This is a genomic window from Streptomyces sp. CB09001 (assembly GCF_003369795.1).
In the GTDB taxonomy this organism is placed as follows: domain Bacteria; phylum Actinomycetota; class Actinomycetes; order Streptomycetales; family Streptomycetaceae; genus Streptomyces.
On record NZ_CP026730.1, the window covers coordinates 6,736,637 to 6,851,979 of the forward strand.

A 115,343-nucleotide genomic window follows, 5' to 3' on the forward strand; every position below is an offset into this window, starting at 1 on the left:
CTTCGACCTCGAGCTCGTTGGTGAAGTGGATGGGTGAGCGGCTGGGGGTCATGGCCGCCGGCCAATTTACTGCTTCAAACATGGAACTCTCCATTTGTCGGACCGTTGCCCAGTCGTCGCTTATCTGCCACGCGACGGAAGGCGGATGATGCTTCATGCGCGGCTGAGGGCTACCGACTTCCTGACGGCGTCGAGGCCGGCGGCATGGTCAACAACGGGCTCGTATCCGAGTTCGGTTACGGCCTTGTCCGTGCGAAGGGTGCATTGCTGCCCGAGAAACCATCGAACGGGGACGGGGACCGCGACAGCGGCGGTCTCGGCGGCCATGTCGGGGATCGGAGCGTCTACGCCGTAGATCTCGAACTGGGCCTCCAGGAACTCGCGGAGGATGACGCGGTGCCGGTCGGTGATGAAGTAGGCCTGCCCCGGCCGACCACGCTGCCATCCGAGCACGAGTCCCTCGACGGCGTTCTCGACGAACGTGACATCGGTTGTGTGCCGGCCTCCGCCGATCCAGGCGAACTGCCCCGCCTTCACAGCTTCGGCCAGGCCCTCGACGAGGAAACTGTCGGGACCCCAGACGAACCGCGGGCGAATCGATACCGTGGCGAAGCCCGGGGCATTGGCGTCGAGCACGATCTTCTCGGCCGCAGCCTTCGCGGCACTGTAAGCGGCTTCCGAGTCGGGGCGCAGCGGTGCGGTCTCATCGACGTCCACGAGCGGCGCACCGGCGAGAAGCGCCGCTTCGCTCCCGCAGTAGACGAAGCGTGGGACCCGCGCGTAGCGAGCAGCGTCGACCGCTGCCTGGGTGCCACGCACCGTCACCAGCTCCTGCCGCTCACGATCAGCGGAGACATCCGTCTCGGCGGCGAGGTGGAACACCACATCACTGGCCGCCAAATGGTCCCGCCAAGTCAGCGGGTCGGTCAGCTCGCCCCGCATGGGCTCCGCGCCCAGCGCCGAGATCTTCGCAGCCGATGCCTCACTTCGGACGAGGACACCCACCGTGTGACCTGCGCCGAGGAGCCGACGCACCAGCACCTGGCCGATGAACCCAGAACCGCCAGTGACGAACACTTGTGCCATGAACTTCTCCTTCGTTCCGCGTGAGCCCGCTCGTCAACCCTGAGTGAGAAGGTCTCGCTGGTTGCAGCAATCAGGCGTCCGGAGGGCTTCCCTCAACTACAGTCATGTTGCGAAGGTCTGCGATAGAATTCTTGGATGGCTTCTCTGCGGGCCAGGGAGTGCCTCGTCGCAGTCGCGGACTCCGGATCGATCACGCAGGCCGCGGTGCTGCCGCATTCATCGCAACCCGCTGTCTCTCATCAGCTTGCTTCGTTGGAACGCGTCGGGGTGGAAGACGACACCGTGGAGCCTGCCGCCGCGGGCGACCACGGTCATCGCGATCGCGTCGGCAACCAGGCTGGTGCGCATGTGGTCGGAGATCGACCAGCCCACGACCTTCCTCGATCAAATGTCGATCACCGTGGCGATGTCGATCCACGTCGAGCCGACGGCTGGTACGTGATGTCGCCGCACCATCTGGTGTTCAGCGTGTCCGCGGTGAACTCGCGCATCACCAGGTCCGGCACGGGCGGCGTCGCGTGGTCCGGGATCGTCGTCCGCTTCGTCTACCGCTTGCGGTTGAACCTCCGTCCCCTCGCACGCAGCTCGGCATGGCCACGCGGAGCGCCGTAGGCGCCATGGTGTCCGGATCACCCTCAGGGGAGGTCCGATGCGGGTCGCTGCGCATCGTCGGAATCGACCTGCCCCAGCGCCTCGTCCTTGCGCGCAGGGGGCGCGGCTTGTGCCTTCACGGCGGACAACGGCCTCGCCGTATGGCTCGACCAGTCCTTCGCCCGGGCGATGCGGTCTGCCCGGTGAGCGCGGTCCGTGCGGGTCTTCCGCGTGCAGTCCGGTCCTTCTCACCGCGGTGGACCAGGTGCGGGGCTGCGCCGTCACGGACCGGCAGAGGTGCAAGCGGCGTCTCGCCTTGCCGTCAATTTGCGACCTGCTGACCAGTAGCTATCGAGATCTGGAACAGGTCATATCCAATTTTCGAATGAGGAATCCCTGTCTCATCAGGAATCCCGAGGGTGGCGCTCAGGGTTCTGGTCGCCATGACACACCTGCGCACCACATCCGAGGCGACCCACGATGCGCCCACCCGCACCCGCAGGAAACCGGTGGGGCTGTACGCACTCGCCCTGGCCAGCTTCGCACTCGGCCTGGCCGAGTTCGTGGTCGCCGGCCTGCTGCCCGACGTCGCCGACGATCTTTCGGTCAGCGACGGCAGCGCGGGCACGTTGGTGACGACGTACGCGGTGGGCATCATCGTGGGCGCCCTCGCCCTGACCACAGCCCTCAGCCGCATCCCGCCGAAATCAGCCCTCACCCGGCTCGGGGTCGTATTCATCATCGGCAACCTCCTGTGCGCGCTGGGACCGAACTTCGGGACCGTCATGGCGGGCCGGATCATCGCGGGAACGACCAACGGGGCGTTCCTGGGCATGGGCATCGTCGTGGCCGTCCAACTCGTCGACGCACGGCACCGGGGACGGGCTATCGCAACCATGCTGGGCGGTCTGACGTCGGCGAACGTGTTCGGCGTGCCGCTCGGCACCGTGTTGGGCCAGCAGTTCGGATGGCGCGTCGTGTTCGGCGTCATCGCGGCCATGGCGGTCGTCGCGACCCTGGCCATCCTCGCGGTCGTCCCCCACGTGGCGTCCGCGCCCACGAGTTCGCTCGTCGACCTGCGGCATCTCCTCAACCGGCAGGCGCTCCTGGCGATGGGCACGGCGATGTTCGGGTTCGGCGGCATGTTCGGCGCCTTCACCTACATCGCACTGACGCTGACGAAGGTTTCGGGCTATCCCACCAGCGCCGTTCCCTGGCTGCTCGTGCTCTTCGGTATCGGCCTCATGGTCGGCAACACGCTGGGCGGCAGACTGGTCGACCGTGCCCTGGATGCCACCCTGGCCGTGTCGCTCCTGGGCCTGCTGGCCGTGCAGATCGTCCTCGCACTGCTCGCCGGCCACCCTGTCGTAGTGGCGATCTCACTGGGGCTCATGGGCATGTTCGGCTTCGCCGCCGCACCCGGCTACCAGCACAAGGTGATGCGAGCGGCGGGCGCCGCCGGAGCGATCGCGTCCGGAGCCCCTATCGCCGCGGTGAACCTCGGCAACGCCCTCGGCTCGTGGATCGGCGGACTCATGATCTCGGCCGAGCTCGGCTACACCTCCCCCATCTGGATGGGTGCGGCTGCCACCGCGGCAGCCCTCGTCCTCTTCACGGTTGCCGTCGGCTCAGCGCGTAAGGCGGCGCTGTGACCGGGGTTCGTGGACGGCCGGGAGACAGACTCCCAAGCTGTTCCACCCCTGCGTGGTCGAGGACACGGCCAGTCCAGCCGCGCAGGGCGGGGACCGCTGGACATACCTGACGTACGCGCCGCTGACGCCGCGCCCCGACGACGTCGTGGCCGGCGCCATCACGGACCAGTACCTGGTGGGACACATGGTGCCGATATTCTGCGATCGTCGCACGCCGACTCCAGGGGCCCTGATGCAAGCGCGGCGGAGTGACCGGACCCGGCCTCTTCGCGGACGATTTTGAGAAAATTGTCCAATGCGTGGGGAATCGGTCCGGAGGCCCAGGCGACAGCCAGTTCCGTCGAAATTATTTCCTGCTTCAGTGAGACCCTAGCGATGTACTTCGAGCTAACCGACGTTCCGGATGTGGGCGCCAGTGAAACGCCCATCCCGCAAGCCACGTAGCCCAGTTGAGCTTGAATGGAAGTTGCCTCAATGACCGTGTGCGGCGTAATCCCCGCGGTAGCCAAAGCGGAGAGGGTCTGGTCATAGTAGTACGGTGAAATATGTCGTGCCGTCAAAACGAAAGGCTCGAACGCGAGATCAGTGATCTCTATGGGGCCGGCTCCGGCAAGCCGATGGCCGGCCGGCACGACAGCTTCGAATCGACCTGTCCTCACGGGTAGGACTGCGAGGCCGTCGACCGGGTCTCCTTCGCGCACGAAGCCGACGTCCACTGTGCCGGCCAGGAGAGAGTCGAGGCTTTCCTGTGTTCCGGCCTCTCGAAGGTCAACAATCATGTTGGGGTTCTCCAGGCGGAACCTGGGGATGACCATGGGAAGCATTTCCGCGAACGCGTATGGCACACCCGCGACCCGCAGGCAGCCGATCTCACCGACGGCGGCCTGGTTCACCGCACGCCGCGCCCTGCTGACCTGGTCGCAGATCTGGCGCGCCTCCAGGAGGAATACCTCTCCCTCTCGCGTGAGCGTCGTGCGCCGCCCGGTTCGGTCGAAGAGCTTGACCCCGAGGTCCTTCTCAAGCGCCTGGATCTGCACGCTGAGAGGCGGCTGAGCTATATGCAGCCGTGCCGCCGCCCGGCCGAAGTTCAACTCCTCCGCCACGGCGATGAAGTACCTGACGTGCCGCAACTCCATGCTCACTGTTCCCGGTCCCTTCGTTCCCTCCGCCACCCCGGAGGGTGCTGCCCGGATACGAGAGCCACGTCGCCATGGAGCCGGAGCATGCATCCGCGACATGGCCGCCCTAACGGGCACGCCTTACGGTACGCCTTGTCCGCACCCCCGGAGGTATTCATGATTTGGTGGTCTGCGATAAGGTTTTCGAATGGCTTCTCTTCGGGCGTTGGTCTTCACCGGCCTTGCTCCCCGATGCCTCGGCAAACTCGTCACTCTGGTCGCGCCGCGTTTCAGCTGCGGCACGTCGCCCTGCCTGAATCGTCCACGTGTGCCTGGCGGTTCGTTTCGTTCCGCAGTGTGGCCGCTGTGATTGAGGCCGGTGGGTCGCGTGCTGTACCGGTGGCGTCGGCTTCCCCCGTGCCGGAAGTGGTGCGGGCTCTCTTTCGGGGTCTGCGGGCGCCGGCGTGCCGGTCAGGACGCGGTACGTGCCGCAACGACCTGCCGGGCACCGCATCGAAAAGGTCATCTCCGGTGCTATCCGCGACACCCCGCGCGTGCCATCCCGCTCCCGGGCATCACCAACAGCACAGCCGTTCCACGAATTGGACCGCACCCCGCCCTTCACCACGGCGGCATAGAACGATTCGGCGAAGCTATACGGTCACGTACTGACAAGCGTGCGCTCGTCGGACCTCCACCGCAGTGGCCCCTGCGCCCGAATTGATTTTATTCGGCTCAGGGAACAGGCTGAAGGGTATGAACGCCGCTGGCGACGTCTCTCCGGACGAGGCCGGTCAGTCCGCCGGGCCCCTGGGAGCGGGACTGATCGTGATGGACGCCGAGGGCCGCGTCACCGCGTGGAGTCCGGCTGCGGCACGGCTGCTCGGCTACAAGGCCGCGGACGCCGTCGGCCGCCGTGTGGACGACCTGCTGGCCGCGGAGCCGCCACGGCCGTCCGGCCAGGAGGAGTGGCACGGCGAACTGTCCGTCCGACACCGCGACGGCCGCCGCCTGAAACTCTCCCTGTCGGCGCACCGGCTGGCGGAGGGCGGCATCGCCGAGCCGGTGTGGCTGCTGATCGCGGCAACACAGCCTGCCGTCCCCCCGTACCTCGGGGCGCAGGCACTTACGGACTGGGTGCTGACCAGTTTCCCGGTCGCGCTGTCGATCCACGACACCGGCATGCGCTGTGTGCGGCAGAACGCCACGATGCGGCGCCTTACCGGAGCTCGTGAGGACCCCGGACAGGGCCTGGCCGCGGTGTTGAGCGGCCCCGATGCCGCCCAGTGGGAGTTGCGGATGCGCCGGGTACTGGAGACGGGCCTGGCCGAGGACGGCTTCCTGGTCCGGGGACGCACCCGGGCGGCTCCCGACCATGATCGCGTGTTCACCGTCTCCGCGTCGCCGCTCCGTGACCGGGAAAGCCGGGTAATCGGCCTGTGTGCCACCGCGCTGGAGATCACCCAGGAGCATCACGGCCGGGAACGGCAGGCTCTGCTGTACGAAGCCAGCACGCGTATCGGCAGCACCTTGGACGTGATGCGCACCGGGCAGGAACTGGTCGAGATGGCCGTTCCCCGGCTCGCCGACTTCGCCAGCGTCGACCTGTTGGAAGCCCTGCTGAGCGGTGAGGAGCCGGCCCCGGGCCCGGTCACCGGTGCCGTACTGCGCCGGGTGGCGCAGCAGTCCATTCTGGACGGCGCGCCGGAGAGCGTGGCCAGGGTGGGCGATGTCGACCTCTACACGGAGGACTCACCACACGCCCGCTGCCTCGCCACCGGCCGGTCCGAGCTGCTCCGGGTGATGGATCCAGCCGCCATATCGTGGGCGCCGGGGGATCCTGTGCGTCGTGCCAAGACCCGCGAGTACGGGTTCCACTCCTGGATGATCGTGCCGGTGACCGCCCGGGGCACGGCGTTGGGGGTGGCGGAATTCCTCCGGTCCGGGCGTCTTGAGCCGTTCGAGTCCGAGGATCTGGCATTGGCCGAGGAACTGGTCGCGCGGGCGGCCGTCTCTCTGGACAACGCCCGGCGCTTCAGCCGCGAGCGCACGGCGGCGCTGGCGCTGCAGCGCAGTCTGCTGCCGCGGCGACTGCCGGAGCAGTCCGCGGTCGAGGCCGCCTTCCGATACCTTCCTGCCGGGCCCCGGCCGGGGGTGGGGGGCGACTGGTTCGATGTGATCCCCTTGTCCGGCGGGCGGGTGGCGCTCGTGGTCGGCGACGTGGTCGGCCACGGCATTCAAGCCTCCGCGACCATGGGCAGGCTGCGTACCGCCGTACGGACCCTCGCCGACGTCGACCTGGCCCCGGACGAGCTGCTCACCCATCTGGACGACCTCGTCCTCCGGCTGAGCGCAGGCTCCGAGGTGGACACCGACACCACCGAATCCGGAGGCCTCGGTGCCACCTGCCTGTACGCGGTCTACGACCCGTTGTCGGGCCGTTGCAGTATCGCCCGCGCCGGACACCCGGCGCCCGCCGTGGTTCACCTGGACGGCAGTGTGACCTTCCTGGACCTGCCTGCCGGCCCCCCACTCGGCCTGGGCGGGCTTCCTTTTGAAGCGGTTGAGACGGTACTGCCCGAGGGGAGCCTGATCGCCCTCTACACCAACGGCCTGGTCGAATCCCGGCAGCGCGACATGGACACGGGGCTCGAGTCGTTGCGGCGGGCCCTCACCGCCCCGGCCGGCTCGCTGGACACCCTGTGCGGCCAGATCGTAGGGACCCTGCTTCCGGAACGCCCCGCTGATGATGTGGCCCTCCTGCTGGCCCGGGTCCGGCGCTTCGACTCCGGTCAGGTCGCCTCCTGGGACGTGACCGCCGATCCCGAGGCAGTGGCCGGGGTCCGTGCGGACGTCCTGCGCCAGCTGTCGGCGTGGGGCCTGGAGGAGGTTGCCTTCGTCACCGAGCTGGTGGTCAGCGAGCTGGTCACCAACGCCATCCGGTACGGCGGCGCCCCCATCCGGCTGCGGCTGATCCGCGACCGTACGCTGATCTGCGAGGTCGCCGACACCAGCAGCACTGCACCCCACATGCGCCGGGCCCGCGTGTACGACGAGGGAGGCCGGGGCCTGCTGCTCGTTGCGCAGCTCACCGAGCGCTGGGGTACGCGCTATACCACCACCGGCAAGATCATCTGGTGTGAGCAAGCGTACGCAGCGGATTCCCACACCGAGCCTCGGCCCAGGTCCGACTGAGCGGGGGTCGACGCTGCACGGACGGCCACTCGGCACACGGAGCGCCCCACACGTGACATCGTGCGCGCCATCGCCGGCTGGTACAACCCGTCGGGCAACGGTTCGACCCCGCGGTGACCGGGACCGCCCGGCGTCATCGCGCCGGTCCTCTGCCGGTTCCCGCCGTGCTGGTGGAGCCGGGTCCGCAGAGTGCCGGTCGTACCGCCGGCCCGGCGTCCCTGGTCCGACTCGGAACCCGACCCGCGCTCCCGGCGGGGCCGGTGGTATCCGCTGTCCGCGATCCTGCTTGGACGGGCCCGTGCAAGCGCCGCCGTGACCCACGCACAGGTGGAGGCCGGCGCGCGAAGACCAACCATGGTCCCGGCCAGTTGTCTCATGCCTGATCGTTACCGAACCAGGGCCTCCCACCTGCTACTTCGGGACGGAAGGCACCCGGTGCCGGACATCATCGCGGATGCTTTCGCCATCGGCCGCAGCAGTTTCCGACGTTCGCAGGAAACCGAAGATCATTCCACCAGATCGCCCCCGCGCCCATACCGCTGAGCAGCCAGAAAGCGCGCGGGACGAGATCAAGTTCGATGACCTGTAATACCTCAGAAGTATCGACGGGGGTATGCAGAAGTATTGGACAGCTTGTTCGCGGCTTCGTACGTTTTGCGCCACACCACGTGCTGACTCCAGAGAAGGGAACCTCGCGGACAGCTCAGCATACAAAGCCGAGAATGATCTGAAGGCGCCGATGACAGCCGCCAGAGAGCCGGATCCCCGGAGGTCGGCGATCGAGGGCGTGATTACGTGACATCGAGGAGATCTTAGAATGCAACCGGAGCCGTACGCGCTTGGGCGAGGAATACCGACAGCGACAAACGTCGACCATATCGGGTGGACGGTGCCAGATCTTGACGAGGCAGTCGCCTTCTGCGTCGACGTTCTCGGGGGAGAGGAGATCTTCCGAGCCGGTCCTTTCGCCGACCCCGTGGGCGACTGGATGACGACGCAGTTCGACGTTCACCCACGGGCCTCAACGACGGTCGCCATGGTGCGTCTTGGGCCCACGCAAGTAGTGGAACTCCTCGCATGGGAATCCCCGGACGGACCGGGCGAGTGGCCCCGCACCAGCGACGCGGGCGCTACGCATCTTGCGATTCATGTCGGGGATGTCGAGGCAGCGATGGCCTATCTCAAGGCCCACGGATGCGTCGCATGCGGCGAGCCAGTGCTCTTGGCCGATGTTCCGCAGGCAGGCATCACGATCTTGTACGTCCGAACGCCGATCGGGCTCTACCTGGAACTGGTTTCGCACCCGGGCGGCGTACTGCCGTACGAGGAATCGACCAGTGCACGCCTTCTGCCCAGGGCAGTCGAATGGCGCAACGGATGACCTCCTACCGGGCCTGCACGCGCCGCCGGCCTGCGGCCGAAAGGCCGGGGAGCCGCCCCGGCGGATGGACGGCTCCCCCAAACAGGCCCGACAGGAATGTCTGGGTGCGCTGACGCGACCGGTGCCAACGCCGGGCTCACGAACTGAACGCCAGAAAGGACGAGTGCAGTGTCGCATTCAGTAGGAGAAATCCCGCTCAGCGCGGACGTGGTGGTCGTTGGGAGTGGAGCCGGCGGGGCAGCCGTGGCCGGCGAACTCGCACGCAAGGGCTGCCAGGTTGTCGTCATCGAGGCCGGTACGGCCGGGACAGGCGAGCACGGCCGCAATCTGGACAGCACCCCAGGCGGTACCCGAGGCTTCGCCGACTTCCTTGAAGGTGCCCTGGCACCTCTCAACCGGGCTGCGGCCACGCCGCCGAGGCTGCCCGGCCTGGTCGGGATTCACGGCGTCGGCGGAATGCTGGTGGGATGGACGCACAACTCGCCCAATCCCGATTGGTGGGAGCTGCCGGGCTGGATTGAGCACGACTGTTGGGGCCGGCTCGTCGCCCGCGCATCCGACCTGTTGCACGTGGGCGTCGCAATCAGCACTGAAGACGGGCGGTACAAGGACTTCGAGGAAATCGTCGCCCGCCGCGTCGGCGCGTTGCCCGACGGGCGAGAGGTACAGCCGATGCCGATCGCGGCCGAACCGCTGGACAGCGGCGGGTGGAGATTCAGCGCAGCGGATGACCTGCTCCGAGGCGCGCACGAAAACATCCGCCTCATTACCGATCACGTGGTCCGCACCGTGGTACATCGGCGAGGAGCCGCGACGGGAGTACTGGCCCACCCGGTCGGGGGCGGCGATCCCCTTCTCATCAACGCCGACGCCGTCGTCATCGCCGCGGGCACAGTGGGCAGCGCGCAGTTGATCGCCGCTTCCGGTCTGGAGGCCGGCCCGGCGCTCGGCGCGTACCTGACGGAACACACCATTGTCGCTTCGCGTGTACTCCTCAAGGCGAACCTGCGGCGAAACGAGGAGTCGGATCGGTTCCCGCCCTCCGTGTGGATCCCTCCGTCGCGCGCACACGAGTGGTCCACCACGATCAACGCCACTCAGTGGAACTTCAACCCCGCGATCCCAGCCGACGCGCCGTTCGACAATACGATCGACCTTCTCTCCTTCTGCCCCGTAGAACCGCAAGAGTCCAATCGACTTCAGTTCGATGCAGAGCGTGAAGACGGCTTCGGCCTTCCAGTCGCAACGGGCGCGGTCGAGTTGAGCAACAGCGATTTCGACGTGGCAGGCGATGCCCTGCGGGAGCTCTTCCTACTGTCGAGCGACCTCGGTGACCTCGTCACAGGATGGGGTATGCGAGTGCCTGCACGCGGAGGCTCGATGCACCTCATGGGGTCATGCCGAATGGGCGCAGTTGAATCCGAGAGCTCGGTCGTCTCACCGGAGGGCCGCCTTTGGGCCTACGAGAACTGCTACGTCGCGGGTAATGCCGTACTCGGCGAGAGAAACGCCTCCAATCCGACCCTGACCACCATCGCCTTCGCGCTCCATGTTGCCGATGCGATCTCCAGCCCTTCCACTTCGACTCTGGTAGCCGACTGCAAGGAGTCCTCATGATCATCGGCATCCATCACGCAGCCATCTCCACCCCCGATCTCGAGCGACTCAAGTCCTTCTATTGTGACCTGTTCGGGCTCGAGGAAGTGATGCGGTACGGCTGGCAGCAGGGCGACGACCTGTGCGACAGCATTGTCGGGCTCAGCGGATCCGAGGCGACCTTCGTCTATCTCCGTGGCGGCAATGCACACATCGAGCTGTTCCAGTACACCCACCCCGCCCCCAAGCCGCGAGATCCGGAGTGGCGAGTCTCTGATCATGGATTCACCCACATCTGCTTCGAAGTCACCGATATACACGCGGAATTCGAGCGCCTCGCCGGTGCGGGTATGCGGTTCCAGAACGATGGGCCAATAGACGCACTCGGCATGCTTCATGTCGCGTACGGCTTCGACCCCGACGGCAACATCGTCGAACTCATTGAGTTTCCCGACCGCGAGAAGGGAAGCGAGTCGGCATCACTGACCGGCGCGCCACTGCTGACCGAAAAAAGATCGCTGTCATGAGAGGAAGATCCGGCAAGAGCCAGACACGCTCCTATGAAATGTGGGCGACCGGATGACTGAGCAGCTGGTAGCAAGAAACATATCCATGTTCTTCGCCGGACAGCGTGCGCTGGACAAGGTTGATCTGGCACTGCACCGTGGCGAGGTACAGGCCCTGCTGGGGGCGAATGGATCTGGCAAATCGACCCTGATCAAGGTCCTCGCCGGATATCATACTCCGGAACACGGCGCTGAGGTGACAATTGGCGGCCGAGTGCTGGCTTTCGGCTCGGCCCGTGCATCTCATCTGGCTGGACTGCGATTCATCCACCAGGACCTGGGGCTTGTCGACTCGCTTGATGTCGCGGAAAACCTCAGGCTGGGAGGCAATTACGGGCAGACATGGTGGCTCTCCGCTCGTACACAGCGGTCGCAGGCCGGCGACATGATGCAGAAATACGGGCTTGACATTGATCCGGCGATGCCGGTCGGTGCGCTCAGCGCGGCACAGAAGTCGATGGTCGCGATCATCCGCGCTGTCGAGGACGGACTCGCAAGCGAGGGCGTGCTCGTACTGGACGAGCCAACAGCATCATTGCCGCAAGAAGAGGTGCATCAACTGATGGACCTGCTTGCCGCATTGAAGGCCCAGGGGGTGACGATCCTGTACGTCACTCATCGCCTGCCCGAAGTCTTCGCCATAGCCGATCGGGTAACAGTGCTTCGCGACGGTCGCCGCATGGCCACCAAGACCATCGGGGAAGTTGCCGCAGATGACCTGATCGAGCTGATCCTCGGAAAGAGAATCGAAAAGCGGCAGGAGTCGGCCAGACTGGATCGCAGGGCTCCTGTACTGACGGCTGACCGTGTGTGCGGGGAAAATGTCACTGACTTCAGCTTCAAGGCGCACGCAGGAGAAATCCTCGGCATCACGGGACTCATCGGCTCCGGATATGAGTCAATATTGGGCCTGGTGTACGGATCTCTGATGCGCACCTCGGGCGAAGTGCAGGTTTCAGAGAAACGAATCACCGGCGGGTCACCGCGAACGGCAATCAGGCTTGGTGTGAGCTATGCACCTGCTGACCGTCGGAAACTGGGGTCCTTCGTCACCTGGAACGTCGGTGAAAACCTCACGATTCCGCTACTGAAATGTGCACGCGTTACTCGCCGACTTTCGCAACGAGCGGAAGAGGCCGAAGCGAAAGACTGGATCGGTCGCCTCGATATCCGACCGGGTCGCGCGCAGGCAACGTTTTCTGATCTCAGCGGTGGCAATCAACAGAAGGTCGTCATTGCCCGAATGCTCCGCTGCTCGCCTACCGCACTCCTCCTCGACGAGCCCACCACAGGAGTCGACGCCGGCGCAAAGTCAGCGATCTACTCGGAACTGCGTGACGCAGCATCGAACGGCGCAACAGTAGTCGTCGCCTCATCGGATACCGAAGAGTTGGCAGAGCTGTGTGATCGCGTCATCGTCGTAGCCGACGGACGACCGATCCGGGAGTTGGTCGGAAAGCAATCCCCGGCCGACATCGCTCGCGCCAGCCTGAATGACGAGAAATCCGCCGGCACCAGCCCGCGTGTAGGAGCAACTGAAGCTATAGAAGCGGAGTATTTCGGATGGAAAAGCGAAGAAGCGTGATCGTCGCGGCGTCGATCGCAGCGCTGCTTACGGTAGCAGCGTGTGGCGGCTCCGGCTCGAACGGCGGTGGATCCGCATCGGATGCCGGTGCAACGGGCTCGTCATCTGGCGTCGGTGGTGAATCAAGCGTGGTGAAGGCCGACATCGCGAAGCTCGCAGAGTACGAGAATCCGAAGCCAACAGTAACTGTGCCGGCACTCAGCAAAAGGCCGCCGACAGGTAAGAAAGTCGACATAATCAACTGTTCGGTTCCAGTCTGCGCGCTTTACACGCAGGCCGCCGAGAAGGCGGCTGCAGCGCTGGGCTGGAAGACAAAGATCGTGTCCACGCAATTCACACCGGAATCGTACACGGCGACCTGGAATTCCGTTGTTCAGGACAAGCCGGACGTCGTCTTTGCCGCCGCGATCCTTCCCTCCTCGATGGTGCAGTCCCAGGTCAATGCGCTGCACGCTGCCGGGACGATCATCCTGCCCTACGCGGGCGACGCCCCAGCTGGTCCCGGAACGCCTTACCTCTTCAGTAAGGCGAACACGCCCGAGCAGAAGCAGCAAGGCGTCGTGCAAGGTCTCATCGCTGTTGCCGACGCGAAGGGCGGCCCGAATGTGTTGTTCCTCGCGGTGCCGGACACGCCGTCCACGGCGCCGACCGGCGAGGCACTGAAGTCAACGGTTGAGGAAGCCGGCGGGAAGTACAGCGAACTCGACCTGAACACCGCAGATATCGGAACCAAAGCTCCCGGCCAGGTCGTGAGTTACCTTCGATCGCACCCGAAGGTCAAGTATGTGTGCCTTCCGTGGGATGACTGGATCTCGGGCCTCCCGCAAGCGCTCAAGAGTGCTGGACTCGGTTCTGTCAAGGTGATCGGAACGGCGGCGAACGCAACGTCGCAGAAGGCTGTCAAAGACGGTCTGATTTTTCGCAGCGTGGTTCACCCGACGGCACAGAATGCTTGGTGGATGATGGACGCCGCGGCACGCCAAATGGTTGGTGACCCGATCCGCGACCCAAATCCGCCCGGGCCGGTCGCGGTTGTGCAGCCGAGCAATGTGAGTGCCCTCGGGGACGCGAGTTCATGGCCCCACATCGACTCGGTCTTCCGAACGGCGTGGGGTGTCTCGTGATGGCTGAGAAATCACCGCCGGACGGGACGACGCAGATGGTCGACCGGGGGGTTGTGGACGCAGTACCCGCACAGACGGCTCGGCACGGTGCGCATGCGCGTACTGCCATGAGGCCGTCCTCGCTGGTGGCGAACCTCGGACAGCTCCGTTTGGGAAGGTTCGGCGGCCTGGGCCTGATCGTCGCGTTGGTCGTGATATTCGGGTTTTGGATTCCGGATACCTTCCTGACGGCGGCAACGGCGCAGGCGGTCACGCGCAACCAGGCCATCACCATCATCCTGTCGCTGAGTCTCATGGCCTCGCTCTCCGCCGGCGTTTTCGACCTGTCCGTAGGGCAGAATGTCGGCCTGGGAGCGGTCGTGTGTATCAGCCTGGTGTCCAAATATCACTGGGACACGGTTCCCGCGTGTTTGGCAACTGTGCTGGTGTGTGCGGCTGTCGGCGGGATCAACGCACTGCTGATCGTCGTCGTCGGAATCGACAGTTTCATCGCGACACTGGGCGTTGGCTCCGTGTTGCTTGCCGCGGCCGAGTACCTCAGCAAGAGCCAGTACGTCGGCCCGGCACCGACGGACTTCCAGAAGATGGCCGGGTGGCAGCCATTCGGAGTTCCGGTCCTGATCATCTACGCGCTGGTGCTGGCGCTGGCTGCTTGGTACGTCCTCGAACACACTCCGGTGGGCCGACGACTTTATGCGACCGGCGCGAACCCGGACGCCGCGCGGCTGGCCGGAATCGCGACGAAGAAGTACGTGGCCTGCGCGCTGATCCTCACGGGCATTGGATGCGGCGTCGCCGCGATCCTGCTGAGCGCGGCGGTCGGGAGCATCTCGTCGTCGGTGGGCAGCAGTTACCTGCTGCCTCCCTTCGCCGGCTGCTTCCTGGCCACCACCCAGATCAAGCCGGGACGATACAACGTGGGCGGACTGCTCGTCTCGTTGTTCCTGCTCGGTATCGGGGTCGAGGGCCTGTCGCTGGTCAAGGGCGATGTGTGGATCCCGGACCTGTTCAACGGTGTCGCTCTGGTCCTCGCGGTCGGCCTGACGGTGGTACTTCATCGTCGTGCGGCGAGCCGGTCCAAGCGGCGGGCGATCTCGACGGAGACCAGCCGCGAGGACCGCACAAAGCTGGCATGAGGGCACCAGTTGCCGGCGCGTCCGGTGTGCCGGCCGTGACGCGCCGCTCTCCCAGACTCGCTTCGAGGTCGCCCTCCGGTTCCGGCTGGGCGACCTTGGACGGCAGCCGGACCAGGGCCAGGCAGGCGGCGGTGACGCACAGGACTTCGATGCCTGGGTGCCCCCGGGACGGCTGCCCGGCCGTCACCGGCCTGACTCGCCGCGGTGAGCGTGTGCGGAACCGGACGACCCCGGCTCTCTTCCTCGCCCTGACCGACGACAAGGGGCACCTGACCTTGACCCGCCGGCCGTGCCGGGACGCTCCAAGGAGATCACCACCGCCCGCCGGCACAAGCTCACCGCACAGTCCGGCATGGGCGATTGCGTGACTCGTCGAGATTCGGCGTGCCGACGATGCTCCAACCCGAGTTCCACGACGATCCCCGGCTATCGCCGATAGCCCCTGAGTATCGGTGCCTTCATGGAGAAGTATTGGACAGCTTGGGTGCACGACGCGACAAGATGTCTCTGCCGGCGGGTGCGCCGAACATACGCGGAGCAACACCAGAAACGAATGGAGTCGGTCGCAGTGCTCGTGGCGCAGACATCGGCAGGTGTAGCACGCATCATCGGAACTCGGTACGAGGTCCTCGACGTCGGAGGCTTGAACTTGTCCGGCCTCCTCAAGTCCGGCGAGATCGGCCGGCTCGAGCAAGCGAGAGTCACCGCCACCCTGGGGGGCGACGAGGTGACCGTACAAACTCCGATCGACGGGCCCGGGAATATGATTATCGTCGGGCTGAACTACAAGGACCACGCCGCGGAAATCGGCACGGAAATCGCGCAGGTTCCGAGGGTGCATCTGGTGGCGCCCTCGGCGGTGAGCGGGCCCACCGATGACATTCCGCTTCCGAGGATCGCAGGGTCCGCGGTGGACTACGAGGGAGAAATGGCGGTGGTCATCGGAGCGCCTGCGTCCGACGTCTCGGTAGATGAGGCTTGGTCGCACGTGGCAGGCATCACCGCTGCCAACGACGTCACCGCCAGGGACGTCCAGAACGGAAGCAATGCCCTGGTGTCCGGTCCGAACGTCGGACTGGCGAAGGCGTTCGACGGATTCAAACCGCTCGGTCCGGCGCTCCTCACGACGGCGGGCGTGCGTGACGGCCAGGCGCTGCGCCTGCGCACACTGGTGGACGGCGAGGTACGTCAGGATTCCAGCACCGCCGAGATGCACTTCTCGGTCGCGGAGCTCATTTCGTACATCAGCCAGTACATGACGTTGCACCGTGGCGACGTGATCCTGACCGGTACCCCGGGTGGAGTAGGGGTGTCGAGTGGCCGGTTCCTGCGGGCCGGTCAAGTCGTCGAGGTCGAACTCGAAGGCGTAGGCGTGTTGCGCAATCGCGTCGCGTCACAGCTTCAACGGTGAAGACATCCCGGTCCCGGCACGATGCCGGGACCTACTCTCCAACAGAGATGCTGCGCCGATAACCCCGTCGCCTGGCAACGCGCGCGGCGGTCACCTCGATCCAGTAGCACTTCTTCGAACACTACACACGACAAGGACGACACAGGCAATGAGCTACCGCACCGTAATTGAAAACGTCTACAACCGCCTTGCCGAGGGCGACTTCAAGCCGATTTTCGATATCCTCTCCACCGACGCGCTGTGGATTGAGGCCGAGAACATTCCCTATTCTCCGGGAAGTCCGCTGGTAGGCCACGAAGCAGTGCAGGCGACCGTCTTCGATGAACTTGGAAAGGACTTCGCGGACTTCCACATCAACGTCAGTCGCATCGTTGCAGGAGGAACGACCGTTCTGGTCGAGGGGCGCTACGTCGGCACGACAAAGGCCGGGAAGGACATCGACGCGATCTTCGCGCACGTGTGGGACTTCGACGGAGACATGATCGTGCGGTTCCAGCAGTACAGCGACACGTGGCAGTGGCGTCGTGTCCTCGGCGTGGACGCCTGACAGCCGGCTCTACGCGCGCCGAGCAAAGGCTGGGCAAGCCGTCCTCGCATGCAGCCACAGCGTCGAGAGGGAGCAACGATCGTGGATTTGAAACTGGCAGGCAAGAGGGCCCTGGTGACCGGCGGGAGCCGAGGGCTGGGGTTTGCCATCGCAAGGGAGCTCGGCGCCGAGGGAGCGCGTGTCGCGCTTCTGGCACGGGACGCCGCCGCTGTTGAGGCTGCCGCCTCCCGGCTTCGCACTCTGGGCCACGACGCCATCGGCGTGGCGGCCGACACCGGTCGGGACGAGGAAGTCGAGTCCGCGGTGGCGGAGGCTACACAGCGGTTCGGCGGCATCGACATTTTGGTCAACGGCGCGGCCAAGGCGGCCGGCGGACCTCCGACGGGGCTGATGGACCTCGACGACGATGACCTGCGCTCCGAGATGGAGATCAAGGTTCTGGGCTACCTGCGCTGCGTGCGAGCCGTCGCACCGCAAATGATCGAGCGCGGCTGGGGCCGAGTCATCAACATCAGCGGGCTCGCGGTACGCCGCACGGGTTCTGTCTTCGGCTCCGTGCGCAATGCTTCTGTCGCCGCGGTGACGAAGAACCTGGCCGACGAACTCGGCCCCAAGGGGGTCAACGTGACGGTCGTCCACCCCTGGATCACCGAAACCGAAGGGGTCCGGGACCTGATCCGGGCAGGGGCGGCCGCGCGAAGGGTTACCGAATCCGAGTTCGCGGCCACGCTTGCGGCCGATGTCAGCATCGGCCGCCTGGTGCAACCCTCGGAGATCGCGCACGTGGTGACCTTCTTGGCCTCGCCGCTGAGTGTGGCGATCAACGGCGACGCGGTCGCTGCCGGAGGTGGCCTCGTCGGACCGATCTTCTACTGATGCAGAGGGCTGGAGAATTCGGAGAGTCGGAAGTGAGGCGGGCGAGTGCCGAGTGAACGGGACACGCCGGCCAGGAGGGCAGCCCGGGCGATGTCCCGGTCGGCGACGGCCTGGCTGGCAGACCTCGACGACGAACAGCGCGAACTGGCGTGGTGGGGGCCGCCAGGAGGGGAGCACGAAGCCGAACGCAGACGCTGGTACTACGCACCGACAGACCACGGAGGTCTTTCGCTCAACGGCCAATTCGCCCGGCAGCAGCGCCGCGCGATGGAACTCGTCTCCGCCGGATTGTCCCCCGAGGGTTACGCCCTCGTCTCGACGATCATGGGCACCGAAAACGTCCTGGACCAGGTCGAGGGCTTCTCGTCCGAATTCGACACCCGCCGGGGGCGTGACCCGTCCCGATACTACCTTCGCATCTTCGGAGACCCGGAAGGCGGGGCCCCTTGGGGCTGGAGGTTCGGCGGTCACCACGTCTCGCTGAACTTTCTCATCGTTGACGGGGAAGTACGGTCCTCGACGCCACGCTTCTTCGGCCTGGACCCCGCGGTCACGCCGTTGCCGGGTGGAGCGACGCTCGATCCCCTCAAGGGGTTCCAGTCGACGGGTCGGGAACTCGTGAACTCGCTGTTCCCTGATGCCCGAGCCGCGGCGATCCTGCTCGACCGTGCTCCGGCCGACATCGTCATGGGAAACCGGTCCTCCTTTCAGGACGGCGCAACCATGATGAAACTGCCCGACATCTTTCGTCGGCGGCCCGGAGACGAAGCGCTGATGGAACGGATGCGCACCGGCGGGGACGCACGCGATGCAGGGACCGGATACGAGCGTCGGGACTACGAGCGGCTCTCGGTGACATCTACACCGAAAGGCATCTCCGGGGCGGACCTCGACAGCCACCAGCAGGAATGCCTTGACCGCCTGGTACGGACGTACCACGACGGTCTGCCGGCCGGCCTCGCCCCGAGCTGGGACGTGAAGAGACTGCACTTCGCGTGGGCCGGGCCGACCGATATCGGCGCTCCGAACTACTACAGGGTCCAGGGCGACGGCATCCTCATCGAATGGGACAACACTTCCCGGAACGCCAACCACGCTCATGGGGTCGTGCGACACCTGTCGAACGACTTCGGTGGCGACACCCTGCGGCAGCAGTGACGGCCTCGGCCCGCATCGTGCAAGCCGGCCCGGAATTACCACTAACAGGAGGAAATACGATCATGAGTGAAACGACAGGGCAGCTCTTTGATTGGGTCGATGTGCGTGCGATGCCGGAGTCTGTTGCGGACGACGTCATTTCGCGTTTCCGTGCACTCGACGATCTCTCGGCCACAGTGGCAGATGCGCTTGACGCCCTCGGCATCCACGGGTGCGTGGGTTCTTCGACCTTGTTCCCGACCCTGCCTGACGAGCGCATAGTCGGGCGAGCCATCACTCTGCGAAACTCTCCCAGCAGGATGGACACCTATCGAGCCGTCACCGACGGCAGCTGGCTGATGGCCGAGATTCATGCCGTCGAGATAGCGGAACCCGGGGACGTGGTCGTCGTTTCTGGCCTCCCCGAGGTGTCGAACATGGGAGGCATCGTCGCCGCACTTGCCCGGCGGGGCGAAATCGCCGGCGCGGTCGTCGACGGTGCGGTCCGGGACGTGGCGCAGTCGCGTCGACGTGGGTTCCCCATCTGGACCCGGGACGTCACCCCGCGGACCGGGAAGTGGCGTGGGTCGTCGGTCGAGATCAACGGCACGATCTCCGTTGCGGGCGTGACCGTCGCGTCAGGTGATCTGGTTATTGCCGACGAGACGGGTGTGTGTTTCGTCCCGCACGCCCTGATCGACGACGTGCTCGCACGGTGCGAGGCGATCGACAAGAAGGAAGCCGTGATGTTTTCAGCCATCGCCGACGGTCTCCCCACGGCTGACGTCATTCGGCAACTCTACGGCCTGGACTGAATCCCTCGGGGGGCAGCGTCCGGCTTCGAGGCCGCGCTGCCCGGGCAGGAGTCGCGCGGTCTCCCGCACCGCGCGAACCTCCTTGTCATTCCGAACAAGGATCTTCGGTAAGGAGCATCGATGATAGTGCCTTTCAGCTTGTCCGACTTCATCGGCCGCGCCGCTCAGGTCTACGGCGATCGAGTGGGGGTGGTGGACGAGCCCGATCAGCCCGCGGCCTCACTCGGTGAGCTGACCTATACCCAGATGCATACGCTTGCGGCTCGGCAGGCTGCCCAGCTCGACCGGCTCGGTATCGGCTTCGGTGAACGAGTCGCGATCGTGTCGCACAACTCCGCACGCCTGCTGACGTCATTCTTCGGGGTCGCCGGCCATGGACGGGTGTTGGTGCCAGTGAACTTCCGGCTGCGCCCTGACGAGATCAGCCACATCGTCGCTCACTCGGGCGCCCGGATGCTGTTGATCGACCCCGAGCTGGACGAGGCGCTGGCCGGGGTCACCGCGGAACATCGGTTCGTCCTCGGTGACGACCAGCACCTCTACGCTCCGGCGGGGGCCGAGCCGAAGCCGTGGGCACCTGACGAGAACGCAACCGCCTGCATCAACTACACATCCGGCACGACGGCACGACCCAAGGGCGTCCAGCTGACCCATCGCAACATCTGGACCAACGCGATGACGTTCGGACTTCACGCGGGTGTCAGCGACCGCGATGTCTACCTGCACACCCTGCCCATGTTCCACGTCAACGGCTGGGGAATGCCCTTCACCACAGCGGGACTCGGCGTCACCCAGATTATGCTGCGCAAGGTCGACGGAGCGGAGATCCTCCGGCGCGTCGACAAGCACGGCGTCACGTTCATGTGTGCAGCGCCCGCGGTGGTGGCCTCGATACTCGATGCCGCGGCGACCTGGGACGGCGAGGTCCCGGGCCGCGACCGGGTGCGGATCATCGTGGCCGGGGCCCCACCGCCCACCCGGACCGTGGCCAGGGTGGAGGAGGAGCTCGGCTGGGAGTTCATCCAGCTCTACGGGCTGACCGAGACGTCGCCGTTGCTCACCATCAACCGCACCCGCGCCGAATGGGACGGGTTGTCGGCGGACGACCGGGCGCGCAAACTGGTCCGCGCCGGTGCTCCGGCGCTCGGCGTCTCCTTGTCCACGGCGCCCGACGGCGAGGTGCTCGCCCGCTCCAACACAGTGCTCGCGGGCTACTGGCAGCAGCCGGAGGCGTCAGCCCAGGTACTGGTCGACGGCTGGTTTCGCACCGGTGACGGTGGGGTCGTTGGCGAAGACGGGTACCTGACGATCACCGACCGAAGGAAAGATGTCATCATCACCGGCGGTGAGAACGTCTCGTCGATCGAGGTCGAGGATGTGATCTTCTCGCACCCCGCGGTCTCCGAGGTCGCGGTAATCGGGGTGCCCGACGAGAAATGGGGCGAGACGATCAAGGCGCTCGTCGTGCTCGCGCCGGGGAAGGAGGTCACCGAGGCGGAGCTGATCGCCTGGTCCAAGGAGAGGGCGGCCGGCTTCAAAGCTCCTACTTCGGTCGAGTTCCGCGACGAACTCGCTCGCACGGCAACGGGGAAGCTCCAGAAGTTCAGGCTGCGTGCCCCCTACTGGGAGGGCCGCGAGCGCCAGGTCAACTAGTGCGCTGAGCCAGAAATGGCGAGGCTGAGTCTATTTCAGGTTTCAGTGGTCGGCGGGTTGATTTGGGTGGGGTGGTCGGCGAGGGAGTTGACGACCTCTTCGTACGGGACGGGTGCCATGGGGGAGCCCCCTCGTGTGGTGTGAAGCGGGCGGCTCGGGGGCCGATGTGTGTGAACGCCGCCCACCTGCTGGGGTGCTCGGGGCTGTCGTTTCTCGGCCTGATCACGGCCTCCGTGACGGCGGCCGCGAAGGCCCGTGGGCGGAACCGTCCGCCGCGCGTCTGCGTTCCGAAGACGTGGCCGGCAGGGCCTGCTGGGACCGGCCGTCGACGAGGAGTACGGCGGTGGTGGCAGCGACGACTTCCGCCACAGCGCCGTCCTCATCGGGGAGTTCGCCCGCGCCGGCGCCTCCGGACTGGCCCCGAGCCTGCACAACGACATCGTCGGCCCCTACCTCACCCGGCTCGCCACCGAGGAACAGAAGCGGCGCCGGCTGCCCGGCTTCATCTCCGACGGCATCCTCGCCGACCTCGTCGTGATGGTCGCCCGCAGCACGCCCGAGGGCGGCAGCGCCGGGCAGAGCCTGCTCGTCGTCGAACGTGGCGCGGACGGCTTCGAACGAGGCCGCAACCTCGCCAAGATAGCCAGAAGGCCCAGGACACCGCCGAACTGTTCTTCAACGACGTACGCGTCCCCGAGGAGAACCTGCTCGGCGAGGAGAACCGCGCCGGCGTTCATCAGGGCGAGGTCGCCGGCGCCGGTCGTGAGCGTCAGCCAGTTCGGCCCCGCTCGGGCTCCGTGCCCCTGTGGCGCCACGAGGACGACCTGGGCACCTTCGTGGCGACCCCCGAGCACCGGCGGATCGTGCGTGCCTACCGTCACCGGGGCACCCTGCGCTCCGCGACCTGGCATGCGGACCGCTTCGACCCGGAAGCCGCGCAGCGGGCCGCGCGGTTCCTGATCGCGCGACGGGGTACCTCCGCCCCCCGTCGCCCGTCACCGACAGTGACCGTTTCTGATCGAGTCCGACCGGTCCTCGGCCATGCCGGAACGGTTGCGTATCCGGCTTATCGGTCTGTCGTACGAGGCCTCATACCAGAGCGGGACGTTGTCCGAGGGACTTTGGCAACTGCCCACCGCACATGAGGGGCAGCCGACTACTGTCAGTGTCCGTCGGGCGACGTAGGGCCGACGGACCAGTACACGGACCAGTACGAGGACACCGATGTCTCACCTCCGCGCCCCGGCCGCGCGAGCAGACCGCCGCGAGGGCGGGCGGCACGGCCGGCCGGCCCCACGTACCACCGCCGCGCTGCCCGAGACCCACATACGGCCCCAACTCCTGAGGCTCGCCGTCCTGCCACCGGTCGCGGTCGCCCTCAGCGCCTGCGCGGTCGTCCTGTTCACCGTCCGGTCCACCGGCACCCGGCCCGGCCCGGTGCTGTGGGGCGTACTCGCGGGTGCGGTCTCGGTGACCGTCGCGGCCGTCGTCATCGCGGCCGTCGCCGCCGACCGTGCCGCGAGGTCCGTGCACGACCGGGTGGGAGCGCTGCGCCGCAGCACCGCGCGCCAGGAGGGCGACCTGCGCGCCGTCGTGGAGGCGTTGCGCCGGGGCGAGTCGCCGACCCCGCGCACACCCCGCGGCGGACCGCCGGACGACGCGGACGAGTTCGAACTGCTCGCCGCCGACCTCTCCCGCGCCCACGACGGCGCCGTCACCGCGGTGGTCCGCGCCGCCCAGCTCTCCAGCCAGGCGGGCAGCGAACAGAAGCTGGAGGTCTTCGTCAACCTCGCGCGCCGCCTGCAGTCCCTGGTGCACCGGGAGATCTCCATCCTGGACGAGCTGGAGAACGAGATCGAGGACCCCGACCTGCTCAAGGGCCTCTTCCACGTCGACCACCTGGCCACCCGCATCCGGCGCCACGCCGAGAACCTCGCCGTGCTCGGCGGTGCCGTCTCCCGCCGTCAGTGGAGCAACCCGGTCGACATGACCGAGGTGCTGCGCTCGGCCATCGCCGAGGTCGAGCAGTACTCCCGGGTCCGGCTGGTCCCACCGATCAACGGCACCCTGCGCGGCCACGCGGTCGCCGACGTCATCCATCTGCTGGCCGAACTCGTCGAGAACGCCACCCTGTTCTCCGCCCCGCAGACCCAGGTGCTGATGCGCGCCAACCTCGTCACCTCGGGCCTCGCCGTCGAGGTCGAGGACCGCGGACTGGGCATGCCGGTCGGCGAGCAGGACCGGATGAACGCCCTGCTCGCCGACCCCGACCAGGTCAACGTGGCCCGCCTGCTCGCGGACGGGCGCATCGGACTGTTCGTCGTCTCCCAGCTCGCCAAGCGGCACGGGATCACCGTGCGGCTGCAGACCAACATCTACGGCGGTGTCCAGGCCGTCCTGGTCGTGCCGCAGGCCCTGCTCGGTCCGGAGCCGGACGCGCTCCCCAGGGGTGCCGCCCACCCGGCCCAGGTCACCGGTGCCCGACCGGTGACCGTGGTGCCGCCCCGGCAGCAGCCGCGGGCCGTGTCGCCCGCGCTGCCGCAGGTTCGGGACGTGTCCGCCACCGCGCACGTACCGTCCCCGGACGTACCGGCCTATGACGCCCCGGCCTTCGACGCCCCGGCCTTCGACGCCCCGGCCTTCGACACGCCGGCCTTCGACACACCCGCTCCGGCCGCACCGTCGCCGGTCGTCCCGGCTCCCGCCCCGCCCCCGCCCGCTCCCGTTACCGCTTCCGAGGCGCCCGGCCCGGTCGAGGCCCGCAGGGCCGACGGCGAACCCGTGCCGCTGCCCGTGCGCGGCACGCACCGGAACCGGCCCACCCCGGCCGCCGCCGTGCCCGGTGTGCGGCCCGAGGACCGGGGCGTCCTCGCCGAACACGCGGCCACCCCGCCCGTCCCGCGGCACAGCGTGGTGCGCGGCACCATGGGGAAACCCCAACTGCCGCGCCGCCGTGCCCAGGAGCACATCGCGCCCCAGTTGCGCGGTGGCCCCGCACCCCGCCAGGAAACCGAGCAGTACACGGGGCACGACCCGGGCCTGATGGCCGCCTTCCAGCGCGGCGTCGGCCTCGCCGAGGCCCAGCAGCACAGCGAATCCGCGCCCCTGACACCGGCCCACGGCGATACGGGTGCGACACCCGAATGACCCTCCGCACGACCCCCCCCACCCGGACGACCACCCCCATGACCACCCTCACCCCCACGACCAGCGCTCCCGCAGACCTTCGTACCCCAAGGAGTCGATCCACCATGGCGAGCGATGCGCCGACCGGCCAAGTGTCCGACCTCGACTGGCTGATGAGCGGCCTCGTCCAGCGTGTGCCGCACACCAGCAGCGCGGTGCTCCTGTCCGCCGACGGACTGGTGAAGTCCGTCCACGGACTCGACGCCGACAGCGCCGACCACATGGCGGCCCTGGCCTCCGGCCTGTACTCCCTCGGCCGCAGCGCCGGTGTCCGCTTCGGCGACGGCGGGGACGTGCGGCAGGTCGTCGTCGAACTCGACTCGACCCTGCTCTTCGTCACCACCGCGGGCTCCGGCACCTGCCTCGCCGTGCTGGCCGGCCGCGAAGCCGACGCGGCGGTCCTCGGCTACGAGATGGCGATGCTCGTCAAGAGCGTCCGCCCCTACCTGGCCACCGCGCCCCGGCAGCACGCCGTCGAACCCCCGGCGATGAGGCCTTGACGGTGGCCGCGGTTGGCGACGGGCCCTGGCTCGACGACGCCGCCGGACGGCTGGTGCGCCCCTTCACCGTCAGCAACGGCCGTACCCGGCCCACCGTCGCGCTCGACCTGATGTCCCAGGTCATGGCCACCGGGGCGACCCCCCTCGGCTACCTCGGACCCGAGCACACCCAGGCACTCGACCTGTGCCGGGGGCCCCTCCCGGTCGCCGAACTCGCCGCCCACCTGCGGCTTCCGGTGGCGGTCACCAAGGTGCTGCTCTCGGACCTCGTCGACTGCGGCGCGCTGACCACCAAACCCCCCGCCGCGTTCCACCACCACCCCACGGACCGGGCCCTTCTGGAGGCAGTGCTCGATGGACTACGACGACAGCTCTGACTACGCGCACGGCGAAGGCGCCGACCCGTTCCCCACCGCCCTGAAGATCCTCGTGGCGGGCGGATTCGGCGTCGGCAAGACGACCTTCGTCGGCGCGGTCAGCGAGATCGCGCCGCTGAGCACGGAGGAACTGCTCACCACGGTCAGCGCCGCGACCGACAACCTCGACGGAATCGAGAACAAACTCGAAACGACCGTGGCCATGGACTTCGGCCGCCTCACCCTCGACCCGGAACACGTCCTGTACCTGTTCGGGACACCCGGCCAGGAACGCTTCTGGTTCATGTGGGACGAGCTGTGCGAGGGCGCGCTCGGGGCGGTGATCATCGCCGACACCCGCCGCCTGGAGGAGTCCTTCGCCGCTGTCGACTTCTTCGAGGAACGGGGACTGGGCTTCGTCGTCGCGATCAACCAGTTCGACGGCGGTTACCGCTACGACCCCGAGGAGGTGCGCGCGGCCATGGACCTGCACCCCGAGATCCCGATCGTGCGCTGCGACGCCCGGATCTCCAGCTCCGGCGTACAGACGCTGCTCACCCTCGTACGCCACCTCATCGACCACACCCCGGCCCCGGCATCGGGCTTCGGCGCCGGAGTCCGCCCATGAGCTACGACCCACCGCGCCCGGCCGGACGTCTGCTGCTCACCCCCGAGGACCGGGAGGCCCCCACCCGGGTACGGCGGCTGCGCCGGCTCGGCCTGGCGGAACGCGCCGACCCGGCCCTCGACGCCTTCGCCGCCCGCCTCGCCGGCCTCGCCGAGGCGCCGTACGCGATGGTCAACTTCCTGGTCGAGGGCGGGCAGTTCTTCGCCGGACTGCGGGTGCCGGAGGTCCCGCCGGTGACGCGGGGCGACGGGACCAGCCCCGAGTTCGGCCGGGTCCAGCCCCGCGACCACGGCTTCTGCCCCCACGTGGTGGTCCGCCGCAAGGCGCTGGTCCTGGAGGACGTGCGCGACTACCCGCGCTTCGCGGGCAACCCCGTCGTCGACGCGTTCGGCATCCGCTCCTACCTGGGCGCCCCGCTCATCGACAGCACCGGGACGGTGCTGGGCACCGTGTCCGCCGCCGACGTACAGCCCCGGACCTGGGGGACCGCGGGCCTGGCCACGATCAAGTCGACGGCGGCCGACCTCGTACGGCGCATCGAGCGCAGCGCGGAGGACGGGCTCCCGCTGTGAGCGGCGGCGCTCCCTCGCCGGGCGTACGCGGACCCTCGCCGGGCGCGTGAAGGAAAGCTGCGGCCGGGCTTAAGAAAGGCTCGATGGACGGGGGCGGTCCCGTACGGCAGATTGCTGTGCGATTCCCCTCCCCTTCCCGGACGCGGGCCGCCTCGGCATGCCCACCGCCGGGACCTCACCCCCGTCAGGAGCCGTAGCGTTGAAGGCGCTGGTCAAGGAGAAGGCGGAGCCCGGCCTGTGGCTCGCGGACATCCCGGAGCCCACCATCGGGTCCGGTGACGTACTCATCAAGGTGCTGCGCACCGGCATCTGCGGCACCGACCTGCACATCCGGGCCTGGGACGGCTGGGCGCAGCAGGCCATCCGCACCCCGCTCGTCGTCGGTCACGAGTTCGTCGGCGAGGTCGTCGAGACCGGGCGCGACGTCACCGACATCAAGGCCGGCGACCGCGTCAGCGGCGAGGGCCACCTGGTCTGCGGCAAGTGCCGCAACTGCCTGGCCGGCCGGCGCCACCTGTGCCGCGCCACCGTCGGCCTCGGCGTCGGCCGGGACGGGGCGTTCGCCGAGTACGTGGCCCTGCCCGCGTCCAACGTCTGGGTGCACCGGGTCCCCGTCGACCTCGACGTGGCCGCGATCTTCGACCCGTTCGGCAACGCCGTGCACACCGCGCTGTCCTTCCCGCTGGTCGGCGAGGACGTCCTCATCACCGGCGCCGGACCGATCGGGCTGATGGCCGCCGCCGTGGCCCGGCATGCCGGTGCCCGCAACGTCGTCATCACGGACGTGAGCGAGGAGCGGCTGGAACTGGCCCGCAAGGTCGGCGTCAGCCTCGCCCTGAACGTCTCGGACGCCACCATCGCCGACGGACAGCGCGCGCTGGGCCTGCGCGAGGGCTTCGACATCGGGCTGGAGATGTCCGGCCGCCCCGAGGCCATGCGCGACATGATCGCCAACATGACGCACGGCGGCCGGATCGCCATGCTCGGCCTGCCCGCCGAGGAGTTCCCGGTCGACTGGGCCCGCGTCGTCACCTCCATGATCACCGTCAAGGGCATCTACGGCCGCGAGATGTTCGAGACCTGGTACGCCATGTCCGTGCTGCTCGAAGGCGGCCTCGACCTCGCCCCGGTGATCACCGGCCGGTACTCCCACCGCGACTTCGAGGCCGCGTTCGCCGACGCCGCGAGCGGCCGCGGCGGCAAGGTCATCCTCGACTGGACCGCGTAAGCCAACCCCGCAACTCCCGTATCTCCAGGAGCTTCTGAGATGTTCGACTCCGTGCGCGACGACCTGCGCGCCACCCTCGACGAGATCCGCGCCGCCGGCCTGCACAAGCCCGAGCGCGTCATCGGCACCCCGCAGTCCGCGACCGTCAACGTCACCGCGGGCGGCCGCCCCGGCGAGGTCCTCAACTTCTGCGCCAACAACTACCTCGGCCTCGCCGACCACCCCGAGGTCGTCGCCGCCGCCCACGAGGCGCTGGACCGCTGGGGCTACGGCATGGCGTCCGTGCGCTTCATCTGCGGCACCCAGGAGGTGCACAAGGAACTGGAGGCCCGGCTCTCCGCGTTCCTCGGCCAGGAGGACACGATCCTCTACTCCTCCTGCTTCGACGCCAACGGCGGCGTCTTCGAAACCCTCCTCGGCCCCGAGGACGCGGTGATCTCCGACGCCCTCAACCACGCCTCGATCATCGACGGCATCCGGCTGTCCAAGGCCAGGCGGCTGCGCTACGCCAACCGCGACATGGCCGACCTGGAGGCACAGCTCAAGGCCGCGGGCGAGGCCCGCCGCAAGCTCATCGTCACCGACGGCGTCTTCTCCATGGACGGCTACGTCGCCCCGCTCGACGAGATCTGCGACCTCGCCGACCGCTACGACGCCATGGTCATGGTCGACGACTCGCACGCCGTCGGCTTCGTCGGCCCCGGCGGCCGCGGCACCCCCGAACTGCACGGCGTCATGGACCGCGTCGACATCATCACGGGCACCCTCGGCAAGGCACTGGGCGGCGCCTCCGGCGGCTACGTCGCCGCCCGCGCCGAGATCGTCGCCCTGCTGCGCCAGCGCTCGCGTCCCTACCTCTTCTCCAACACCCTCGCCCCGGTGATCGCCGCCGCCTCCCTCAAGGTGCTCGACCTGCTGGAGTCCGCCGACGACCTGCGCGTACGGCTCGCCGAGAACACCGCCCTGTTCCGCCGCAGGATGACCGAGGAGGGCTTCGGCATCCTCCCCGGCGACCACCCCATCGCGCCCGTCATGATCGGCGACGCGACGCAGGCGGGCCGCATGGCGGAGCTGCTCCTGGAGCGCGGCGTGTACGTGATCGGCTTCTCCTACCCGGTCGTCCCGCAGGACAAGGCCCGCATCCGCGTCCAGCTGTCCGCCGCCCACTCCACGGACGACGTGCACCGCGCGGTGGACGCCTTCGTCGCGGCCCGGGCGCAGCTCGACGCCTGAACCCCCGGTGACCTGAGAGAATCGATCCCATGATCGAGGCGCGGCGGCTGCACATCCTGCGAGCGGTGGCGGACCACCGCACCGTGACAGCGGCGGCCGCCGCGCTGTACCTCACCCCGTCGGCGGTCTCCCAGCAGCTCGCCGCGCTGGAGCAGGAGACCGGGCACCGCCTGGTCGAGCGCGGCGCCAAGGGCGTACGGCTCACCCCGGCCGGAGAGATCCTGCTCAGCCACACCAACGCCGTCCTCGCCCAGCTGGAGCGGGCGGAGGCCGAGCTGGCCGCCTACGGCTCGGGCGAGGCCGGCACGGTCACGGTCGCCTCCTTCGCGACCGGCATCGCCCTCGTCGTCGCGCCCGCCCTGGCGCGCCTCGCCGCCTCGGCGCCCGGCATCCGCATCCGCGTCCAGGACGCCGAGGGCGACGCCAGCCTGCCGATGGTCCTCGACCGGCAGGTCGACGTCGCGGTCGCCGTCGAGTACCGCGGGGCGCCGCCCGCCGACGACCCGCGCCTGACCCACGTCTTCCTGTACGCCGAGCCCTTCGACGCGGTCGTGCCGGTCGCCCACCGCCTCGCCGGTGCCGACGAGGTGCCGCTCGCGGAGCTGGCCAAGGACACCTGGATCGGCCCCTACCCGGGCAACCCGTGCCACGACGTGGTCGTGCTGGCCTGCGAGAGCGCCGGGTTCCAGCCCCGCCTCGAACACTCCTCGGACGACTTCCGCGCCGTGGTGTCCCTCGCCGCGGCCGACGCCGGGGTGGCGCTCGTCCCGCGCTCGGCGCTGCTCGGCACCGACCTGACCGGGGTGGTCGTCCGCCCGGTCGACGGGGTGGCGCCCACCCGCCGCGTCTTCGCGGCCGTACGGCGGGGAGCGGAGGAACACCCGCTGATCCGCCCGGTCCTCGACGCACTCGGCGACGCGGCCCGGGCGTGAGCCTTCCGTAACACGGGCGTCTCACGAACGGGATAGCGTCCCGGATATGAGACATGACGACGTCGTCGCGGATCCGGTGGACGCCCGGCTCGCCGCCCGGCTGGCCGAACTGCGGGCCGAACGCGGCTGGTCGCTGGGGGAGCTGGCGGAGCGCAGCGGGGTGAGCCGGTCCACGCTGTCCCGGGCCGAGCGGGCCGAGACCAGCCCCACCGCCGCCGTACTGAACCGCCTGTGCGCGGTCTACGGACGGACCATGTCCCGGCTGCTCAGCGAGGTCGAGGCGGAACCCGCGCTGCTGGTGCGGGCCGCCGAGCAACCCGTGTGGGAGGACCGCGCCGCCGGGTTCGTGCGCCGCTCGGTGTCACCGCCGCACGCGGGACTGCGCGGCGAACTCGTCGACGGACGGCTCGCGGCGGGCGCCGACATCGCCTACGACCGGCCGCCGGTGCCCGGCCTGGAGCAGCACGTCTGGCTCCTGGAGGGGGCCCTGAAGGTCACGGCGCAGGACGTGGAGCACCACCTCGCCGCCGGTGACTGCCTGCGGATGCGCGTGTGGGGGCCGACGCGGTTCCGGTGCCCCGGACCCGAGCGTGCCCGCTACGCGCTGGCGGTGGTGCTGCCGTGAACGTGGAGCCTGTCGACGAGCACGAGGTGACGGCGCTGCTGGACGGCTTGGCCGCACTGCTCACCGACACCGTCGCGGGCGGCGCCTCCGTCGGCTTCCTCGCCCCGCTCGGTCACGCGGAGGCCGCGGACTGGTGGCGGAGGCGGGCCGCCGCGGTCGCCGACGGTCGGCTCGCCGTCTGGGTGGCACGGGACGGGCACCGGGTGACCGGGACCGTGAGCCTCGCCCTGCCGGACAAGCCCAACAGCCGCCACCGCGCGGAGCTGGTCAAGCTCATGGTGTCCCGCGCGGTCCGTGGCCGGGGACTGGGCCGCCGACTGCTGGCCACCGCCGAGGAGGCGGCCGCGGCGGCCGGAATCACCCTCCTCCACCTGGACACCGAGACCGGCAGCCCGGCCGAGCACCTGTACCGGACCGCCGGGTGGACCCGGGCCGGCGCGATCCCCGACTACGCGGCGGACCCGCACGGGGAACTGCGGCCGACGACGCTCTACTTCAAGCAGGTCGGCGTGCGGCTGGGCGCACCCGCCGGCACCGGGTGATTGTCAGTGGCGGCGGATACCGTGCCTGTCATGCCGGACGCAGAAGACGTACGCCGTATCGCCCTGTCCCTGCCGGACACGACGGAGAAGACCGCCTGGAGCATGCCCACCTTCCGGGTCGCGGGCAAGATGTTCGCGACGCTGCCCGAGGACGAGACCTCCCTCGCGGTGCGCTGCCCGAAGGAGGAGCGCGACGAACTGGTGCTGGCCGAGCCGGAGAAGTTCTGGATCGCCGGACACGAGGCCCAGTTCGCGTGGGTGCGGGCCCGGCTCGCCGCCCTGGAGGGCGAGGACGAGCTGCGCGACATCCTCGCCGACTCCTGGCGCCAGGCGGCCCCGACACGGCTGCTGGAGGCCCACCCCCGGCTGGGGCTGCCCGCCGGGAGCTGAAAACCCCTCGGGCGTTGTCAGTGCCCCGTGGCATGATCCGGAGACGTGCGTGACAGCCGGGACCGGAGGGGGGTCCCGGCTGTCGGACGTACGGTGCCACGGGAGGGCAGGGCGGGCGCTGGGGGAGCGCAAGGGGAGGGGAGAGCACGGCATGGCCGGTACGTCATCGCGGCCGACGGCGGGGCGAGCCGTCTGGTCGCGGGACTTCGCGCTGTTCTTCGCCGCCCGGGCCGTGGCCCGCCTCGGCGACACCATGCTGCCCGTCGCGCTCGCCGCCGGACTGCTCCAGCATGGATACGGAGCGGGCGCGGTGGGCCTCGCCATGGCCGCGACGGCCGCCGCCTTCGCCGGTCTCGTCGTCTTCGGCGGAGTCCTCGCCGACCGCTTCAGCACCCGCAAGCTGATGATCGGCGCCGACCTGGTGCGGCTCGGCACCCAGGCCCTGGCCGCCGCGCTCTTCTTCTCCGGGCACGTGGTGCTCTGGCAGATCTGCGCCATCGGCTTCGCCAACGGCGTCGCGGGCGCCGTCTTCCAGCCCGGCGTCGCCAGCACCGTGCCCCGGCTCGCCTCCGACGTCCAGGGGGCCAACGGCGCGATACGCGTCGCCGAGTCCGCCGCCCAGCTCGCCGGCCCCGCGGTGGCCGGTCTCCTGGTCGGCTTCGCCTCACCCGGCGGGGTCTTCGCCGCCCACGCCACCACGTACGCGATCAGCGCGCTGTGCCTGCTGCTGCTCCGGCTGCCCCCGCTCGCGCCGGGGAGCCGAGCGGTGTCCGGCCGCGGCAGCAAGGCCTTCCGCGCCGACCTGGTCCAGGGGTGGCGGGAATTCCGGTCGCGCCGGTGGCTGTGGAGCGTCATAGCCGTCTGGTGCGTCTACATGATCGCCGTCTGGGGCCCGACCGTGCCGCTGGTCGCCACCGAGGTGGTGCAGGAGCACGGACCGCGCGCCTACGGGCTGGTCAACTCCGCCCTGGGCGCGGGGACCGTCGTGGGCGGCCTCCTCGCCCTGCGGCTGCGGCCCGTGCGCATGCTCCGGGCCGGCGCGATCGCCCTCGTCGGCTTCGCCGCCTTCCCCGCGGGCGTCGGCGCGGGGCTCGGCGTCCCCGCCATGGCGGCCGGCGCCGCCGTCGCCGGGGCCGGCGTGTCCTTCTGGGGCGTCATGTGGGCGACCAGCGTGCAGACTCAGGTCCCGCCCGACGTCCTCAACCGCATCCACGCCTACGACGTGGCGGGCTCCCTCGCGATGATGCCGGTCGGCCAGGCACTCGCGGGTCCGGCCGCCGCCGCGCTCGGCGCCGACCACGTACTGCTCGTCGCGGGTGCGACCAGCTTCGCCGTGTGCGCCGCCCTGCTCCTGATACCGGCGGTGCGCGGACTGGTGCGGGTGGACGCGGCCGCGGCGGGACCGGGCGGGACCGCGGCCGGGGCGGCCGAGCCCTCCCGCACACAGAAGTGCTGACGCCACCGGACCGCGCCCAGGAAAAGCGGTGCGCGACCACCAGTCCGAGTGCGGTATGGTTTTCCTGCACGTTCGGCCGGGGGAAACCCCAGGTCAGGCGGGCAGCGGGACGTGGCGCAGCTTGGTAGCGCACTTGACTGGGGGTCAAGGGGTCGCAGGTTCAAATCCTGTCGTCCCGACTGGAGACAGTCGTTGATCGAGGGGCGGTTTCGGAGAGATCCGAAACCGCCCCTCGATTGTTCTCCCTGCGGCGTGCCTGGGCGCGCGGGTGAGATGCCCGATATATCACTGTCGGGTGTCCGCGCTCATCCTCTGCCACTTCGCGCTCGCGCCGTTCGCCGCGCCGCTGGTGCGACGGTGGGGAACCCGCGCCTTCCTCCTGCTGGCCCTGCCGCCCGCCGCGGCGACCGCCTGGGCCGCCACCCGGTGGAGCACGACGGCCGCGGGCGGCGCGGACACCGCCGTATGGCGCTGGCTGCCCACCTACCAGGTGGACTGGGCGCTGAGACTGGACGCCCTCGCCGAACTCATGGTGCTGCTCGCCGCGGGCGTGGGCACCCTCGTCCTGGTCTACTGCGCCTCCTACTTCGACGACCGCTCGCGGCAGCTCGGCAGGTTCGCCGGAAACCTCCTCGCCTTCGCCGGGGCCATGCTCGGCCTGGTGCTCGCCGACGACCTCGTCCTGCTCTACATCTTCTGGGAACTGACGACCGTCTTCTCCTACCTGCTGATCGGCCAGACCAGCGACCACAAGCGGAACCGGCGCAGCGCCCTGCAGGCCCTCACGGTCACCGCGCTCGGCGGACTGACCATGCTCGTCGGCTTCCTGCTCCTGGGGCACGAGGCGGGCACCTACCGCATCTCGGCGATCCTGGCCGACCCGCCGTCCCCGTCGGCCGCGCTGTCCACGGCGATCGTGCTGATCCTCGTCGGCGCCCTGTCCAAGTCCGCGATCTGGCCGTTCAGTCTCTGGCTGCCCAACGCCATGGCCGCCCCCACGCCCGTCAGCGCCTACCTGCACGCCGCCGCGATGGTCAAGGCCGGCGTCTACCTCGTCGCCCGGCTCGCCCCGGCCTTCGCCGAGGTCACGCCCTGGCGCCCGCTCCTGCTCGTCCTCGGCTCGGTGACGATGCTGCTCGGCGGCTGGCGGGCGCTCCGGCTGCACGACCTGAAACTCGTCCTCGCCTACGGCACCGTCAGCCAGCTCGGCTTCCTCACCGTCCTCACCGGCGCGGGCCGTCACGACACCGGCCTCGCCGCCACCGCCATGATCCTCGGGCACGCCCTGTTCAAGGCGCCGCTCTTCCTGGTCACCGGCATCGTCGACCACGCCACCGGCACCCGCGACCTGCGCAGGCTCTCCGGACTCGGCCGCCGGCTGCCCGCCGTGTGCGCCGTCGCCGTGCTCGCCGGAGCGTCCATGGCCGCGGTGCCGCCCCTGCTCGGCTTCAGTGCCAAGGAGGCAGCCTTCCTGGCACTCCTGGACGGGAGCACCGGCGACCGCTGGGCGCTCGCCGCGGCCGTCGTCGGTTCCGCCCTGACCACCGCCTACACGCTGCGCTACCTGTGGGGCGCCTTCGCCCGCAAGCCCGGCCTCCCCGACACCGCCGCGCACCCCGTCCCGGCGGCCTTCCTCGCGCCGCCCGCCGTGCTCGCCCTCGCCTGCCTCGTCCTCGGCCCCGGAGTGTCCTGGCTCCAGGAACTGCTGGGCACCTACGCCGGGCAGTTCCCCGCGCCCGCCCACCCGTACCACCTGGCGCTGTGGCACGGAGCGGGCCTCGCCCTCGGCCTGTCCGGCGCGTCCTGGGCCGGAGGCGTCCTGCTGTTCCTCGCCGCGAGCCCCGTCGCGCGCGTCGGTCAGCGGCTCGCCTGGCGCTCCGCGGACCTCGTCTTCGGGCGGATGCTGCTCGCCCTGGAGCGCACCGCCCTGCAGTGCACCGGCTTCGTGCAGCGCGGCTCGCTGTCGGTGTACCTCGTCACGACCATGAGCGTCGTCCTCGCCGGACAGATCGCCGTGCTCGCCGCGGACGAACCCTGGACCGACGTGCCCGCCCCGCGCCTGTGGGACCACCCCGCCCAGGCCGCCGTCGCCCTGCTGACCTGCGCCGCGGCCCTGCTGTGCCTGGGTGTGCGGCGCCGGATGAAGGCCGTCGTGTTCGCCGGCCTCACCGGTTACGGCACCGCGCTGCTCTTCGTCGCTCAGGGCGCGCCCGACCTCGCCCTCACCCAGTTCTGCGTGGAGACCGTCTCGATGATCGTCTTCGTGCTGGTGCTGCGCCGGATGCCGGTGCGTTTCGAGGAGAACTTCAGCCGGTGGCGGCGCCTGCTGCGGATGCCCGTGGCCCTCGCGGGCGGCGCCGCGGTCGCCGTCGTCGTCTGGATCATGGCGGGGCACCGCCGCGCCGCCAGCGCGGGAGCGGCGATGGTCGAGGAGACCGCGCACCACGGGCTCAAGGACGTCGTCGCGACGATCCTCGTCGACCTGCGGGCCTGGGACACCATGGGGGAGTCCGCGGTGCTGGCCGCCGCCGCGATCGGCGTCACCAGCCTCATCTACCTGCACCGCCGCGCCGACGGCGCCGAACAGCCCGTACTGCCGCTGCCCGGGGACCATCCGCACGCCGGACTGCGCACCGCCTGGCGGGCGAGCCGGTACGAATCGGCGGGACTGCCCAGCGGCGACGAGGGCGCACCCGAGCGGACCTGGCTCGCCGCCAGCGCCACCCTCGCCCCAGAGCGCCGCTCCCTCGTCCTGGAGGTGGTCGCCCGCCTCATCTTCCACCCCGTCCTCGTCCTCTCCGTCTACCTGCTGCTGTGCGCGGAGAACCTGCCGGGCGGCGGCTTCGTCGCCGGCCTGACCGCGGGCGTCGCCTTCATCGCCCGCTACCTCGCCGGCGGCCGTCACGAACTCGCCGACGCCGTGCCCTTCAAACCGGGCGTGTTCACCGGCCTCGGCCTGTTCCTGTCCACCGGGGTCGCGCTCGGCGGCCTCGGCGAGGGCACCGTGCTGCACGGCTGGACCTGGCACGGCCACCTGCCCGTGTGGGGGGACGCCCACCTGTCCACCGCCGTCCTCTTCGACTGCGGGGTCTACCTGCTCGTGCTCGGCGTCGTCCTGGACATCGTGCGGGCCCTCGGCGCCCGGATCGACCGCCAGATCGAGCGGGCCGCGCCGCGCCCGGAGGCGGGCCGCGCATGACCGTGAGCCTGTCCCTGCTGGTGGCCGCCGCCGTCCTCAACGCCGTCGGCGCCACCCTGCTGCTGACCCGGTCCCTGACCCGGATCCTGCTCGGCGCCGTCGTCCTCGGCAACGGCGTCAACCTGCTGGTCCTGGCCGCCACCGGCAGCGCGGGCGAGGCGCCCCTGCTCTACCCGCACATCATCCGCAACCGCGTCACCGACCCGCTGCCCCAGGCCATCGCCCTGACCGCCATCGTCATCACCCTCGCCACCACCGCCTTCCTGCTCGCCATGGCCTACCGCAGCCACCAGGTCACCGGCTCCGACGAGATCAGCGACGACACCGAGGACCGGCTGGTCGCCCTGCGCGCCGAGTTCCTCGACCGGCGCGGCGAACTCCGCGACCGCTACCGCGAGGCCCGCGCCGAGGACGGCGGCGCCGACGCCGAGCAGCGCGCCCGCTACCGCGCCGCCCGCCGACGGCTGCGCCGGCGGGTCCGGGAGGAACGCGCCTACCAGGCCCGTGCCAACGACGTCTCCGGGAATCTCTGGAACGACATCCTCGGCGCCGACCCCGAGGACTACCGGGAAGGCCGGGAGCTGGGCTCCACCGACGCGGCCGGCCGCCCCGGACCGGCCCCGGCCCGCGTCGCCGGGCCCTCCAACGACCCCGAGGAGACCGGCCGCGAACCCGACTCGCTCCCCGGCGAGGACTCCTGCCACGCGCCGCCCGACCAGCCCGACGACCCCGAGGGCGCCGGCACGGAAGGAACCAGTTGAATCCTCTCCCAACTGGCGCAGGGAGATTCCTGGCTCACGCTGCCTGCCGGGTCAGCGACCAGGCAGGTCTTCCACGATCAGCACCAGCCGGGTTGAAACCAGCCCGGTTCGGAACCACGAACTTGGAGGTGCATGTGCTGTCTTGGTTCTCGATCAGCACGGTGTACGCGCTTGGTTCTCGCGACGCACGGCTCGCAGCTTGCCCGGTCCCGGGGCCGGAGATCCGCCCTGCGGGCAGAACGCCGATTCCGCCCGGGACCGAAGGCCGGGGCTTCCTGGGAAGTTTCCGGTGAACGCGCTCGTCCCGCTCCCCGTCCTGCTGCCCCTGTGCGTCACGGGCCTGAAGCTGGCCATCGGGCCCCGGCTGCACCGGTTCCAGCGCTTCATCAGCATCGCCGTGCTCGGCGCGGTCCTGGTGCTCTCCGTGGTGCTCATGGTCGCCGCCGACCGCCACGGCCCGCTCACGGTGCACCTCGGCGACTTCGCACCGCCGGTCGGCATCACCCTCGTCGCCGACCGGCTGGCGGGCCTGATGCTCACCGTCTCCAGCGCCGTCACCCTGCTCGTCCTCGTCTACTCGCTGGGCCAGGGCATGGCCGACCGCGACGACCAGGCGCCGGTAGGTGTCTTCCACCCCGCCTACCTCATCCTGGTGGCGGGCGTCTCCTGCACCTTCCTCGCCGGAGACCTCGTCAACCTCTACGTCGGCTTCGAGATCATGCTCGTCGCCAGCTTCGTCCTGCTCACCATCGGCGGCACCGCGACCCGCATCCGGGCCGGTTCGACGTACGTGATCATCTCGCTGTTCTCCTCCGTGCTCTTCCTGGTCGCCATCGCCATGGCCTACGCGGTCGCCGGCACCGTGAACCTCGCCCAACTCGCCCAGCGGCTCCAGGAGGTGCCGCTCGGTGTGCGCACCCTGCTGGAGGCGATGCTGCTGACGGTCTTCGCCATCAAGGCGGCGGTGTTCCCGCTCGCGGCCTGGCTGCCCGACTCCTACCCCACCGCCCCCGCACCCGTCACCGCGGTCTTCGCCGGTCTGCTGACCAAGGTCGGCGTGTACTCGATGCTGCGCACCCAGACCCTGCTCTTCCCCGGCCACCGCCTGGGCGACCTGCTGATGCTCGCCGCGCTCGCCTCCATGGTCGTCGGCATCCTCGGCGCCGTCGCCCAGACCGACCTGAAGCGGGTGCTGTCCTTCACGCTCATCAGCCACATCGGCTACATGGTCTTCGGCATCGCGCTCGCGGGCGGGGGCGGGATCAGCGGCGCGATCGTGTACGTGGCCCACCACATCACCGTGCAGACCACCCTGTTCCTCGTCGCCGGACTCATCGAGCGGCGCGACGGCACCACGGAACTCACCCGCCTCGGCGGCCTCGCGAAGACGGCGCCGCTGCTCGCCGTGCTGTTCTTCGTGCCCGCCATGAACCTCGCGGGCATTCCGCCGCTGTCCGGGTTCATCGGCAAGCTCGGCCTGATGCGCGCGGGCGTCGCCGACGGCGGCGGCTGGGCCTGGGCACTCGTCGCCGGGTCCGCCGCCACCAGCCTGCTCACCCTCTATGTCATGGCGAAGGTCTGGAACCTCGCGTTCTGGCGCGACGCGCCACCCGGGGCCGAGGAGGAGGGCGTCGTGCTGGAGTCGGCCGACGACACGGCCGACGACACGGGCGACGACGAGGAGGACAGGCCGACCGGGTCCGGGAGCGGGCTGCCGGTGCCCGCGGGTGCCGTGGTCGCCGCGGGCTTCCTCGGACAGTCCATCACCACCACCAAACGGCTGCCCTGGCCGATGCCGGTGGCCACCGGCGCCGCCGTGCTGCTCGGCCTGTCGTACACCGTGTTCGGCGGCCCCCTGACCACCTTCACCCAGGCCGCCGCCACCGAACTCCTCGCCCGTACCCCCTATGTCGAGGCGGTGCTCGGCCGGTGAGCAACCTCTTCCGCGACCGTTCCCCCTACAGCTGGTCCTTCCGCGTGGGCCGCGGGCGACGCGTGCTCGACCTGCCGCTCGTCGGCTGGCTCACCGTCATCTGGATCCTGCTGTGGGGCACCCCGTCCTGGGCCAACCTCGTCAACGGCGTCCTCGTCGCGGTCTGCCTGTGCCTGGCCTTCCCGCTGCCCGCCGTGGACATCGGCCTCAGGCTGCGCCCCCTGGGCGTCCTGCGCCTGGCGGCCTACCTGCTGTTCGACATGTTCTCCTCCAGCGTCGAGGTCACCCGGCAGATCTTCGCCAAGGGTCCCTACCACGCCGCGGTCGTGGCCGTCCCGCTGCGGGTGCGCAGCGACCTCATGCTCACGGCCACCGCCGTCGCCGTCTCCAACGTCCCCGGCGGCTCCGTCATCGAGGTGCGCCGGTCGACGGCCACCCTGTTCCTGCACGTCCTCGACGCGGGCAACCCCGGCGAGATCGAGGGCGCCCAGCGGCAGGTGTGGCGCATGGAGGAACTCGTCGCCCGCGCCTTCGGCACCGCCGAGGACATCGCGGACGCCGCCCGTCCCGTACCGGAAGGAGAGCCCCCGTCGTGACCACCCTGCACGCCGTCGAAGACGCCATGCTCGTCGCCGCGCTCGCGATGATCCTCGTCGCCGGCGTACTGCTGCTGTACCGGATCTGGTACGGCCCCTCGATGCTGGACCGCGCCGTGGCCCTGGACGTGGCCGCGGCGCTCATCATCGCCGGCATCGGCGTCAAGGCCGCCCACGACCGCGACTCCTTCTACTTCCCCGTGATGCTGGTGCTCGCCTTCCTCGGATTCACCGGCTCGGTGGGCATCGCCCGCTTCATCGCCGTACGCGACCGGCCCGCGGTGCGCCCGGACGGCCGGCAGGACCACCGGTGAACGCCTGGGCCGAGGCCGCCGACCTGGCCGGGACCGTCCTGCTGCTCCTCGGCTGCCTGCAGTGCCTCCTGGGTGTGATCGGGATGGTCCGCTTCCCCGACGTGCTCTCCCGCAGTCACGCCGCCACCAAACCGCAGACCCTCGGGATGCTCCTCGTCCTCACCGGGGTGGCGCTGAGGCTGCGCCACGGCACCGACGTGGGCACCCTCGCGCTCATCGCCTTCTTCCAGTTCCTCACCAGCCCCGTCGCCTCCCACCTGGTGGCCCGCTCCGCCTACCGCACCGGGCAGACGGGGTCCCGGGGCCTGCTCCGGGACGACCTGGACCCGCAGCTGAGCGACGGGGACCCGCGCGAGGAGTAGCCCCGGGGAGCGGTCAGTCCACGCAGCCCACGTGCGCCAGCGCCTGCTTCAGCAGCACCCCGTGCCCGCCCGGCATCTCGCTCCGCACCGCCTCCGACAGGGCCTCGCGCGGATCGAACCAGACCAGGTCCAGCGCGTCCTGGCGCGGCCGGCAGTCACCGGTCACCGGCACGACGTAGGCGAGCGAGACCGCGTGCTGCCGGGGGTCGTGGTACGGCGTGACACCGTGCGTCGGGAAGTACTCGGCCACCGTGAACGGCTGGAGCGAGGACGGTACCCGGGGCAGCGCCACCGGGCCGAGGTCCTTCTCCAGATGACGCAGCAGGGCGTCCCGGACCCGCTCGTGGTGCAGCACCCGCCCGGAGACCAGCGTCCGGCTGACCGTCCCGTCGGGCCCGATGCGCAGGAGCAGGCCGACGCTGGTCACTTCGCCGCTGTCGTCCACCCGCACGGGCACGGCCTCGACGTACAGGATCGGCATGCGGGCGCGCGCCATTTCGAGTTCGTCGCTCGTCAGCCAGCCCGGCGTGGTTTCGGTCATGTCAGACATCGCTTGATCATACTTTCAGCCGTTGGTGCTTCCCGGGCGGCGCTCCGGGACTGTGACCCGTCCCACGCCGCTCAGCCGTCGTCCGCCGGACCCCCGGGCAGCCGGTAGACCCGCCGGGCATTGTCCCGTCCCGCCCAGCGGGCCAGGCGCAACGCGTCCGGGAGGGACAACTCGTCGGCGTCCAGCCGCTCCTGCAGCAGACCGGCCAGTCCCTGCCGGAAGGCCAGCGCCCCGAGGTGGTGGAACTCGGCCAGTCCATAGGCGTCGGAGCTGTGGAGCAGCTTGCGGAACGGGGTGATCTCCAGTGCCTCCGCGAGGACCGCGCCCGCCCGCGCGGGGCCGACGTGGTGCAGGGTGAGCCCCACGTCCAGGTACACCCGCTCGAAGACCGCGGAGAGATAGGCCGCCTGGCGCTGGTAGGGCCAGCAGTGCAGCAGCAGGACCGGGATGGTGCCGGCGGTCAGGTGCAGCCAGTCGGTCAGCAGGGCGGGGTCCACCCGGTGCAGGCGGATGTCGCTGTCGCCGAACCCGGTGTGCAGTTGCAGCGGCCGGCCGAGGTCCACGGCGGTCCACAGCAGGTGCCGCACGAGCACCGGGTCGTCGAGCCGGCCGCCGCCGCGCGCGAGCCAGCGCCGGGCGGCCTCGGTGACCTCGCCGGGCGAGGGGCGGGCCGGGTCCAGGTCGAACCCGGTGCGGTAGGCCGCCACCGACTTGACCGCCACCACGCCCGGCCGCCGGACCGCCTCCCACGCGGCCGAGCGGAACGCGCGCGCGTACCCGTCCGGTTCGACACCGCCCGCCGCCACGGCCTCCGCGACGCCCTCCAGCCGGACCACTTCGTACGCCCTCGCGTCCGCCGCCTCGGCCAGCCCGGCCGGACTCGTCACCGGGTGCGGGGCGTACCCCGTGTCCACACAGAACGCGCCGGTGCGCGCGGCCCGCAGGAAACGCCGGTTGACCTCGGCGGCGCCCAGTTCCGACCGCCGGGCCAGGTACGCGTCGGCGGGTGAGTGGCGCGGCAGACCGAGCACGGGCGCGCAGTGGCGGCGCACGGCGAGGCCGACCGGGCTGTCGAAGGGGGAGACGCCGGGCCACGCCTCGCCCTCCGTGAGCAGGGACTCGAAACCCGCGCGGTCCAGGTCGTCCGTGACGGCGCCGTGGCAGTGGTGGTCCACCAGCTCCAGCGCGGCCAGCCGCTCGTGCACGGGTCCGGCGGCCATCTCAGTACTTCCAGCGGTAGGCCGCCGCCACACCGTCGTCGTCCAGCCCCTCGACCGACCGGGCCTCGCCCAGCCGTACGGCGATCACCGCGTCGGCCAGCACCGGACCCAGCGCCTCGCGCAGTACGCCGTCGGTACGGAAGGCGGCCACCGACTCCGTGAGCGTGACCGGCAGCCGCCGCACGCCCCGGGCAGCGGCCTCGGCGGCTTCGAGCCGGGCCGGGTCGCCGGTGATCTCCTCGGGCAGCGGGGCGGACGCGGTGAGCCCGTCCAGTCCGGCGGCGATCACCGAGGCGAGGGCGAGGTAGGGGTTGGCGGCGAGGTCGACCGGCTTCACCTCCAGGTTGGCCGCGCGGTGGCGGATCCCGGCGGTGCCGGTGACGATCCGCAGCGCGGCCTCGCGGGTCTCCCGGCCCCAGGCGGTGAACACCCCGGCCCACTGCGAGGGCCGCAGCCGCAGTCGGCTGGCCGGGCTCGGCGCGGTCAGCGCCGTGAGCGCCGGGAGGTGGTCGAGCACCCCGGCCACGAAGGACTCCGCCTCGGCGGTCATGCCGTACCGGCCGGTCCCGCCCGCGTGCAGGTTCCTCCCGTCGCGCCAGGCGGAGAGGTGGAGGTGCCCGCCGTTGCCGACGCCCTGTCCGAGGACCGCCGGGGCGAAGGAGACCCGCAGCCCGTGCCGCCGGGACACCGCACGGATCGTCTGCCGCACCAGCACGCTGTGGTCGGCCGCCGCCACCGGGTCGAGCGCACCCACCGAGACCTCGAACTGCCCCGCCGCGTACTCGGGATGGAACTGCTCCACGTCCACGCCCTGCGCCGCCAGCGCCGCCAGCAGGTCGGCGGCGCAGTCGCTCAGCTCGACCTGCCGGGCCGCGCCGTACGCCGGTCCGGACACCGCCGGGACGAACGCGCCGCCGTCCGTGTCGTCCCGGCCCACGACCCACTCGATCTCGACCGCGGCCCTGAACGTGATGCCGTGCCGCTCGGCGGAGCCGGCCGTGGTGCGGCGCAGGACGGTGCGCCCGCACGCCGGATGCGGGTCGCCCTCCTGCGTGATGCGGTCCACCGGCGCCCATGCCCAGCCGGGCTGCGCCGCGAGCACGGTCAGCCGGTCGAGGTCGGGATAGAGGCGCAGGTCGCCGTCGGGGGAGCCGAGGACGTCCGTGCCGACGATCGAGTCGTCGGCCAGGAAGGTGTCGAACACCGGCGACATGCCCACGCCCCAGGCAGCGGCCGTGGCGAGCCTGGCGGTGGGCACGGTCTTCACCCGCGCGATCCCGGCGGTGTCGACGTACGCCAGCACCACGCCGTGCACGCCCCGTCCGGTCAGCTCCCCGCTCAGTGCGGTGGCCCGCTCGACCTCGCCGGGGCGCCCGCCGGGCACGGGGTCGCTCTCGCTCACGTGTCGGCTCCTTCGCGCGTGCGCCGTCCGTCGCGCACCATTGTGCCGTCCGGTGATCACCCTGTCCGGGTTTCGCCGGATGTGCGCTCGACGCGGCGAAGGCCGGCCGGGATCAGTCCATGGGGGTCGGCTGTGGGGAGGGGGTCCCGCCGTCCAGGACGGTCCGCAGACGCTCGGTGCCCTGCCGCACCGCCTGTTCGACCGAGTCGGTCTGCCCGCCCTCCAGGCCGCCGCCCATGACGGTGACGGCGGAGGTGTCGACGCGCACCGTGGCGATGTCCAGGGTGAGCGTGACGGGGCCGCCGTCGGCGTCCCCCCGGACGCTCACCCGCAGCCCGGTACGGGCGTCGCCCACGTCGGGCACCGACGTCTCGGTCACCTGGACCGTGCGCTTGGCGCCCCCGGAGCCGGTGGCGGTGAACTCGTCACAGGTGTCCGGCAGGGTCCCCAGCCACTTCATCCGGGCGTCCAGACCCGCGCGGTCGTACCCGGCGACCTGCTCCAGCAGGCGGGAGTCGCCCTGCTCGAAGCCGGTGAGCGCCGACGGTCCCGACGGGTCGCCCAGCAGGCCGTCGTCGTAGAGGGCGTCCAACAGCGCCTGGCAGTCCGTCGCGTTGGACTTCGCGGTGAGGAAGTCGGCCACGTCGACCTGGCCGACGAGCAGCCGGTCGCGCCACTTGTCCGCGTCCTGGACCTGGTTCCAGTCGCCCTCCAGGTCGGCCTCGGTGAGCAGGGCGGCCTTGGCACCGGCCTCGGTGAGGGCGGCGGGGGAGGCACTGGGGGAGCCGGTGGGGGTCCGCTTCGCGGCGTCGGGCGGGGCGACCCCGGCCTGTTCGGCGGCGGTGTCCGAGGCGCTCTGCGACCCGCCGTCGTCCGAGCAGGCCGCGGTGGTCAGCAGCGCGCCCGCCGCCAGGGCGGAGGCCAGGAGACGGACGGGGTGGGACGGACGACGGCTCATCGCGGGATGCCTCCTGGGACGGGAAACGGTGTCCTCAGCGCATCACCGGGGCCGGGGGCGCACCAGTGCACGGGCCTGTTCGGGTGACCGGTGCCGCCGGGCGGCGGGAGCGGGCCGGACCGCCGGGCCCGGCGCCCTCAGCCGACGCGGTCGAGGGTGTCCTCGGCCACCTCCTTGTCCACCGCCGCGCGCACCAGGGCGGCGGCGAGGACGGCCGGTTCCGTCTTCCCCGCCAGGGCGAGGAGGCGGTCCTGGTCTCCGGGCAGACCGAGTCGCTCCGCGCCCCGGAGGGCCTTGCGGTCCAGACGGGGACCCGCCTCCGGCCAGACCAGCTGGGCCTCCCGCAGGAAGATGTCCGCACCGGTCGGCCCCACCCCGGGGAACTCCTGGAGCAGCCGCCGCACCTCGAAGACGTCGCCGCCCGCCTCGTCGCGGAGCCGGCGCAGGTCGCCGCCCCACCGCTCGGTCAGCAGTTCGGCGGCCTCGCCGAGCTGCGTGGCGGTGCGCTCGTCGTAGCGCCGGTAGCCGCCCCGCCCGAGCGCGTCCACCCGCTCCTGCCAGGTCGCCTCGGCCATGCGGCGCGGGTCGCGCAGTCCCGCCCCGCTCAGGGCACGGGCGGTGGCGACCGCGATGGAAGCGCTGATCCGGGCGCTGAGCAGGTGCGCGAGGACCAGCAGCCGGTACAGCGGCTGCGGGGTGTCCTTCAGCCGGATGCCCGCCTCTTCGGCGTACGTCTGTCCGTGCGCGTCGACGAGTTCGCGCACGGTCCGCCGTTGGTCGCGGCCCACGGCTACGGCTTCAGCGGGTCGTGACCGACCGTCATGAGCCGGTGCCGCAGGCGGGTGTCCTCGGCGGTGGGCTCGTTCTCCAGGTCGGTCTGCGAGGTCACGGTGTCCACGACCTCGCGCATGGCGCCCAGGTCGTCCTCGGTCAGGTCGGTGCGCCGCTTCTGCAGGATCGCGAGGACGTGCCGTCCCAGCGGCGGCCCGGCGTCGTCCGGCAGCGGCTCGGTCAGCTCGCCGGAGTCGCGCACCCGGAGCCAGTCCGCGAGTTCCGCGGAGGTCATGTTCACCACGCGGTGGAAGTCCTCCCACAGCGCGTCGAGTTCGACGGCGTCGGCCATGAGGTGTCCCTCATTTCGTCGTGCGTACGTGCGTGTTGCGTGCTCAGCCGGAGCAGTGCGTCGCGCTCCGCCTCGTCGGTGCCGCCCCACACACCCGACGTCTGCCCCGACTCCAGCGCGAACGTCAGGCACTCGGGGGTCACCGGGCATCTGGCGCAGACGCGCTTGGCGGCCGCCGTGTCCCGCAGGGCGGGTCCGGCGGTGCCCACCGGGAAGAACAGATCGGGGTCCTCATCCACGCAGGCGGCGCGGCGCAACCACTCCATGCGGGCGCGGGTGCCCAGGGGGAGCGGGGGACAAACGCCCCGTGCACCCCCGGGACCGGACGCCGGACGCCCCGGCGCCCCGCCGCCTCAGCGGGCGAGAACACCGTCCAGGAAGCGCGTGACGTCCGCGAAGACCTCCGCCCGGTTCGTCTCGTTGAAGACCTCGTGCCGGGCGCCCGGGTAGATCCGCTCGGTCAGGTCGCCGCCGCTCAGCGCTTCCACGCCGACGCGACTGCCGGGCAGCGGCACCAGCCGGTCGTCGTCCCCGTGCACCCACAGCAGCGGCAGCCGGCCCACGTCGCCGCCCTTGGCCACGGTCTCCAGCGTCCGCACGAACGCCTGAAGCGTCGGCCGCTTCATCGGCCCGTGCCAGACCAGCGGGTCGGTCGCGTACGCCGCTCCCACCGCCGGGTCCCGGGAGAGCGAGGCCGGGCTGATCGGGGTGTCGGGGATCTCCTCCAGGGCGAGCAGCCGGCGCGGCAGCTCCCAGTCGCCGATGACGGGTCCCGACAGCACCAGCGCCGTCAGCTCGCCCTGGTGGCGCTGGGCGTAGCGGGCGGCGATCAGGCCGCCCATGGAGTGGCCGACCATGACGAGGGGCAGGCCGGGGTGGGCGGCGCGGGCGAGGTCCGCCACGGCGCGCACGTCGGTGACCACGTCCTCGAAGTCCTCGACGACCACCCGCTCGCCGTCCGAGCGCCCGTGCCCGGTGTGGTCCGGCGCGTAGACCGCAGCGCCGTGGCCGGTCAGGACGCCGGCCACCTCCTCGTAGCGCCCGGCGTGCTCGCCGTATCCGTGGACCAGCAGCGCAACGTAGCGGGGACGCCCGGCGGGCCACTCGCGGACGGCGATCCGCCCCCGCGTTCCGGTCAGCGTGTGCTCGCGGGCCTCGGCCATGGCTCCTCCGGCTGCGTCGGTGACGGTCCTCCGGAGGATCTTCCCAGGACGCCGTCCGGCGGTCTATAGTCCAAAACTAGCAGTGCTAATTAAGAGTAGTGATCATCAAGGTTCGTGGTGGTCGACGCGGCGGCGGTGCGCCGTCCGGTGACCGCGCGACGACGGTCAGGAGTCCCTCGTGCGTCCCGTCCACTTCGCGGCCGCCCGCCGCACCCCGATCGGCAAGCTGCGCGGTGCGCTGTCCACCGTACGGCCCGACGACCTCGCCGCCGCCGTGATCCGCGGCCTGGTCGCCGACGTGCCCGCGCTGGACCCGGCCCGGATCGACGACGTGTACTGGGGCGCCGCCAACCAGGCGGGCGAGGACAACCGCAACGTCGCCCGGATGGCCGCCCTGCTCGCGGGCCTGCCCGAGACCGTGCCCGGCGCCACCGTCAACCGGCTGTGCGCCTCCGGCCTCGAAGCCGTCACCACCGCCGCCCGCACCATCGCCGCGGGCGAGGCCGACATCGTCCTCGCGGGCGGCTCCGAGTCCATGAGCCGCGCCCCCTTCGTGCTGCCCCGCCCCGACGAGGCGCTGCCGCACCGCATCGAGACCGCAGACACCAGGCTCGGCTGGCGCCTGGTCAACCCGGCGATGAAGGACCTGCACGGCCTGCTCGCCATGGGGGAGACCGCCGAGGAGGTCGCGGAGCGGTACGGCGTCCCGCGCGAACGCCAGGACGCGTTCGCCCTGCGCAGCCACCGCCTGGCCGCCGAGGCCCGGAAGAACGGCCGCTTCGACGACGAGATCCTCCCCGTCGAGCGCCCCGACGGCGTGGTCGTCGACACCGACGAGTGCGTCCGCGAGGACACCTCCCTGGAGAAGCTGGGCCGCCTCAAGCCCGTCTTCCGCCCCGGCGGCACGGTCACCGCGGGCAACGCCTCCCCGATGAACGACGGCGCCGCGGGCCTCCTGCTGGTCAGCGAGGAGGCCCTGAACGACCTCGGCCTGGAGTCGCTGGGCCGCTATGTCGCGGGCGCCTCCGCCGGTGTCCACCCCGACGTCATGGGCATCGGCCCGGTCCCCGCCACCCGCAAGGTCCTCGCCCGGGCCGGCTGGGGCGTCGACGACCTCGCGGAGGCCGAGTTCAACGAGGCGTTCGCCGCCCAGGCCCTGGCCTGCGTCGACCGGCTCGGCATCGACCCCGACCTGGTCAACCCCACCGGCGGGGCCATCGCGCTGGGCCACCCGCTCGGCTGCTCCGGCGCCCGCATCCTCACCACCCTGCTCCACCGCATGCGCCGCACGGGGGCCGGGCGCGGACTGGCCACGATGTGCGTGGGCGTGGGGCAGGGCAGCGCGGTCCTCGTCGAACGTCACTAGGCCCCATTCGGCCGTAGAGCCCCCAGCCGCACAGCCACCCCTCTGCAGAGCCGCAGCAAGGAAACGGAGCAACACCCCATGGCAACCCTCTCCGTCGCCGCAATCCTCGCCGAGAACGCCCGGCGCCGTCCCGACAAGGAGGCGCTGGTCGAGGGCGACCTGCGGCTGACCTTCGCCGAGGTGTGGCGCCGGGCCCGCGCCCAGGCCGGTGCCCTCGTCGGCCTGGACGTCCGGCCCGGGGACCGGGTGGCGCTGATGGCGCCGAACACCGCCGACTTCCCGGTCGCGTACTACGCCGTCGCCGCGGCCGGGGCCGTCGTGGTGCCGGTGCACCTGCTGCTGTCGCCCGCCGAGGTCGAGCACGTCCTGCGCGACAGCGGTGCCACCCTGCTCCTGTGCCATCCGGCGCAGGCGGAGACCGGCGCCGCCGCCGCACGGGAGACCGGCGTACGGATGATCACGCTCGGCGAGGAGCTCGACCGGCTCGCCGCTGACGCCGAGCCCCTGCCCTCGTACGTCACCCGCGACGCCGACGACCCGGCCGTCGTCTTCTACACCAGCGGCACGACCGGCGTCCCCAAGGGCGCCGTGCTCAGCCACTTCAACCTGGTGATGAACGCGACGGTCAACGCCTTCGACGCCAACGACATCCGGCCCGACGACGTGGCGCTCGGCGCGCTGCCCCTCTTCCACGCCTTCGGCCAGACCGTCTCCCTCAACTCCACCTGGAGGGCGGGCGCGACCCTCGTCCTGCTGCCCCGCTTCGACGCGGCGCGCGCGATCGAGCTGATGGTGAAGGAGGGCGTCAACACCTTCCACGGGGTGCCGACCATGTTCGTCGCCCTCGCCGCCGCGGCGCCCGGGGCCGAGGCACTGCCGGAGCTGCGGGTGTGCATCTCCGGCGGCGCCTCGCTGCCGGTGGCCGTCCTCGAACGGTTCGAGGAGGCCTTCGGGGCGAAGATCTACGAGGGCTACGGGCTGTCGGAGACCTCTCCGGCGGCCGCCGTGAACCAACCGGTGTTCGGCGCCAGGCCCGGCACCATCGGTCACCCGCTGTGGGGCGTCGACGTGGAGATCGCCCGCGCCGAGACCGAGGAGGTGGTGGAACTGCTGCCGGCCGGCGAGCTGGGCGAGGTCGTCGTCCGCGGCCACAACGTCTTCTCCGGCTACCTGGGCCGCCCCGAGGCCACCGCTCAGGCGCTCGTCGACGGCTGGTTCCGCACCGGCGATCTGGGCACCAAGGACGAGGAAGGGTTCCTGACGATCGTCGACCGGAAGAAGGACGTCATCATCCGCGGCGGCTACAACGTCTATCCGCGGGAGGTCGAGGAGGTGCTGATGCGCCACCCCGGCATCGCCCAGGTCGCCGTCATCGGACTCCCGGACGAACTCCACGGCGAGGAGGTCTGCGCCGTGGTCGTGCGCGCCCCCGGCACGACGCCCGACGCCACGCCGGACGCCGCCGAGGTCACCGAGTGGTCCAAGCGGCACCTCGGGCGGCACAAGTACCCGCGCCGGGTGGAGTTCGCGGACGAGCTGCCGCTCGGGCCGAGCATGAAGGTGCTGAAGCGCGAGCTGAGGGCGACGTACACCGACCACCAGGGATCACGCTAAGGATCAATGGGCGAGACGGTGCTTACGGCACCCGTGGGGTGCGCATAGCATCGGTCCCCGCAATGGACACCATGACGCTCTGGCACCTCACCGGCTGGGAATTCGCCGCCCTCGCCTTCGCGGCCCTGCTCGTCGGCTTCTCCAAGACCGCGGTGAGCGGGGCCAACACGGTCAGCCTCGCGATCTTCGCGGCCGTCCTGCCCGCCCGCGCCTCCACCGGCATCCTGCTGCCGGTGCTGATCGCCGGGGACGTCCTGGCCGTCCTCACCTACCGGCGCCACGCGCACTGGCCCACCCTGTGGCGGCTGTTCCCGGCGGTCGGCGTGGGCGTGGTCGTCGGCACCCTGTTCCTGGTGTGGGCCGACGATGCGGTCGTGCGCACGTCGATCGGCGTGATCCTGCTCTTCATGGCCGGAGTGACGGTGTGGCGACGGCGCCGGGCCGACGCCGCCGAGCGGCCGGACGAGGTCACCTCGCGCACCGGACGCGTGAAGGCCCGTTCGTACGGCGTCCTGGGCGGGTTCACCACGATGGTCGCCAACGCGGGCGGCCCGGTGATGTCGATGTACCTGCTCTCCGCGGGCTTCCGCAAACTCGGCTTCCTGGGCACGTCGGCGTTCTTCTTCCTGATCGTCAACGTCTCCAAGCTGCCCTTCAGCGCGGGCCTCGGCCTGATCGACGGGCACTCGCTGCTGCTCGACGCCGCGCTGGTGGTGTTCGTGGTGCCCGGCGCGTTCCTCGGCAAGTGGGCCGTGAACCGGATCAACCAGCGCCTGTTCGAGCGTCTGGTGATCGCGGCGACGATCGTGGGCGGTCTTCAGCTCCTGCTCGCCTGACGCGCTGCGGGAGACCGCTGCCGAGGTCCTCCACCAGCAGGCGCTTGGCGATGGCGTCGACGGCGGCGCGCAGCTCCGTGTCCGTGGGGCGGCCGATGTCCTGCTCCACCCGGTCCTCCAGCCAGGTCGCCCACGCCCGGCCGATCACCAGCGCCTCGCGGGCGCCCGCCTCGGTGTGGGAGAGCAGGGAGCCGTGCCGGGTGAGGAAACCCTCCTCCACCATCCGGTCGAAGACCGGCAGCAGCACCTCGGGCGGCAGCCGTCGGCGGGCGGCGATCAGGCCGAGGCTGGCGTGCCCGACCAGTCGCGTGAACAGGTCGACCTGCATCACCGCCCAGGCACCGGCGACATCCAGCCGGGTGTCGCTGTCCGCGACGATCCGGCGCGCGGTGTCCAGTTCCGTACCGCCGATGATCTTCCCGACGGAGGCCTCCAGCGTCCGCCTGCTGCTGGCGTCGTGCGGTGAGGCGAAGCCCTCGCCCATGTCCGTGGAGCCCGCGCGGGCGCTGTCGCGCAGCTGGACCTGTTTGAGGAAGAGCGCGACCAGGAAGCCCAGGGCCGCGACCGGCACGGTCCACAGGAACACGGTCTGGATGGTGTCCGCGTACGCGCCGACGATCGGTGCCGACGCCGGGGGCGGCAGCCGGTGCACGCCCTCCGGACTGGTCGACGCCCGGGCGATCACCGACGGGTCGGCGGCCCCGGTGCGGGCCGCCGCCGCGACTCCGTCGCGCAGGTTGGGGCCGAGGGCGTTGGCGTAGATCGTGCCGAACACCGCGGTGCCGAAGGAACTGCCCAGCGTGCGGAAGAAGGTGACGCCGGAGGTCGCGGTGCCGAGGTCGGAGTACTCGACCGTGTTCTGCACGGCGATGGTCAGCACCTGCATGGCAAGCCCGATGCCGGTGCCCAGCACGAACATGTACAGCGACTCGAGGCCCGCGCCCGTGTCCGGACCCATCAGCGACATCAGGTACAGGCCGACGCCCATCACCAGCGTGCCCGCGATGGGGAACAGCCGGTACCGCCCCGTCTTGCTGACCACGTTGCCGCTGAACACCGAGGCGATCAGCAGCCCCGCCACCATCGGCAGCGTCCGCACCCCGGAGACGGTGGCCGAATCCCCGTCCACGTACTGCAGGTACGTGGGCAGATACGTCAGCGCCCCCAGCATCGCGAAGCCCACGATGAAGCTGAGGATCGAGCAGACCGTGAACACCGGGTTGGAGAACAGCCGCATCGGCAGCATCGGTTCGGCCGCCCGGGTCTCCACCCAGCAGAACAGACCGAGCGCGATCAGCCCGCCCGCGAACAGGCCGATGATCACCGCCGAGCCCCACCCGTACTCGTTGCCGCCCCAACTCGTCGCCAGGATCAGCGCGCTCGCGCCGACCGCGACCAGCGCGATGCCCAGGTAGTCGATGACGGGACGGGCGGCCGACTTCACCACCGGGATGGTGCGGGCGGCGGCGATCACGACGACGACCGCGATGGGCACGTTGACGTAGAAGGCCCAGCGCCAGGAAAGGTGGTCGGTGAACAGGCCGCCCAGCAGCGGCCCGATGACCGTCGCGACGCCGAACACCGCGCCGATCGCGCCCTGGTACTTGCCCCGCTCCCGCAGCGGGATGACGTCCGCGATCAGCGCCATCGCCGTCACCATCAGGCCGCCCGCGCCGATGCCCTGCACCGCCCGCCAGAGGATCAGCAGCGGCATGTTCGTCGCCAGCCCGCACAGGAACGAGCCGGTGATGAACACGACCGCGGACACCTGGAAGACCACCTTGCGGCCGAACAGGTCGCCGAACTTGCCGACCAGCACCGTCGCCACGGTCTCCGCGAGCAGGTACGAGGTCACCACCCACGACATGTGTTCGGCGCCGCCCAGGTCCGACACGATCGTGGGCAGCGCGGTGCCCACGATCGTCTGGTCCAGGGCCGCGAGCAGCATGCCGAGCATGATCGTCACGAAGACGACGTTGCGGCGCCGCCGGTCCAGCACGGGCGGCTGGGCGGCTGCGGTCCGCGGCGACTCCTCGGCGACTGTCACACGGTCACGATCACACCGGTGCACGGGCCACGCATGCGGGGACGGGCCGCCCGGGTGCGCCCGAGCGCCCCGTCAGAGCCGGTCGGAGCCCGGTCCGGTCAGCGCTCGCCGGGATTGCGCCGCAGCAGGTAGGTGTCCATGATCCAGCCCTTGCGCTCCCGCGCCTCGGCGCGCAGCCGCTCGATGCGGGGCGCGGCCTCGGCGATCGGGCCCGAGTCGAGTATCTCGTCCGGGGTGCCCAGATAGGCGCCCCAGTAGATGTCGATGTCCTGGTCCGCATACTGCCGGAAGGCCTGGTGGGCGTCCAGCATCACGACGACGTCGTCCGCGTCCTCGGGGAAGCCCTCGGCGAGCCGGCGCCCCGTGGTGATCTGAACCGGGCGGGCCACCCGGTTCAGCCCGGTCCGGTGCCGGGCGACCAGCGAGGAGACGCTGCTGATGCCGGGCACCACGTCGTACTCGAACACCACCGGGCCGCGCTCCAGGATCTCCTCCAGGATGCCCAGCGTGCTGTCGTAGAGCGCGGGGTCGCCCCAGACCAGGAAGGCGCCGGTCTCGTCCTCGCCCAGCTCCTCGGCGATCAGCCGCTCGTAGATGCCGGCCCGGGCACTGCGCCAGTCCCCGACGGCGGGGGAGTACGCCGCGCCGCCCGCGCTCCGGTCCCGCTCGGGGTCGCGCGCCTCGACGACCCGGTACGTCCCCTCCGGTACGTGCGTCTCCAGCATGTCCCGGCGCAGCCGCACCAGGTCGGCCTTCGCCTCGCCCTTGTCCAGGACGAAGAACACGTCCGTGGCGCGCAGCGCCCCGACCGCCTGGAGCGTCAGCTGCTCGGGGTCGCCCGCACCGATACCGATCACATGAATTGTCCGCACGCCACGAGTCTGCCGTACGCCACCGACACCACCCCGGCCGGGCCGCTCCCGGCGGGATTCAGCTCCGCAGCCGGGGCGCCCGCGCCGCCGCGTCCACGCTCGCGCCGCCTTCCACGTCGCCCGCCAGCTGCCGGGCCCACCCGGCGACCGCGCCGAGATCCATCCCGTACGGCCGCTCCCGCCCGTCCCCCGACGCCGCCCACTCGGTGACGGCGCCCGCCCCGCGCCGCAGCAGCCTGGCCCCGCCGGTGACGTTCCCGCGCGCCGCGTGCGTGAGCCCGACGGCCAGCTGGGCCATCCCCCGCCACAGGCCCCGCTCCTCCTCGGGCCCCGACTTCCAGGCGTCCTCGAACACCTCGTGCGCGTGGAACGGCTTCCCTTCGTCCAGCAGCCGCTGCGCCTCGGCGACCGTCGCGTCCGGAGCCCGTACGACGCCCTCGGGCTGCCGGGGCACGCCGTCCGCGCCGTACGGCAGCGGGCGTCCGAGCCCGTCCCGCGGCCGGGCGTTGCGCGCCCGGCCCTCGTCGTCGCGGTCCCGTTCGTCCGCCGGACGGTCGGAGGCGGTGCTGTCCACGGTGCTGTCGGCAGGGCTGTCCATGGCACCGATTGTCCCTCGCCCGTGCCCGCTTAGGCGCGGCCCGGTCCGTGGGGTAAAGTGCTGTTCGCGTGATCGCGCGGTACACCGCGTGTGACGGCACCGGGACGTGGCGCAGCTTGGTAGCGCACTTGACTGGGGGTCAAGGGGTCGCAGGTTCAAATCCTGTCGTCCCGACCGGAGACGGTCGCAGCCGAGGGCTGATTTCGGAGATGTCCGGAATCAGCCCTTCGTCGTTCCCGGCCGCCGGTGGGGGTGTGGCGCCCCCGGTCAGTTCCTGACCAGGAGCTGGAAGTCGAACGCGTACCGGGACGCGCGGTAGACGTGCGTTCCGTACTCGACCGGCCGTCCTGTGTCGTCGTACGCCGTGCGCTGCATGGTGAGCAGCGCGGCGCCCTCCTGCTCGCCGAGGAGTTCGGCCTCCTCGCGCGAGGCGATGCGGGCGCCGACGGTCTGGCGGGCGCTGTGCAGGGTGATGCCGCGGGCGCGCATCATCCGGTACAGGCCGGTCGACTCCAGCCGGGCGTCGTCGAGTTCCAGCAGGCCCGCCGGAAGGTGGTTGCACAGCATCGCCACCGGCTGGCCGTGGGTGAGGCGCAGCCGTTCCAGGACGGTCACCTCGGTGCCCTCCGCGACGCCGAGGGCCGCCGCGACCTCGGCGGTGGCCGGAACGTCCTCGTTGCGCATCACCCGGGTCCCGGGGCCCTGTCCGGCCGCCTCCAGGTCGTCGTAGAGACTGCTCAGTTCCAGCGGGCGTTTGACCTGGCTGTGCACCACCTGGGTGCCGACCCCGCGCCGCCGGACCAGCAGTCCCTTGTCGACCAGCGACTGGATGGCCTGCCGGACGGTCGGCCGGGACAGGCCGAGGCGGACGGAGAGGTCGACCTCGTTGCCCAGCAGGTTCCCCGGAGCGAGGACGCCGTGCTCGATCGCCGCCTCCAACTGCCGGGCCAGCTGGTAGTAGAGCGGCACCGGACTGCTCCGGTCCAGGGCGAAGTCCAGGGTTCCGGTCGCGGGGGCGGTCACGGCACGTGCGGGGTCGCCGGTCTTCGCCATGGACGTACCTCCCTTGCGTAGGGGGACGGGCTGTCGGGGGAGCCGGGCAGGCCGGGGGCGTCAGAGGTGGCGGCGGCGGTCGGCTACGGCGCGCTCGTAGGCCGCACGCGCTCCGGTGGCCGCCTCGCGGGCCGACACCTCGGCCACCGGCACGTCCCACCAGGCCTCCGCGGGCGGGGCGGCCGACGGGGGCGCCGTCTCGACGTACACGCAGGTCGGGCGGGTCGCCGCACGGGCCGTCGCCAGTGCCTCGCGCAGCTCCCGCACCGTCTTGGCGCGCAGGACGTCCATGCCGAGGCTGGCCGCGTTGGCGGCGAGGTCGACGGGGAGCGGGGCGCCGGTGAAGGAGCCGTCGGCGACACGGTGGCGGTAGTCGGTGCCGAAGCGCTCGGCGCCGACCGACTCGGACAGGCCGCCGATGGACGCGTAGCCGTGGTTCTGGACCAGGACCAGCTTCACCGGCAAATCCTCCTGCACCGCGGTGACGATCTCCGTCGGGTTCATCAGATACGTGCCGTCGCCGACCAGGGCCCACACGGGGGTGTCGGGCGCGGCCTGCTGGACGCCGAGGGCGGCCGGGATCTCGTAGCCCATGCAGGAGTAGCCGTACTCCAGGTGGTACTGGCGCGGGGAGCGGGCCCGCCAGAGCTTGTGCAGGTCGCCGGGGAGCGAGCCGGCCGCGTTGATCACCACGTCCTCGTCGCCGACGACGCCGTCCAGTGCGCCCAGCACCTGGGTCTGGGTCGGCACCGCGCCGTCGTCGTCGGCGCGGAACGCCGCCTCGACCGCCTCGTCCCAACGGCCCTTCCCGGCGCGGTACTCCGTCTCGTACGCCGCGTCCACCCGGTGCCCGGACAGCGCCTCCGTCAGGGCCGCGAGCCCCGACCGCGCGTCGCACACCAGGGTGTCGGCGGCGAGCTTGTGGGCGTCGAAGGCGGTGATGTTGAGGTTCAGGAAGCGGACGTCGGGGTGCTGGAAGAGGGTGCCGGAGGCGGTGGTGAAGTCCGTGTAGCGGGTGCCGACGCCGATCACCAGGTCCGCGGTGCGGGCGAGCGCGTCACTCACCGCGGTCCCGGTGTGGCCGATGCCGCCGAGGTCCGCCGGGTGGTCGTGGCGCAGCGCGCCCTTGCCGGCCTGGGTGGAGGCGACCGGGATGCCGGTGGCGTCCACGAGCGCCTTGAGGGCCTGTTCCGCCTCGCTGTGGTGCACACCGCCGCCCGCGACGACCAGCGGGCGGTCGGCGGCCCGGATCGCCCGGACGGCCTCGGCCAGCTCCGCCGGGTCGGGAGCCGGACGGCGCACCCGCCACACGCGGTCGGCGAAGAACTCCTCGGGCCAGTCGTACGCCTCCGCCTGCACGTCCTGGGGCAGTGCGAGGGTGACCGCACCGGTCTCCGCCGGGTCGCTGAGCACCCGCATCGCCTGGAGCGCGGAGGCGACCAGGGCCTCGGGGCGGGTGATCCGGTCGAAGTACCGGGACACGGGCCGGAGGGCGTCGTTGACGGACACGTCGGCCTCGACCGGGTGCTCCAGCTGCTGGAGGAGCGGGTCGGCGGCGTGCGAGGCGAAGTAGTCGCCGGGGAGGAGCAGGACCGGCAGGCGGTTGACGGTGGCGAGGGCGGCCCCGGTGACCAGGTTGGTGGCGCCGGGGCCGATGGAGGTCGTCACCGCCTGTGCGGACAGGCGGTTGAGCTGCCGGGCGTGGCCCACGGCCGCGTGCACCATGGCCTGTTCGCTGCGGCCCTGGTGGAAGGGCATGACGTCGGCGTACTCGACCAGCGCCTGGCCGAGACCGGCCACGTTGCCGTGGCCGAAGATCCCCCAGGTGCCGGCGATCAGGCGGTGCCGCACGCCGTCGCGTTCGGTGTACTGCGCGGCCAGGAAACGCACCAGGGCCTGGGCGGTGGTCAGTCGGCGGGTGGCGGCGGCGCTCATGCGGACCTCTCCGGTGCGGTGTAGAGGGGGAGTCGGGGGTCGACCGGCTGGTCGGGCCAGGTGTCCCGGATCCAGGCGTGGTCGGGGTGGTCGCAGATCAGCCAGGCGCGTTCGGCCTCCGGCCCCGCCATGACGTTGAGGTAGTACATGTGGTGGCCGGGGACCGCCATCGACGGCCCGTGCCAGCCGTCGGGGATCAGCACGACGTCCCCGTCGCGCACTTCGGCGAGGACGTCGGTCCCCTGCCCCTGCCCGGACGGTGAGACGCGCTGGTAGCCGAGGCCCGGGGTGCCGTCGTGGGCCGCGAACTCGAAGTAGTAGACCTCCTCCAGCACCGACTCCTCGCCGGGGCGGTGCTCGTCGTGCTTGTGGGGCGGGAAGGAGGACCAGTTGCCGCCCGGGGTGAGCACCTCGACCGCGATCAGCCTGTCGCACTCGAACACCCCGGCCGCCCCGAAGTTGTTGACCTGCCGCGAACAGTTCCCGGTGCCGCGCAGCTCCACCGGCACCGAGGACGCCGGGCCGTAGCGGGCGGGCAGGCGGCGGGTGCAGCGGGCGCCGGCCAGCGCGAACCGGCCGCCGCCGGTGGAGGTCAGGGTCGTGCGGGCGTCGCGCGGGACGTACGCGAAGTCGGTGACGCCGGTGAACACGCCGTCCCGGCCGGCCAGTTCGAAGGTGTCCTGGCCGAAGTCGTCGGCGGCCGCGACCGTGCAGCCGCCGCTCAGCGGCAGGACGATCCACTCGCTGTCACCGCTGTCGAAGGTGTGGCCGCCGCCGGGCGGCAGGTTCACCACGCGCAGGCTGGAGTAGCCCCAGCCCGCGCTCTCGGGCGTCACGTCCACGGCGTACCGGCCGTCCGCCGCCGCCTTGCCCGCGGGAAGGTGATACGTCATCGTCCGCTCCTCCGCCTCTCCTCGCTCACCCAAGTCCGGTCACGGCGACCCCGCTGGAGCAGCCGCCTGTTCACAGCAGTCCGACGGCCGTGTCCACCGCCTCCTCCACGCTGCCCCCGGCCGGGTAGAGCAGCGAGCGGCCGACCACCATGCCCTGCACGGTGGGCAGCCGCAGGGCCTTGCGCCAGCGTTCGTAGGCCGCGCTCTGGTCCGCCGGGGAGCCGCCTATGTCGCCGCCGAGCAGGACCGCGGGCAGCGTGGAGGTCTCCAGGACCTCGGCCATGTCGTCCGGGTTCCGGGTGACGGGCAGTTTCAGCCAGGTGTAGGCCGAGGTGCCGCCGAGACCCGACGCGATGGCGATGGAGCGGGTCACAGCCTCGGCCGACAGGTCGTTGCGGACCCGCCCGTCGATCCGGCGGGACATGAACGGCTCCACGAACAACGGCAGTCGGCGCTCCGCCATGGCGTCGACCGCCCGGGCGCTCGCCTCCATCGTGGCCAGCGAACCGGGGTCGTCGTAGTCGATGCGCAGCAGCAGCTTGCCCGCGTCGAAGCGCAGTCGGGCGATGTCCTCGGCGCGGTGGCCGGTGAAGCGGTCGTCCATCTCGAAGGCGGCGCCCGCGAGTCCGCCGCGGTTCATCGAGCCCATGACGACCTTGTTCTCCAGCACACCGAGCAGCAGCAGGTCCTCCAGCACGTCCGCGGTGGCGAGCACCCCGTCCACACCGGGCCGGGACAGCGCGGTGCACAGGCGTTCCAGCAGGTCGGCCCGGTTGGCCATGGCGAGCCCGCGGTCGCCGACGCCGAGCGCGCCGCGCGCCGGGTGGTCGGCGGCCACGATCATCAGGCGGCCGGAGTCGCCGATCAGCGGACGGCGTACCCGGCGGGCCGCGGCCTCGGCGATCGCCTCCGGGTGCCGGGCGCGGACCGCGGTGAGGTCCGGGATGCTGGAGATGCTGAGGGACAAGGCGTTGCTCCGTTCAGGGAGTGGCTCGCGCGAGGAGGTCGTCGACCTCCGCCTCGGTGGGCATCGCGGAGGAACAGGCGAGGCGGGAGGCGACGAGGGCGCCGGCCGCGTTGGCGTATCGCATGATCCGCTCCAGCTCCCAGCCGGAGAGCAGACCGTGGCACAGGGAGCCGCCGAACGCGTCGCCCGCGCCCAGTCCGTTGACCACCTCGACCGGGACCGGCGGCACCTCGGCCGACCGGCCGTCGCGGTGCACGGCGAGTACGCCCTTGGGGCCCTGCTTGACGACGGCCAGTTCCACGCCGGCCGCCAGCAGCGCCTCCGCGCAGGCGCGGGGTTCGCGCACGCCCGTGGCGATCTCGCACTCGTCCAGGTTGCCGACCGCGACGGTCGCGTGCCCGAGCGCCTCGGCGTAGTACGGGCGGGCCTGGCCGGGGTCGGCCCAGAACATGGGGCGCCAGTCCAGGTCGAAGACCGTGGTGCCGGACTTCGCGCGGTGGGCGAGGGCGGCCAGCGTCGCCGTGCGGCTCGGTTCCTCGCTCAGTCCGGTGCCGGTCATCCAGAAGATCGAGGCCGCGCGGATCGCGTCGAGGTCCAGCTCCTCCGGGTGGATCTCCAGGTCCGGTGCCTTGGGGCGGCGGTAGAAGTAGAGCGGGAAGTCGTCCGGCGGGAAGATCTCGCAGAACGTCACCGGCGTCGGGTACGCCGCGACCGGGGTGACCCAGCGGTCGTCGACGCCGAACTCCTTCAGCGCGCCGTGCAGATAGCCGCCGAAGGGGTCGTCGCCCGTGCGGGTGATCACGGCCGTGGCGCGGCCGAGCCGGGCGGCCGCGACCGCGACGTTGGAGGCCGAACCGCCGAGAAACTTGCCGAAGGTCTCAACCTCCGCCAGGGGTACGCCCGTCTGCAGAGGATAGAGATCGACACCGATGCGGCCCATCGTGATCAGATCGAAACGCGGGACTGACTCGGCCATGTGCGACGCTCCTTTGGCTGGGCGGGGGCCTGCCGCCTCTCAGGTGTATGACTCCTGGACGACGCTGTCAATACTTTGTACTTACATTCGGACCTGTGAGTGAAATGATGTCTTGACAAAGTATTGACAGTGGGCGTCCCAAGGACTTGTATCCGGTCCCAGCGCAGCAACAGCCATTCTTCTCGGGTCTGGCACTCGGGTCAGGCACACGGCTCTCCCGTCGCACAGTCGCACAGTGAGGTGCAGGAAAAGATGGACCGCTCTTCGCACGCCCGCTCCCGCAGATTCGCCCCTGCCGTGGCCCTCGCCGCCGCCGCGGCCCTGACCCTCGCCGGCTGCTCCAGCGGCTCGGGCGGGAAGAAGGCCGACGAGGAGGGCGACTCGGGCGCCTCCGCGGGCAAGGCGAACACCCCCCGCATGACGGTCGCCCTGGTCACCCACCAGGCCCCCGGCGACACCTTCTGGGACATCGTCCGCAAGGGCGCCCAGGCCGCCGCCGACAAGGACAACGTCAAGCTCGTCTACTCCGCCGACCCGAACGCGGGCAACCAGGCCAACCTGGTGCAGAACGCGATCGACCAGAAGGTCGACGGCATCGCCGTCACCCTCGCCAAGCCGGACGCCCTGCGGAGCGTCCTCGACAAGGCGGAGCAGGCCGGCATACCCGTGGTCGGGCTCAACTCCGGTCTGGCGGACTGGAAGAAGCTCGGCCTGATGGAGTTCTTCGGCCAGGACGAGAGCGTGGCCGGCGAGGCGCTCGGCAAGCGGCTCAACGAGGACGGGGCGAAGAACGCCGTCTGCGTCATCCACGAGCAGGGCAACGTCGGCCTGACCCAGCGCTGCGAGGGCGTGAAGAAGACCTTCGAGGGGTCCATCGAAACCCTCTACGTCAACGGCACCGACATGCCCTCGGTGAAGTCGACCATCACCGCCAAGCTCAAGCAGGACGGCGACATCGACCACCTCGTCACGCTCGGCGCACCCTTCGCCATGACGGCCGTGCAGTCGGTGGACGAGTCCGGCAGCAAGGCCAAGGTCGCCACCTTCGACCTCAACAAGGAACTGACCGGCGCCATCGAGAAGGGCGACATCGAGTTCGCCGTCGACCAGCAGCCCTACCTCCAGGGCTACCTCGCGGTCGACGGACTGTGGCTCTACAAGAACAACGGCAACTACAGCGGCGGCGGTGAGCAGCCGGTGCTGACCGGCCCGGCCTTCGTCGACAAGACCAACGTCAAGGCCGTCGCCGAGTTCGCCTCGAAGGGCACCCGGTGATGAGCATGGCCCAACAGGCTGAGCCGGCGGTGAGCACACCGCCGGCCCCCGGCCCCAAGGAGACCGACGGACGGACCCGTGAGCGCCCCGTGGCGCTGCGGCTGCTCGCCCGGCCGGAGGTCGGGGTCTTCCTCGGCGCCGTCGCCGTGTTCGTCTTCTTCCTGATCGCCGCGCCCACCCTCCGCGACGGCGGCTCCATGGCGACGGTGCTGTACCAGTCGTCCACCATCGGCATCATGGCGCTGCCCGTCGCCCTGCTGATGATCGGCGGCGAGTTCGACCTGTCCGCCGGTGTCGCCGTGGTCACCTCGGCGCTCACCGCGGGCATGCTCAGCTACCAGCTGACCGTGAACGTCTGGATGGGCGTCGTCGTCGCCCTCGTCGCCTCGCTCGCCGTCGGCGCCTTCAACGGCTGGGTGCTGGTGAAGACCGGCCTGCCGAGCTTCCTGGTGACCCTCGCCACCTTCCTGGTCCTCCAGGGCGTCAACCTCGCCGTCACCAAGCTCGTCACCGGGAACGTCGCCACCGACGACATCAGCGACATGGACGGCTTCGACCAGGCCAAGTCCCTGTTCGCCTCGTCCTTCGACGTCGGCGGCGTCGAGGTGAAGATCACGGTGGTGTGGTGGCTGGTCTTCGCCGCCCTGGCCACCTGGGTACTGCTGCGCACCAAGTACGGCAACTGGATCTTCGCCGTCGGCGGCAGCCAGGAGTCCGCCCGCGCGGTCGGCGTGCCGGTCACCTTCACCAAGATCACGCTGTTCATGCTGGTCGGCTTCGGCGCCTGGTTCGTCGGCATGCACCAGCTGTTCTCCTTCAACACCGTGCAGTCCGGAGAGGGCGTCGGCCAGGAGCTGATCTACATCGCCGCGGCGGTCATCGGCGGCTGTCTGCTCACCGGCGGCTACGGCTCCGCGATCGGCCCCGTCTTCGGCGCCTTCATGTTCGGCATGGTGAACCAGGGCATCGTCTTCGCGGGCTGGAACCCCGACTGGTTCAAGGCCTTCCTCGGCGTGATGCTCCTCGGCGCCGTCCTCATCAACCTGTACGTCCGCCGCGCCGCGACCCGGAGGTGATCGGAAATGACCAGCAAGACCCCCGCAGCCCCCGGCACCCACGGCGCCGTCCTCGCCGACCCCGCACCCGAGCAGGACCGCCCGCTCGTCGAACTGCGCCGCGCCGGCAAGTCCTACGGCAACATCCGCGCCCTGCACGGCGTCGACCTCGTCGTGCACCCCGGCAAGGTGACCTGCGTGCTCGGTGACAACGGTGCCGGCAAGTCCACCCTCATCAAGATCATCTCCGGGCTGCACCAGCACACCGAGGGCGAGTTCCTCGTCGACGGCGACGCGGTGCGCTTCGGCACCCCGCGCGACGCGCTCGCCCGCGGCATCGCCACGGTCTACCAGGACCTCGCCACGATCCCGCTGATGCCCGTGTGGCGGAACTTCTTCCTCGGTTCCGAGATGACCAAGGGTCCGTGGCCCGTGCGCCGCCTCGACATCGCCCGCATGAAGCGGACCGCCGACGAGGAACTGCGCAACATGGGCATCGTCCTGGACGACCTCGAACAGCCCATCGGCACCCTCTCCGGCGGCCAGCGCCAGTGCGTCGCCATCGCCCGCGCCGTCTACTTCGGCGCCCGCGTCCTCATCCTCGACGAGCCCACCGCCGCGCTCGGCGTCAAGCAGTCCGGCGTGGTCCTCAAGTACATCGCCGCCGCCCGCGAACGCGGACTCGGCGTCATCTTCATCACCCACAACCCCCACCACGCCTACATGGTCGGCGACCACTTCAGCGTGCTGCGCCTGGGCACCCTCGAACTGAGCGCGGCCCGCGCCGACATCACCCTCGAAGCACTCACCAACCACATGGCGGGCGGCGCCGAACTGGCCGCCCTCAAGCACGAGCTGGCGCAGGTCGGCGGCGTCGACGTGGAGTCGCTCCCCGACGACGCGGGCGCCGCGGCGAAGGCCGCCGCACCCGGTACTGCGGCGAAGGACTCCGCACCCGATACTGCCGACAGGACCGACTCCGACGCATCCGACGCGGCGGAGTCCGACGCCGCCGCCTCCGACAGCACCGCATCCGGCACCGCCGAAGGGAAGGCCTGAGCATGCCCTCTGCCCTCGACCGCATCCGCGTCGGCTCGGCCCCCGACTCCTGGGGTGTCTGGTTCCCCGACGACCCCCGGCAGGTGCCGTGGGAACGGTTCCTGGACGAGGTCACCGAGGCCGGCTACGACTGGATCGAGCTGGGCCCCTACGGTTACCTCCCCACCGACCCGGCCAGGCTCACCGACGAGGTGACCCGGCGCGGGCTCAAGGTCTCCGCGGGCACCATCTTCTGCGGACTGCACCGCGGCCCCTCCGAGTGGGACGCCACCTGGGAACAGGTCGGCCGCGTCGCCGCCCTCACCAAGGCGATGGACGCGAAACACCTCGTCGTCATCCCGTCCTTCTGGCGCGACGACAAGACCGCCGAGATCCTGGAGCCGCCGGAGCTGACCGGTGAGCAGTGGGGCCACCTCACCCGGGGCATGGAACGCCTGGGCCGCGAGGTGCGGGAGACCTACGGCCTGGACATCGTCGTCCACCCGCACGCCGACACCCACATCGACACCGAGGAGCACGTCGAGCGCTTCCTCGACGCCACCGACTCCGACCTGGTGAACCTCTGCCTGGACACCGGTCACTACGCCTACTGCGGCGGCGACAGCGTCAAGCTGATCGAGACCTACGGCGAGCGCATCGGCTACCTGCACCTCAAGCAGGTCGACCCGGACATCCTCGCCGGGGTGCGCGAGGGCGGCGTGCCCTTCGGCCCGGCCGTGCAGCGCGGGGTGATGTGCGAGCCGCCGGGCGGCGTGCCGGAGCTGGGCCCGGTGCTCACGGCGGCCCAGGAACTCGGCGTCGACCTGTTCGCCATCGTCGAGCAGGACATGTACCCCTGCGAGCCGGACAAGCCGCTGCCCATCGCGGTGCGCACCCGGAAGTTCCTGCGTTCCTGCGGCGCCTGAGACGGGCCGCGCCGGCGGGGGAGCGTCCCGCCGGTGCGCCGCTCGGCGGGCCGTTGTCAGTGGCGCGCGCTAGCGTGCGAGCACTGACACCTCGTCCCGTTCCGGGAGGCACCCATGTCCTCGCGTCTCAACCCGTACCTCAGCTTCGACGGCGACGCCCGACAGGCGATGGAGTTCTACGAGCAGGTGTTCGGCGGCGCCCTGGCGCTGAACACCTTCGGCGAGTCCGGCATGCCGGACCCCGCGTACGCCGACAAGGTCATGCACGCCATGCTGGAAACCCCGGGCGGCTTCACCCTGATGGCCGCCGACACCCCGCCCGGCATGGAATACAGGCCGGGCACCAACTTCGCGGTGAGTCTCAGCGGCGACGACGCGAGCGAGCTGCGCGGCTACTGGGAGAAGCTGTCCGCCGGCGGTTCCGTCTCGGTGCCCCTGGAGAAGCAGATGTGGGGCGACGTCTTCGGCATGTGCACGGACCGGTTCGGCGTCCCCTGGATGGTGAACATCAGCGAGCCGGCGGGCTGACCGGGCAGCCCGCCGGACCGTGCACCCGCCACACCCCGCTCAGCCGCGCCGCACCTCGGCGATCGTCACCGGCCGGTGCTCGTGCAGCGACAGGGTGCACGCCTCGGCGATCCAGCCGGCCTCCAGTGCGTCCTCGACCGTGCAGGGCGAGGTGCGGGCACCGGCGACGACCTCGGTGAACGCGGTCAGCTCGGCACGGTAGGCGGCCGCGAAGCGGTCCATGAAGAAATCGTGGGGAGTACCTGCCGGGAAGGTCACGCCCGGCTCGACCGAACGCAGCGGCAGCTTGTCCTCCAGGCCGACGGCGATCGAGTCGTCGAACCCGTGGATCTCCATGCGGACGTCGTGACCGCGGCCGTTGTGCCGGCTGTTGGAGACCACCGCGACGGTGCCGTCGTCCAGGGTGAGGACCGCGCCGGTGGTGTCCGCGTCGCCCGCCTCCCTGATGTAGTCGGCACCGCGGTTGCCGCCGACCGCGTACACCTCGCTCACCTCCCGCCCGGTCACCCAGCGGATGATGTCGAAGTCGTGCACCGAGCAGTCCCGGAAGATGCCCCCGGAGGCGGGGACGTACGAGGCGGGCGGCGGCGCCGGGTCCAGCGTGGTCGACCGTACGGTGTGCAGCGTGCCCAGCTCACCGCTGAGCACGGCGGCCCGTGCGGCGGCGAACCCGGCGTCGAAGCGGCGGTTGTAGCCGATCTGGACCGGCACGTCCCGGCCCGCGATCGCCTTGAGCACCTCGACGCCCTCGGTCATGGTGCGGGCGACCGGCTTCTCGCAGAAGACGGGCACACCGGCCTCGACGGCGGCCAGGATCAGACCCGGGTGGGCGTCGGTCGCCGCCGCGACCACCACACCGTCCACACCGGCGGCCAGCACCGCCTCGGCCGAGTCCGCCGGCTCGGCACCGAACCGCTCGGCGGCGGCCTGCGCGGCGTCCGCGAACGGGTCGGCGACGACGAGCGAGTCGACCGCGTCGAGTCCGGCGAGGGTCTCGGCGTGGAAGGCGCCGATGCGGCCGAGGCCGAGGATTCCGATACGCATGTGCTGTGCTGCTCCTTGCTCGGGGCGGTGCGGGGTGTCCGTGCCGGGGCTCGCGCCCCGGACGCCCCCGGTCACCGGCTCTCTCGTCGTGTCCGGCCCGCCCGCAGGCGCGCGCGCAGGGCCTCCCGCGTCCACCGCTCGCGCAGCGCCCGCCGTACGACGTCCGCCTGGGAGGGCGGGGCCAGGCCGTCGGCCGGCGGGTCGCGGTCCAGGTTGGTCGGGAAGGGGTACCCCTCCGCGCTCGCGGCGACCACGTGCTCCAGCCACCGCTCGCCCGCGCCCTCGGCCCGGCGCTTCAGCAGCACCGGGTAGACGGCGTCCACCACCGCCTCCCGGTCCACGGTCTCCATGGCCCGGCCGAACGCGGAGGAGATCTGCAGCAGGTTGGCCATGCGGCGGATGTCCGCGGAACGGTTGGCGCCCGCCGCGTGGAACAGCGCGGGGTTGAAGAACACCGCGTCGCCCTTGGCGAGCGGCAACTGCACGTGGTGCGCCTCGAAGTAGGCCCGGAACTCCGGCAGCCGCCAGGCCAGATAGCCGGGCTCGTACTTCTGGGAGTGCGGCAGGTACATCGTGGGCCCCGACTCCACGGGCATGTCGCAGTGCGCGACCGCACCCTGGAGGGTGAGCACCGGGGACAGGCGGTGCACGTGCGCCGGGTACGCGGCGGCGGCCTCGCCCGACAGGAAGCCCAGGTGGTAGTCGCGGTGCACGGTCTGGGCGGCGCCGCCCGGGTTGACCACGTTGATCTGGGAGGTGACCTGGTAGCCGGGGCCGAGCCAGGCGCGGGCGACCAGGGCCAGGGCATCGTTGGCGTAGTAGTCGGCGAACGCCCCGGGATCGCGCAGGGCCGCCTTCTCCAGTGCGTTCCACACCCGGTCGTTGGCCCCCGGCGCGGCGAAGTGATCACCGGCGGCGGCCCCCGAGGCGTGCTGCTCGGCGATCAGCGCGTCGAACACCGCGGTGGTTCGGTCGACCACCGCCGGGTCCGGGAAGGCGCCCTCGAGGACGACGATGCCGGGACCGTCGGCAAGGGCGTGGACGAGCTCGGCGGCCGTCTCCGCGTCGTCGCGCAGCCGCCCGGCCTCGTACACGGGGACGTTGTGCTGCACGGCGGCGGCCCGCGGGTACGCGGCCGGGTCTGTCGGCTGCTCGACGAGCGCGCGGAAGGCGCCGAGATCGCAGTCGCCTGCGGACAGCCGGGAGCGGTGGGCGGGGACGGGCGCTGCGGGCATCGTCGTCCTTTCGCTGACAGGGGCGACGCGGTGCTGTCATTCTTGTCCTGACAAACGCGTCGAACAACCAGCAGGCGGCCATCAAAAACCCCTCAGAGCCCGCCGCACGGACGAAGCCGAGGAGCCGGTCATGGGGCACCCCTTCCCGATCCGGGAGATCGCACGGCAGGCCGGCCTGAGCGAGGCCACCGTCGACCGGGTGCTCAACGGCCGCGGCGGCGTGCGCGAGAGCACCGCGTACGAGGTTCAACGGGCCATCGCCGACCTGGACCGCCAGCGCACCCAGGTCCGGCTGGTCGGACGCACGTTCATGTGCGACATCGTGATGCAGGCGCCGGAACGCTTCTCCACCGCCGTCCGCGCGGCGCTGGAGGCCGAACTGCCCGCGCTGCACCCGGCCGTGGTGCGCTGCCGGTTCCACTTCCGCGAGACCGGCCCGGCCGGGGAGCTGACCGCGGCCTTGGACCGGATCGCGCGGCGCGGCTCCCAGGGGGTGATCCTCAAGGCCCCGGACGTCCCCGAGGTGACCGCCGCCGTCGGCCGGCTGACCGCCGCGGGCATCCCCGTCGTCACCCTGGCCACGGACCTGCCGGCCGGCCCCCGGGTGGCCTACGTCGGCATCGACGACCGGGCCGCGGGCGCGACCGCCGCCTACCTCATGGGCGAGTGGCTCGGCGACCGCCCCGGCAACATCCTTACCAGCCTCAGCAGCGGCTTCTTCCGCAACGAGGAGGAACGCGAGATGGGCTTCCGCGGCGTCATGCGGGCCCGGCACCCAGGGCGGGCCCTCGTCGAGATCGCCGAGGGGCAGGGCCTGGACGCCACCCAGTACGATTTGGTGCGGGCCGCGCTCGAACGCGATCCGCGGATCCGCGCGGTCTACTCGATGGGCGGTGGCAACATCGCGACCCTGCGCGCCTTCGAGGACCTGGGCCGCCCCTGCGAGGTGTTCGTCGCCCACGACCTGGACCAGGACAACACCCGGCTGCTGCGCGAGCGGCGCCTGTCCGTCGTGCTCCATCACGACCTGCGCCAGGACCTGCGCGAGGCCTGCCGCCACGTGATGCGGGCCCACGGGGCCCTGCCTCCGGCCGGTCCGGCGCGGCCGTCGGCGATCCAGGTCGTCACGCCGTACAACATGCCGTCCGACACGCCCTTCGACACCGCGACCGCGTGACGTGCCGCGCCGTCACCCGGACGTCTCCGGGCTGACCCAGGTGCCGCGCTCCGCGGACCGGGCCATCGCGTCCAGTACGGCCGCGCTGTACACGGCGTCCGCCAGGGTGGCACCGTACGGGATGCCGTCCGCGATCGAGCGCAGGAAGCGGTGGGCCTCCACCACCTTCAGGTCGTCGTAGCCCATGGCGTTCGCGGCGCCCGGCTGGAAAGCGGCGAACTCGCCGTGCCCGGGACCGACGTACACGGTGCTCACGGGCTGGTCCTGGTACTCCGTGCCGCGGCTGACGCGCAGTTCGTTCATGCGGCGGAAGTCCCAGAACACCGCGCCCGTGGTGCCGTGCACCTCGAAGCCGTAGTTGTTCTGCTCGCCGACCGAGACCCGGCAGGCCTCCAGGACTCCGCGGGCGCCGGAGGCGAAGCGCAACAGGCAGTTGACGTAGTCCTCGTTCTCGACCGGGCCCAACTCGCCGCCCGCGGCCCGCGCATGACCGGCGGTGGCGGCGGCCGGCCGGGCCCGCTGCGGCAGGAAGACCGCCGTGTCGGCGGTCAGCGACGCGATGTCGCCGAGCAGGAACCGGGCCAGGTCCGCGCCGTGCGAGGCCAGGTCGCCGAGTACCCCGCTGCCGCCGCGCTCCCTCTCGTAGCGCCAGGTCAGCGCGCCCTCCGGATGGGCCGCGTAATCACTGAAGAGCCGGATGCGGGCATGGGTGACGGTGCCGATCTCCCCGGCGGCGATCAGGTCACGGGCGGCCTCCACGGCCGGTGCGTTGCGGTAGTTGAAGCCGACCGCGCCCTGCACACCTGCCTCGGCCACCGCGTCGGCCACCGCCCGCGCGTCGTCGGCGGACAGGCCGACCGGCTTCTCCACCCAGATGTGCTTCCCCGCCCCGGCCATCGCGACGGCGATCTCGCGATGCAGGAAGTTGGGTGCCGTGATGCTCACCGCCCGCACGCGCGGGTCCGCGGCCACCTCGCGCCAGTCCCGGGTCGTCGAGGCGAACCCGAACTGTGCGGCGGCCTCCTCGGCCCGTCCCGGTACCTCCTCGGCGACCGCCACCAGTTCGGGGCGCAGCGCGAGGTGCGGATAGTGGTGGCGGACCCGGGCGTACGCCTGGGTGTGCACCCGGCCCATCCAGCCGAAACCGACGACGGCGACACCGAGTGCCTGGACCATGAGAGCCCCTTTTCGGACCTGTCCGTGATCTGTCCAGGCCACCCTGGGCGGGCTTCGGCATCATGTCAACGTTTTGACAGGACAAACCTGGCCTCGCCGGAGCGAATATCGCGAACAAAATTGCTGACAGTGTCATTTGGTCAGATCTACGTTCGACGGGCACTGGCCCAGGGAGGGCAACCATGCCGAACCAAGCCCGTCCGGGCACCGGGGAGCAGGCCAGACAGCTTGCGCTCGGGCAGCTGCGGCAGGCGATCCTGCACGGCGACATGGCGCCCGCACAGCGGCTGGTGGAGAACGAACTCGCCGAGCGGTTCGGCGTGACCCGGGCCAGTGTCCGGGCCGCGCTGATCGACCTGGAGTCCCAGGGGCTCGTCGAGCGCATCCGCAACCGCGGCTCGCGGGTGCGGGTGGTGACCGCGGAGGAGGCCGTCGCCATCACCGAGTGCCGCCTGGTCCTGGAAGGGCTCTGCGCGGCCAAGGCAGCCGCCGCCGTCGACGACGGACAGGTCGCCCAGCTGACGGAACTGGGCTCGGCGATGCGCAAGGCCGTGGCAGGAGGCGAACCGCTGACCTACTCGGACCTCAACCACGAACTCCACGCCCGGATCCGGGAGTTCTCCGGCCAGCTGACCGCCGTCGACCTGCTGGAGCGGCTCAACGCCCAACTGGTCCGGCACCGCTTCCACCTGGCGTTGCGCCCGGGGCGTCCGCAGCAGTCCCTGAACGAGCACCTGGCCATGATCGAGGCGATCGAGGCCAGGGACCCCCAGGCCGCCGAGGCGGCCGTCCGGGCCCACCTCACCAGTGTGATCGAGGCGCTGCGCGACTGACACTCGCACCCGGGGCAGGCAGCCGAGCCACGCCACCTGGGGCAGGCAGCCGAGCCACGCACCTGAGACAGGCGCCGAGGCGGGCGCCCCCCGTCCACCGAGGAGAAGCCGCCCATGACGTACGGCAACGCGCCCGCCGCCATCGCACCGGCCGCCTCGCGCGGGGAGAAGGTCACCATCGCGTGCCTGCCCTACGGCGAGCGCGGCGAGTCCGCCAGGCCTGGGGGCTGGAGACCATCGCGTCCTTCCACACCCACGGCACTCCGTCGGTCGCCTGACAGCGTCCCGGCTCCGGCACCGCGATCTTCCTCAGCAGCACCCGCGCCATGATCTACACGACTTCTCCTCCATGGTCTTCCTCGGCAGCATCGCGGCGCTGCGTACGGTTACCGCCGCCCGGCCGGCCGCAGGTCACCGCCCCCGGCGCGACAGCCATGCGGCCACCACCGCACCGGAGACGTTGTGCCACACGGAGAAGACCGCTGCGGGAAGCGCCGCCAGGGGGCTGAAGTGGGCGGTGGCCAGCGACGCGGCGAGGCCGGAGTTCTGCATGCCGACCTCGAAGGCCATGGCACGGCTGCCGGGCTCGCCCAGCCGGCCGAGGCGCCCCGCCCCGTAACCCAGGGCCAGACCGAGCCCGTTGTGCAGGACGACGGCGACGAACACCAGCCCCGCGGCCGACTTGATGGCGTCCGCGCTGCCCGCCACGACGACCGCCACGATCACGGCGATCGTCAGCGCGGACAGCCAGGGCAGCGCCGGAAGCGCCCGCCGCACGTACCGTCCCGCGAGCAGCCGTACGACGACGCCCGCGAGGACCGGCAGCAGCACCGTCTTGAGGATGTCGGTGACCATGGACCCGGCTTCCACCGGGAGGTACTCGCCGGCCAGCAGCAGCGTCAGCGGCGGGGTGACCAGTGGGGCGACCAGTGTGGAGACGGTCGCGACGGAGACCGACAGGGCGACGTCGCCGCGGGCCAGATAGGTCACCACGTTGGAGGCCGTACCGCTGGGCGCACAACCCACCAGGATGACGCCGGCGGCGAGCTGCGGCGGCAGGTCCAGCAGGTGGGCGATCGCCCAGCCGAGCCCCGGCATGATGACGTAGTGCGCGACCAGCCCGAGCGCCACCGCCCAGGGACGTTTCACGACTCCGCGGAAGTCCTCCGGGGTCATGGTGATGCCCATGCAGAACATCACGACACCCAGCAGATACGGCACCGCCTCGCTCCACCCGGTGAAACTCCCGGGGAGCAGCAGGCCGAGGGCGCCGGCCAGCAGGACGAGGACCGGGAAGACGGTCACGGCACGGCGCGCGGAGCGGTCGCCGGTGACGTCGTCGCCGGGGTGCTCGCGGTGTTCGGTTCTTTCGGTTCTTTCGGTTCGCACCGTGCGAATCAACGCCCGGAGGATGGCGTGACGCAAAGCCGTCTCGCGATGTGATCACCCCATCAGGTCCTCGGAGCGGGTGGTATCGACGGTCACGTGCTCGTCGCGGTTGTGCGAGTGCAACGGCGCCTCGACCTCACCGAGCGGCGGCGGTGCCCGGTGGCTCCACCCCGCCGCGCGCATGGGGTAGGCTTGACCGGCGCGATCATGGTGAACCCGGATCGCGCACCGGGACGTGGCGCAGCTTGGTAGCGCACTTGACTGGGGGTCAAGGGGTCGCAGGTTCAAATCCTGTCGTCCCGACTTTGCGAAGTCGCAGGTCAAGGGCCGTTTCAGAGAGATCTGAAACGGCCCTTTGATCATTTCTGAGGACTGTCCAGGACTGTCCGGGGTGTCCGGGACTGTCTGCGGATCGGCGCGCTCGACCGGGCTCCGGCGCACCGGCCGTGGGGCCCAGTACACCATCCGGCTCTTCGCCTCCGGTGCTCAGAGGGATGATCCGGTGCCCGAAACGCTGCCCGAAGAGCCCTTCCCGGAACGGCGTCGAACCAGGTACGTCAATAGGACGGCTGTGATTTTCCGGAAGGGCTCTTCTCCATGCGTACGCGACGTCCCGGCATGACATCCGAAGAGGATCGGGTCTCGGCACGCCCTGGCGTGCCCCTCCCCACCCAGGACGCGGGCCTGATGAGGGAGACCCCCGTGGCGTCGCTCTCGCCTGCCGCGCTCCACAACCTGCAGCGCGGCGCGGGTAATCGCGCCGTGGCGCGGATGGTGGGCGACGAGCGGCACCGGCAAGCTGCCGGCTCCGGCCACCGGACCGCTCCGTCCGCCGTGCAGCGCTCCGCCGCGCGTGATGCCGCGATGCCGGTGCAGCGGATGGCGGGGGGCCACACGGTCCAGCGCTGGCGCAATGGGCAAGTCGAGGACGTGAGTGCGAACGAGAGTGCCAAATACGGACGAGGCGCATGGACTCAGGTCGACAAGCAGACAAAACACAAGGTCAAGCACTACCTCATCGCCTGGAAGGACGATGCCACAGCGGTCGTCGGCGTAAAGGCGCAACTCAGCCCGTACAACGGGAAGCCGGCATACGGCGGAGGATTCCCGGCGCCCGCCGGCGGGACGAGCGAGATGTCCGAGCGCGACATGGACGGTGCGTGGCAGCGAAACGGAGATAGCACCCCTCCCGGCAACCTGATGAGGGACCACACCCTGCACCACGAGGTCGACCAGGAACTACTGCGTTCCTACCAGCTGACAGGCATCGGCCAGGAGCTGGCGACCGGGTCGGACGGGCGGAACGACTACAAGGTCTGGCACGGCACCGTCGCCCCCGTCGAGAACCCCGCGGGCATACCGCCGGGCGACCCCTCTTACCAGGAGAACGAACGCACAGTGGAGATCCGCGTCGACGATCTGCGGCGCCTGCGGATCACCGGCCGGTCGTCCACGCAGGAGGTGCTTCGCGCGGTCGCGGAACTCGCCGGCACTCCGCTGCCGGCCGAGGTGACGCGGGGCAGCCAGGCGGAGGTCTACCTCGCCCTGGACAACTTCCCGGTCCAGGAGTTGGCCAAGCAGCTGAGGGCCAGGATCGCTTGGATCGAGGAACAGGTCGAAGACGCCACGTCCCGGTCACGGGCCCTGGCCGGCGGCGGCCGATAGGGCACCCACGGGACCCCAGCCCGTCAACAACGGTGCTGGACGGCGGCTGCGGGGCGACGACGGTGACGAGGTGGACGCCGGGGAGGCCGGGGCGCCTTGACCGCCGGTGCCACGTTCCACCCGCGGTGTTGCGTCCGGTGGACCGGCGTGGCCCTCTTCTCCCGGCATCCCGGCATCCCGGCATCCCGGCATCCCGGCATCCCGGCATCCCGGCATCCCGGCATTCCGGCTTCTTCTTGGTGGGCGGACACCCTCTTGACGCCTCTTCGGTGCCGGTCGAGACTTCCCCAGTAATCCTAGTGATTAGGTAGGGAAACAACCGGGGAGAGCCATGACCGTCACACCGATCGTCCCTGCCCCCGCCTTCCGCGGCCGGATCGGCCGCGACCCGAGCAGCGGCCACTACGCCGTGCCGCGCCGCTACCGCCTCCACCTCTCACCCGGCCACGACGACTGTCTGGGCATCGCCGTCGTGCACCGCCTCCTCGGTCTGGACGAGATCTGTCCGGTGACCCTTCTGGCACCGCGCCCCGACTGTCCCGACGGCGGGTACTCCGACCTGCGCCCGCTGTACGAGGCGAGCGCGCACCACTACCGGGGGCCGGCCGTGGCACCGGTGCTCAGCGACGGCTGGTCCGGCCGCATCGTGAGCACACACGCGCGCGACATCATGCGCGACCTCGCCCGGTCCTTCACCCCGGCCGCCGGCCCGGCGCTGTATCCGCGCGGCGCGGAGGCGGCCGTCGCAGCCGTCGAGGAACTGTGCACCCGGGCCGCCGACCCCGCGGCGCTGCCCGGCGTGCTGGACGTCCTCGAGCGCCGCCTGTCCGAGCACTCCCACGTCGTCGGCGACCTGCTGACCGCCGCCGACGTCGAGGTGTGGGCGGCCCTCGTCCGGCTCGACACCCCGCTGCCCGCGGACGATCACCCCGCCCTGTGGACCCACGTCCGGCGTCTGACCGCCCACCCGGCCTTCGGCCGCCACCTCGTGGGCCGTCCCGCCTGAGCGGACAGGACACCCGGAAGTCGCCGTGTCCGCCGCCCCCCAGCGGCGGACACGGCGTGTGCCGCGGCGCGTCGCCCTCCCCCGAAGGCGGCGCGCCGCGGCCGGCCCCCGGCGCCGGTCTGTGGCCACGGCGCGCGGGTGCTTGTGAGCCGCGCGGTCACCAGTACATGACCGCCGTCTCGCCCGCACCCCACGAGGAGTACAGGCGCACCCGGACGACATAGCGGCGGCCCTTGACGAAACGGGCCCTGATCGTGGCGTTGCGGGAGGTTCCCCCGTCGTCCTGTCCGGCGAAGTAGCGGGGCACACCGTCCCGCTCCTCGAAGACGACGACGACGGCGTCACTGTCACCGAAGGTGCCCACGGTGTACTCGCGGGTCTCCGGCGGATCCACGCGGAAGTCGGCCTGCTCGCCGGGCCCGAGACCCAGCGGCACCGAGCGGAACGGCACCAGCGGACCGGGCCGGCCGGTGGGCGGGTACCAGCGCAGGGTGAACTCCTTGTCGGCGGCGGAGAGCGTACCGGGCGGGTGCAGGCCGGAGCGGTAGTGCTCGGGTTCCAGTATCAGTCCCGAGGAGAACGGGTACTCCATGATCGACTGCGGGTCCCAGACCGGGGCGTTGGCCTCGTCGCCGTCGAGCTTGCGCAGGATGTTGTGGAAGGTCCGCTCCCGGCTCCAGTGGTTGGGCGGGCCCGCCAGCTCGGCGTAGACCGCCTCGTCGTCCCACAGGATGCCCGCGAACGGGCTCTGGTGCTCGTGCAGCATGCCGAGCGCGTGCCCGATCTGGTGCAGGGCCGTCGCGCGCTCGCCCGGAGCGGTCAGGTCCCAGCCGAAGTTCATCGTACGGTCGTTCAGACCGACCCGGAGCGCGTCCTTGCCCACCGCCGACCAGGATCCGTCGCCGGGCTGGAAGCCGATGCGCAGCTCCGCCTCCGACCGGTCGCGGACCTCCACCAGATCGAGCCCGATGCCGAGGTCCCGCCACTCCCGGAAGCAGTCGCGCACCACGTCCCGCTGCTCCTCGGTCCCCGCCCACGAACCCCGGCGCGGCCGCCCGCTCCCCGGCATCGGGACCACCGAGGCGTCGGTGTCGCCGCCGAGGAAGCAGTAGTGCAGCACGGTTGCGTTGACCCACATCCGCTGCCCGCCGACGAGCGCGGCGACGCGCTCCACGGCCAGCCCCGGCGGAAGCACCGGGTCAGGCTGCTGCGCGAGCGAGCAGTAGCGTGCGGTCATGGCCCTCAGGGTGCCGTCCGGTCCGGCCCCGGCGCCTGAGTCGGGGGGTACTCAAGTCACCCTGTATCAGGGATGAGTATGCCGACTCATGTTGCCGTGACGACTTCTCTGCGGGACGCGAAGAGGCTGGAGACCCCCTGGCCGTTCACCGGGCGGGCGGACGAACTGGAGCTGGTGCGCAGGTCCGTGGCGGCCGGACGGGGCGGCCTCGTGGTGACCGGCCCGGCGGGAGCGGGCAAGACCAGGCTCGTGACGGAGGCCGTGCGCGGCACGGACCGCGCCCGCGCCGCCGGGACGCCCGAGACCCGGGACATCCCCTTCGCCGCCTTCGCCCACCTGCTGCCCGAGTCAGTCACCCTGCACCGCGCGGTACAACTCCTGTCCGACGTACGGCTGCTGCTGGTCGACGACGCGCACCTGCTCGACGCCGCCTCCGCCGCCCTCGTGCACCAGCTCGCCGTACACGGCCGCACCCGCCTCCTGGTCGTCGCCACCGACGGCGCCCCCGTGCCGGACGCCGTGTCCCGGCTCTGGTCCGGGGAGCTGCTGCCGCGCCTCGCCCTGCGACCGCTGCCCCGCGAGGAGACCGCCGACCTCCTCACGGCCGGCGCGGACACCGTCCTGGAGCCGCTCACCGTCGACCGCCTGCACCGCCTGTGCCGAGGGGACCTGCGGCTGCTGCGCGAACTGCTGACCGCCGTCCGCGAGAGCGGCCGGCTCGTGCCGGTGCCGGACACGGACCAGTGGGCGTGGCGCGGACCGGTGCCGGTCACCCCGGCGGTCCGCGAGCGCACCGCCCAGGTACTCGACCGCCCCCGCACCGAGGAGCGGGAGACGCTCGAACGCCTCGCCTTCGCCGAGCCGTTGTCCCTGGACCTGGACCGGGACCTGGACCGGGACGCGCTCGACGTACGGATCCTGGAGCACCTGGAAACCGAGGGACTGGTCACCGTCGACGACCACGGTGCCGGCCGTCTCGCGCACCCCCTGCACGGTCCGGTGCTGCGCGCCGCCGCGGGCCGGCTGCGGGCCCGCCGCCTGGCCCGCACTCCGGACCGGACCGGCCCCGCCCTGGAGGCGGAGCGGGCCGCCCTCGCCCTGCGCATCGAGCAGGCCGACGTACGGCCGACCGAGGCCCCCGTGGGGGAGTGGCTGGCTGCCGAGGGAGTACCGCTGCCGACCCGGTACGCGGCGCTGCGGGCCCGGTACGCCCGGTTGGGCGGGCGGCTGCGCGAGGCCGCCGCGTGGGCCCGCGAGGGCCTGCGGACCGACCGCGGCGATCCCGCCTGCCTCGGCGAACTCGCCCTCGCCCTCGCACAGTCGGGCGACGGACGACTCGACGTCGACGGGGCGGGCGTCGCCGCCGCCTGGGCCGCCGCCGCGCGCGGCGACCTCGACGAGGCGGTCCGGACGGTCGACCGGGGCGAGCCGTACGACGCGGTCAGGCTCGGCGCACCCGAGCGGGCGCCCGCCGCGCTGACCGGTGTCTTCGCCGTGCACGCCGACGCCCTCGCGCGCGAGGACGGGCCGACGCTGGACCGGGTCGCCGATGAGCTGGAGCGGTGTGGATTCCTGCTGTTCGCGGCCGAGGCGAGCGCCCAGGCGGTGGGCGCCCACCGCGACCCCCGGTCCGCCCGCACCGCCCGGACCCGGGCCGCCGCCCTCGCCCGGCGCTGCCAGGGCGCCCGCACCCCCGCACTGTCCGGCCTGGTGCTGGGCGAACTCACCGCCCGACAGCGGCAGATCGTCACCCTCGCCGCCGAGGGCCTGAGCAACCGGCAGATCGCGGAGCGGCTGACCCTCTCCGTCCGCACCGTCGGCAACCACCTCTACGGCGCCTACACCCGCCTCGGGGCGCGCGACCGCGGCGCCCTGCCGTGGCTCATGGAACTGCCCGAGTCCCAACCCGCCTGACCCGGCGGCCGGGTACCGGGTGGCGGGGTGGCGGGGTGGCGGGTCAGGCCGCCCCGAACGCCGAGAAGGCCCACCCCGTCGCCTGGTGCACCGCGTCGCCCGGCAGCGCGGCCCGCGCGTCGCGCAGCGCCTCCGCCAGGGACAGGCCGGCCTCCAGCCCCTTGTGCAGCGCGAGCATCAGCGGCACCACCGCGGCGTCGTTGACGGGCGCGGTGCACGCCACCACCCCGGCCGTGCCCAGCGGCAGCAGCGCGGTGACCAGGCCGAGCAGCTCGTCGGCGCCGACCGACGCGAAACGCGCCGTGTCGCAGCAGGGCAGGATGATCCGGTACGGGCTGCGGTCGAGCCGCTCGAAATCGTGCACGATGAGCGGCCCGTCGGCCATCCGCAGCGACGAGAACAACGGACTGTCCGCGCGGAAGGTCCCGTGCGCCGCGATGTGCGCCAACGCGGCGCCGTCCAGCTCCCGCAACACGCTGGGCACCCGTGCGTCGTCGCCCTCCAGCACGACGGTCCCGCCCCGTGCGGCGGCGGGGGCACCGGGACGCGCCCGCCGGCCGGCGTCGCCCTCCCGGCCGACGAGCTCCCCGCCCTCGCTGTCGACGAGCAGCGAAGCTCGCCTCCCGCCGCCGTCCGGCGCAGCCGTCTCCCGCCGCCCCCCAGGCTCCCACCCACCCCGCGGCGGCACCGCGAGCGCCCCGGCGGGCCGTCCGTGCTCGCCGAGGTACGCCCCGTCCTGGGACGGCACCGGGCGCGCTCCGGCCGGCTGCGCGTGTTCGCTGCGGTCCGGTCCGGCCTGTGGTGGTATCCGATGTGGTCCGGCGGGTTCACCGTGTTCCCGGTGGTGCGGCGGAGCCTGGGGCGGTGCCGGGGGCGTGTCGGTCGACTGTGCGTGGTTCCTGCGGTCCGGTCCGGGCTGTGGTGGTACTTGGTGTGGTCCGGCGGGATCCCCGCGGTCACCCGGCCGCCGCTCGCCCTGCGACGGAGCCTCGAGCGTGTCGGCAGCCGCCGTGCGTCCATCGCGCTCCCGTCCGCCGCCCGGTGGCGGCCGGCGTGCCCCCGCGTACCGCTCGGACAGCTCCGGCACCTCGGCGCCGCCGCTCGCCAGGCCGGGGCCGCGGACCAGGACCTGCCGGCCGCCGGGCGGCGGAGCGGTGTCCCTCGCCCGCAGCCAGCTGCTCGCCGACGGCGACACGCTGAGGACGCGTTCCCGCAGGACGGGCAGCAGCGCCCACGGCACCCGGTGCAGCCGGCCCGGCGGGACCACGACGACCGGACCGGAGCCGAGGTGGGCCGCGGCCGGTCCCAGCAGCAGGTGCTGCAGGCGGGCCCCGGCCGCCTCCACCAGGGGCAGCCGTGCCTCGGCACCGGGATGGGCCAGCCGTCGCAGACCGGCCTGAACGTGCTCGGCCTCCCGTTCCGCCTCGGCCAGCGGCCCGGCCTCGAAGCGCCGTACCCGGCCCTGCCCGCACAGCAGCACGTGCACCCGCCCGTCGAGCACCGCCAGCTCCACCAGCCGCACCTCGTCGCCCAGCCGCCGCAGCAGCCGCCCCACGTCGAACCGGTCGCCGTCGCCGGGCGCCGCACCCCGCATGTGCAGGGTGCGGGAGCGGATCTCCCGCTCCAGGCGCCGCTGTTCCCGCTCCAGCGCGGGAGCGGGCCGGCCGCCGTCCGTGCGGGCCTCCTCCGCGCGGGCGGCGAGTTCCCGGAACGCCGTCATGGCGGTCAGCAGCACCGGATCGGCCGGCGGCCGGGTCGGCGGCGCCGACAGCACCGTGGCCCGCCAGCGCTCGCTCCAGCCGAGCAGCCGCCGCGGCCCGCCCGAGACCAGCGAGGCCCGCTGCGCCAGCGCCGCCAGCTCCGCACCCTGTGCGGTGGCCCGGGCCCGCAGCTCCGAGGCGCCCAGCGTCATCCGGTGGTCGTCGAGGACGTCCAGACCGCGCCGGCAGGCCTCCAGCACGCCCCGCGCCGAGCCCGCCGCCCGGGCCCGCAGCGCCTGCGCCGCCCAGCCCGTCATCCGCGCCAGCGGCGGCCCGCTGTGCCGGCTGCGCGCGGCCACCGCCAGATGCCGTTCCGCGTCCGCGGTCCAGCCGAGGTCCAGCGCGATCCGGCCCGCCAGGAGGGACGCCTCCGGCGCGGCCGGCGCACCGAAGGCCGCCAGCCGCTCCGCCACCGCCGCAGCGTCCGCGACCAGCCGGCCCGAGCCGCGCCCCGTGGCGACCCGCGCCTCGATCAGCACCAGCCGGGCGTGCGTCTCGTACCAGGTGCGCCGCTGCCCGGCGAACAGCCGCACCGCGAGGGCCGCGCGCGCCAGCGCGGTCTGCGGCTCGTCCGCCAGCCGGGCCGCCCGCGCCGCCACCAGCAGCAACTCCGCCTTGCGGGTGGACTGCCCGCCGATCCCGTCCAGCGCCGCTACGGCTCCGTCCGCCTCCGCCAGCGCCTCGGTGGCGAGCCCCGCCGCCATCAGCACCTCGCAGCGCCGGATGGTGAGCATGAACGTCGGTGTGCCCAGCTTCGCGTACCGCTCCTCCGCCTCGTCGAGGAGCCGCAGTGCCGCGGGGACGTCACCCGACCGGAAGGCCGCCAGACCCCGGCTCTCCACCGCGTCGGCCTTGTCGTGCTCCTGGCCCGTGGTGTCCCACAGCGCCTCCGCCGCGGTGAAGTCGGCGTCCGCCCGTTCCACCGAGCCCAGCGCCAGGTGCACGGTCGCCCGCAGTGTCAGCGCCCGCGCCGTCCAGATCACGTCCTCCGCCTGCCGCAGCACCGGGATCGCCCGCCGTACGTCCTCCAGCGCCTCGCCGTGCCGGCCGAGGACCCACCACACGTACGCCCGCCGGAACAGCACCCGCGCGCGTGTGTGACCGCTCCCGCGCGCGACGCCCCGCTCGAACGCCTCCAGCCCCGCCCGGGTACGCCCGGCGTGCACCAGCGCGACCCCGAGCGTGGCCAGGACGTCCGCCTCCCGCTCGGCCGAGTCCGCGCGCGCGGCGAGGTCGCGGGCGCGCCGCAGATGGGCCAGGGCGCGCCGGGTGTCGCCGAAGTCCCGCTGCCAGATGCCGATCACCTGATGGGCGACCGAGGCGTGCAGCGGCGAGGGATCGGCGCCGAGCAACTCCTCCGCCCGCGTCAGCGCTTCGCCCGGGGCGGCGAACACCATCGGCAGCAGGTCGAGAACCGAGTCGTTTCGCGCTGTCACCCCACGGATGGTAGTGCTCCGGAACCACGTCACACAGGTTCGAGTCTGTATCAATCGGCCACCCCGGGACTCTGATTGACGACCGCTGCCACCACCGTGGTCACATCCGTGGTCACACCCGCGGTCACGCCCGGGGCCCCGGCCGTCGTCACCGCCACCGCCACAGTGGAGGACAAGCATGGCACCACAGCGATTCCGCGAGCAGTTCGACCAGATCCAGCGCTCGATGCCGGACGTCCCGCTGGCGATGGGCCCGGACGACTCCGCCGAGTTCTTCTACGAGAAGGGCGTCGTCCTCGCCCGCGACGGCGAGGAGGCCCGCATCGTCGAGGACACCGTGCGCGACCACTTCACCACGATGGCCGGACTCACCCCGGACCACGTGCGCCGCACGAGCCCCGAGTCCAACCGCACCGGCATCACCCGCATCCAGGTCGCCGACCCCGGCGAGGGCGCCCGCGACGGCGACCCCACCGTCGCCCACGCCCTGCGCTCCCTCAGAACGGCGGAGGGCCGCGCGGGCCGCCGGCTGATCAGCCGCAACCACGTCGTCTCCATCGCCGTCAACGCCTGCCCCGGCGACGAGCCGGTGCCCGTCCCGCTGAGCGAGCCGCCCAACCCGGCCGCCGACACGGCGGCCTACGACCCCGCGACCGCCGTCGGCGTCCTCGTCATCGACACCGGCCTCATGCACGACTACCGGTCCTATCCGCTGCTGGTCCACACCGAGGGCGACGCCCAGATCAGGGAGTGCGGCGACGACGGCGTCCTGTGCCAGTACGTCGGACACGGCACCTTCATCGCCGGGCTGGTCGCCGCCGTCGCGCCCAACACCCAGGTGACCGTACGCAACACCCTCAACGACGCGGGCGCGATCCTGGAGTCGGAGCTGGGCGAGAAGCTCTTCGAGGCCGTCGACCGCGGCGGCTGGCCCGAGGTCCTCAGCCTCTCCGCCGGCACCTCCAACGGCCGCACCGACGGCCTGCTCGGCGTCCACGCCTTCATGGAGGAACTCCGCGACCAGCGGACCCTGCTGGTCGCCGCCGCGGGCAACAACGCCAGCGCCACCCCCTTCTGGCCCGCCGCCTACGCCACCCTGCCCGGCTGGGAGGACTCGGTGCTGTCGATCGGGGCGCTGCGCTCCGACGGAGAGTTCGGCGCCTGCTTCAGCAACCACGGCGGCTGGGTGCGGGCCTACGCCCCCGGCGAGCGCCTCACCAGCGCCCTCACCGGCTTCGGGGCACCCGTGCCGTACGTCTACCAGCACTCCACCTACGACGCCTGCCGGTTCGGGTTCACCTATGCCTGCACCTGCCAGTACCCCCGGCACAACGGGGTGCTGAGCGAGCCGGGCGAGGCGCCCGCCAAGCCGGACCAGGTGATGTTCGAGGGGCACGCGCAGTGGAGCGGCACCTCCTTCGCCACTCCCGTGGTCGCGGGGATGGTCGCCTCCCGCATGACGGCGCACCAGGAGACCGACCCGCGCGCGGCCGGCCGGCGACTGCTCGCGGCCAACACCGAGTACGCGGAGGTGCGCGGGGCGCATGTGCCCGCGCTGCTGCCGCCCACCTGGCGCCCGGTCCCCGTCGACCCGTCGGAAGGCGGGTCGTGAACGGCCTGCTGGCGGTCGGAACCATCCACTCCACGGCGTACGATGGCAGGTCGTACACGAGGGGTGGGACCGTGGACCGTGCAGATGTCGGGGCGCTCGTCCAGTCGGCGGCCGACGGGGACGCGGCGGCCTGGAAGTCACTGGTGGACGGACTCGGCCCGCTCGTGTGGTCCGTGGCCAGGTCGCACGGGCTGTCCGACGCCGACGCGCACGAGGTGTACCAGACCGCCTGGTTCCGGTTCGCCCAGCACCTGGGGCGGATCCGGGAACCGGAGAAGACCGGCTCCTGGCTGGCGAGCACGGCACGGCACGAGTGCCTGAAGCTGCTCAAGGCCTCCAGGCGGTGGACGCCGACCGACGATCCGCAACTGCTGGACCGGCCGAGCGAGGACCGTACGCCGGAGGAGTCGGTGCTCGACTCCGAGGAGGCCGCCGCGCAGACCGAGCGCGTACGGCTGCTGTGGCAGGAGTTCGAGGAACTGGGCGAGCGATGCCGCCAGTTGCTGCGGGTGCTGATCTCCTCGCCACCGCCCAGTTATCAGGAGGTGTCCGCCGCGCTGGGTATCGCGGTGGGCAGCATCGGGCCGATGCGCCAGCGCTGTCTGCGCAGGCTGCGGGCCCGGCTGGAGGCACGGGGGACGAAATGAGCGATCTGAACGACGAGCACGACGGCCGCGACGAGCACGACGAGCACGACGGCTACGACGAGCGTGACGGGGAGCTGCACGACGGTCTCCTGGAGGAGGAGCTGCGGCAGGCCGCCGCGATCCTGGACCCGGTCCCGGCCGAGCTGCGGCGGATCGCCGTCGACGCCTTCGTCCTGCACGACCTGGACGCCCGCGTCGCCGAGCTGACCTTCGACTCGCTGGTGGACGGCATCCCCGTCCGGGGGGAGACGGACCCGCCGCGGATGCTGACCTTCCGCACGGACGCGGTGACCGTCGACGTCGAGGTGACCGCGGACGGCCTGATCGGCCAGCTGCTGCCGCCGGGCCCCGCCGGGATCGAGGTGCTCAGCGGCCCGCGGGCCCACGCGCGGCTGACGGCCGACGACATGGGCCGGTTCACCGGCGAGGCCCCGCCCGCCGGTCCGTTCGCACTGCGGCTGCGGACCGGCCGGGAGGTGGTCGTGACGGAGTGGCTGCGGGCCTGAGCGCGCCGCCCGCCGGGTGCCGGGCTACCAGGTGCAGGGCAGCGTGCGCGGACCCCTGATCATGGTCTTGCGGCGCCAGGCCACCTGGTCGGCCGGGACCGCGAGCCGCAGCCCCGGCAGCCGGTCGAGGAGCGTGCCGACGAGCAGCTCGGTCTGCATCCGGGCGAGCACGGCGCCGGTGCAGAAGTGGTGCCCGTTGCCGTACGCCAGGTGCGGGTTGGGTTCGCGGTCCAGGTCGATGCGGTCCGGGTCGGGGAAGACGTCCGGGTCGCGGTTGGCGGCCAGGTACGAGACGTACACCGGCTCACCGGCGGCGATGCGCGTCCCGTGCACCTCGACGTCCGCCAGGGCGATGCGGGCCAGGCCCACCGACGTGCGGTGCGAGATCCAGCGCAGCAGCTCGTCCAGCGCCGTGCCGCGCGCCCCGGGCCGCTCACGCATCCGGGCCATCAGCTCGGGGCGGGTGAGCAGCAGGTACAGCATCTGGCCGACGTTGTGCGTGACGGCCTCGCCGCCGATCTGCAGCGGCCCCGCGAGTCCGACGGCCTCCGTCTCGCCGACCTCGCCGCGGCCCACGGCGGCGCCCAGCAGCGCGTACACGTCGGTGCCGTCGCCGCCGGCCCGGGCGCGGACGGTCTGCGTGATCCACCCGTACAGGCCCTGCTTCGCCCGCTCGGCGGCCTCGGCGCCGCCGGAGGTCGAGATGATCTGCCGGGTCCAGGAGTGCACCCGCTCCCGGTCGGCGGCCGGCACGCCCATCACCTCGCTGACGACGGCGATCGGGAAGGGCTCCAGGACCCGCTCGACCAGGTCGGCCGGCGGGCCCTCGGCGAGGATTCCGTCCACCAGCCCGTCGAGGATCTCCTGCGCCCGGGGCCGCAGCCGCTTCGTGGCGGCGACGGTGAACGCGCCCGCGACCGCGCGCCGCAGCCGGTTGTGGTCGGGCTGGTCGGCGAAGGCGAGCGAACCGGGGCGCGGCTTGAAGTGCGGAGCGAGACGCGTGATCTGACGCTGCGTCACTTCGGCCCGCCCGAAGCGCGGGTCGTTCGTGATCGCCTTCACGTCGTCGTACCGCGTCGCCAGCCAGGCCCAGCCCTCGCCGTGCGGGAGCCGGACGCGGGTCAGCGGCCCCTCGCGCATCAGATCGGCGAGGACCGGGTCGAACTCCGGGCCGTCCAGGTCGAGGGCGGGCCAGTCCCGTACCGGAGGCGGCGACTGGCCGGTGAGCGTGGTGGTCTCCTGCGTCATCCCCCCACCCTCGCCGTGCACCCGCCCGGCTGTCGCGCGGGAGTGCTCCAGCCGGTGGTGACCGGCGCGGCCGCCCGCCCTCAGTCCGACACGGCGTCGACGAGCGCCGCCAGCGACCCGGCGAGCCGGGACAGCCCCGGCCCGGCCGGACCGCCCGGCTCCGTCATGTAGGTGTCCCGGCGGATCTCCACCATCAGCGCACCGACCTCGCTCCGCGTGCCGTAGAAGTCCAGCGGCACGTACGTTCCGCCGAACGGGCTGTCCAGGCCGGTCTCCCAGGGGGCGAACGCCTCCCGGGCCGCGGCGAGCAGCCCGGGAGGCGTGTGGAAGCCGTCGGTGCCCAGGCAGACGGGCGGGCGCGGACCCTCGCCGTGCAGCTCGTAGGGGAGCGGCTCGGTCGGGTAGGAGTGCACGTCGACGATCACGGCCCGGCCGGTGGCCGCGAGCCGGTCGGCGACGGCCTCGGTCATCGCCCGCGCGTACGGCCGGAAGTACCGCTCGATCAGCGGCGCGGGGTCCATGTCCTCCGGGCGCAGCTCCTCGCCGTGCGAGGTCCGCGTGTACACGGCGCCCATCCCGACGGCCGCCATCTCCTCCCGCTCGTCCGGGAACCGTTCCGGGTCGGCCACCAGCCGCGACACCCGGTTCACGAACCGCCAGGGTGTGAGACCGGCCCGCGCGGCGGCCCGCCCGGCGAGCTCCGCGGTGTGCGAGTCGGTCATGTGGTCCAGCTCCCGCTCCAGCTCCGCGTCCGAGAGCACGATGCCGGGACGGACATCCGCCGGGACCTCGCGGGAGGAGTGCGGCACGTGCAGGATCACCGGGGAGCGGTCGGCGCCGGGCAGCAGCTCGAAGACGGGCGGGGTTTCGGTCACGGGGCGGCTCCGAGGGCGTTGTCAGTGGGGCACGGCAGGATCGAGGTGTCGGTTTGGGGAAGCGAAGGCAGAGGGGCGTCATGTCGATCACGAATCGGCGGGTGACCGAACACCGGTTTCTGCGGAGCCTGTACGAGGACGACTACTTCCCGGACCACGTGGTGGACCGGGGCAGCGAGATCCTGCGCCGGCTGTGCGCGCGGGTCGAGGCGGCCCGTCCCGCCGACCTGGCGGCCCTCTACGCGCTCACTCACGCGGCCACCGAGGAGTTCAACGAGCTGGAGGCGGTCTTCGGGGAGGCGGGCAGCGAGATCGAGACCACGGCCCGCGAGGAGATCGGCGAGGACTTCTGGTTCGTCGCCCAGGCCTACGGCTTCCCGGACGCCGACCCGGATGAGCTGATCGCACCACGGGAGTGGTGAAGAGGCGGCACCCCGCCTCCGAGGGGACGGAGACGGGGTGCGGGGTCCGTGCGGGCCCGGTGAGGATCAGGCGAAGGACGCCAGCGCCTCGTTCCAGGTGGCCGACGGGCGCATGACCTCGGCGGCCTTCGCCGGGTCGGGCTGGTAGTAGCCGCCGATCTCGGCGGGCTTGCCCTGGACGGCGTTCAGCTCCTCGACGATCTTCTGCTCGCTCGCGGTGAGCGTCTCGGCGAGCGGGGCGAAGGCCTTGGCCAGGTCCGCGTCGTCGGTCTGCTGCGCCAGCTCCCGCGCCCAGTACAGGGACAGGTAGAAGTGGCTGCCGCGGTTGTCGATGCCGCCGACGCGGCGGGTCGGCGACTTGTCCTCGTTGAGGAAGGTCGCCGTGGCGCGGTCGAGGGTGTCGGCGAGGACCTTGGCGCGGGTGTTGCCGGTGGTCTCGGCGTACTGCTCCAGGGACGGCACCAGGGCGAAGAACTCGCCCAGCGAGTCCCAGCGCAGGTAGTCCTCCTTGACCAGCTGCTGCACGTGCTTGGGGGCCGAGCCGCCGGCACCGGTCTCGAAGAGGCCGCCGCCCGCCATCAGCGGGACGACCGACAGCATCTTGGCGCTGGTGCCCAGCTCCAGGATCGGGAACAGGTCGGTCAGGTAGTCGCGCAGGACGTTGCCGGTCACCGAGATGGTGTTCTCGCCGCGGCGGATGCGCTCCACCGACAGCTTCGTCGCCTCGACCGGGTCGAGGATCCGGATGTCCAGGCCCTCGGTGTCGTGCTCCGACAGGTAGGTCTTCACCTTGGCGATCAGGTTGGCGTCGTGGGCGCGGCCCTCGTCCAGCCAGAAGACGGCCGGGTCGCCGGTGGCGCGGGCCCGGGTGACGGCCAGCTTCACCCAGTCGCGGATCGGCGCGTCCTTGGTCTGGCAGGCGCGGAAGATGTCACCGGCGGAGACGGTCTGCTCCAGCACGGCGTTGCCGGCGGCGTCCACCAGGCGGACCGTGCCGGTGGTGGGGATCTCGAAGGTCTTGTCGTGGCTGCCGTACTCCTCGGCCTTCTGCGCCATGAGGCCCACGTTCGGGACCGAACCCATGGTGGAGGGGTCGTAGGCGCCGTTGGCGCGGCAGTCCTCGATGACGGCCTGGTACACGCCGGCGTAGGAGGAGTCCGGGAGGACGGCGAGCGTGTCGTGCTCCTGGCCGTCGGCGCCCCACATGTGGCCGGAGGTGCGGATCATGGCAGGCATCGAGGCGTCGACGATGACGTCCGAGGGCACGTGCAGGTTGGTGATGCCCTTGTCGGAGTCGACCATGGCCAGCTCCGGGCCCTCGGCCAGCTCCGCGTCGAAGGACGCCTTGATCTCGGCCCCCTCGGGCAGGGACTCCAGGCCCTTGTAGATGCCGCCCAGCCCGTCGTTCGGGGTGAGGCCGGCCTTGGCGAGCACGTCGCCGTACTGGGCGAAGGTCTTCGGGAAGAAGGCGCGGACCACGTGGCCGAAGATGATCGGGTCGGAGACCTTCATCATGGTGGCCTTGAGGTGCACCGAGAACAGGACGCCCTCGGCCTTGGCGCGGGCGACCTGCGCGGTGAGGAACTCGCGCAGCGCGGCGACGCGCAGCACGGAGGCGTCGACGACCTCGTCCTTCTTCACCGGCACCGACTCGCGCAGCACCGTGGTGGTGCCGTCGTCGCCGACCAGCTCGATCCGCAGGGTGCCGTCCTCGGCGATCACCGCGGACTTCTCGGTGGAACGGAAGTCGTTCTCGCCCATGGTCGTCACGTTGGTCTTGGACTCGCCGGTCCAGGCGCCCATGCGGTGCGGGTGGGTCTTGGCGTAGTTCTTCACCGACGCCGGGGCGCGGCGGTCGGAGTTGCCCTCGCGCAGGACCGGGTTGACCGCGGAGCCCTTGACCTTGTCGTAGCGGGCGCGGACGTCCCGCTCCTCGTCGGTCTTCGGGTCGTCCGGGTAGGCCGGCAGCGCGTAGCCCTGGCCCTGCAGCTCGGCGACCGCGGCCTTGAGCTGCGGGATGGACGCCGAGATGTTCGGCAGCTTGATGATGTTGGCGGCGGGCGTCTTGGCCAGCTCGCCCAGCTCCGTGAGGGCGTCCGGGATGCGCTGGTCCTCGGTGAGGTACTCCGGGAACAGGGCGATGATGCGGCCGGCCAGCGAGATGTCGCGGGTCTCGACCGCGACACCCGCCTGCGAGGCGTACGCCCGGACCACCGGCAGGAACGAATACGTCGCCAGGGCCGGGGCCTCGTCAGTGTGTGTATAGATGATGGTCGAGTCAGTCACCGGGTGCTCCGCTCCACGTCTGCAACATTGCTCGACATCAAGATATCTCGTGATCGACCTCGGCTCGACAGGGGTCGCGGGGAGATTCCGGCCACCTCGGGCTCAGGGGAGCGGGACGACGTCCTCGCCCGCCCGCTGCTGCGGCAGGACCACGGCCCCCTGCTGGAGCGCGACGGTCCGGGCGGGCGACGGGATCCGGATGCCCTCCGCGCGGTAGCGCCGGTGCAGCCGCTTGATGAACTCGTGCTTGATCCGGTACTGGTCGCTGAACTCGCCCACGCCCAGGATCACGGTGAACCCGATCCGCGAGTCGCCGAAGGTGTGGAAGCGGATCGCCGGCTCGTGGTCCGGCACCGCGCCGCTGACCTCCGTCATCACCTCGGCGATCACCTCGGTCGTCACCCGCTCCACGTGGTCCAGGTCGCTGTCGTAGGAGACGCCGACCTGGACCAGCACCGTCAGCCGCTGCTCGGGCCGCATGAAGTTGGTCATGTTCGACTTCGCGAGCTGTCCGTTGGGGATCACCACCAGGTTGTTGGACAGCTCGCGCACGGTGGTCTGGCGCCAGTTGATGTCCTCGACGTAGCCGTCCTCGCCGCTGCTGAGCTGGATGTAGTCGCCCGGCTGCACGGTCTTCGAGGCGAGGATGTGAATGCCCGCGAAGAGGTTGGCCAGCGTGTCCTGGAGGGCCAGCGCCACCGCGAGGCCGCCCACGCCCAACGCGGTGAGCATCGGCGCGATCGAGACGCCCAGCGTCTGCAGCATCACCAGGAAGCCGATGGCCAGCACCAGGATCCGGGTGATGTTGACGAAGATCGTGGCCGACCCGGCGACCCCGGAGCGCGAGGTCGTCACCGTCCGCACCAGGCCGGCGACCACCCGGGCCGCCGTCACCGTCACCACGAAGATCAGCAGCACCGTCAGCACCTGGTTGACGTTGTGCTGCACCGTCCGCGTCAGCGGCAGCGCCGCCGCCGCACCGGCCACCCCGGCCGCGACCGCCGCCCACGGCGCCACCGTGCGCAGCGCGGCCACGATCACGTCGTCGCCGCCCCAGCGGGTGCGCCCGGCATGGCCCGCCAGCCAGCGCAGCAGCACGCGCAGCAGGAACGCGCCCAGCAGCCCCGCCGCCAGCGCGATGCCGGCGGGCAGCAGGTGGTCCATGGTGAGGTCCTCGGTCACCGGCAGTCTCCAGGTTCACGGGATGTCGGGGATACGCCATCCGACCGAACCGCAAGGCAGTTCGACCGGCGCGAGGGCTCATCCTGCCGCATCCCGGGAGGTGGTCCGTACCGTGCCGAGGGGCGGATCGGGGCGTTTCAGACGATGCCCTCGGCGAGTTCCGCCTGCTCACGGTCGTCGCCGTAGGCCGCGGCCGTCGGAGTGCCGTAGGACCGGCGGGCGACGAACCACCACACCGTGGCCAAAACCAGTACGACGACCAGGGCGACGGCAGCGTAGTTCATCGTGTCGACCGTCACCGGGGACGACTGGGGGAGGCAGAACAGCACGGTGACCAACGCCACCCACACCACCGCGACCCACCCGATGGGCCTGCTCCACCGGCCCAGGTTCCAGGGCCCCGGCGTGAACCGGTCGCCGGCCCGCAGCCGCAGCAGCACCGGGATGGCGTACGCCGGGGTGATGCCGATGACGTTGATGGCGGTCACCGCGCCGTACGCCGTCGCCGAGTACAGGGACGGCACCGCCAGCACGCAGGCCACCGCCACCGACAGCCACACCGCGGCGACCGGGGTCTGGGTGCGGGCGGAGACCTTGCGCCACAGCGACGAGCCGGGCAGGGCGCCGTCCCGGCTGAACGCGAACACCATCCGGCTGGCGGCGGCCACCTCGGCGTTGCCGCAGAACAACTGCGCCACGATCACCACGAGGAGCAGCGCGCTCGCGCCGTCCGTGCCCAGCCCGTCCAGCAGGATCTGCGCGGGCGGCACCCCGGTCGCGGTGTCGCGGGTCGCGTCGTAGTCCTGGATCGCGAAGGTCAGTCCCGCCAGCAGCACGAAACCCGCCAGCCACGACACCCAGATCGCCCGCACGATGCCGCGCGCGGCCGACACCGAGGCGTTGGAGGTCTCCTCGGACAGGTGGGCGGAGGCGTCGTAGCCGGAGAAGGTGTACTGCGCGAGCAGCAGGCCGATCGCCGCCACGTACAGCGGGTTCTCCCAGCCGGTGTCGTTGACGAACTCGGTGAAGACGAAGGACGGCGACTGGTGGTGGTCGGGGACGATCACCAGGGCGCCGACGATCAGCGCCACACCGGCCAGGTGCCACCACACGCTGACCGAGTTGAGCACACTGACCAGCCGCACGCCGAAGAGGTTGAGGGTGGCGTGCAGCAGCAGGATCACGACGAAGATCAGCATCGTCTTCTCCGGTGTCGGCTCGAAGCCCCACTGGAGGTTCAGGAACGCGCCCGTGAACAGCGCCGCCCCGTAGTCGATGCCGGCGATCGCGCCGAGCAGCCCCAGCAGGTTCAGCCAGCCGGTGTACCAGCCCCAGCGCCGGCCGCCGAGCCGGTCGGCCATGTAGTACAGCGCGCCCGACGTCGGATACGCGCTGGTGACCTCCGCCAGCGCCATCCCGACGCACAGCACGAACAGGCCGACGCCCGCCCACCCCCACAGCATCACGGCGGGTCCGCCGGCGCCCATGCCGAAGCCGTACAGGGTCATGCAGCCGGAGAGGATCGAGATCACCGAGAAGCTGATCGCGAAGTTGCCGAAGCCGCCCATGCGGCGGGCCAGCACCGGCCGGTAGCCGAGTTCGCGCAGGCGCTGTTCCTCGTCGGTGGCGGATGGTTCAGAGGGGCGGGACATGGCAGACCTCCGGGGACGGAAGGGTGGGGGGTCAGGAGCGCCGTCGGCCGTGGCCACGGCCGCGGGCGGCCGAACGGCTGCGCGTGCGGGCCTGGAGGAACACCTCCACCGCCCGCCCGGCCGAACCGTCGCCAGGGGCCCGGCAGGCCCAGGGCAGCGGCGTCCAGTAGGGGCCGAGCGCGTCGAACACCTGGTTCGCCTCCCGGAACCGGAGGGCGCCCCACAGCGCGTGGGCCAGGTGGTTCAGGTCCGGCAGGGACCGCTCGTCCAGCGGGGAGAGCGTGAACCAGGAGTCGAAGGCCTGCCGGGCCTCCCGGGTGGCGTCCTCCGCCACCCAGTGCAGATCAAGTGCCGCCTCCCGCGCACCCGAACGGCGGTAGCGCTCCACCCGCACGTACAGCGGCAGCACGTGCAGAGCCGAGCCCGACGGCGCCGACCCCGCCGCCCAGTGGGCGAACCCGGCCGCCTGGGCGAGGCGTTCGGAGCCGCCGCGCGGATAGAAGAACTGCAGCATGCGGTGGTGGGCCTCCCGGTTGTACGGATCGCGCTTGCCGGCCTCGGCGAGCAGCCCCCACGGTCCCGGCGGCAGCATCGGCTCCGGCGGCGCCATCCGGTGCTCCTCCCAGCGCAGGCCCTCGTCCAGCCGGGCCAGCGCCAGCAGACACACCCACGGCACCGGGTCCTGGGGCGCGGCCCGTGTCGCCGCGTCGCAGGCGTGCCAGGCCTGCAACCACAGTTCGCGCGTGCGGGGATGGGCCTCGCGGTGCGCCCGCAGCGCACGCTCCACCACCACCCGGGCGTGCATCACCGCCGCCGCCACGCTGTGCGGCTCCTCCGCGAGCCAGGCCCGCACCACGTCCGTACCGGCCGCGGAGGCGGCCAGCACCTGGGTGCGCCCCGTCCACTGCGACCAGGTGCCGGTCTGCTCCAGCAGGATGCGCATGGACATCCAGCGGCCGGCCCGCACCTCCTGCAGGGCGGAGCGCAGTGCGCTGTCGTGGCCGGCGGGGTCGTAGGCGGGCTGTGCTCCGTCCCTGGCCATCAGCCGCCCGCTGTCGGGAGCGGAACGGGCCGGACGGCGGCATGGCGTGACAACAGCCCTCCCCGGGGGCGGCGGTGCGGTGGTCGAGCGGTCGGCGCACACTATAGAGGCGGAGGTTCCGCCTCTGTTCGCTTTTGCCACACCGGCGCAAAACCATTGCCACCTGCGCGAATTGACTGACTGTCAGTCACCCTTGACGCGGTGTGTGCGTACGGGCAGGCTGGCGCGCAGTGATCGCCGAGACCCTCGGCGCGGGAGCCGGGAGGTGTTGATGCCGGACGCGGTACTCGCCGTCGACCAGGGCACGTCCGGCACCAAGGCGCTGGTGATCTGTCCCGAACGGGGCGTCGTCGGCACCGGATTCGCCGAGGTCCGGCCCCGGTACCTGCCCGGCGGCCTGGTGGAGGTGGACCCGGAGGAGCTGTACGGCTCGGTGGTGGACGCCGGGCACCGGGCGCTCGCCGACGCCGGCGAGCCGGTCACCGCACTGGGCCTGGCCAACCAGGGCGAGACGGTGCTCGCCTGGGACCCGCACACCGGCCGCCCGCTCACCGACGCACTGGTCTGGCAGGACCGCCGGGCGGAGTCGCTCTGCGCCGAACTCGGGCACCACGCCGACGAGTTGCGCCACCTCACCGGCCTGCCCCTGGACCCGTACTTCGCCGCGCCGAAAATGGCCTGGATACGACGGCACCTCACCCGCGCGGGACGGGTCACCACCTCCGACACCTGGCTGGTCCACCGCCTCACCGGCGCCCACGTCACTGACGCCGCGACCGCCTCCCGCACCGGGCTCCTCGACCTCGACCGCACCGAGTGGTCGCCGCGCGCCCTGGAGCTGTACGGACTGACCGGCGAACGGCTCCCGGACGTCGTGGACAACGCCGCCCACGCCGGCACGACCAAGGCCTTCGGGCCCGAACTCCCGCTCACCGGACTCGCCGTCGACCAGCAGGCCGCGCTGCTCGCCCAGCGCGTCACCGAACCCGGCACCGCCAAGTGCACCTACGGCACCGGCGCGTTCCTCCTCGCCCACACCGGCGGCACACCGCGCCGCGGCGCCTCGGGCCTGGCCGCCTGCGTCGCCTGGCGGCTCGGCGGACGCACCGACCACTGCCTGGACGGCCAGGTGTACACGGCTGCCTCCGCCGTGCGCTGGCTCACCGACCTCGGCGTCATCACCGGCGCCGCCGACCTCGACCCCGTGGGCGCCACCGTGCCCGACACCGGCGGCGTCACCTTCGTCCCGGCGCTGGCCGGGCTGGCCGCCCCCTGGTGGCGCGGCGACCTGCGCGGCTCGCTCACCGGCCTCGGCCTGGACACCGCCCCCGGGCACCTGGTGCGCGCCCTGTGCGAGGGCCTCGCCGCCCAGGTCGCCGAACTCGCCGACGCAGCCGCGGCCGACCTCGGCACCCCGCTGACGGTCCTGCGCGCCGACGGCGGCCTCACCCGCTCCGCGCTCCTCATGCAGACCCAGGCCGACCTGCTGCAACGCCCCGTCGAGGTGTCCGCGCTGCCCGACGCCACCGCGCTCGGCGTCGGCACCCTCGCCCGCCTCGGCGCGGACCCGTCCCTCACCCTCGCCGAGGCGCTCCCCGTCGCCGGGCGCACCACCGTCTACGAGCCCCGCATCACCGACGACGAGGCCACCGAGCGCCGGACCCGCTTCCGCGGGGCGGTCACCGCGCTGCTCGCCGGGGAGCCCGCGTGAGCGTCACCGTGCCGGGGGCGCCGCCCGCCGAGCCGTACGACGTGGCGATCGTCGGGGCGGGGGTCGTCGGGTGTGCGATCGCCCGGCGGCTCGCACACCACCCGGGGCTGCGCGTCGCCCTGGTCGAGGCGCAGGACGACGTGGGGCAGGGCACCTCCAAGGCGAACACCGCCATCCTGCACACCGGGTTCGACGCCGCGCCAGGCTCGCTGGAGGCCCGGCTCGTGCGGGAGGGCTCCCGCGAACTCGCCGCGTACGCCGCCGAGTCGGGCATCCCCGTCGAGCGCGTCGGCGCCCTGCTCGTCGCCTGGGACGAGGAGCAGCTCGCGGCGCTGCCCCGCCTGGCCGAGAAGGCCCGCCGCAACGAGTACCACGACACCCGCCTCCTCGGCGCCGCCGACCTCTACGCCCGCGAGCCCCGCCTCGGCCCCGGCGCGCTCGGCGCCCTGCACGTACCCGGCGAGAGCATCATCTGCCCGTGGACGACGACCCTCGCGTACGCCACCCAGGCGGTCCGCGCCGGAGTCGACCTGCATCTCGACTCGCCCGTCACGCACGCCGGTCGCACGGACGGCGTCCACCGGCTCGACACCCCGCGCGGCCCCCTGCACGCCCGGCGGCTCGTCAACGCCGCCGGACTGCACGCCGACACCCTCGACCGGAGCCTCGGCCACGACGACTTCACCGTCACCCCGCGCCGGGGCCAGCTCGTCGTCCACGACACGTTCGCCCGCGCCCTGGTCCGCCACATCCTGCTGCCCGTCCCCACCGCCCTCGGCAAGGGCGTCCTGGTCGCCCCCACCGTCTACGGCAACGTCCTGCTCGGCCCCACCGCGGAGGACCTGGACGACAAGGGCGACACCGGCTCGACCGCCGAGGGGCTGCGGCGCCTGCGCGAACAGGGCCGCCGTATCCTCCCCGCCCTGCTGGAGGAGGAGGTCACCGCCGTCTACGCGGGCCTGCGCGCCGCCACCGGGCACGACGACTACAGGATCACCGCCCACCCCCACCAGGGCTACGTCACCGCCGGCGGCATCCGCTCCACCGGCCTCACCGCCTCCCTCGCCATCGCCGCGCACGTCACCGGCCTCCTCGCGGACACCGGCCTCGACCTCGGCCCACGGCGCCCGCTCGAACCGGTCCGCATGCCGAACCTCGGCGAGGCCTTCCCCCGCCCCCACCAGATGCCGGACCTGGTGGCCGCCGACCCGGAGTACGGCACCCTGGTCTGCCACTGCGAACGCGTCTCCCGCGGCGAGATCCGCGATGCCCTCGCCGGGCCGGTCCCGCCTCGCTCCCTGGACGGACTGCGCCGCCGCACCCGGGCCAGGGCGGGCCGCTGCCAGGGCTTCTACTGCGGGGCGGCGGTACGGGCGTTGTTCGAGGAGGCACAGGGGTGACGAGCCGACAGGTCGACGTCCTGGTGGTGGGGGCCGGGCCCGCCGGGCTCACCGCCGCCGCCCGGCTGGCGCGGACCGGCGCACGCGTCGTGGTCCTGGAGCGCGAGCAGTCGCCCGGGGGAGTCCCCAGGCACTGCGCGCACCGGGGCTTCGGCGACCGGCCGCACGCCCTGACCGGCCCGGCCCATGCCCGCCTCCTCGCCGACGCGGCCGCCCGTGCCGGAGCCGACCTGCGCACCGGCGTCACCGCCCTCGACTGGGCGGGCCCGCGCGCCCTCACCACCGTGGGACCCCGGGGCGCCGAAACCCTCGCCGCCCGCGCGGTGGTCCTGGCCACCGGCGCCCGCGAACGCCCCCGCGCCGCCCGCCTCGTCCCCGGCACCCGCCCCGCCGGCGTCTACACCACCGGTGAACTCCAGCAGGCGGTCCACCTGCACCGGCAGCACATCGGCACCCGCGCGGTGATCGTCGGCGCCGAGGGCGTCTCCCACGCCGCCGCCGACACCGTACGGGCCGCCGGAGCGGAGGTCCTCGCGCTGGTCACGGAGGTGCCCCGGGCCCCCGCCACCCCCGCGTGGGCCCTGCCGGCCCGCCTGCGGCACCGCACCCCCGTGCTCACCGGCACCACGGTCACCGAACTCCTCGGCCGCGGGCGCCTGTCGGGCGTGCGAGTACGTCACCGCGACGGCCGCACCACCGTGCTGGCCTGCGACACCGTCGTGTTCACCGGCGACTTCGTCCCCGACCACGAACTCGCCCGGCGCGGCGCGCTGGCCCTGGACCCCGGCACCCGCGGCCCCGCCGTGGACGGTGCCCTGCGCACCACACGGCCCGGCGTGTTCGCGGTCGGCAGCGTGCTGCACGCCGTCGAGAGCGCGGCCACGGCGGCCCGCGAGGGCGCGCACGCCGCGACCGCCGTAGGCGACTGGCTCACCGCCCGCACCGGCGCGGACCCGGCGGACCCGGCTGACTCGGCGGACCCGGCGGTCTCGTACTGGCCCGGCGGCGTCCCCCTCCTGGCCGGCCCGCCCCTGCTGCGCATCGCCCCCAACCGCGTCACCCCGGACGACCGCCTCCCCTACCTCCTGCGCACGGCGGTCCCGCTGCCCCGCCCCGCCCTGTACGTCACCCAGGACGGCCGCCCCCTGCACCGCGAGCGGTTCCACCTCACCACCGCCGTCCCGCACCGCCCGCTGAAGCTGACGGCACGCTGGACGCACCGGGTCGACCCCCGGGGCGGGCCGGTCCACGTCACCGTCGCCCGACCGCACCCGGGAGGACCTGCCGGGCCGCCTCTCAGATGACCCGCATCCGCACCAGCGCCGCCAGTGTCAGCGCACCCGGCAGCAGTGGCAGCCACACCGTCAGCAGCCGGAACGCCACTACCACCGCCGTGGCCACGGCCGCCGGCCCGCCCGCCGCCACCAGCGCCACGACCAGCGCCGCCTCGACCGAGCCGATGCCGCCCGGCGTGGGCACCAGCGCCACCGCGACCGTCGCCGCGAGGTACGCCACGGCCATGTGCCCGGCGGGCAGCGTCAGCCCCAGCGACCGGCCCACCAGCACCAGTGCCGAGGCCTGCAACGCCGGGAAGGCCAGCGCGCCGCCCCACAGCGCCAGCGCGCGAGCCGGCCGGGCATGCACCGACCGGGCCTCGCCCAGTGCCGTGCGCAGGAAGGAGAGCAGCGCCCCGCGCAGCCGCGGCAGCAGCGCCAGCACCACCGCCGCCACGACCGGGACCGCGCCCGCGACCACCAGCAGCGGCCCCACGGCCCCCTCGGGCAGCAGGGCACCGAGCCGCAGTGCGCCGGGGAACGCGATCAGCAGGGCGCCCAGCACGGCGAGGCGGCCGACGCTCTCCGCCAGCAGGTAGAGCGCGAGCGCGGCCGAGGAACGGGCCAGCGGCAGCCCGCACACCGTCATGAACCGCAGGTTCACCGCGCTCGCGCCCAGGCCCGTCGGCAGCAGGTGGTTGGCCGCGCCGGCCGCGAACTGGGTGGCCAGCAGCCGCCGTCGGGGCAGCCGTTCCACGACCGCGCCCTGCCGGGTGCAGGCGGCGGCGACCCAGGTCAGACAGGTCGCACCGGCCGCGGCCAGCAGCCAGGGCCACCGGGCCGTGGCGAGATGGCCGAAGCCGTCGGCCAGCACGGACCGGTGCCGCACCGCGACCACACCCACCAGGAGCAGCGGGAGCACACACAGGACCCTTCGCACCGGGACCCGGCGCAGAAGTGGCTTCTCGGAGACTCGCACCGCAGTCGTCACAGCACAAGACATTCCCCCGGGCGCGCCAACTACCGGTGGCCGACGCGCGGATTCCGGCTTACGGACCGCGGACCGTGCCGCCTTGACCTCAATGTTGGTCGAGGTTCTATGGTCATCGGCATGAGTATGGAGACCACGGCCTGGACGCAGCTGTACAGCGTCATGCACGCCAAAGACGAGCGCCGCCCCTTCGCCCGGGCCACGCTGCGCCGCATCGGCGCGTTCGCCCGCCCGCACCGCCGCCGCATCGTCCGCTTCGTGCTGCTCGGGGTGGCGACCGCACTGCTCGCCGTCGCCACCCCCGTCCTGGCCGGAAAGGTCGTCGACGCGATCGTGTCGGACGGCGACGAGGGCACGGTCGTGCGCCTCGCCCTGCTCATCGCGCTCATCGCCGTCGCGGAGGCGGTGCTCGGCATCCTCTCCCGCAGGCTGTCGGCGACGCTCGGGGAGGGACTCATCCTCGATCTGCGGACGGCCGTGTTCGATCATGTGCAGCGCATGCCGGTCGCGTTCTTCACACGTACTCGTACGGGAGCGCTCGTCTCCCGTCTCAACAACGACGTCATCGGCGCCCAACGGGCCTTCAGCAACACCCTCTCCGGCGTGGTCAGCAACGTGGTCACCCTGCTGCTCACCCTCGCGGTCATGCTGACTCTGTCCTGGCAGATCACCCTGCTCGCCCTGGTGCTGCTCCCGGTGTTCGTGCTCCCGGCGCGGCGGATGGGCCGCCGCATGGCCCGCATGCAGCGCGAGGCAGCCGCCCTCAACGCCGCCATGGGCACCCGCATGACCGAGCGCTTCTCGGCCCCCGGCGCCACCCTGATCAAGCTGTTCGGCCGCCCCGAGGAGGAGTCCGCCGAGTTCGCCGACCGGGCCCGCCGCGTCGCCGACATCGGCGTGCGCACCGCCACCGCCCAGGCCGCCTTCATCACCGCACTCACCCTGGTCTCCGCACTCGCCCTGGCCCTGGTCTACGGCCTCGGCGGCTTCTTCGCCCTGCGCGGCACCCTGGACGCCGGCGCCGTCGTGGCGCTGGCCCTGCTGCTGACCCGCCTGTACGCCCCGCTCACCGCGCTCGCCGGAGCCCGCGTGGAGGTCATGAGCGCCCTCGTCAGCTTCGAGCGGGTCTTCGAGGTACTGGACCTGGCCCCGCTCATCGACGAGAAGCCCGACGCCCGCCCGGTCCCCGACGGCCCCGTCGCCGTCGAGTTCGACGACGTCCGCTTCGGCTACCCGTCCGCCGACAAGGTCTCCCTCGCCTCCCTCGAAGAGGTCGCCACCCTGGACACCCGCGGCGGCGAAGAGGTCCTGCACGGCCTCTCCTTCCGCGCGGAACCCGGGCAGACGATCGCGCTCGTCGGTTCGTCCGGCGCCGGCAAGTCCACCATCGCCCAACTGCTGCCGCGCCTGTACGACACCGACGGCGGCACCGTCCGCGTCGGCGGCGTCGACGTGCGCGAGCTGAGCGCGCGCTCGCTGCGCGACACCGTCGGCATGGTCACCCAGGACGGCCACCTCTTCCACGACACCGTCCGGGCCAACCTGCTCCTCGCCCGGCCGGGCGCCACCGAGGGCGAGCTGTGGGAGGCGCTGCGCCGGGCCCGCCTCGCCGACCTCGTACGGTCCCTGCCGGACGGGCTCGACACCGTGGTCGGCGAGCGCGGCTACCGGCTCTCCGGCGGCGAACGCCAGCGCATGACCATCGCCCGGCTGCTGCTGGCCCGCCAGCGCGTCGTGATCCTCGACGAGGCCACCGCCCACCTCGACAACACCTCCGAGGCGGCCGTCCAGGAAGCCCTCACCGAAGCCCTCCAGGGCAGAACCGCCCTGGTGATCGCGCACCGGCTGTCCACGGTCCGGGCGGCCGACCGCATCCTGGTGGTCGAGGCCGGCCGCATCGTGGAGAGCGGCACCCACGACGAACTCCTCGCGGCCGACGGCCGCTACGCCCAACTGCACCGCACCCAGTTCGAGCGCCCGGCCCTGGACAAGGCCGCCTAGGGCCTGTCTGACCATTCCCGTCTGCCTCGCGGCCCCTTGCACGCACTCTCGCCGCACCGGGCGCAGAGCCAAGTACGTCCCGTCCGAGGCGCTGCGCCCGGCAGGACGGGAGCACGCACCTGACGCCGCGAGGCCGCCCTCCGGGCGACGACGGGAATGGTCAGACAGGCCCTGGCGCGGGCGACGCGCCCGCTACGGCGCGGGCCGGGCGACGCGGCCGCTACGGCGGATCGGGCGGCCCGGTCCGCAGGGGCAGGTCCTGCTCGGCCCAGACGACCTTCCCGGCGGGCGTGCGGCACGAGCCCCAGCGCCGGCACAGCATGTTGATCAGCTGGAGACCGCGCCCGCTCTCGTCGCTCACGTCCGCGTGCTGGATCTGCGGCAGGTCGGGGCCGGAGTCCGAGACCTCCACGGACAGCCGCTCGTGCCGCAGCAGCCGCAGCTCGCCGGGGGCGTTCCCGTACCGCAGCGCGTTGCCGACCAGCTCGCTGACCACCAGCTCCGTGGTGTCGACCAGCTCCTGGAGGCCCCATCGCTCCAACTGCTCGCGCACCGCCGTACGGGCCTGCCCGGCGGCCTTGCCGTCCGGCGGCAGCGCTCGCACGTACACGTCGCACTCCGGACCGAGCGGCCGGGCGAACGCGGCCAGGACGATCGCGTCGTCCGACCGGTCGCCGCCGACCCGCTCGGCCACCGCCCGGCACTCGGTGCCGTCCTCGGGCACGCCGCCGCCCACCGCCTCGCGCAGCCGCTCCAGCTGGTTGCCCAGGTCGGCCGTGCGCGACCTGATCAGCCCGTCCGTGTACAGCGTCAGCCGGCTCCGCTCGGGCACCGGCCGCTCGACCGGGTCGTACGGGATCACCCCCGCCCCCAGGGGCGCGCCCGCGGGCACCTCCAGGAACGAGACCGCGCCGTCGGGCCCGGTCAGCAGCGGCGGCGGGTGCCCGGCGCTGGCGATGCGGAAGGTGCCGCCATACGGGTCGTAGACCGCGCACAGACAGGTGGCGACCTGGTCCTCCTCCAGGTCGCGGGCGGCCAGGTCCAGCCGGGCCAGCAACCGCTCGGGCGCGATGTCCAGCGCCATCAGGGTCCGGGCCACCGTGCGCAGCCGCCCCATGGTCGCCGCTGCGGCCAGCCCGCGCCCCATCACGTCGCCCACCATCAGCGCGGTGCGGCCGCTGGGCAGCGCGACCACGTCGAACCAGTCGCCGCCCACCGCGGCCGGATCGGCGGCCGGGTCGTAGCACGAGGTCACGTCCAGGCCCGGGGTGCTCGGGCTGGACCGGGGGAGCAGCGCCCGCTGCAGGGTGACCACGTGGTCGCGCTCGCGCCCGTAGAGCCGGGCGTTGTCGATGTACACGGCGGCCTTGGAGGCCAGCTCCATGGCCAGCGCCACGTCGGTCCGGTTGAACGGCGCCCGGTGCCCGGCCCGGACGAAGTCGGCGAGCCCCAGCAGCACCCCGCGGGCGATCAGCGGCACCGCCAGGTAGGAGTGGACGCCCGCCCGGCGCATGATGTCCGACGACTCGCGGGAAGGGGCGATCACGGCGAAGTCGGCGCGCGTCATCCGGGACACCAGCACCGGCCGTCGGGTGGTCAGACACCGTTGCCCCAGCCGGTCGGCGGTGTGCACCGACAGCTCGCCGACGGGATCGGGCGCCAGGTTCAGCCCCTCGACCTCCGACACCGCCATGGCCCTGAGCCGCGGCGCGTCGCCTCCCGGTACCCGGTCGCCCTCCTGGAACCGCAGCACCGAGTCCAGCAGGTCCACCGCGGCACCGTCGGCCAGCTCGGGCACGGTGAAGTCGGCCAGCTCCTCCGCCGTCCGCCGCACGTCGAGCGTGGTGCCGATGCTCAGGTCCGCCGCGTTCAGCCAGGCCAGACGGCGGCGCGCGCCGAGCGCCTCCGACATCGACCGCAGCGCGCCCCGTGCCGCCCGGTGCCCGCTCACGAGGGGATTCGTGGGGCGGCGCAGCCCGCCCAGCCACGCTCGTTCCCGCACGCGTCGCCTCCTCCCACGGCCTCCTGTCCCGATTCTGCCCTGCCACGGGACGACCGGCGACGGCGGACCCCCCTTAGGCCCTGTCGTCAAACTCCCGTCTGCTCGGCGACGCCATGCACGCGCTCTCGCGGCACCGGGCGCCGACCACGTACAACCAGTACGCCGGTCGACGTCCGGCACGCCGAGCCGGACCCCGCGACCCCGGCAGGATCCATACGGCACCCCCTCGTCATCCGCACCGGCAGGGGGTGCCGCCCGGCGGCGGCTCAGGCGCGCAGCCACACCGCCGTGTCCGTGGGCAGCCGGCCGGCCTCGTCCAGCGGCCCGCTGACGAGCAGGACGGCGTCGTGCGCGGGCAGCTCGACCGGCTCCGCGGACAGATTGACGACGCACACCGGGCCGCCCGCCCGCCGGAACGCGAGGACACCGTCCGGCGCGGGCAGCCAGTCCAGCGGACCGTCGCCGAACCCCTCGGTGGAACGTCGCAGGCGCAGGGCCTCGCGATACAGCGAGAGCATCGATCCCGGGTCCGCGCCCTGGCGGTCCGCCGCGTACGCCGACCAGCCCGCCGGCTGCGGCAGCCAGGGCTCGGTCTCCGAGCCGAACCCGCAGTACGGCGCGTCGGCGGCCCACGGAAGCGGCACACGGCAGCCGTCCCGGCCCGGATCGACGCCTCCGGAGCGGAAGTGCATCGGGTCCTGGATCCGATCGCGCGGAATGTCCGCCTCGGGCAGGCCGAGTTCCTCCCCCTGGTAGAGGTAGACGGAGCCGGGCAGCGCCAGCGTCAGCAGCGCTGCGGCCCGCGCCCGCCGGGTGCCCAGGACCAGGTCGGCAGGGGTGCCGAAGGCCTTCTTCGCGAAGTCGAAACCGGTGTCCGCACGGCCGTACCGGGTCACCGTGCGGGTCACGTCGTGGTTGCACAGCACCCAGGTGGCCGGGGCGCCGACCGGGGCGTGCTCGGCCAGCGTGTCGTCGATGGTGCGGCGCAGCCGGTCCGCCTCCCAGGGGCAGGACAGGAAGTTGAAGTTGAAGGCGGTGTGCAGTTCGTCGGGCCGCAGATAGCGCGCGAAGCGCTCGGCGTCGGGCAGCCACACCTCACCGACGAAAACGCCCCCGTACGCGTCGGCGACCCGGCGCCAGGACCGGTAGATGTCGTGCAGCTCGTCCTGGTCGATGTACGGGTGCGGGTCGACGCCCTCCACGAAGTCCGCGAGCGCGGGGTCCTTCGCGAGCAGCGCGGCGGAGTCGATGCGTACGCCCGCCACCCCGCGCTCGAACCAGAAGCGCAGCACGTCCTCGTGCTCCCGGCGCACCTCGGGGTGGTCCCAGTTGAGGTCGGGCTGCTCCGGGGTGAACAGGTGCAGGTACCACTCGCCGTCCGGGACCCGGGTCCAGGTGCGGCCGGAGAACTGGGAGGGCCAGTCGTTGGGCGGCAGCTCGCCGTCGGCCCCGCGGCCGGGGCGGAAGTGGAACCGCTCCCGCTCCGCGCTGCCCGGACCGGCCTCCAGCGCGGCCCGGAACCAGGCGTGCCGGTCGGAGACGTGGTTCGGGACGATGTCGACGATGGTGCGGATGCCCAGCTCCCGGGCCTCGGCGATCAGCTTCTCGGCCTCGCCCAGGGTGCCGAAGGCGGGGTCGATGGTGCGGTAGTCGGCGACGTCGTAGCCGCCGTCCACGAGCGGGGAGACGTACCAGGGGGTGAACCAGACGGCGTCCACGCCGAGTTCGGCGAGGTAGGGCAGTCTCGCCCTCACGCCCGCGAGGTCACCGGTGCCGTCGCCGTCGCCGTCGGCGAAACTGCGGGGGTACACCTGGTAGATGACGGCGTCGCGCCACCAGTCTTCGGTGCGGTGCGAGTTGGGGGCTGCCACGTGACGGTCCTTTCGGGCAGGGTGGATCTTCGCCGCCGGCCCGGACAGAGCGGGGCGTCGGACAGGCCGGCGGCGAAGGTTGACGGGACGAGCCGGGAGGGAGGGGAGGAAGGGCAGGCGGCAGGCGCCCCGGCCCTGGAGCCCTCAGCCCTTGAGCCCTCCGGCGGTGAGTCCGCTCATGATGTTGCGCTGGAAGATCAGGAAGATGACGAGCGTCGGCAGCGAGGCCATGGTGAGCGCCGCGATCAGCACGTTCATGGGAACCCCGTTCGACAGGGAGTAGATCCCGACGTTCAGGGTCTGCTTGGACGGGTCGGGCAGGGTCAGCATGGGCCAGAGGAAGTCCTTCCAGACGCCCACGATCGCGAAGATGGACACCACACCGAGGATCGGCCGCGAGATCGGCAGCACGATCGACCGGAGTGTGCGCATCGGCGAGGCACCGTCGATGGAGGCGGCGTCGAGGAGTTCCCGGGGGATCGAGTCGAAGAATCGCTTCAGCAGGAAGATGTTGAAGGCGTTGGTCACCGAGGGCAGCCAGATCGCCCACGGTGTGTTCAGCAGGTTGCGTTCGAAGATCGGCACGTCGAGCACCGTCAGGTACTGCGGCACCACCAGCACGGTCGCCGGGATCATCAGCGTCGCCACCATCAGACCGAGGATGGCCTTGCCGAGGACCGGCCGGAGCTTGGACAGCGAGTAGGCCGCCGCCACGTCGAACACCAACTGGAAGGCGAGCGCGCCGAACGCGTAGAACAGGGTGTTCCCCAGCAGGCTCGCCAGGTCCATGACGTTCCAGGCCTGCGCGTAGTTGTCGGGCTGGAAGGACTCGGGGACCAGGGTCGGCGGGGTCTGCACGACCTCCTGGGTGTCCTTGAAGCCGCTGGAGACCATCCAGTACATCGGACCGAGAAAGACCACGGTGAACAGGGCGACGACCAGGCCGAAGACCACCCAGTACAGCGCCTTGCCGCGCGGGCGGGCGAGCTGGGCCGGTGAGATGAGTGTGCGTGTGGACATCTGTGGATTCCCCCGGCTCTACTCGTCCTCGGCGCGGCTGAGCTTCACGTACGCCGCCGAGAAACCGGCCAGCAGTACGAGGAGCAGCAGGCCGAGGGCCGCCGCGGCACCGTAGTTGTTGAAGTTGAAGGCGTACTGGTAGATGAGGTAGACGACCGTGGTCGTCGAACCCTCGGGGCCGGCGCCGCCGGTGAGCAGGAAGGGCTCCACGAAGACCTGCATGGTGGCGATGATCTGCATCAGCAGCATCAGCGAGAGAATGAGCCGGGTCTGCGGGACGGTGACGTGCCAGATCTTGCGCAGCAGCCCGGCCCCGTCCAGCTCCGCCGCCTCGTACAGCTCGCCCGGGATGCCCTGGAGCGCGGCCAGGTAGATGAGGGCCGCGCCGCCCATGTTCATCCACGTCGACGCGATGACCACCGAGAGCATGGAGAGGTCGGGGTCCTGCAGCCACTGCTGCTCGGGCAGTCCGAAGAACCCGAACACCTCGTTGAGCAGGCCGTAGCCGGGGTCGTACAGGTACTTGAAGAGCAGCACCGAGGCGACCGGGGGCAGCATCACCGGCAGGTAGACGAGCAGCCGGAGGTACCCCTTGCCGTGCCTCAGTTCGTTGATGACGATCGCGACGACGAACGGCACCGCGAAGCCGAGCACCAGGGCCAGCACGGTGAACAGCGCGGTGTTGCGCCACGCCTGCCAGAAGGCCGGGTCGTTGAAGACCGTCTCCAGGTTCTCCAGGCCGACCCAGGAGACCTCGCCCTGGTCCGTCTTCTGGAAGGCGAGGAAGAACTCCCGGACCATCGGGTACCAGGAGAAGAACGCGAAGCAGAGAACCGCTCCGATCAGGAAGCCGTGCGCGGTGAGGTTGCGCCTCAGGCTCCTGCCGAACGCCCCGCCGCGCTGGGGCGGGCCGTCCACCGGCGGCTGGGCGTGGCGGGCTCTGGCCGCCTTGCTCGGGGTCAGGCTGGGGGCCGACATCGTCGCTCCTTGGGGCTGGTCTCATGGGCCCCGGGGGGCGGTGCGGCCCGCCCCCCGAGGGAGCCGGTCACTGCGTGGCCAGAACCTGGTTGACCTGCTGCTCCGCGGTGGACAGCAGCTTGTCGACGTCGGCGTCCTCGTTGGTGAGGAGGCCGGACATCACGTTGTCCAGGACCTTGTAGACCTCCTGGGCCTTCGGCGGCTCGGCCAGGCCCGGGACCGGGTTGTCCATGAACGCCTTGAAGTTCTCGACCGGCATCGTGGCGTGCTCGAGCCGGGCCGCGTCGTCCTTCTTCTTCGACTCGTTCAGCCAGAAGTTGGGCTGCGGGAGGCCCACCGGCAGCTTGTCGGTCTTCTTGCGGGCCCAGTTGAACTGCCCCTCGCCGACGGTGAGGTTCTGGAAGTTCAGCCAGGCGACGCCCGCCTTGATCTTGTCGGGGGAGATCCCCTTCTTGATCATGTAGTTGTTGCCGCCGGCCAGGGTGTTCTTCGCGCCCGGGATCGGGCCCATGCCGAAGTTCTCGTAGTCGGCGCCGAGTTGCTGCACCATGTACGTGATGTCGTCGGGCGCGGCGAGGAACATGCCGAGCTTGTCGGTGGCGATCTGCTTCTGGAGATCGCCCCACTTGAGCAGCTGGGTCTTGCCCATGCTCTCGTCCTCCCAGCGCATGGCGTGGAGGTTCTCGGCGACCTCCTTGCCCACCTCGCTGTTGAAGGACGCCTTCTTGCCGCTCTCGTCCACGACGTCGGCGCCGCGGCTGTACATCTGGGCGGTGAAGTGCCAGCCGCCGGTGTTGCCCGCGCTGTACTCGCCGAAGCCGGCGATGCCCTCGCCCAGGCCGGCGATCTTCTTGGCGGCGGTGCGGACCTCGTCCCAGGTGCGCGGCGGGGTGTCCGGGTCGAGTCCGGCCTGCTCGAAGAGCTTGCGGTTGATCAGCAGGCCCATCGTGTAGTTGCTCGTGGGCAGGCCGTACAGCTTGTTCTCGTGCTTGAGCGAGCCGAGGACGTTCGGGTCGATGTCCCCCAGCGCCGGGACGGTCTTGTCGTTGACGTAGGCCGTGATGTCCTCGGCACCGTCGTTGTCCAGCACCTGGGGCAGGTCGGTGAAGTACGTGTAGAAGACGTCGGGCTGGGACTTGGCCTTCAGCATCGCGGTGAAGCGCGGCGGCTCAAGACACTGGCCCGGGGTGGAGCGCCCCTCGATGGTGACGTTGGGGTAGGTCTTGTTGAACTCCTCGACGTCCTCCTGCCACTCCTTCAGCTCGGCCGCCTTCGCCTTCGGCGGCATGCAGTCGATGGTGATCGTCACCTTGGTCTTCGGGTCCAGCGGAGCGGCCGGGTCGGAGGACCCGCTGCCGCCTTCGGAACCGCCGCCGTCGTCGCTGCTGCTCGTGCCGCAGGCGGCGAGAGCGGTCAGGGTGAGGGCGGAGACGAGCGTGATGGCGCCGGCACGGCGAGTACGGCGGAACCGAGCACTTCTCATGGGTGGTCCCCTTCGGGCATGAACGTGGAAGGCGCCCCACCGCCGATGCGTTGTGGGGCGCCGCTCACTCAACCACCGTGAACAAGTGAACGCAATATCTCGCGCTGATTTCGTAAATGCTTGACAGGACGTTGAAGATGCCGGGTTCCCGCTACCGGGTGGAAACCTGGGCGGTGGAGCCGCGGACGACCAGTTCCGGTTCGAAGAGCAGTTCCCTGTGGGGGACTTCGGTGCCTTGGATTTGTGCGCAGAGGAGGTCGACGGCGGCGCGGCCCATGGCTTCGATGGGTTGGCGGACGGTGGTGAGGGGTGGTTCGGTGCAGGTCATGAAGGCGGAGTCGTCGTAGCCGACGACGGAGACGTCGTGGGGTACGTGGTGTCCGCGGCGGCGGGCGGCGCGGATGGCGCCGAGGGCGAGGGGGTCGCTGGCGCAGATGATGCCGGTGATGCCGCGGTCCAGGAGGCGGGTGGCGGCGGCCTGGCCGCCCTCCAGGGAGAACATGGCCCGTTCCACGTGCGCGTCGGGCAGGGAGCCGTTCGCCGCCTCGGCGGCCTGCTGTGCCGCGGCCAGCTTCCGGCGGGAGGGGATGTGGTCGGAGGGGCCCAGCACCAGGCCGATGCGCTCGTGACCGAGGGACGCCAGGTGCCGCCAGGACTGTCCCACTGCGACGGCGTCGTCGCAGGCGACGCAGGGGAAGCCGAGATCGGGGATGGAGGCGTTGACGAGTACTACGGGGATGTTGCGCTCGGCGAGCAGCCGGTAGTGGTCGTGCGGGGCGTCCGCCTGCGCGAACAGGCCGCCGCCGGCGAAGACGACCCCGGAGACCTGCTGTTGGAGCAGCAGTTCGACGTAGTCGGCCTCGGAGACGCCGCCCTTGGTCTGGGTGCACAGCACCGGGGTCAGCCCCTGCTGGGCGAGGGCGCCGCCGATGACCTCGGCGAACGCGGGGAAGATCGGGTTCTGCAGCTCGGGCAGGACCAGGCCGACCAGGCGGGCGCGCTCGCCCCGCAGCTGGGTGGGCCGCTCGTAGCCCAGGACGTCCAGCGCACTGAGCACGGACTGCCGGGTCGTCTCCGAGACTCCCGGTTTGCCGTTGAGCACCCGGCTGACCGTGGCCTCGCTGACCCCAACCTTCTTCGCCACCTGAGCAAGTCGTCGCGTCACAAACGCAAGACTAGCGCAAGTCTCCGCAAGAGACTTGCGCCAGTCAGTGGCCTGCCCGACAACAGCTACTGCCGAGCCCTTGTTGCAGCCAGGTCTACGGGTTGCGGATGATCTTGAAGGTGGAGGTCGTGTTGCGGACGTCCACGGCGTTGTCGCCGAGCTTCAGCCCGTTGAAGGTGACCTCACCGACCGCGGGTCCCTGCCCAGCCTCGGGCATCTCGTTGGCCCACAGGCCGAAGCCGGACTTGGCGTCGAAGGCGTCACCGCTCTTGTGCGCGCCCGTGACGGAGACGTCGGTGAAGACCGTGTCCTTGATCGGGAACTGCGGCTGACCTCCCACGTAGTTCGTCTGGAACATGATGCCGCTGTAGGTCGGGTCGACGATGTCGACGTTGCTGACCCTGATCCCCTGGAACACCTTGGACGCCGAGAACACCCAGATGCCCGGGAAGGTCTGCCCGCCCCAGAAGTGCCCGCCGGCCCGGACGATCGAGACGTTCTCGAAGGTCGTCGGATCGGTGCCGAACCCGTTCATCGGGTAGCCGAAGTCCAGCGAGCTGATGGTGATGCCCGAGTAGACCAGGGTGTCCGCGATGTGGATGTTCCGGAAGGTGTTGTGGTAGCCGCCGTAGACGGCCAGGCCCGCGGCACGCCAGGTCAGCGTGGTCGTGAGGTTCTCGTACAGGTTGTTCTTCATGTCCGCGCCGCCCGCGTCGATCGCCGAGAAGAGCGCGAAGCTGTCGTCACCGGTCGCCCGGGCGTCGTTGTTGGAGACGAGGTTGTCGGTCGAGCCGTTGGTCATGTTGATGCCGTCGGCGAACATGTTGCGGATCCGGGAGTTCTTGATCGTCATCCGGTCGGTGTTGGCGCCCCAGTACAGGCACACCATGTGCTCGTTCCAGATGTTGTCGATCACGATGTCCGAGGTGTTGGAGAAGTCGAACACCTTGCCCGGCCCGTCGATGCGGCTCGTGTAGTTGCCGAAGTAGGCGAAGTTCGCGAACGTCGAGCCCTTCGCGCTCGCCTCGGCACGGAACCCGATGTCGGTGTTGTCCTGCGTCGTCGGCGCGTGGAACCGGGCGAACCAGGGACCGGCGCCGACCACCTTCACCGCCTTGCCGTACACCTGGAACTTGCTCGACGTCTGGTAGTCGCCGGGCGGCAGGTACACGCCGACCAGCTTGCCGGAGGTGTCCATGCGGACCTTGTCGAGCGCGTTCTGCACGTCCTGGTGCGTAAACCCGGCCGGTACGGCGTACGCCGCCGGGTCGGGGTTCGGCACCGCCGAGACCTGCTCCAGGTTGACGAAGTCGATCGCGTAGTCGGAGGTGTTCGCCGCGTCCTTCTGCAGCCGGATCGTGCTGCCCGCCGGGACGGTCTCGCCGAGCATGATGTGCGCCTCGTCGTAGATGTGCCGCGGGGCGCCCGCACCGGGGGAGTTGCCCGGCGACGCCTCGGCGCCGTACAGCCAGGCGTACTTCGACGTCAGCGGCAGCGCCTTCTTCATGACGCCGTCGACGTAGACGTTCAGCGTGGCGTCCATGCCGCCGCCGCCCGGCGCGTCCGGGATGGAGAAGCGGGTCACCAGGGTGTTGGTGTCCGCCTTGGTGGTGAACTCGACGTACTCGCCCGTCTTGTCGAGGTGGACGGCCTTGCGCCCGGACGCCTCGCCGGCGATGTCACCGATGGTCCGGTTGGGTCCCACCACGGTGGCACCGCCGCCGACCGTCCCGTCCTCCGCCTCGTACATGTCGTACGGCATGTTCGCGCCGCGCCCGACGAACAGCGGCTGCGTGGAGGTGTTGTTCTCCCGCTTGACCGGCAGCTCGTTGGCGTCGTCGGCGACCGTGACCTTCAGGGAGTACGAGCCGTTGGCCGCCTTCCAGGTGCCGAGGTTCACGGCCGGGGCCGTCGAGCCGGCGGCGATGACACCGGAGTGCGTGCCGGTGAGGGTCTTGACCGTGCTGCCCTTGGAGTCCACCAGGGCGAGCGTCACCGCGTGGCCGCCGCCCGCCGAGTCCTGGGTGCCCTGGTTCCTCAGCGCGACCCCGAACGTCACGTCGTCACCGGCGGCCGGACTGGACGGCGTGGTGGTGACGGCGGCGGCGACCAGGTCGGAGCTCTGCACCGGCTTGACGACCAGCGGCTCGGGCCGGGTGTAGGTGTTGTTGGTCTCGTTCTGCTCGATGATCTCGTTCGCCTCGTCGACGACCGCGCTCAGTTCGTACGAACCTGCCTCGCGGGCCCCGAGGGACGCGCTGACCGTGCGCTGCGCACCCGCCTCCAGGGCGGGGACGTCGGCGGTGGCGACCTTGGTGTCACCCAGCCGGACGGCGACCTTGCCGGCCGGAGCGTCCGCGGCACCGCTGTTGCGCACGGTGGCGGTCGCAGTGATCTCGTCCGACTCGACGGGGGAGCCGGGCGACGTGGTCAGCCCGGTCACCTCGAGGTCCGGGTTGGGCGCCGGGGTGCCGACGACCTGGAACTCGGCGACCTGCCCGGCCGTCGCCCCGGAGTTGGAGGTGAACTTCAGCTGGACGTCGGCGGCCCGTTCGCCGACGGGTATCGTCACGCTGTTGCCGCCGCTCGCGGGATCGAAGACGTAGTCCTTCGCGGCCACCAGGGAAGTGAGGCCGGACCCGTCCTGGGCGCGGCCGAGCACCTCGATGTTCTGGGTGCGCCTGGACCAGCCGGTGTCGGGGTTGAGCCTGAGGACGACGCTGTCGACGTCGGCGTTCGCGCCCAGCTTCAGGGTCAGCGTGTTCGGGTAGCTGCCCGCCGCCCCCTCCCAGTAGGTCGAGGTGCTGTTGTCGTTGGCGTTCTCGGCGACGTAGGTGTGGATGTGGGACGAGGCGCTGATCGGCTTGCCGACCGCCAGGTTCGAGCCGTCCTTGGTGCCGTTGCGGATCACGGAGTTGCTGTCGCCCGACTCGTTGCCCGCCGCGTCCTTGGCCCGCACGAAGTAGGTCACGTTCGCCGACGCCGGCTGGGTGTCGGTGTAGGTGGTGACGTCACCGGCGACGCTCTTGCGGAGCTGGTTGTTGGCGTAGACGTCGTAGGCGGTGACGCCCTTGTCGTCGGTGGAGGCGGTCCACGTCAGCCTGACCTGCCCGGCGGCCGGTTCGGTGAGGGCGAGGTTCGAGGGCGCGGTGGGTGCCTGCGTGTCGCCGGTGTCGGCGCGGCGGGTGACCGAGTTGCTGTCGCCCGACTGGTTGCCGGCCGCGTCCTTGGCGCGCACGTAGTAGGTGACCGTCGTGCCGGCCGGCCTGGTGTCCGTGTACGTGGTGACGTCACCCGCGACCGAGGTCAGCAGATCGCCGTTGGCGTAGATGTCGTACCCGGTGACGGCGGTGTCGTCCGAGGACTCGTTCCAGGTCAGCCTGATCTGCCCGGTGGCGGGCTCGGTGAACGCGAGGTTCGCCGGGGTCGTGGGCGCCTGGGTGTCACCCGTCTCCGGGCCGTAGACCTCCAGCTCGGAGACCTGGGCGGCGGGCTGGCCGGTGTTGGCCGTGACCAGGACCCGGAGGTAGCGCGCGGTGGCCGCGTCGAAGGTGACCGTGGCCGACTGGCCGCCCGCCGCGTCGAACGTGTACGCCTTCGCGGCGGTCAGGTCGGTGAAGTCCGAGCCGTTGTCACTGGCCTGGATCTTCAGCGTCTGGCTGCGGGTCGGCCAGCCGTCCGGCAGCCGCAGTACGACGCGGTTCACCCGGCGTGCGGAGCCGAGGTCGGCCTGGAGCCACTGCGGCAGGGCGTTGTTGGCGCTCTCCCAGTAGCTGGCCCGGTTGCCGTCGTTGCCGTTGCCGGGGGTGTACGCGCCCGTGGAACTGCTCGCCGTCAGCTGCCGGCCGGCGGCGAGGTTCACGGACGACTCCCCGGCCGCGTGCACCTCCAGCTCGGAGAGCTGGGCCGCCTGCCACCCGGTGTTCGCCGTGACGTTCACCCGCACGAACCGGGTCTGGGTGGCGGGGAAGGCGATGGTGACCGTGTTGCCCGACCCCGGGTCGAAGGCGTAGGTGGCGGAGGTCTTGAGCGTGCTGAAGCCCGAACCGTCGGCGCTGCCCTGGACGGAGAGCGTCTGATCGCGACTCTCCCAGCCGGCGGGCAGCCGCAGGACGACCTCGTCGATCCGCTCGGTGGCACCGAGGTCGGTCTGGACCCACTGGGGCAGGCTGCCGCCGCCGCTCTGCCAGTAGGTGCCCTGGTTGCCGTCGGTGATGTTGGCGGCGCCGTACTCACCGTGCGAGCTGCTCGCCGCCGTGGCGTCTCCCACGGCGATGTTGGGGCCACCCGCTGCCGTGGCCGACAGCAGCGGTCCTCCCAACGCCAGGAGACTGGTCGCGACCACGGTGCACAGGGCTCGCGACCTCCAGTTCCGGTTTCTCATCTGTCCCCACATCAGGTAGACACTCAATGTTCTCTGACATTTACGCGGAGCGCTCGCAGAGTTGCAGAGAAATGTTGAGTCGTCTACAGGATGGACGGCGTGAAGTGGGCATGCCACAGGGTCCGTTGGCGTCGGAGAGGCCCGGAGCGGCGTCGGGGCATGCCTCGGATCAGCGGCTTTCACGAGCTACGTCGCACAGCCGCAAGCCACTGCCATTTCCCGCAAGGAACTTGCGCTCAAGAAGGGGAGAGGGGGAGAGGGGGGAGGAGAGGGGAGCCGTCAGCGGGCGGCCGGCTGGGCCGTGGAGCCCCGGACCACGAGTTCCGGTTCGAAGAGCAGCTCGCCGTGGGGGACTTCGGTGCCTTGGATTTGTGCGCAGAGGAGGTCGACGGCGGCGCGGCCCATGGCTTCGATGGGTTGGCGGACGGTGGTGAGGGGTGGTTCGGTGCAGGTCATGAAGGCGGAGTCGTCGTAGCCGACGACGGAGACGTCGTGGGGTACGTGGTGTCCGCGGCGGCGGGCGGCGCGGACGGCGCCGAGGGCGAGGGGGTCGCTGGCGCAGATGATGCCGGTGATGCCGCGGTCCAGGAGGCGGGTGGCGGCGGCCTGGCCGCCCTCCAGGGAGAACATGGCCCGCTCGACGAACTCCTCGGGCAGCTCCGAGCCCGCGGCCCGGGCCGCCTCGCGGGCGGCGGCCAGCTTCCGGCGGGAGGGGATGTGGTCGGAGGGGCCCAGCACCAGGCCGATGCGCTCGTGCCCCAGCGACGCCAGATGCCGCCAGGACTGCTCGACGGCGACGGCGTCGTCGCAGGCGATGCACGGGAAGTCGAGGTTCTCGATCGACGCGTTGATGAGCACCACGGGAATGTTGCGCTCGGCGAGCAGCCGGTAGTGGTCGTGCGGCGCGTCCGCCTGCGCGAACAGACCGCCCGCGAACACCACTCCGGAGACCTGCTGTTGGAGCAGCAGCTCGACGTAGTCGGCCTCGGAGACGCCGCCCTTGGTCTGGGTGCACAGCACCGGGGTCAGCCCCTGCTGGGCGAGGGCGCCGCCGATGACCTCGGCGAACGCGGGGAAGATCGGGTTCTGCAGCTCGGGCAGGACCAGGCCGACCAGGCGGGCGCGCTCGCCCCGCAGCTGGGTGGGCCGCTCGTAGCCCAGGACGTCCAGCGCGCTCAGTACGGACTGCCGGGTCGTCTCCGAGACTCCCGGTTTGCCGTTGAGCACCCGGCTGACCGTGGCCTCGCTGACCCCAACCTTCTTCGCCACCTGAGCAAGTCGTCGCGTCACAGACGCAAGGCTAACGCAAACACCGCAAGCGGCTTGCTTCACTCCCAGGAGACCTGGGCGACGACGGGAAGGTGATCGCTGCCGGTGGCGGGCAGGGTGCGCAGGGCGCCGACGGTCCCGGCGCGGGCCATCACCTGGTCGATCCGGGCCAGCGGCAGACCGGCGGGAAAGCTGAGGGCGAGGCCCCGCTCGGCCACGTTCAGCGAGTCGGTCAGGGGACGCAGCGCCCGGTCGTCGACCGTGCCGTTGAGATCGCCCAGCAGGACCACCCGCCGCAGCTCCTCCGCGTCGAGGGCGTCGCCCAGCAGACGGGCGCTCTCGTCCCGCCAGGACGACGCGAGACCGCCCGCCCCCACCCGGACCGACGGCAGGTGCGCGACATAGACGGCGACTTCACCGCGCGGCGTGTGCGCCACGGTCCGCAGCCCGCGCTCCCACTCCTCCTCGATGCCCCGCGGCTTGATGTCGAGGGGACGGGAGCCGGAGAGCGGATGCTTCGACCAGAGGCCGACGGTGCCCCGGACCGTCCGGTACGGATAGTCCGGCGCGAGTGCCGTCGCGTACGCCTCCAGCGCCGGCGGCACCAGCTCCTCCAGCGCGACGAGGTCGGGCTCGGCACGGACCAGGGCACGCGCCGTGCCCTCGGGGTCGGTGTTCTCGTCGCTGACGTTGTGCTGCACCACGACCAGGTCGTCGGCCCCCGGCTCCGGCGCGAGCAGGAGCAGCCCGCCGAAGAGATACGTCCAGGCAACCGCCGGCAGCAGCAGCGCCACCAGGGCGAGCCCCGAGCGGCGCACCAGCGCCAGGACGAGCAGCACCACGACGACCACACCGAGCCACGGCAGGAAGGACTCCAACAGACTCCCCAGCCCGCCCACGCCGTTGGGCACCGAACGGTGGAACGAGAGCAGGAGAGCGGTGCACACCGCCACCCCGGCGAGCACCCGTCCACGCCCGCGCGTCCAGGCAGACCGGGTCGGCCCATTCGTCCGCTGAGTCCATCCCGGCCGCCTCACCCACCGTCGCACCGCCTTCACCGCCGAAGCCGCACCAGGGCCCGCCCGCTCCACCATCGTTTCCCGTCCACTCGTCGTTGCCCCTCAGGACGATCCACTTGGGTGATCGGGTTCCCGGGGCAAGGCGATCACTGAGCCCGCACCCGGGCGCGCTCTCCTTCATGAGCAGCACGACAAGAGCGGCACGGTGTGATCGGCCCGCTTTCCCCGGCTTTCCCCCGCACTGTCAGTGTCAGTCCGTACGCTCGGCAGCGTGAAGGGGAAAGAAACACGAGCACCAGCGGGGGAGACCGGCGCGGAGGCGTGGCAGCGGCTGAGCGCGTATGCCTACCTCAGCGCGCCCGAGCGTCTGGAGTACGTGGCGGTGATGCGGGTGTTCTGTGGCACGCTGCTCGCCGACCTGTCCATACCCGACCTCCTCGCCAAGCTGGCCGAGCGCGGCGGCCCGGGGGCGGCGCTGGACGCGGACACGCTCGCGCGCAGGCTCGAAGAGCTCGTGCGCTGGGGCAATCTGCTGCGCAGCACGCACACCGTCAAGGCGACGAGCATCGCCGAGTACCAGCGCTCCCGGTCGCGCTACCAGCTGTCGAAGCTGGGCGAGCGCGTGCAGCGGGACGCGGACGAAGTGTTGGGCGGGGCGGACGCCGCCCGCGAGGTGAGCAGCGAGCTACTGGCCCTCGTCGACCGCGGTCTGCGTGAGATCGCCGCCATGGCCGCGGCGCCGGGCGGCGCGGAT

At 71.6% G+C, this 115,343-nt stretch carries 96 protein-coding genes, 3 tRNA genes and 4 pseudogenes (2 of these 103 running past the window's edge); 60 read left to right on the plus strand and 43 right to left on the minus strand.

What is annotated here, in order from left to right; genetic code table 11:
- Positions 1-82: the start of an SRPBCC domain-containing protein gene (locus C4J65_RS31045; protein WP_115745402.1), read on the minus strand. It extends 413 nt beyond the left edge of the window; 82 of the gene's 495 nt are visible here — the first part of the coding sequence; the start codon lies at positions 80-82; its stop codon lies off the left edge, out of view.
- Positions 83-153: 71 nt separating this feature from the next.
- Positions 154-1,086, minus strand: a complete 933-nt coding sequence (locus C4J65_RS31050) for an NAD-dependent epimerase/dehydratase family protein (protein ID WP_115745403.1) — start codon at positions 1,084-1,086, stop codon at positions 154-156.
- Positions 1,087-1,221: 135 nt separating this feature from the next.
- Here C4J65_RS31050 and C4J65_RS37125 point away from each other — a divergent pair.
- Positions 1,222-1,335 (plus strand): annotated as a pseudogene (locus C4J65_RS37125) (LysR family transcriptional regulator); the annotation flags it as partial.
- Positions 1,336-1,347: 12 nt separating this feature from the next.
- Here the strand turns inward: C4J65_RS37125 and C4J65_RS36905 are convergent.
- Positions 1,348-1,700, minus strand: a pseudogene (locus C4J65_RS36905) (DDE-type integrase/transposase/recombinase); the annotation flags it as partial.
- 396 nt (positions 1,701-2,096) lie between these two features.
- Here C4J65_RS36905 and C4J65_RS31065 point away from each other — a divergent pair.
- Positions 2,097-3,329 carry an MFS transporter gene (locus tag C4J65_RS31065; RefSeq protein ID WP_205351096.1) on the plus strand — a complete coding sequence of 411 codons (1,233 nt, stop codon included), beginning with the start codon at positions 2,097-2,099 and terminating at the stop codon, positions 3,327-3,329.
- A gap of 158 nt (positions 3,330-3,487) precedes the next feature.
- Here the strand turns inward: C4J65_RS31065 and C4J65_RS31070 are convergent, their stop codons facing one another.
- Positions 3,488-4,465 carry a LysR substrate-binding domain-containing protein gene (locus C4J65_RS31070; protein WP_240330660.1) on the minus strand — a complete coding sequence of 326 codons (978 nt, stop codon included), beginning with the start codon at positions 4,463-4,465 and terminating at the stop codon, positions 3,488-3,490.
- Positions 4,466-5,203: 738 nt separating this feature from the next.
- On the opposite strand from C4J65_RS31070, the gene C4J65_RS31075 reads away from it, so the two are divergent.
- The 33 genes and pseudogenes from C4J65_RS31075 (at position 5,204) to mnhG (ending at position 40,282) form a co-directional block, all read left to right on the plus strand.
- Positions 5,204-7,642: a SpoIIE family protein phosphatase gene (locus C4J65_RS31075; RefSeq protein WP_115745407.1), complete on the plus strand. Its 2,439-nt coding sequence runs from the start codon at positions 5,204-5,206 to the stop codon at positions 7,640-7,642.
- 817 nt (positions 7,643-8,459) lie between these two features.
- Entirely contained in the window at positions 8,460-9,023 is a 564-nt protein-coding gene (locus C4J65_RS31080; RefSeq protein WP_115745408.1) for a VOC family protein, read from the plus strand.
- A gap of 210 nt (positions 9,024-9,233) precedes the next feature.
- Positions 9,234-10,640, plus strand: a complete 1,407-nt coding sequence (locus tag C4J65_RS31085) for a GMC oxidoreductase (RefSeq protein ID WP_275898187.1) — start codon at positions 9,234-9,236, stop codon at positions 10,638-10,640.
- Positions 10,637-11,146, plus strand: coding sequence for a VOC family protein (locus C4J65_RS31090; protein ID WP_115745410.1), 510 nt, complete (start codon positions 10,637-10,639; stop codon positions 11,144-11,146). Before C4J65_RS31085 ends, C4J65_RS31090 begins: the two co-directional genes overlap by 4 nt.
- A 52-nt stretch (positions 11,147-11,198) precedes the next feature.
- Positions 11,199-12,770, plus strand: coding sequence for a sugar ABC transporter ATP-binding protein (locus tag C4J65_RS31095; protein WP_162833432.1), 1,572 nt, complete (start codon positions 11,199-11,201; stop codon positions 12,768-12,770).
- Positions 12,749-13,894, plus strand: a complete 1,146-nt coding sequence (locus tag C4J65_RS31100) for a substrate-binding domain-containing protein (RefSeq protein ID WP_115745412.1) — start codon at positions 12,749-12,751, stop codon at positions 13,892-13,894. The genes C4J65_RS31095 and C4J65_RS31100 overlap by 22 nt, the downstream gene beginning before the upstream one ends.
- Complete coding sequence (locus C4J65_RS31105; protein ID WP_162833433.1) at positions 13,894-15,030, plus strand: ABC transporter permease; 1,137 nt, start codon at positions 13,894-13,896, stop codon at positions 15,028-15,030. Before C4J65_RS31100 ends, C4J65_RS31105 begins: the two co-directional genes overlap by 1 nt.
- A gap of 568 nt (positions 15,031-15,598) precedes the next feature.
- Complete coding sequence (locus tag C4J65_RS31110; protein WP_162833434.1) at positions 15,599-16,441, plus strand: fumarylacetoacetate hydrolase family protein; 843 nt, start codon at positions 15,599-15,601, stop codon at positions 16,439-16,441.
- Positions 16,442-16,589: 148 nt separating this feature from the next.
- Positions 16,590-16,988, plus strand: a complete 399-nt coding sequence (locus tag C4J65_RS31115; protein ID WP_115745415.1) for a nuclear transport factor 2 family protein — start codon at positions 16,590-16,592, stop codon at positions 16,986-16,988.
- Between the two features lie 81 nt (positions 16,989-17,069).
- Positions 17,070-17,864, plus strand: coding sequence for an SDR family NAD(P)-dependent oxidoreductase (locus C4J65_RS31120; RefSeq protein WP_115745416.1), 795 nt, complete (start codon positions 17,070-17,072; stop codon positions 17,862-17,864).
- 90 nt (positions 17,865-17,954) lie between these two features.
- Positions 17,955-19,022, plus strand: coding sequence for a DUF3500 domain-containing protein (locus tag C4J65_RS31125; protein ID WP_115745417.1), 1,068 nt, complete (start codon positions 17,955-17,957; stop codon positions 19,020-19,022).
- 62 nt (positions 19,023-19,084) lie between these two features.
- Positions 19,085-19,816: an RraA family protein gene (locus tag C4J65_RS31130; RefSeq protein ID WP_162833435.1), complete on the plus strand. Its 732-nt coding sequence runs from the start codon at positions 19,085-19,087 to the stop codon at positions 19,814-19,816.
- A gap of 120 nt (positions 19,817-19,936) precedes the next feature.
- The gene (locus C4J65_RS31135; protein ID WP_115745419.1) at positions 19,937-21,469 is read left to right on the plus strand and encodes an AMP-binding protein; all 1,533 of its coding nucleotides are present in this window, start codon (positions 19,937-19,939) and stop codon (positions 21,467-21,469) included.
- 297 nt (positions 21,470-21,766) lie between these two features.
- A pseudogene (locus tag C4J65_RS31140) lies at positions 21,767-22,206 on the plus strand (acyl-CoA dehydrogenase family protein); the annotation flags it as partial.
- 487 nt (positions 22,207-22,693) lie between these two features.
- Positions 22,694-24,616 carry an ATP-binding protein gene (locus C4J65_RS31145; RefSeq protein ID WP_115745420.1) on the plus strand — a complete coding sequence of 641 codons (1,923 nt, stop codon included), beginning with the start codon at positions 22,694-22,696 and terminating at the stop codon, positions 24,614-24,616.
- A gap of 104 nt (positions 24,617-24,720) precedes the next feature.
- Positions 24,721-25,155 (plus strand): roadblock/LC7 domain-containing protein, encoded by a 435-nt coding sequence (locus C4J65_RS31150; protein ID WP_115745421.1) that lies wholly within the window; start codon positions 24,721-24,723, stop codon positions 25,153-25,155.
- 2 nt (positions 25,156-25,157) lie between these two features.
- Positions 25,158-25,532, plus strand: coding sequence for a DUF742 domain-containing protein (locus C4J65_RS31155; RefSeq protein WP_115745422.1), 375 nt, complete (start codon positions 25,158-25,160; stop codon positions 25,530-25,532).
- Positions 25,510-26,139: an ATP/GTP-binding protein gene (locus C4J65_RS31160; protein WP_115745423.1), complete on the plus strand. Its 630-nt coding sequence runs from the start codon at positions 25,510-25,512 to the stop codon at positions 26,137-26,139. Before C4J65_RS31155 ends, C4J65_RS31160 begins: the two co-directional genes overlap by 23 nt.
- Complete coding sequence (locus C4J65_RS31165) at positions 26,136-26,711, plus strand: GAF domain-containing protein (RefSeq protein WP_115745424.1); 576 nt, start codon at positions 26,136-26,138, stop codon at positions 26,709-26,711. Before C4J65_RS31160 ends, C4J65_RS31165 begins: the two co-directional genes overlap by 4 nt.
- 199 nt (positions 26,712-26,910) lie before the next feature.
- On the plus strand, positions 26,911-27,939 hold the full coding sequence (gene tdh, locus C4J65_RS31170; protein ID WP_115745425.1) for an L-threonine 3-dehydrogenase: 1,029 nt from the start codon (positions 26,911-26,913) through the stop codon (positions 27,937-27,939).
- 39 nt (positions 27,940-27,978) lie between these two features.
- Positions 27,979-29,172, plus strand: coding sequence for a glycine C-acetyltransferase (locus C4J65_RS31175; RefSeq protein WP_115745426.1), 1,194 nt, complete (start codon positions 27,979-27,981; stop codon positions 29,170-29,172).
- A gap of 29 nt (positions 29,173-29,201) precedes the next feature.
- Positions 29,202-30,104 carry a LysR family transcriptional regulator gene (locus C4J65_RS31180; protein ID WP_115745427.1) on the plus strand — a complete coding sequence of 301 codons (903 nt, stop codon included), beginning with the start codon at positions 29,202-29,204 and terminating at the stop codon, positions 30,102-30,104.
- Positions 30,105-30,150: 46 nt separating this feature from the next.
- Complete coding sequence (locus C4J65_RS31185; RefSeq protein ID WP_115745428.1) at positions 30,151-30,729, plus strand: XRE family transcriptional regulator; 579 nt, start codon at positions 30,151-30,153, stop codon at positions 30,727-30,729.
- Entirely contained in the window at positions 30,726-31,271 is a 546-nt protein-coding gene (locus C4J65_RS31190; RefSeq protein ID WP_115745429.1) for a GNAT family N-acetyltransferase, read from the plus strand. The genes C4J65_RS31185 and C4J65_RS31190 overlap by 4 nt, the downstream gene beginning before the upstream one ends.
- Before the next feature lie 30 nt (positions 31,272-31,301).
- Positions 31,302-31,661 (plus strand): MmcQ/YjbR family DNA-binding protein, encoded by a 360-nt coding sequence (locus C4J65_RS31195; protein WP_162833436.1) that lies wholly within the window; start codon positions 31,302-31,304, stop codon positions 31,659-31,661.
- A 151-nt stretch (positions 31,662-31,812) separates the two neighbouring features.
- The gene (locus C4J65_RS31200; RefSeq protein ID WP_115745431.1) at positions 31,813-33,117 is read left to right on the plus strand and encodes an MFS transporter; all 1,305 of its coding nucleotides are present in this window, start codon (positions 31,813-31,815) and stop codon (positions 33,115-33,117) included.
- Positions 33,118-33,222: 105 nt separating this feature from the next.
- Positions 33,223-33,296 (plus strand) — tRNA-Pro (locus C4J65_RS31205).
- 116 nt (positions 33,297-33,412) lie between these two features.
- Complete coding sequence (locus tag C4J65_RS31210; RefSeq protein WP_115745432.1) at positions 33,413-36,316, plus strand: Na+/H+ antiporter subunit A; 2,904 nt, start codon at positions 33,413-33,415, stop codon at positions 36,314-36,316.
- Positions 36,313-37,077, plus strand: a complete 765-nt coding sequence (locus C4J65_RS31215) for a Na(+)/H(+) antiporter subunit C (protein ID WP_115745433.1) — start codon at positions 36,313-36,315, stop codon at positions 37,075-37,077. The genes C4J65_RS31210 and C4J65_RS31215 overlap by 4 nt, the downstream gene beginning before the upstream one ends.
- Positions 37,078-37,366: 289 nt before the next feature.
- Positions 37,367-39,010, plus strand: coding sequence for a Na+/H+ antiporter subunit D (locus tag C4J65_RS31220; protein ID WP_115745434.1), 1,644 nt, complete (start codon positions 37,367-37,369; stop codon positions 39,008-39,010).
- A complete protein-coding gene (locus tag C4J65_RS31225; protein WP_115745435.1) occupies positions 39,007-39,606 on the plus strand; it encodes a Na+/H+ antiporter subunit E in 600 nt (199 codons plus the stop codon). Before C4J65_RS31220 ends, C4J65_RS31225 begins: the two co-directional genes overlap by 4 nt.
- On the plus strand, positions 39,603-39,920 hold the full coding sequence (locus C4J65_RS31230) for a monovalent cation/H+ antiporter complex subunit F (protein ID WP_115745436.1): 318 nt from the start codon (positions 39,603-39,605) through the stop codon (positions 39,918-39,920). Before C4J65_RS31225 ends, C4J65_RS31230 begins: the two co-directional genes overlap by 4 nt.
- Complete coding sequence (gene mnhG / locus C4J65_RS31235) at positions 39,917-40,282, plus strand: monovalent cation/H(+) antiporter subunit G (RefSeq protein ID WP_115745437.1); 366 nt, start codon at positions 39,917-39,919, stop codon at positions 40,280-40,282. Before C4J65_RS31230 ends, mnhG begins: the two co-directional genes overlap by 4 nt.
- Positions 40,283-40,295: 13 nt before the next feature.
- Here the strand turns inward: mnhG and C4J65_RS31240 are convergent, their stop codons facing one another.
- The 8 genes from C4J65_RS31240 to C4J65_RS31275 all read right to left on the minus strand — a co-directional run bounded on the left by C4J65_RS31240 (position 40,296) and on the right by C4J65_RS31275 (position 46,698).
- Positions 40,296-40,823, minus strand: a complete 528-nt coding sequence (locus C4J65_RS31240) for an NUDIX hydrolase family protein (RefSeq protein WP_059297121.1) — start codon at positions 40,821-40,823, stop codon at positions 40,296-40,298.
- An 80-nt stretch (positions 40,824-40,903) separates the two neighbouring features.
- A complete protein-coding gene (locus tag C4J65_RS31245) occupies positions 40,904-42,052 on the minus strand; it encodes an amidohydrolase family protein (RefSeq protein WP_115745438.1) in 1,149 nt (382 codons plus the stop codon).
- A gap of 1 nt (position 42,053) precedes the next feature.
- Positions 42,054-43,454 carry a gamma-glutamylpolyamine synthetase GlnA3 gene (gene glnA3, locus C4J65_RS31250; RefSeq protein WP_115745439.1) on the minus strand — a complete coding sequence of 467 codons (1,401 nt, stop codon included), beginning with the start codon at positions 43,452-43,454 and terminating at the stop codon, positions 42,054-42,056.
- Positions 43,455-43,566: 112 nt separating this feature from the next.
- Complete coding sequence (locus C4J65_RS31255) at positions 43,567-44,412, minus strand: hypothetical protein (RefSeq protein ID WP_115745440.1); 846 nt, start codon at positions 44,410-44,412, stop codon at positions 43,567-43,569.
- Between the two features lie 137 nt (positions 44,413-44,549).
- Complete coding sequence (locus C4J65_RS31260; protein WP_115745441.1) at positions 44,550-45,200, minus strand: endonuclease; 651 nt, start codon at positions 45,198-45,200, stop codon at positions 44,550-44,552.
- A gap of 2 nt (positions 45,201-45,202) precedes the next feature.
- On the minus strand, positions 45,203-45,535 hold the full coding sequence (locus C4J65_RS31265) for a DUF3140 domain-containing protein (protein ID WP_115745442.1): 333 nt from the start codon (positions 45,533-45,535) through the stop codon (positions 45,203-45,205).
- Positions 45,481-45,801 (minus strand): WhiB family transcriptional regulator, encoded by a 321-nt coding sequence (locus tag C4J65_RS31270; RefSeq protein ID WP_115745443.1) that lies wholly within the window; start codon positions 45,799-45,801, stop codon positions 45,481-45,483. Before C4J65_RS31270 ends, C4J65_RS31265 begins: the two co-directional genes overlap by 55 nt.
- An 87-nt stretch (positions 45,802-45,888) precedes the next feature.
- On the minus strand, positions 45,889-46,698 hold the full coding sequence (locus C4J65_RS31275) for an alpha/beta hydrolase (RefSeq protein WP_115745444.1): 810 nt from the start codon (positions 46,696-46,698) through the stop codon (positions 45,889-45,891).
- Between the two features lie 178 nt (positions 46,699-46,876).
- On the opposite strand from C4J65_RS31275, the gene C4J65_RS31280 reads away from it, so the two are divergent.
- From C4J65_RS31280 to C4J65_RS31290, 3 genes are all read left to right on the plus strand, one after another.
- Positions 46,877-48,064, plus strand: a complete 1,188-nt coding sequence (locus C4J65_RS31280) for a thiolase family protein (protein ID WP_115745445.1) — start codon at positions 46,877-46,879, stop codon at positions 48,062-48,064.
- A gap of 78 nt (positions 48,065-48,142) precedes the next feature.
- Positions 48,143-49,678 (plus strand): long-chain fatty acid--CoA ligase, encoded by a 1,536-nt coding sequence (locus tag C4J65_RS31285; RefSeq protein ID WP_115745446.1) that lies wholly within the window; start codon positions 48,143-48,145, stop codon positions 49,676-49,678.
- A gap of 62 nt (positions 49,679-49,740) precedes the next feature.
- On the plus strand, positions 49,741-50,514 hold the full coding sequence (locus tag C4J65_RS31290) for a sulfite exporter TauE/SafE family protein (protein WP_115745447.1): 774 nt from the start codon (positions 49,741-49,743) through the stop codon (positions 50,512-50,514).
- Here the strand turns inward: C4J65_RS31290 and C4J65_RS31295 are convergent.
- The 3 genes from C4J65_RS31295 to C4J65_RS31305 form a co-directional block, all read right to left on the minus strand.
- A complete protein-coding gene (locus C4J65_RS31295; protein WP_205351097.1) occupies positions 50,441-52,561 on the minus strand; it encodes an MDR family MFS transporter in 2,121 nt (706 codons plus the stop codon). The two genes, C4J65_RS31290 and C4J65_RS31295, sit on opposite strands and share 74 nt — an antisense overlap.
- Positions 52,562-52,659: 98 nt before the next feature.
- The gene (gene cobF, locus C4J65_RS31300; RefSeq protein ID WP_115745449.1) at positions 52,660-53,433 is read right to left on the minus strand and encodes a precorrin-6A synthase (deacetylating); all 774 of its coding nucleotides are present in this window, start codon (positions 53,431-53,433) and stop codon (positions 52,660-52,662) included.
- 58 nt (positions 53,434-53,491) lie between these two features.
- Positions 53,492-54,031 carry a DUF309 domain-containing protein gene (locus tag C4J65_RS31305; protein ID WP_115745450.1) on the minus strand — a complete coding sequence of 180 codons (540 nt, stop codon included), beginning with the start codon at positions 54,029-54,031 and terminating at the stop codon, positions 53,492-53,494.
- Between the two features lie 100 nt (positions 54,032-54,131).
- Between C4J65_RS31305 and C4J65_RS31310 the strand changes: the two genes are divergently transcribed.
- Positions 54,132-54,205: transfer RNA gene (locus C4J65_RS31310), tRNA-Pro, on the plus strand.
- A gap of 93 nt (positions 54,206-54,298) precedes the next feature.
- Here C4J65_RS31310 and C4J65_RS31315 read toward each other — a convergent pair.
- The 5 genes from C4J65_RS31315 to iolC all read right to left on the minus strand — a co-directional run bounded on the left by C4J65_RS31315 (position 54,299) and on the right by iolC (position 59,855).
- On the minus strand, positions 54,299-55,084 hold the full coding sequence (locus C4J65_RS31315; protein WP_115745451.1) for a GntR family transcriptional regulator: 786 nt from the start codon (positions 55,082-55,084) through the stop codon (positions 54,299-54,301).
- A gap of 60 nt (positions 55,085-55,144) precedes the next feature.
- Positions 55,145-57,019: a 3D-(3,5/4)-trihydroxycyclohexane-1,2-dione acylhydrolase (decyclizing) gene (iolD, locus tag C4J65_RS31320; RefSeq protein WP_115745452.1), complete on the minus strand. Its 1,875-nt coding sequence runs from the start codon at positions 57,017-57,019 to the stop codon at positions 55,145-55,147.
- A complete protein-coding gene (iolB, locus tag C4J65_RS31325; protein WP_115745453.1) occupies positions 57,016-57,912 on the minus strand; it encodes a 5-deoxy-glucuronate isomerase in 897 nt (298 codons plus the stop codon). Before iolB ends, iolD begins: the two co-directional genes overlap by 4 nt.
- A 70-nt stretch (positions 57,913-57,982) precedes the next feature.
- The gene (locus tag C4J65_RS31330; RefSeq protein ID WP_115745454.1) at positions 57,983-58,879 is read right to left on the minus strand and encodes a deoxyribose-phosphate aldolase; all 897 of its coding nucleotides are present in this window, start codon (positions 58,877-58,879) and stop codon (positions 57,983-57,985) included.
- 13 nt (positions 58,880-58,892) lie between these two features.
- Complete coding sequence (gene iolC / locus C4J65_RS31335) at positions 58,893-59,855, minus strand: 5-dehydro-2-deoxygluconokinase (protein ID WP_115745455.1); 963 nt, start codon at positions 59,853-59,855, stop codon at positions 58,893-58,895.
- Between the two features lie 252 nt (positions 59,856-60,107).
- Between iolC and C4J65_RS31340 the strand changes: the two genes are divergently transcribed.
- The 5 genes from C4J65_RS31340 to C4J65_RS31360 all read left to right on the plus strand — a co-directional run bounded on the left by C4J65_RS31340 (position 60,108) and on the right by C4J65_RS31360 (position 64,677).
- The gene (locus C4J65_RS31340) at positions 60,108-61,130 is read left to right on the plus strand and encodes a sugar ABC transporter substrate-binding protein (protein ID WP_115745456.1); all 1,023 of its coding nucleotides are present in this window, start codon (positions 60,108-60,110) and stop codon (positions 61,128-61,130) included.
- Positions 61,130-62,206 carry an ABC transporter permease gene (locus tag C4J65_RS31345; protein ID WP_162833437.1) on the plus strand — a complete coding sequence of 359 codons (1,077 nt, stop codon included), beginning with the start codon at positions 61,130-61,132 and terminating at the stop codon, positions 62,204-62,206. Before C4J65_RS31340 ends, C4J65_RS31345 begins: the two co-directional genes overlap by 1 nt.
- Positions 62,207-62,212: 6 nt before the next feature.
- A complete protein-coding gene (locus C4J65_RS31350; protein WP_115745458.1) occupies positions 62,213-63,244 on the plus strand; it encodes an ATP-binding cassette domain-containing protein in 1,032 nt (343 codons plus the stop codon).
- A 2-nt stretch (positions 63,245-63,246) separates the two neighbouring features.
- Positions 63,247-64,149, plus strand: coding sequence for a sugar phosphate isomerase/epimerase (locus tag C4J65_RS31355; protein ID WP_115745459.1), 903 nt, complete (start codon positions 63,247-63,249; stop codon positions 64,147-64,149).
- A 114-nt stretch (positions 64,150-64,263) separates the two neighbouring features.
- Positions 64,264-64,677 carry a VOC family protein gene (locus C4J65_RS31360; protein WP_115745460.1) on the plus strand — a complete coding sequence of 138 codons (414 nt, stop codon included), beginning with the start codon at positions 64,264-64,266 and terminating at the stop codon, positions 64,675-64,677.
- Positions 64,678-64,716: 39 nt separating this feature from the next.
- Here the strand turns inward: C4J65_RS31360 and C4J65_RS31365 are convergent, their stop codons facing one another.
- Together C4J65_RS31365 and C4J65_RS31370 are read right to left on the minus strand one after the other, a co-directional pair.
- Positions 64,717-65,721 (minus strand): Gfo/Idh/MocA family oxidoreductase, encoded by a 1,005-nt coding sequence (locus C4J65_RS31365; RefSeq protein WP_162833438.1) that lies wholly within the window; start codon positions 65,719-65,721, stop codon positions 64,717-64,719.
- 71 nt (positions 65,722-65,792) lie between these two features.
- Entirely contained in the window at positions 65,793-66,956 is a 1,164-nt protein-coding gene (locus C4J65_RS31370) for a phytanoyl-CoA dioxygenase family protein (protein WP_115745462.1), read from the minus strand.
- 130 nt (positions 66,957-67,086) lie between these two features.
- On the opposite strand from C4J65_RS31370, the gene C4J65_RS31375 reads away from it, so the two are divergent.
- Positions 67,087-68,133, plus strand: a complete 1,047-nt coding sequence (locus C4J65_RS31375) for a LacI family DNA-binding transcriptional regulator (protein ID WP_115745463.1) — start codon at positions 67,087-67,089, stop codon at positions 68,131-68,133.
- 12 nt (positions 68,134-68,145) lie between these two features.
- Here the strand turns inward: C4J65_RS31375 and C4J65_RS31380 are convergent, their stop codons facing one another.
- The gene (locus C4J65_RS31380; protein WP_115745464.1) at positions 68,146-69,309 is read right to left on the minus strand and encodes a Gfo/Idh/MocA family oxidoreductase; all 1,164 of its coding nucleotides are present in this window, start codon (positions 69,307-69,309) and stop codon (positions 68,146-68,148) included.
- 182 nt (positions 69,310-69,491) lie between these two features.
- On the opposite strand from C4J65_RS31380, the gene C4J65_RS31385 reads away from it, so the two are divergent.
- Both C4J65_RS31385 and C4J65_RS36910 read left to right on the plus strand, forming a co-directional pair.
- Positions 69,492-70,142, plus strand: a complete 651-nt coding sequence (locus C4J65_RS31385) for a GntR family transcriptional regulator (protein ID WP_115745465.1) — start codon at positions 69,492-69,494, stop codon at positions 70,140-70,142.
- A 114-nt stretch (positions 70,143-70,256) separates the two neighbouring features.
- Positions 70,257-70,361 (plus strand): annotated as a pseudogene (locus C4J65_RS36910) (PIG-L family deacetylase); the annotation flags it as partial.
- Positions 70,362-70,553: 192 nt separating this feature from the next.
- Here the strand turns inward: C4J65_RS36910 and C4J65_RS31395 are convergent.
- The gene (locus C4J65_RS31395; RefSeq protein WP_115745466.1) at positions 70,554-71,531 is read right to left on the minus strand and encodes a bile acid:sodium symporter family protein; all 978 of its coding nucleotides are present in this window, start codon (positions 71,529-71,531) and stop codon (positions 70,554-70,556) included.
- 54 nt (positions 71,532-71,585) lie between these two features.
- On the minus strand, positions 71,586-71,714 hold the full coding sequence (locus tag C4J65_RS37130; protein ID WP_275898177.1) for a hypothetical protein: 129 nt from the start codon (positions 71,712-71,714) through the stop codon (positions 71,586-71,588).
- A 46-nt stretch (positions 71,715-71,760) separates the two neighbouring features.
- Between C4J65_RS37130 and C4J65_RS31400 the strand changes: the two genes are divergently transcribed.
- The 3 genes from C4J65_RS31400 (at position 71,761) to C4J65_RS31410 (ending at position 74,202) form a co-directional block, all read left to right on the plus strand.
- Positions 71,761-71,834 (plus strand) — tRNA-Pro (locus C4J65_RS31400).
- A 399-nt stretch (positions 71,835-72,233) separates the two neighbouring features.
- The gene (locus C4J65_RS31405) at positions 72,234-73,196 is read left to right on the plus strand and encodes a hypothetical protein (RefSeq protein ID WP_162833439.1); all 963 of its coding nucleotides are present in this window, start codon (positions 72,234-72,236) and stop codon (positions 73,194-73,196) included.
- Positions 73,197-73,527: 331 nt separating this feature from the next.
- Positions 73,528-74,202 (plus strand): glutathione S-transferase C-terminal domain-containing protein, encoded by a 675-nt coding sequence (locus tag C4J65_RS31410; protein WP_115745468.1) that lies wholly within the window; start codon positions 73,528-73,530, stop codon positions 74,200-74,202.
- A 157-nt stretch (positions 74,203-74,359) separates the two neighbouring features.
- Here C4J65_RS31410 and C4J65_RS31415 read toward each other — a convergent pair whose 3' ends face one another.
- The gene (locus C4J65_RS31415) at positions 74,360-75,439 is read right to left on the minus strand and encodes a hypothetical protein (RefSeq protein WP_115745469.1); all 1,080 of its coding nucleotides are present in this window, start codon (positions 75,437-75,439) and stop codon (positions 74,360-74,362) included.
- 72 nt (positions 75,440-75,511) lie between these two features.
- On the opposite strand from C4J65_RS31415, the gene C4J65_RS31420 reads away from it, so the two are divergent.
- The gene (locus C4J65_RS31420; protein ID WP_162833440.1) at positions 75,512-77,353 is read left to right on the plus strand and encodes a LuxR family transcriptional regulator; all 1,842 of its coding nucleotides are present in this window, start codon (positions 75,512-75,514) and stop codon (positions 77,351-77,353) included.
- A gap of 43 nt (positions 77,354-77,396) precedes the next feature.
- On the opposite strand, the gene C4J65_RS31425 is transcribed toward C4J65_RS31420, so the two are convergent.
- The gene (locus C4J65_RS31425; protein ID WP_240330561.1) at positions 77,397-80,549 is read right to left on the minus strand and encodes a CHAT domain-containing protein; all 3,153 of its coding nucleotides are present in this window, start codon (positions 80,547-80,549) and stop codon (positions 77,397-77,399) included.
- A gap of 178 nt (positions 80,550-80,727) precedes the next feature.
- On the opposite strand from C4J65_RS31425, the gene C4J65_RS31430 reads away from it, so the two are divergent.
- The 3 genes from C4J65_RS31430 to C4J65_RS31440 all read left to right on the plus strand — a co-directional run bounded on the left by C4J65_RS31430 (position 80,728) and on the right by C4J65_RS31440 (position 83,314).
- Positions 80,728-82,161 (plus strand): S8/S53 family peptidase, encoded by a 1,434-nt coding sequence (locus tag C4J65_RS31430; RefSeq protein WP_115745472.1) that lies wholly within the window; start codon positions 80,728-80,730, stop codon positions 82,159-82,161.
- A 71-nt stretch (positions 82,162-82,232) separates the two neighbouring features.
- Positions 82,233-82,808, plus strand: a complete 576-nt coding sequence (locus C4J65_RS31435; RefSeq protein WP_115746718.1) for a sigma-70 family RNA polymerase sigma factor — start codon at positions 82,233-82,235, stop codon at positions 82,806-82,808.
- Positions 82,805-83,314, plus strand: a complete 510-nt coding sequence (locus C4J65_RS31440) for a hypothetical protein (RefSeq protein WP_115745473.1) — start codon at positions 82,805-82,807, stop codon at positions 83,312-83,314. Before C4J65_RS31435 ends, C4J65_RS31440 begins: the two co-directional genes overlap by 4 nt.
- A gap of 24 nt (positions 83,315-83,338) precedes the next feature.
- Here C4J65_RS31440 and C4J65_RS31445 read toward each other — a convergent pair whose 3' ends face one another.
- Both C4J65_RS31445 and C4J65_RS31450 read right to left on the minus strand, forming a co-directional pair.
- Entirely contained in the window at positions 83,339-84,562 is a 1,224-nt protein-coding gene (locus tag C4J65_RS31445; RefSeq protein WP_115745474.1) for a cytochrome P450, read from the minus strand.
- Positions 84,563-84,642: 80 nt separating this feature from the next.
- Positions 84,643-85,437, minus strand: a complete 795-nt coding sequence (locus tag C4J65_RS31450; RefSeq protein WP_115745475.1) for an N-formylglutamate amidohydrolase — start codon at positions 85,435-85,437, stop codon at positions 84,643-84,645.
- A gap of 80 nt (positions 85,438-85,517) precedes the next feature.
- Between C4J65_RS31450 and C4J65_RS31455 the strand changes: the two genes are divergently transcribed.
- Entirely contained in the window at positions 85,518-85,859 is a 342-nt protein-coding gene (locus C4J65_RS31455; RefSeq protein ID WP_115745476.1) for a DUF5713 family protein, read from the plus strand.
- A 66-nt stretch (positions 85,860-85,925) separates the two neighbouring features.
- Here the strand turns inward: C4J65_RS31455 and C4J65_RS31460 are convergent, their stop codons facing one another.
- From C4J65_RS31460 to C4J65_RS31475, 4 genes are all read right to left on the minus strand, one after another.
- Positions 85,926-88,145: an NADP-dependent isocitrate dehydrogenase gene (locus tag C4J65_RS31460; RefSeq protein WP_115745477.1), complete on the minus strand. Its 2,220-nt coding sequence runs from the start codon at positions 88,143-88,145 to the stop codon at positions 85,926-85,928.
- Positions 88,146-88,247: 102 nt separating this feature from the next.
- The gene (locus tag C4J65_RS31465) at positions 88,248-89,327 is read right to left on the minus strand and encodes a mechanosensitive ion channel family protein (protein ID WP_162833441.1); all 1,080 of its coding nucleotides are present in this window, start codon (positions 89,325-89,327) and stop codon (positions 88,248-88,250) included.
- Positions 89,328-89,464: 137 nt separating this feature from the next.
- Positions 89,465-90,979, minus strand: coding sequence for an amino acid permease (locus C4J65_RS31470; protein WP_115745478.1), 1,515 nt, complete (start codon positions 90,977-90,979; stop codon positions 89,465-89,467).
- 31 nt (positions 90,980-91,010) lie between these two features.
- Positions 91,011-92,021, minus strand: a complete 1,011-nt coding sequence (locus C4J65_RS31475) for a hypothetical protein (RefSeq protein ID WP_115745479.1) — start codon at positions 92,019-92,021, stop codon at positions 91,011-91,013.
- Between the two features lie 271 nt (positions 92,022-92,292).
- Between C4J65_RS31475 and C4J65_RS31480 the strand changes: the two genes are divergently transcribed.
- From C4J65_RS31480 to C4J65_RS31490, 3 genes are read left to right on the plus strand one after another with little or no spacing between them, the layout of a single operon-like run.
- Complete coding sequence (locus C4J65_RS31480; protein ID WP_115745480.1) at positions 92,293-93,732, plus strand: FGGY family carbohydrate kinase; 1,440 nt, start codon at positions 92,293-92,295, stop codon at positions 93,730-93,732.
- The gene (locus tag C4J65_RS31485) at positions 93,729-95,132 is read left to right on the plus strand and encodes an NAD(P)/FAD-dependent oxidoreductase (protein ID WP_115745481.1); all 1,404 of its coding nucleotides are present in this window, start codon (positions 93,729-93,731) and stop codon (positions 95,130-95,132) included. Before C4J65_RS31480 ends, C4J65_RS31485 begins: the two co-directional genes overlap by 4 nt.
- Entirely contained in the window at positions 95,129-96,436 is a 1,308-nt protein-coding gene (locus C4J65_RS31490; RefSeq protein ID WP_115745482.1) for an NAD(P)/FAD-dependent oxidoreductase, read from the plus strand. The genes C4J65_RS31485 and C4J65_RS31490 overlap by 4 nt, the downstream gene beginning before the upstream one ends.
- On the opposite strand, the gene C4J65_RS31495 is transcribed toward C4J65_RS31490, so the two are convergent.
- On the minus strand, positions 96,429-97,328 hold the full coding sequence (locus C4J65_RS31495) for a lysylphosphatidylglycerol synthase domain-containing protein (protein WP_115745483.1): 900 nt from the start codon (positions 97,326-97,328) through the stop codon (positions 96,429-96,431). The genes C4J65_RS31490 and C4J65_RS31495 overlap by 8 nt on opposite strands.
- 195 nt (positions 97,329-97,523) lie before the next feature.
- On the opposite strand from C4J65_RS31495, the gene C4J65_RS31500 reads away from it, so the two are divergent.
- Positions 97,524-99,398, plus strand: a complete 1,875-nt coding sequence (locus tag C4J65_RS31500) for an ABC transporter ATP-binding protein (protein ID WP_115746720.1) — start codon at positions 97,524-97,526, stop codon at positions 99,396-99,398.
- A 220-nt stretch (positions 99,399-99,618) separates the two neighbouring features.
- Here C4J65_RS31500 and C4J65_RS31505 read toward each other — a convergent pair whose 3' ends face one another.
- From C4J65_RS31505 to C4J65_RS31545, 9 genes are all read right to left on the minus strand, one after another.
- Positions 99,619-101,400, minus strand: coding sequence for a SpoIIE family protein phosphatase (locus tag C4J65_RS31505; RefSeq protein WP_115745484.1), 1,782 nt, complete (start codon positions 101,398-101,400; stop codon positions 99,619-99,621).
- Between the two features lie 266 nt (positions 101,401-101,666).
- On the minus strand, positions 101,667-103,271 hold the full coding sequence (locus C4J65_RS31510; RefSeq protein ID WP_115745485.1) for a glycoside hydrolase family 13 protein: 1,605 nt from the start codon (positions 103,269-103,271) through the stop codon (positions 101,667-101,669).
- A 144-nt stretch (positions 103,272-103,415) separates the two neighbouring features.
- Entirely contained in the window at positions 103,416-104,291 is an 876-nt protein-coding gene (locus C4J65_RS31515; RefSeq protein WP_115745486.1) for a carbohydrate ABC transporter permease, read from the minus strand.
- Positions 104,292-104,309: 18 nt separating this feature from the next.
- Entirely contained in the window at positions 104,310-105,269 is a 960-nt protein-coding gene (locus tag C4J65_RS31520; RefSeq protein ID WP_115745487.1) for a sugar ABC transporter permease, read from the minus strand.
- Positions 105,270-105,336: 67 nt separating this feature from the next.
- Positions 105,337-106,752 (minus strand): extracellular solute-binding protein, encoded by a 1,416-nt coding sequence (locus C4J65_RS31525; RefSeq protein WP_115745488.1) that lies wholly within the window; start codon positions 106,750-106,752, stop codon positions 105,337-105,339.
- A 151-nt stretch (positions 106,753-106,903) separates the two neighbouring features.
- Positions 106,904-107,917 (minus strand): LacI family DNA-binding transcriptional regulator, encoded by a 1,014-nt coding sequence (locus C4J65_RS31530; protein ID WP_115745489.1) that lies wholly within the window; start codon positions 107,915-107,917, stop codon positions 106,904-106,906.
- Between the two features lie 94 nt (positions 107,918-108,011).
- Positions 108,012-112,301, minus strand: coding sequence for a discoidin domain-containing protein (locus C4J65_RS31535; protein WP_162833443.1), 4,290 nt, complete (start codon positions 112,299-112,301; stop codon positions 108,012-108,014).
- A gap of 279 nt (positions 112,302-112,580) precedes the next feature.
- Complete coding sequence (locus C4J65_RS31540; protein WP_115745491.1) at positions 112,581-113,591, minus strand: LacI family DNA-binding transcriptional regulator; 1,011 nt, start codon at positions 113,589-113,591, stop codon at positions 112,581-112,583.
- Positions 113,592-113,629: 38 nt separating this feature from the next.
- Positions 113,630-114,535: an endonuclease/exonuclease/phosphatase family protein gene (locus tag C4J65_RS31545; protein WP_115745492.1), complete on the minus strand. Its 906-nt coding sequence runs from the start codon at positions 114,533-114,535 to the stop codon at positions 113,630-113,632.
- A gap of 325 nt (positions 114,536-114,860) precedes the next feature.
- Here C4J65_RS31545 and C4J65_RS31550 point away from each other — a divergent pair, with 325 nt between their 5' ends.
- Positions 114,861-115,343, plus strand: partial view of a TIGR02677 family protein gene (locus C4J65_RS31550; protein WP_240330562.1) — the 5' end (the start) only. It continues 1,125 nt past the right edge of the window; the window shows 483 of its 1,608 coding nt (coding positions 1-483); its start codon is at positions 114,861-114,863; its stop codon lies beyond the right edge, outside the window.

Bases quoted from the DNA above. Each gene is read 5' to 3' on its own strand.
- C4J65_RS31050 (WP_115745403.1), bottom strand. From the start codon at position 1,086: ATGGCACAAGTGTTCGTCACTGGCGGTTCTGGGTTCATCGGCCAGGTG.
- C4J65_RS31070 (WP_240330660.1), bottom strand. From the start codon at position 4,465: ATGGAGTTGCGGCACGTCAGGTACTTCATCGCCGTGGCGGAGGAGTTG.
- C4J65_RS31075 (WP_115745407.1), top strand. From the start codon at position 5,204: ATGAACGCCGCTGGCGACGTCTCTCCGGACGAGGCCGGTCAGTCCGCC.
- C4J65_RS31080 (WP_115745408.1), top strand. From the start codon at position 8,460: ATGCAACCGGAGCCGTACGCGCTTGGGCGAGGAATACCGACAGCGACA.
- C4J65_RS31090 (WP_115745410.1), top strand. From the start codon at position 10,637: ATGATCATCGGCATCCATCACGCAGCCATCTCCACCCCCGATCTCGAG.
- C4J65_RS31095 (WP_162833432.1), top strand. From the start codon at position 11,199: ATGACTGAGCAGCTGGTAGCAAGAAACATATCCATGTTCTTCGCCGGA.
- C4J65_RS31100 (WP_115745412.1), top strand. From the start codon at position 12,749: ATGGAAAAGCGAAGAAGCGTGATCGTCGCGGCGTCGATCGCAGCGCTG.
- C4J65_RS31105 (WP_162833433.1), top strand. From the start codon at position 13,894: ATGGCTGAGAAATCACCGCCGGACGGGACGACGCAGATGGTCGACCGG.
- C4J65_RS31115 (WP_115745415.1), top strand. From the start codon at position 16,590: ATGAGCTACCGCACCGTAATTGAAAACGTCTACAACCGCCTTGCCGAG.
- C4J65_RS31125 (WP_115745417.1), top strand. From the start codon at position 17,955: ATGTCCCGGTCGGCGACGGCCTGGCTGGCAGACCTCGACGACGAACAG.
- C4J65_RS31130 (WP_162833435.1), top strand. From the start codon at position 19,085: ATGAGTGAAACGACAGGGCAGCTCTTTGATTGGGTCGATGTGCGTGCG.
- C4J65_RS31135 (WP_115745419.1), top strand. From the start codon at position 19,937: ATGATAGTGCCTTTCAGCTTGTCCGACTTCATCGGCCGCGCCGCTCAG.
- C4J65_RS31145 (WP_115745420.1), top strand. From the start codon at position 22,694: ATGTCTCACCTCCGCGCCCCGGCCGCGCGAGCAGACCGCCGCGAGGGC.
- C4J65_RS31150 (WP_115745421.1), top strand. From the start codon at position 24,721: ATGGCGAGCGATGCGCCGACCGGCCAAGTGTCCGACCTCGACTGGCTG.
- C4J65_RS31160 (WP_115745423.1), top strand. From the start codon at position 25,510: ATGGACTACGACGACAGCTCTGACTACGCGCACGGCGAAGGCGCCGAC.
- C4J65_RS31165 (WP_115745424.1), top strand. From the start codon at position 26,136: ATGAGCTACGACCCACCGCGCCCGGCCGGACGTCTGCTGCTCACCCCC.
- C4J65_RS31175 (WP_115745426.1), top strand. From the start codon at position 27,979: ATGTTCGACTCCGTGCGCGACGACCTGCGCGCCACCCTCGACGAGATC.
- C4J65_RS31180 (WP_115745427.1), top strand. From the start codon at position 29,202: ATGATCGAGGCGCGGCGGCTGCACATCCTGCGAGCGGTGGCGGACCAC.
- C4J65_RS31185 (WP_115745428.1), top strand. From the start codon at position 30,151: ATGAGACATGACGACGTCGTCGCGGATCCGGTGGACGCCCGGCTCGCC.
- C4J65_RS31195 (WP_162833436.1), top strand. From the start codon at position 31,302: ATGCCGGACGCAGAAGACGTACGCCGTATCGCCCTGTCCCTGCCGGAC.
- C4J65_RS31200 (WP_115745431.1), top strand. From the start codon at position 31,813: ATGGCCGGTACGTCATCGCGGCCGACGGCGGGGCGAGCCGTCTGGTCG.
- C4J65_RS31215 (WP_115745433.1), top strand. From the start codon at position 36,313: ATGACCGTGAGCCTGTCCCTGCTGGTGGCCGCCGCCGTCCTCAACGCC.
- C4J65_RS31240 (WP_059297121.1), bottom strand. From the start codon at position 40,823: ATGACCGAAACCACGCCGGGCTGGCTGACGAGCGACGAACTCGAAATG.
- C4J65_RS31245 (WP_115745438.1), bottom strand. From the start codon at position 42,052: ATGGCCGCCGGACCCGTGCACGAGCGGCTGGCCGCGCTGGAGCTGGTG.
- C4J65_RS31255 (WP_115745440.1), bottom strand. From the start codon at position 44,412: ATGAGCCGTCGTCCGTCCCACCCCGTCCGTCTCCTGGCCTCCGCCCTG.
- C4J65_RS31265 (WP_115745442.1), bottom strand. From the start codon at position 45,535: ATGGCCGACGCCGTCGAACTCGACGCGCTGTGGGAGGACTTCCACCGC.
- C4J65_RS31270 (WP_115745443.1), bottom strand. From the start codon at position 45,801: ATGGAGTGGTTGCGCCGCGCCGCCTGCGTGGATGAGGACCCCGATCTG.
- C4J65_RS31275 (WP_115745444.1), bottom strand. From the start codon at position 46,698: ATGGCCGAGGCCCGCGAGCACACGCTGACCGGAACGCGGGGGCGGATC.
- C4J65_RS31285 (WP_115745446.1), top strand. From the start codon at position 48,143: ATGGCAACCCTCTCCGTCGCCGCAATCCTCGCCGAGAACGCCCGGCGC.
- C4J65_RS31290 (WP_115745447.1), top strand. From the start codon at position 49,741: ATGGACACCATGACGCTCTGGCACCTCACCGGCTGGGAATTCGCCGCC.
- C4J65_RS31305 (WP_115745450.1), bottom strand. From the start codon at position 54,031: ATGGACAGCCCTGCCGACAGCACCGTGGACAGCACCGCCTCCGACCGT.
- C4J65_RS31315 (WP_115745451.1), bottom strand. From the start codon at position 55,084: ATGGCGAAGACCGGCGACCCCGCACGTGCCGTGACCGCCCCCGCGACC.
- iolD (WP_115745452.1), bottom strand. From the start codon at position 57,019: ATGAGCGCCGCCGCCACCCGCCGACTGACCACCGCCCAGGCCCTGGTG.
- iolB (WP_115745453.1), bottom strand. From the start codon at position 57,912: ATGACGTATCACCTTCCCGCGGGCAAGGCGGCGGCGGACGGCCGGTAC.
- iolC (WP_115745455.1), bottom strand. From the start codon at position 59,855: ATGGCCGAGTCAGTCCCGCGTTTCGATCTGATCACGATGGGCCGCATC.
- C4J65_RS31340 (WP_115745456.1), top strand. From the start codon at position 60,108: ATGGACCGCTCTTCGCACGCCCGCTCCCGCAGATTCGCCCCTGCCGTG.
- C4J65_RS31345 (WP_162833437.1), top strand. From the start codon at position 61,130: ATGAGCATGGCCCAACAGGCTGAGCCGGCGGTGAGCACACCGCCGGCC.
- C4J65_RS31350 (WP_115745458.1), top strand. From the start codon at position 62,213: ATGACCAGCAAGACCCCCGCAGCCCCCGGCACCCACGGCGCCGTCCTC.
- C4J65_RS31355 (WP_115745459.1), top strand. From the start codon at position 63,247: ATGCCCTCTGCCCTCGACCGCATCCGCGTCGGCTCGGCCCCCGACTCC.
- C4J65_RS31360 (WP_115745460.1), top strand. From the start codon at position 64,264: ATGTCCTCGCGTCTCAACCCGTACCTCAGCTTCGACGGCGACGCCCGA.
- C4J65_RS31365 (WP_162833438.1), bottom strand. From the start codon at position 65,721: ATGCGTATCGGAATCCTCGGCCTCGGCCGCATCGGCGCCTTCCACGCC.
- C4J65_RS31370 (WP_115745462.1), bottom strand. From the start codon at position 66,956: ATGCCCGCAGCGCCCGTCCCCGCCCACCGCTCCCGGCTGTCCGCAGGC.
- C4J65_RS31375 (WP_115745463.1), top strand. From the start codon at position 67,087: ATGGGGCACCCCTTCCCGATCCGGGAGATCGCACGGCAGGCCGGCCTG.
- C4J65_RS31380 (WP_115745464.1), bottom strand. From the start codon at position 69,309: ATGGTCCAGGCACTCGGTGTCGCCGTCGTCGGTTTCGGCTGGATGGGC.
- C4J65_RS31385 (WP_115745465.1), top strand. From the start codon at position 69,492: ATGCCGAACCAAGCCCGTCCGGGCACCGGGGAGCAGGCCAGACAGCTT.
- C4J65_RS37130 (WP_275898177.1), bottom strand. From the start codon at position 71,714: ATGCGCGCGGCGGGGTGGAGCCACCGGGCACCGCCGCCGCTCGGTGAG.
- C4J65_RS31410 (WP_115745468.1), top strand. From the start codon at position 73,528: ATGACCGTCACACCGATCGTCCCTGCCCCCGCCTTCCGCGGCCGGATC.
- C4J65_RS31415 (WP_115745469.1), bottom strand. From the start codon at position 75,439: ATGACCGCACGCTACTGCTCGCTCGCGCAGCAGCCTGACCCGGTGCTT.
- C4J65_RS31420 (WP_162833440.1), top strand. From the start codon at position 75,512: ATGAGTATGCCGACTCATGTTGCCGTGACGACTTCTCTGCGGGACGCG.
- C4J65_RS31430 (WP_115745472.1), top strand. From the start codon at position 80,728: ATGGCACCACAGCGATTCCGCGAGCAGTTCGACCAGATCCAGCGCTCG.
- C4J65_RS31440 (WP_115745473.1), top strand. From the start codon at position 82,805: ATGAGCGATCTGAACGACGAGCACGACGGCCGCGACGAGCACGACGAG.
- C4J65_RS31445 (WP_115745474.1), bottom strand. From the start codon at position 84,562: ATGACGCAGGAGACCACCACGCTCACCGGCCAGTCGCCGCCTCCGGTA.
- C4J65_RS31455 (WP_115745476.1), top strand. From the start codon at position 85,518: ATGTCGATCACGAATCGGCGGGTGACCGAACACCGGTTTCTGCGGAGC.
- C4J65_RS31470 (WP_115745478.1), bottom strand. From the start codon at position 90,979: ATGTCCCGCCCCTCTGAACCATCCGCCACCGACGAGGAACAGCGCCTG.
- C4J65_RS31475 (WP_115745479.1), bottom strand. From the start codon at position 92,021: ATGGCCAGGGACGGAGCACAGCCCGCCTACGACCCCGCCGGCCACGAC.
- C4J65_RS31480 (WP_115745480.1), top strand. From the start codon at position 92,293: ATGCCGGACGCGGTACTCGCCGTCGACCAGGGCACGTCCGGCACCAAG.
- C4J65_RS31500 (WP_115746720.1), top strand. From the start codon at position 97,524: ATGGAGACCACGGCCTGGACGCAGCTGTACAGCGTCATGCACGCCAAA.
- C4J65_RS31515 (WP_115745486.1), bottom strand. From the start codon at position 104,291: ATGTCCACACGCACACTCATCTCACCGGCCCAGCTCGCCCGCCCGCGC.
- C4J65_RS31520 (WP_115745487.1), bottom strand. From the start codon at position 105,269: ATGTCGGCCCCCAGCCTGACCCCGAGCAAGGCGGCCAGAGCCCGCCAC.
- C4J65_RS31525 (WP_115745488.1), bottom strand. From the start codon at position 106,752: ATGAGAAGTGCTCGGTTCCGCCGTACTCGCCGTGCCGGCGCCATCACG.
- C4J65_RS31535 (WP_162833443.1), bottom strand. From the start codon at position 112,301: ATGAGAAACCGGAACTGGAGGTCGCGAGCCCTGTGCACCGTGGTCGCG.